Source organism: Flavobacterium enshiense DK69 (assembly GCF_000498495.1).
In the GTDB taxonomy this organism is placed as follows: domain Bacteria; phylum Bacteroidota; class Bacteroidia; order Flavobacteriales; family Flavobacteriaceae; genus Flavobacterium; species Flavobacterium enshiense.
Genome location: NZ_AVCS01000015.1, coordinates 344,726 through 429,328, shown reverse-complemented (window position 1 = coordinate 429,328; position 84,603 = coordinate 344,726). Strand labels below are relative to the sequence as shown.

The 84,603-nt window shown below is 38.0% G+C and carries 73 protein-coding genes and 1 pseudogene (1 of these 74 running past the window's edge); 35 read left to right on the top strand and 39 right to left on the bottom strand.

Annotated elements, in window-relative coordinates:
• Both FEDK69T_RS11885 and FEDK69T_RS15530 read right to left on the bottom strand, forming a co-directional pair.
• A pseudogene (locus FEDK69T_RS11885) lies at nt 1-3,396 on the bottom strand (hypothetical protein); the annotation flags it as partial.
• Nucleotides 3,397-3,526: 130 nt separating this feature from the next.
• Nucleotides 3,527-3,967: a hypothetical protein gene (locus tag FEDK69T_RS15530; protein ID WP_023574410.1), complete on the bottom strand. Its 441-nt coding sequence runs from the start codon at nt 3,965-3,967 to the stop codon at nt 3,527-3,529.
• 357 nt (nt 3,968-4,324) lie between these two features.
• Here FEDK69T_RS15530 and folE point away from each other — a divergent pair, with 357 nt between their 5' ends.
• The 5 genes from folE (at nt 4,325) to FEDK69T_RS11855 (ending at nt 8,437) form a co-directional block, all read left to right on the top strand.
• Nucleotides 4,325-4,996 (top strand): GTP cyclohydrolase I FolE, encoded by a 672-nt coding sequence (folE, locus tag FEDK69T_RS11875; RefSeq protein WP_023574409.1) that lies wholly within the window; start codon nt 4,325-4,327, stop codon nt 4,994-4,996.
• A gap of 31 nt (nt 4,997-5,027) precedes the next feature.
• Nucleotides 5,028-6,506: a cysteine--tRNA ligase gene (gene cysS, locus FEDK69T_RS11870; RefSeq protein ID WP_023574408.1), complete on the top strand. Its 1,479-nt coding sequence runs from the start codon at nt 5,028-5,030 to the stop codon at nt 6,504-6,506.
• A 67-nt stretch (nt 6,507-6,573) separates the two neighbouring features.
• Entirely contained in the window at nt 6,574-6,798 is a 225-nt protein-coding gene (gene yidD, locus FEDK69T_RS11865) for a membrane protein insertion efficiency factor YidD (protein ID WP_035629714.1), read from the top strand.
• An 86-nt stretch (nt 6,799-6,884) separates the two neighbouring features.
• The gene (gene lgt / locus FEDK69T_RS11860; RefSeq protein WP_023574406.1) at nt 6,885-7,811 is read left to right on the top strand and encodes a prolipoprotein diacylglyceryl transferase; all 927 of its coding nucleotides are present in this window, start codon (nt 6,885-6,887) and stop codon (nt 7,809-7,811) included.
• Nucleotides 7,812-7,885: 74 nt separating this feature from the next.
• Nucleotides 7,886-8,437: a zinc ribbon domain-containing protein gene (locus FEDK69T_RS11855; protein WP_023574405.1), complete on the top strand. Its 552-nt coding sequence runs from the start codon at nt 7,886-7,888 to the stop codon at nt 8,435-8,437.
• A gap of 602 nt (nt 8,438-9,039) precedes the next feature.
• Here the strand turns inward: FEDK69T_RS11855 and secDF are convergent.
• The 4 genes from secDF to gyrB form a co-directional block, all read right to left on the bottom strand.
• Entirely contained in the window at nt 9,040-12,006 is a 2,967-nt protein-coding gene (gene secDF, locus FEDK69T_RS11850) for a protein translocase subunit SecDF (RefSeq protein WP_023574403.1), read from the bottom strand.
• 139 nt (nt 12,007-12,145) lie between these two features.
• Nucleotides 12,146-13,081, bottom strand: a complete 936-nt coding sequence (gene mdh, locus FEDK69T_RS11845) for a malate dehydrogenase (protein WP_023574402.1) — start codon at nt 13,079-13,081, stop codon at nt 12,146-12,148.
• A 75-nt stretch (nt 13,082-13,156) separates the two neighbouring features.
• Nucleotides 13,157-14,191 carry a DUF6588 family protein gene (locus tag FEDK69T_RS11840; protein ID WP_240473157.1) on the bottom strand — a complete coding sequence of 345 codons (1,035 nt, stop codon included), beginning with the start codon at nt 14,189-14,191 and terminating at the stop codon, nt 13,157-13,159.
• Nucleotides 14,163-16,103 (bottom strand): DNA topoisomerase (ATP-hydrolyzing) subunit B, encoded by a 1,941-nt coding sequence (gyrB, locus tag FEDK69T_RS11835; protein ID WP_023574400.1) that lies wholly within the window; start codon nt 16,101-16,103, stop codon nt 14,163-14,165. The genes FEDK69T_RS11840 and gyrB overlap by 29 nt, the downstream gene beginning before the upstream one ends.
• 313 nt (nt 16,104-16,416) lie before the next feature.
• Here gyrB and FEDK69T_RS11830 point away from each other — a divergent pair, with 313 nt between their 5' ends.
• On the top strand, nt 16,417-16,857 hold the full coding sequence (locus FEDK69T_RS11830) for a hypothetical protein (protein WP_023574398.1): 441 nt from the start codon (nt 16,417-16,419) through the stop codon (nt 16,855-16,857).
• Nucleotides 16,858-17,154: 297 nt separating this feature from the next.
• Here the strand turns inward: FEDK69T_RS11830 and asnB are convergent, their stop codons facing one another.
• The 7 genes from asnB to FEDK69T_RS11795 all read right to left on the bottom strand — a co-directional run bounded on the left by asnB (nt 17,155) and on the right by FEDK69T_RS11795 (nt 26,899).
• Nucleotides 17,155-18,762 carry an asparagine synthase B gene (asnB, locus tag FEDK69T_RS11825; RefSeq protein ID WP_023574397.1) on the bottom strand — a complete coding sequence of 536 codons (1,608 nt, stop codon included), beginning with the start codon at nt 18,760-18,762 and terminating at the stop codon, nt 17,155-17,157.
• 197 nt (nt 18,763-18,959) lie between these two features.
• Entirely contained in the window at nt 18,960-19,202 is a 243-nt protein-coding gene (locus FEDK69T_RS11820; protein ID WP_023574396.1) for a hypothetical protein, read from the bottom strand.
• The gene (locus FEDK69T_RS11815; RefSeq protein WP_023574395.1) at nt 19,203-20,825 is read right to left on the bottom strand and encodes an amidohydrolase; all 1,623 of its coding nucleotides are present in this window, start codon (nt 20,823-20,825) and stop codon (nt 19,203-19,205) included.
• Between the two features lie 150 nt (nt 20,826-20,975).
• Nucleotides 20,976-21,491: an O-acetyl-ADP-ribose deacetylase gene (locus FEDK69T_RS11810; protein WP_023574394.1), complete on the bottom strand. Its 516-nt coding sequence runs from the start codon at nt 21,489-21,491 to the stop codon at nt 20,976-20,978.
• 38 nt (nt 21,492-21,529) lie between these two features.
• A complete protein-coding gene (locus tag FEDK69T_RS11805) occupies nt 21,530-21,979 on the bottom strand; it encodes a GreA/GreB family elongation factor (protein ID WP_035629712.1) in 450 nt (149 codons plus the stop codon).
• A gap of 67 nt (nt 21,980-22,046) precedes the next feature.
• Complete coding sequence (locus FEDK69T_RS11800; RefSeq protein WP_035629711.1) at nt 22,047-23,792, bottom strand: TonB-dependent receptor; 1,746 nt, start codon at nt 23,790-23,792, stop codon at nt 22,047-22,049.
• Between the two features lie 92 nt (nt 23,793-23,884).
• A complete protein-coding gene (locus FEDK69T_RS11795) occupies nt 23,885-26,899 on the bottom strand; it encodes a tetratricopeptide repeat protein (protein WP_023574391.1) in 3,015 nt (1,004 codons plus the stop codon).
• A 361-nt stretch (nt 26,900-27,260) separates the two neighbouring features.
• Here FEDK69T_RS11795 and FEDK69T_RS11790 point away from each other — a divergent pair, with 361 nt between their 5' ends.
• Entirely contained in the window at nt 27,261-27,944 is a 684-nt protein-coding gene (locus FEDK69T_RS11790; RefSeq protein ID WP_023574390.1) for a cell division ATP-binding protein FtsE, read from the top strand.
• Here FEDK69T_RS11790 and FEDK69T_RS11785 read toward each other — a convergent pair whose 3' ends face one another.
• Complete coding sequence (locus FEDK69T_RS11785) at nt 27,945-28,763, bottom strand: 2OG-Fe(II) oxygenase (protein ID WP_023574389.1); 819 nt, start codon at nt 28,761-28,763, stop codon at nt 27,945-27,947.
• Nucleotides 28,756-29,877 (bottom strand): glycosyltransferase family protein, encoded by a 1,122-nt coding sequence (locus FEDK69T_RS11780; protein ID WP_131494729.1) that lies wholly within the window; start codon nt 29,875-29,877, stop codon nt 28,756-28,758. The genes FEDK69T_RS11785 and FEDK69T_RS11780 overlap by 8 nt, the downstream gene beginning before the upstream one ends.
• Before the next feature lie 73 nt (nt 29,878-29,950).
• Here FEDK69T_RS11780 and FEDK69T_RS11775 point away from each other — a divergent pair, with 73 nt between their 5' ends.
• Nucleotides 29,951-30,886 (top strand): glycosyltransferase family 2 protein, encoded by a 936-nt coding sequence (locus FEDK69T_RS11775; RefSeq protein ID WP_023574388.1) that lies wholly within the window; start codon nt 29,951-29,953, stop codon nt 30,884-30,886.
• Between the two features lie 110 nt (nt 30,887-30,996).
• Here FEDK69T_RS11775 and FEDK69T_RS11770 read toward each other — a convergent pair whose 3' ends face one another.
• Both FEDK69T_RS11770 and FEDK69T_RS11765 read right to left on the bottom strand, forming a co-directional pair.
• Nucleotides 30,997-31,398 (bottom strand): sugar 3,4-ketoisomerase, encoded by a 402-nt coding sequence (locus FEDK69T_RS11770; protein WP_023574387.1) that lies wholly within the window; start codon nt 31,396-31,398, stop codon nt 30,997-30,999.
• Between the two features lies 1 nt (nt 31,399).
• The gene (locus FEDK69T_RS11765; RefSeq protein WP_023574386.1) at nt 31,400-32,503 is read right to left on the bottom strand and encodes a glycosyltransferase; all 1,104 of its coding nucleotides are present in this window, start codon (nt 32,501-32,503) and stop codon (nt 31,400-31,402) included.
• Nucleotides 32,504-32,549: 46 nt separating this feature from the next.
• On the opposite strand from FEDK69T_RS11765, the gene FEDK69T_RS11760 reads away from it, so the two are divergent.
• Together FEDK69T_RS11760 and FEDK69T_RS11755 are read left to right on the top strand one after the other, a co-directional pair.
• On the top strand, nt 32,550-33,440 hold the full coding sequence (locus tag FEDK69T_RS11760) for a glycosyltransferase (protein ID WP_023574385.1): 891 nt from the start codon (nt 32,550-32,552) through the stop codon (nt 33,438-33,440).
• 126 nt (nt 33,441-33,566) lie between these two features.
• Complete coding sequence (locus FEDK69T_RS11755) at nt 33,567-34,058, top strand: DapH/DapD/GlmU-related protein (RefSeq protein WP_023574384.1); 492 nt, start codon at nt 33,567-33,569, stop codon at nt 34,056-34,058.
• A gap of 3 nt (nt 34,059-34,061) precedes the next feature.
• On the opposite strand, the gene FEDK69T_RS11750 is transcribed toward FEDK69T_RS11755, so the two are convergent.
• The 4 genes from FEDK69T_RS11750 to FEDK69T_RS11735 all read right to left on the bottom strand — a co-directional run bounded on the left by FEDK69T_RS11750 (nt 34,062) and on the right by FEDK69T_RS11735 (nt 38,370).
• Nucleotides 34,062-34,676 (bottom strand): acyltransferase, encoded by a 615-nt coding sequence (locus FEDK69T_RS11750; protein ID WP_240473156.1) that lies wholly within the window; start codon nt 34,674-34,676, stop codon nt 34,062-34,064.
• Nucleotides 34,677-34,821: 145 nt separating this feature from the next.
• Entirely contained in the window at nt 34,822-36,300 is a 1,479-nt protein-coding gene (locus FEDK69T_RS11745) for an oligosaccharide flippase family protein (protein ID WP_023574382.1), read from the bottom strand.
• 23 nt (nt 36,301-36,323) lie between these two features.
• Entirely contained in the window at nt 36,324-37,403 is a 1,080-nt protein-coding gene (locus FEDK69T_RS11740) for a DegT/DnrJ/EryC1/StrS family aminotransferase (RefSeq protein WP_023574381.1), read from the bottom strand.
• Nucleotide 37,404: 1 nt separating this feature from the next.
• Nucleotides 37,405-38,370, bottom strand: a complete 966-nt coding sequence (locus tag FEDK69T_RS11735; protein WP_035629708.1) for a hypothetical protein — start codon at nt 38,368-38,370, stop codon at nt 37,405-37,407.
• A gap of 118 nt (nt 38,371-38,488) precedes the next feature.
• Here FEDK69T_RS11735 and FEDK69T_RS11730 point away from each other — a divergent pair, with 118 nt between their 5' ends.
• Nucleotides 38,489-40,303: a gliding motility-associated C-terminal domain-containing protein gene (locus tag FEDK69T_RS11730; protein WP_023574379.1), complete on the top strand. Its 1,815-nt coding sequence runs from the start codon at nt 38,489-38,491 to the stop codon at nt 40,301-40,303.
• Here FEDK69T_RS11730 and FEDK69T_RS11725 read toward each other — a convergent pair.
• Entirely contained in the window at nt 40,300-40,902 is a 603-nt protein-coding gene (locus FEDK69T_RS11725) for a trimeric intracellular cation channel family protein (protein ID WP_023574378.1), read from the bottom strand. The genes FEDK69T_RS11730 and FEDK69T_RS11725 overlap by 4 nt on opposite strands.
• Nucleotides 40,903-40,904: 2 nt before the next feature.
• Nucleotides 40,905-41,648 carry an RDD family protein gene (locus FEDK69T_RS11720; protein ID WP_023574377.1) on the bottom strand — a complete coding sequence of 248 codons (744 nt, stop codon included), beginning with the start codon at nt 41,646-41,648 and terminating at the stop codon, nt 40,905-40,907.
• A 21-nt stretch (nt 41,649-41,669) separates the two neighbouring features.
• Here FEDK69T_RS11720 and FEDK69T_RS11715 point away from each other — a divergent pair, with 21 nt between their 5' ends.
• The 19 genes from FEDK69T_RS11715 (at nt 41,670) to FEDK69T_RS11625 (ending at nt 65,360) form a co-directional block, all read left to right on the top strand.
• Entirely contained in the window at nt 41,670-42,650 is a 981-nt protein-coding gene (locus FEDK69T_RS11715) for a stage II sporulation protein M (RefSeq protein WP_023574376.1), read from the top strand.
• Complete coding sequence (locus FEDK69T_RS11710; RefSeq protein ID WP_035629707.1) at nt 42,634-43,590, top strand: DUF4013 domain-containing protein; 957 nt, start codon at nt 42,634-42,636, stop codon at nt 43,588-43,590. Before FEDK69T_RS11715 ends, FEDK69T_RS11710 begins: the two co-directional genes overlap by 17 nt.
• Nucleotides 43,583-44,320 carry a hypothetical protein gene (locus FEDK69T_RS11705; RefSeq protein ID WP_035629801.1) on the top strand — a complete coding sequence of 246 codons (738 nt, stop codon included), beginning with the start codon at nt 43,583-43,585 and terminating at the stop codon, nt 44,318-44,320. Before FEDK69T_RS11710 ends, FEDK69T_RS11705 begins: the two co-directional genes overlap by 8 nt.
• Nucleotides 44,321-45,511 (top strand): DUF4350 domain-containing protein, encoded by a 1,191-nt coding sequence (locus FEDK69T_RS11700; RefSeq protein ID WP_023574375.1) that lies wholly within the window; start codon nt 44,321-44,323, stop codon nt 45,509-45,511. It abuts the gene before it with no gap.
• 8 nt (nt 45,512-45,519) lie between these two features.
• A complete protein-coding gene (locus FEDK69T_RS11695; RefSeq protein WP_023574374.1) occupies nt 45,520-46,587 on the top strand; it encodes an AAA family ATPase in 1,068 nt (355 codons plus the stop codon).
• Nucleotides 46,587-47,918 (top strand): DUF58 domain-containing protein, encoded by a 1,332-nt coding sequence (locus FEDK69T_RS11690; RefSeq protein ID WP_035629706.1) that lies wholly within the window; start codon nt 46,587-46,589, stop codon nt 47,916-47,918. Before FEDK69T_RS11695 ends, FEDK69T_RS11690 begins: the two co-directional genes overlap by 1 nt.
• 46 nt (nt 47,919-47,964) lie before the next feature.
• Nucleotides 47,965-48,753, top strand: a complete 789-nt coding sequence (locus FEDK69T_RS11685; RefSeq protein WP_023574372.1) for a TrmH family RNA methyltransferase — start codon at nt 47,965-47,967, stop codon at nt 48,751-48,753.
• 354 nt (nt 48,754-49,107) lie between these two features.
• Nucleotides 49,108-50,475 carry a S41 family peptidase gene (locus tag FEDK69T_RS11680; protein ID WP_023574371.1) on the top strand — a complete coding sequence of 456 codons (1,368 nt, stop codon included), beginning with the start codon at nt 49,108-49,110 and terminating at the stop codon, nt 50,473-50,475.
• Nucleotides 50,476-50,559: 84 nt separating this feature from the next.
• Nucleotides 50,560-52,101 carry a serine hydrolase gene (locus FEDK69T_RS11675; protein WP_023574370.1) on the top strand — a complete coding sequence of 514 codons (1,542 nt, stop codon included), beginning with the start codon at nt 50,560-50,562 and terminating at the stop codon, nt 52,099-52,101.
• A gap of 175 nt (nt 52,102-52,276) precedes the next feature.
• On the top strand, nt 52,277-52,711 hold the full coding sequence (locus tag FEDK69T_RS11670) for a VOC family protein (protein ID WP_023574369.1): 435 nt from the start codon (nt 52,277-52,279) through the stop codon (nt 52,709-52,711).
• 288 nt (nt 52,712-52,999) lie between these two features.
• Complete coding sequence (locus tag FEDK69T_RS11665) at nt 53,000-55,219, top strand: RelA/SpoT family protein (RefSeq protein WP_023574368.1); 2,220 nt, start codon at nt 53,000-53,002, stop codon at nt 55,217-55,219.
• Between the two features lie 86 nt (nt 55,220-55,305).
• On the top strand, nt 55,306-55,746 hold the full coding sequence (locus FEDK69T_RS11660) for a Fur family transcriptional regulator (RefSeq protein WP_023574367.1): 441 nt from the start codon (nt 55,306-55,308) through the stop codon (nt 55,744-55,746).
• A 62-nt stretch (nt 55,747-55,808) separates the two neighbouring features.
• Nucleotides 55,809-57,080, top strand: a complete 1,272-nt coding sequence (locus tag FEDK69T_RS11655; RefSeq protein ID WP_023574366.1) for an adenylosuccinate synthase — start codon at nt 55,809-55,811, stop codon at nt 57,078-57,080.
• Nucleotides 57,081-57,244: 164 nt separating this feature from the next.
• A complete protein-coding gene (locus FEDK69T_RS11650) occupies nt 57,245-58,900 on the top strand; it encodes an OstA-like protein (protein WP_023574365.1) in 1,656 nt (551 codons plus the stop codon).
• A 61-nt stretch (nt 58,901-58,961) separates the two neighbouring features.
• Entirely contained in the window at nt 58,962-60,161 is a 1,200-nt protein-coding gene (locus FEDK69T_RS11645) for an aspartate aminotransferase family protein (protein WP_023574364.1), read from the top strand.
• Between the two features lie 136 nt (nt 60,162-60,297).
• Nucleotides 60,298-61,704 (top strand): tetratricopeptide repeat protein, encoded by a 1,407-nt coding sequence (locus tag FEDK69T_RS11640; RefSeq protein ID WP_035629705.1) that lies wholly within the window; start codon nt 60,298-60,300, stop codon nt 61,702-61,704.
• Nucleotides 61,705-61,804: 100 nt separating this feature from the next.
• Entirely contained in the window at nt 61,805-62,569 is a 765-nt protein-coding gene (locus tag FEDK69T_RS11635) for a shikimate dehydrogenase family protein (protein WP_023574362.1), read from the top strand.
• Between the two features lie 301 nt (nt 62,570-62,870).
• Nucleotides 62,871-64,769, top strand: a complete 1,899-nt coding sequence (locus tag FEDK69T_RS11630; RefSeq protein WP_023574360.1) for a DUF349 domain-containing protein — start codon at nt 62,871-62,873, stop codon at nt 64,767-64,769.
• Nucleotides 64,770-64,853: 84 nt separating this feature from the next.
• Entirely contained in the window at nt 64,854-65,360 is a 507-nt protein-coding gene (locus FEDK69T_RS11625; RefSeq protein ID WP_023574359.1) for an OsmC family protein, read from the top strand.
• 3 nt (nt 65,361-65,363) lie between these two features.
• Here FEDK69T_RS11625 and FEDK69T_RS11620 read toward each other — a convergent pair whose 3' ends face one another.
• From FEDK69T_RS11620 to def, 5 genes are all read right to left on the bottom strand, one after another.
• Nucleotides 65,364-66,500, bottom strand: a complete 1,137-nt coding sequence (locus FEDK69T_RS11620; protein ID WP_131494728.1) for a hypothetical protein — start codon at nt 66,498-66,500, stop codon at nt 65,364-65,366.
• 10 nt (nt 66,501-66,510) lie between these two features.
• Entirely contained in the window at nt 66,511-66,828 is a 318-nt protein-coding gene (locus tag FEDK69T_RS11615) for an antibiotic biosynthesis monooxygenase family protein (RefSeq protein ID WP_023574358.1), read from the bottom strand.
• Nucleotides 66,829-66,831: 3 nt separating this feature from the next.
• Entirely contained in the window at nt 66,832-67,605 is a 774-nt protein-coding gene (mazG, locus tag FEDK69T_RS11610) for a nucleoside triphosphate pyrophosphohydrolase (RefSeq protein ID WP_035629796.1), read from the bottom strand.
• 76 nt (nt 67,606-67,681) lie between these two features.
• Nucleotides 67,682-68,104 (bottom strand): DUF5606 family protein, encoded by a 423-nt coding sequence (locus tag FEDK69T_RS11605; RefSeq protein WP_023574356.1) that lies wholly within the window; start codon nt 68,102-68,104, stop codon nt 67,682-67,684.
• Between the two features lie 65 nt (nt 68,105-68,169).
• Nucleotides 68,170-68,757: a peptide deformylase gene (def, locus tag FEDK69T_RS11600; RefSeq protein ID WP_023574355.1), complete on the bottom strand. Its 588-nt coding sequence runs from the start codon at nt 68,755-68,757 to the stop codon at nt 68,170-68,172.
• Nucleotides 68,758-68,852: 95 nt separating this feature from the next.
• Between def and FEDK69T_RS11595 the strand changes: the two genes are divergently transcribed.
• Nucleotides 68,853-71,132, top strand: a complete 2,280-nt coding sequence (locus tag FEDK69T_RS11595) for an FUSC family protein (RefSeq protein ID WP_023574354.1) — start codon at nt 68,853-68,855, stop codon at nt 71,130-71,132.
• 36 nt (nt 71,133-71,168) lie between these two features.
• On the opposite strand, the gene FEDK69T_RS11590 is transcribed toward FEDK69T_RS11595, so the two are convergent.
• The 3 genes from FEDK69T_RS11590 to FEDK69T_RS11580 form a co-directional block, all read right to left on the bottom strand.
• Complete coding sequence (locus tag FEDK69T_RS11590) at nt 71,169-72,680, bottom strand: malate:quinone oxidoreductase (protein WP_023574353.1); 1,512 nt, start codon at nt 72,678-72,680, stop codon at nt 71,169-71,171.
• A 104-nt stretch (nt 72,681-72,784) separates the two neighbouring features.
• Complete coding sequence (gene ruvX, locus FEDK69T_RS11585; RefSeq protein WP_023574352.1) at nt 72,785-73,201, bottom strand: Holliday junction resolvase RuvX; 417 nt, start codon at nt 73,199-73,201, stop codon at nt 72,785-72,787.
• Between the two features lie 19 nt (nt 73,202-73,220).
• Entirely contained in the window at nt 73,221-73,961 is a 741-nt protein-coding gene (locus FEDK69T_RS11580; protein ID WP_023574351.1) for a class I SAM-dependent methyltransferase, read from the bottom strand.
• Between the two features lie 328 nt (nt 73,962-74,289).
• Between FEDK69T_RS11580 and FEDK69T_RS11575 the strand changes: the two genes are divergently transcribed.
• Complete coding sequence (locus FEDK69T_RS11575) at nt 74,290-75,105, top strand: 2,3,4,5-tetrahydropyridine-2,6-dicarboxylate N-succinyltransferase (protein ID WP_035629701.1); 816 nt, start codon at nt 74,290-74,292, stop codon at nt 75,103-75,105.
• 62 nt (nt 75,106-75,167) lie between these two features.
• Here the strand turns inward: FEDK69T_RS11575 and FEDK69T_RS11570 are convergent, their stop codons facing one another.
• On the bottom strand, nt 75,168-75,923 hold the full coding sequence (locus FEDK69T_RS11570) for a lipopolysaccharide kinase InaA family protein (protein WP_023574349.1): 756 nt from the start codon (nt 75,921-75,923) through the stop codon (nt 75,168-75,170).
• Nucleotides 75,924-75,987: 64 nt separating this feature from the next.
• On the opposite strand from FEDK69T_RS11570, the gene FEDK69T_RS11565 reads away from it, so the two are divergent.
• The gene (locus FEDK69T_RS11565) at nt 75,988-77,049 is read left to right on the top strand and encodes a glycosyltransferase family 9 protein (RefSeq protein WP_023574348.1); all 1,062 of its coding nucleotides are present in this window, start codon (nt 75,988-75,990) and stop codon (nt 77,047-77,049) included.
• Between the two features lie 60 nt (nt 77,050-77,109).
• Here the strand turns inward: FEDK69T_RS11565 and FEDK69T_RS11560 are convergent, their stop codons facing one another.
• On the bottom strand, nt 77,110-77,928 hold the full coding sequence (locus FEDK69T_RS11560; RefSeq protein ID WP_023574347.1) for a glycosyltransferase family 2 protein: 819 nt from the start codon (nt 77,926-77,928) through the stop codon (nt 77,110-77,112).
• Between the two features lie 53 nt (nt 77,929-77,981).
• Here FEDK69T_RS11560 and FEDK69T_RS11555 point away from each other — a divergent pair, with 53 nt between their 5' ends.
• Complete coding sequence (locus FEDK69T_RS11555) at nt 77,982-78,719, top strand: glycosyltransferase family 2 protein (protein WP_023574346.1); 738 nt, start codon at nt 77,982-77,984, stop codon at nt 78,717-78,719.
• Here FEDK69T_RS11555 and FEDK69T_RS11550 read toward each other — a convergent pair.
• Nucleotides 78,711-79,421 (bottom strand): polysaccharide deacetylase family protein, encoded by a 711-nt coding sequence (locus FEDK69T_RS11550; RefSeq protein WP_023574345.1) that lies wholly within the window; start codon nt 79,419-79,421, stop codon nt 78,711-78,713. The genes FEDK69T_RS11555 and FEDK69T_RS11550 overlap by 9 nt on opposite strands.
• A gap of 81 nt (nt 79,422-79,502) precedes the next feature.
• Here FEDK69T_RS11550 and FEDK69T_RS11545 point away from each other — a divergent pair, with 81 nt between their 5' ends.
• Nucleotides 79,503-80,258: a glycosyltransferase family 2 protein gene (locus tag FEDK69T_RS11545; RefSeq protein ID WP_023574344.1), complete on the top strand. Its 756-nt coding sequence runs from the start codon at nt 79,503-79,505 to the stop codon at nt 80,256-80,258.
• 4 nt (nt 80,259-80,262) lie between these two features.
• On the opposite strand, the gene FEDK69T_RS11540 is transcribed toward FEDK69T_RS11545, so the two are convergent.
• The 5 genes in view from FEDK69T_RS11540 to gmd are tightly spaced (at most 2 nt apart) and all read right to left on the bottom strand, a layout consistent with a single transcriptional unit that may run on beyond the window.
• Nucleotides 80,263-81,054, bottom strand: a complete 792-nt coding sequence (locus FEDK69T_RS11540) for a glycosyltransferase family 2 protein (RefSeq protein ID WP_035629699.1) — start codon at nt 81,052-81,054, stop codon at nt 80,263-80,265.
• 1 nt (nt 81,055) lies between these two features.
• Complete coding sequence (locus FEDK69T_RS11535; RefSeq protein ID WP_035629698.1) at nt 81,056-81,955, bottom strand: hypothetical protein; 900 nt, start codon at nt 81,953-81,955, stop codon at nt 81,056-81,058.
• Entirely contained in the window at nt 81,952-82,770 is an 819-nt protein-coding gene (locus FEDK69T_RS11530) for a glycosyltransferase family 2 protein (protein ID WP_023574342.1), read from the bottom strand. The genes FEDK69T_RS11535 and FEDK69T_RS11530 overlap by 4 nt, the downstream gene beginning before the upstream one ends.
• Complete coding sequence (gene fcl / locus FEDK69T_RS11525; RefSeq protein WP_023574341.1) at nt 82,771-83,694, bottom strand: GDP-L-fucose synthase; 924 nt, start codon at nt 83,692-83,694, stop codon at nt 82,771-82,773.
• A gap of 2 nt (nt 83,695-83,696) precedes the next feature.
• Nucleotides 83,697-84,603, bottom strand: the 3' portion of a protein-coding gene (gene gmd / locus FEDK69T_RS11520) for a GDP-mannose 4,6-dehydratase (RefSeq protein ID WP_023574340.1). It continues 185 nt past the right edge of the window; the window shows 907 of its 1,092 coding nt (coding positions 186-1,092); its start codon lies beyond the right edge, outside the window — the gene reads right to left on this strand; it ends in the stop codon at nt 83,697-83,699.

The following is an 84,603-nucleotide window of genomic DNA, read 5'->3' as shown; positions in this document are numbered from 1 at the left end:
AATTGTCGCCACACTCACATCGTCAATACATGGGGCGATTGCTGTTAAACTGTATTGGAATATACTGGTTGTTGCGCCTGGTGCCGCTACGAATGTACCTGCTGCAGCATTGAACGTTCCGCCTGTTCCCGTTAATCTGGTCCAGGTACCGCCTGCCTGCTCTCCGGTGATTAAACTAAATAAGTTAATCGATGATGTATTGGAATCACAAACCGTTGTAGCGCCGTCGGTTCCTGCATTTGGCTGTGCATTGATGATAATTGCAGCAACACTCACATCGTTAACACACGGAGCAGTTCCTATCATAAAGTATTGGAAAGTACTGCTCGTTGAACCTGGTGCCGGTACATAAGTTCCTGCCAACGCGTTGAATGTTCCGCCTGTTCCTGTTAATCTGGTCCAGGTTCCGCCTGCCTGCTCTCCGGTGATTAAGCCGAATAAGTCAATCGATGCCGTGCTGGAATCACAAATCGTTGTAGAGCCGTCTGTTCCTGCAATTTTTTGTGGGAGGATAGTAATTGTCGCCACACTCACATCTGCAACGCATGGACCTACTGATGCTAAATTGTATTGGAACGTACTGGTTGTTGCGCCTGGTGCCGCTACGAATGTACCTGCTGTGGCATTGAATGTTCCGCCTGTCCCTGTTAATCTTATCCAGGTTCCGCCAGCTTGCTCTCCGGTAATCAAACTAAACAAATCAATCGATGATGTATTGGAATCGCAAATGATTGTAGCTCCATCGATTCCGGCATTTGGCTCATCGATAATGGTGACAGTTGCAATACTAACATCGTCAGGACAAGGAAAAACCCCTGGTACCGTATAAGTAAATGTAGCTGACACAGTACCAACGGAAGGTGTAAATATTGCAGACATCGGATTAAAAGTACCACCCAAACCTGATGTTTGTGCCCAAACCCCTCCTGATTGCTGTCCTGTAATAACATCATCCAAATGTATGGCATTATGCGTTGAAGAACATAAATTGTATATACCATCCAAACCAGCATTTGCCTGAGGCTGAATAGTAATAGTTGCAATACTCGCGTCATTAGCACATGGGGGTGTTCCTATTAAACTGTATTGGAACGTACTGCTTGTTGCTCCCGTTGCCGATACAAAGGTTCCCGCTGCCGCGTTGAATGTTCCTCCTGTTCCTGTCAATCTTGTCCAGGTTCCGCCTGCCTGCTCTCCGGTGATCAAACCAAACAAATCGATTGGAGTTGCATTTGATTCACAAATCGTTGTAGATCCGTCGGTTCCAGCAATTTTTTGTGGGAGGATAGTAATTGTCGCAATACTCACATTGTTAATACATGGAGCGACTGATGTTAAACTATATTGAAATGTACTGCTTGTTGCGCCTGCTGCTGGCACAAAGGTTCCTGCTACTGTATCGAATGTCCCACCTGTTCCTGTTAACCTGATCCAGGTTCCTCCCGTTTGCTCTCCGGTGATTAAACCGAATAAGTCAATCGAAGCAGTGCTGGAATCACAAACTGTTGTGGCTCCGTCAGTGCCTACATTTGGTTGTGGGTTTACAACTACTGTATTTGAAACAGCAACTGCTGCTGTACACAACAAAGGTGTTGCTGTATACTGAACTCCATCAACCCAAACAGTACCATTCGTTCTGGTAATGATAATTGTATTTGTTGGAGTCCCTGTCACAAAAGTTATGTGTCGCAAAACATCATTTGGACCAGCACTAAAAGTAGTACTTGCTGTACCATCAGAGATAGTAACATCACCTTGATTGTTATCCCTTGCAATACTAATCGTAATAGAAGTCCCTACCGGAACAGTATGTTGAAGTGTAATTGTTAAAACCGAATTGGTTCCGTCAACAGAAGCACAGTTCGTCGCTGAGGCTCCGCTTCCCACTGCCGAAATCGCCCCTGATGCATTAGCAGCATTGTTCCCGCCTGATGCCGACAAGCAATTACCCGTTACCGAAGCACCAGCAACAGATCCAATTGACGTAGCATTAAAAGTAGTATTCGCAGTAACCGCTGGAATAGTAATGGTTGATAAACCAGAGCCATTTAAAGTAGTCGTTTGAGAAGCTCCACCGTTAATGTTGTAAGTTACCGCTGTATTAGCGGTGCCGATCAAATTAAAGACAGCATTACTTCCGGAACAAATTGGTGATGTAGAAGTAACACTGGTTAAAGATGCAGAGGAACCACCAGCTGATAAAACAACATTTGAAAATGCGGCTGCACATCCGGGGAAATTAGTAATGATATTAGTATAGTTTCCTGCATTCAGGCCAGATATGATAATTTGGCCCGCAGCATTACTTGTGAGGGTAACAGAAATCGGTGTACCATCATCTGAATAATTAACCACATAAGAAGTATTCGGGTTCAAGCCATCTATTGTTATTGAACCATTGGAGCCTCCACAAGTTGGATTAGTTCCTGTTGCTACCGGACAAACGATCGAACAATCCGTAGAACCGGCAGTTGGACCCGGGTTTGTCTGTGTCATGGTAATATATCCCGCAGCTCCATCGAAATTGGTTATCATAACCATATACACCTCACCAATCTGCGCATTTGGTATTACCGCAGTTTCCGTTGCCGAAAGACTATAACTACAATCTATAACATTACCGCTGCAGGCATGGTCACCCGTGCAATCACCTTGTGTAAAATCTGAACAGGCTGCCGCCTGATTTGAAAATGGCCCCCATATCGCAAAATCTACATCCAGACCTGAACCCGTACCGTTTGGACCGGTCGTTTGTGATATTTGTAAATTCAACGGACCAGCCTTATCAATTTCTAAATAATACCATGCAGGTCTTGGAGCCGTCAACAAACAGGTATTGTCGGTAACTACAGCAGGCGCATTGGGAACACAGGCACCGCTTACATTTGGAAACTGCAAAGGTCCCGCATCAGCACAAAAAGGATCTGCCCCAGAGCAAACTGAATTTGCAGGGCCTGCTGTCAGTCCTCCCGGTGTCGCTTTACACGAAATAGTTGCTGCCCATCCTCCATTTTGGACTCCGGAATCAGATTCAAATTTAATAGTAATACATCCGGACGGATGACTTGATGCAATTGTCATTCCACCGCAAATTGGCGATGTATCTCCATAAGTACCGATAACAGCACCTGTGGTTCCGGTTCCTTCATATATTGTCATAAAATCCCAAGGCTCGCCTTCCACATTCCATGAAGTGAATTGCAACTGAACATAAGTCCCTGGAGTTGATGGACAAAAGGTCATCTGGTAATTTTCATTAGCCGAATAATTTCCTCCATTTCCACCTGAATCATAAAATGTCCCGGAACATGTTGAAAATGTCCCGTTTTGCATATTGTAATTCTGAGAAAAAACCGATGAGGAAATCATAATTAAAAGAAGTAGTATTTTTTTCATACTCGATTAATTTTTATTAATAAATGGGGAAATTATTAAAGGGTAATCAGTTTCCTATACTACACAAGTCTTTGTCTTTAGGAAACATAAGGGAATCAGAATCAAAAGAAGTAGTAGTTTTTTTCATACGCTATTGATTTATGGTAGTGACTGGGGTAATTACTAAAAGATAATCGGTTGCCCCTATCCTGTATAATTCTTTGTTTTTAGGAAACATAGGGAGATCATACTTTAGAGGATTAAAAGTTGAAACTGTAACTTTAAAGTCTCTTTCAAGTTTCGGGTTGTATTTATTGGAAAGAGGAAAATCAAATACAGACTTAAATTTTTTAGCTCTGTACTCAGGAAGAAAAACAATACTTACCCTGTTTTGTAGAAAATCGGTTATCATTTCCAATCTTCCGCTAGAAGATTTAAGCACAAGTTCATCAGCTTTGTCCTGAAAAACTTCACGGATGAATAATTCTATCTGTTCATCAGAATACTTACGTCTTTGATTTTTGTCACTATCAGATTGTGCTGAAATTGTTAACGCGAAAAAAAGCAGAATTACGACAAATAATTTTTCCATAGCAAATGATTTGGATTATAAATTATGGTGTTTTGGAATTTTAAAAACACGTTATAAATAGCATTTATGAATTAAATACTATTAATTTCATGTTAAATAACAAATTTCTAAAATTTTATGATTTAAAAAAAAGTATTACCAAAAACTCTATTAAATACAAATAAAATCGACAATTTAACCAACAAACACCGAAGCTGACAAAAAACAACAATAACACAAAAATCGGTATTTTTGTTAAAAAACAAATGCAGAAAAGTAATCTATTTCATACGCAGCATTAAACATTTCGTCGATAACAGGCATTTCATATTAATTAATTATCTTTGCGTGGTAACTTTTTAACACAATACATCCATAATGATTCACAACGACGACTTGAACGATCCATTAGGAGAAAACCATGTTGGCACTAGCGCACAAAATCCATTACGTTCTGATGCTTTCGATAAAACAGATGAAGAAAAAATAGCCCTTATAAAAAAGGACGTTGAAAGTATATTGGTTACATTAGGCATGGACCTTACCGACGACAGTTTAAAAGGTACTCCTAATCGTGTAGCTAAAATGTTCGTGAAAGAAATTTTCGGCGGGCTTCATCCTAACAAAAAACCAAATTCTTCTACCTTCGAAAACCATTACAAGTATGGAGAAATGCTGGTGGAAAAAAACATCACTATTTATTCCACCTGCGAACACCACCTTTTACCAATTGTGGGACGCGCACATGTAGCTTACATTTCCAGCGGGACCGTAGTAGGTTTATCCAAAATGAACCGACTGGTGGATTATTTTGCCAAAAGACCACAGGTTCAGGAGCGTTTGACCATGCAGATTGTTCAGGAACTGCAGAAAGTCTTAAAAACGGAAGACGTTGCCTGCGTAATTGATGCAAAACACCTTTGTGTTAACTCACGTGGTATCCGCGATATCGAAAGCAGCACTGTGACGGCAGAGTTCGGAGGAAAATTCAAAGAAGAAAAAACACGCCGTGAATTTTTGGATTACATTAAATTAGACACAACGTTTTAATCATCAAATACTATTTAATCAATAGATTTATATGCACTTATACCAAAATCAAACATTAAAGATTTACAATTCACTTTCTGGCGAAAAAGATGTTTTCAAACCGATCCATGAGGGGCAGGTAGGAATGTATGTCTGCGGGCCAACCGTATACAGCAACGTGCATCTTGGGAATTGTAGAACTTTCATTTCTTTTGATTTGGTATACCGTTATCTTAAACATTTAGGGTTTAAAGTACGTTATGTCCGCAATATTACCGATGTAGGCCACATTGTGGACGATGAAGATGAAGGCGAAGACAAAATCGCAAAAAAGGCCCGTTTGGAACAAATCGAACCGATGGAAGTGGTACAGCAATATACCGTAGATTTCCATCAGATTTTAGAAATGTTCAACAATCTTACACCGAGCATTGAACCAACGGCAACCGGTCACATCATCGAACAGATTGAAGTCATCAAACAAATCATAGATAACGGTTATGCTTATGAAGCTAACGGTTCTGTATATTTCGATGTAATAAAATACAATGAATCTCATAATTACGGAATTTTAAGCGGACGTAATATTGAAGATATGATTGCCAACACCCGAGATCTGGACGGACAATCAGACAAAAAGAACCCTCAGGATTTCGCTTTATGGAAGAATGCCGAACCAGAACACATTATGCGCTGGCCTTCACCGTGGGGCGACGGTTTTCCGGGATGGCATTTAGAATGTACCGCAATGAGCACCAAGTATCTGGGCCAACAATTTGATATTCATGGAGGCGGAATGGATTTAAAATTCCCGCATCACGAATGTGAAATTGCACAAAACGAAGCTTGTTCAGGACACACCCCTGTAAATTACTGGATGCACGCCAATATGCTTACCCTTAACGGAAAGAAAATGGCTAAATCCACCGGAAACAATATACTTCCAAGAGAGTTGTTTACCGGAAATAATACCGTTTTAAGCAAAGCCTTCTCGCCTGCCGTAGCTCGTTTCTTTATTTTACAGGCGCACTACCGAAGCATTTTGGATTTTTCAGACGATGCTATCCTGGCTTCCGAAAAAGGGTTCAACCGATTAATGGAAGCTGTAGATAATTTAAAAGATATTCAGGCCGGTACAACATCAACTTTGGATATTGCCGCATGGAAAAATACATGTTATGATGCCATGAACGACGATTTCAACAGCCCAATCCTGATTGCGCAATTGTTTGAAGCAGTTCGTTATATCAACTCGATGAAAGAAGGAAAAGAAAGCCTCAATGCATCGGATCTGGAAACATTCAAAAAAGCCTTTCATGCTTTTGTTTTTGATGTTTTGGGACTTCAGAATGAAAAGGAAATTGCTGCTAACAACGATAAACTGGAAGGTGTCATCAACATGTTGATTGGTATGCGAAATGAAGCCAGAGCCAATAAAAACTGGGGATTATCTGATGAAATCCGCGACAAGTTATTGGAACTAGGCATTCAGTTAAAAGACGGAAAAGAAGGAACGACTTTCAGTTTATAATTCCTGATTGATATAAGAAAAACACTAAATGATGAAGCATATTACTTCATCATTTTTATTAAGAGCAATGTTTAAAAAAATAATCATTTTACCTTTTCTGTTGCTGGTACGTTTTTACCAGGTGGCGATTTCACCCTACACGCCGGGTGTGTGCCGCTATACCCCAACCTGCTCACAATATACGGTTGAAGCCCTTAAAAAACACGGACTTTTAAAAGGCGGATGGTTAGCCATAAAACGCATAAGCAGTTGTAATCCCTGGGGAGGCAGCGGCTATGACCCTGTTCCGTGAAAATTTCTGATTAAATTAATCTATTTTTAGCTCCTCACTATCTATCATTTATTAAATTTACCGACTTTAAAGAATATACGCTCAATATGACACACGCTTTACACATGATCTGGAATCCTTCTGAAGGAATTGATTTAGGTTTTTTCATGATCCGTTATTACAGTTTAATGTTCATCATTGCCTTTGGACTGGGTTGGTACATCATGAAACATATTTATGAAAGAGAAGGCCTGCCACTTGAAAAACTGGATTCTTTATTCATTTACACCGTATTTGCTACATTGATCGGAGCACGTTTAGGACACGTTTTCTTTTATGACTGGGACTATTTTAAGAACCATCCGGAAGAAATTTTACTTCCTTTCCGATTCCAGCCACAATTTGAATTTACAGGTTTTGCAGGATTGGCGAGCCACGGAGCTGCGATTGCAATCATTCTGACGATGTATTTCTACAGTAAAAAAATCATTAAAAAACCAATTCTCTGGATTTTAGACCGAGTTGTTATTCCAGTTACAAGCGGTGGTATTTTCGTCCGTTTAGGAAATTTCTTCAATTCGGAAATCGTTGGAAACCAAACAGATTCAGCTCTAGGCATCCGTTTCATCAGAGACCAATACACTCCGAGGGAGGCCATGCAAAGCACCGGTATGCAAAACGCAAACGATGCTTACAAAGCCATTGAAACCAACCCTCAGTTTGCCGAATTATTGGACCATGTTGTAGCAAAACATCCAACGCAATTATATGAAGCCTTTGGGTATGTTTTTGTTTTTGCTATATTGTTCTATATGTATTGGAAAACCGATGCCAGAGAGAAACTAGGTTATATTTTCGGAGTGTTTCTTGTATTACTTTGGATGGTTCGTTTCATTGTGGAGTTTTTAAAAGAGAGTCAGGGCGGTTTTGAGAGCGCTCTGGGCGTCTTTTCGACCGGACAATGGCTGAGTATTCCTTTCATCCTTGTTGGCTTTTATTTGATCTATAGAGCAAAGCAACAGAAACTGAATTAATTTAGGATTCTGATATTTGATGTTTGCAAAAAGTTTGCAAAAAAAAGAAAACATGAAACGATAAACATAAATCAATGAAAAACCAATGCTCAAATTGCGAAACAGAAAATAACGTAACTTCTAAATACTGTTCAGTCTGCGGGCATAAATTACCGATTATTGAAATCAATGATGAATTGAACACAATTGAACAAAAGAAGGATACTAAAGTTAAAAAGAAGTTTAATCTAAAAGCATCTTTAGGTTTTGCCGTTGGATTTATAGTAGTATTTTTTACAACTCAGACTTTATTTAAACCTTCGATAGATAAAGAACTTGCAGAAGTTGCCAATGAAATGAACAAAACTTGTCCAATGAAAATTGACCAGTTTACTACATTAAAAAACACGATGGCATTGCCAAATAAAACCATACAGTATACTTACATTTTAGACGAAATAACAAAAGCTGAAGTAAATATGGATACTGTAAAAAAATATGTTTTTACAGGTCTTCTGGAAAATGTAAAAACCAATCCCGGCATGAAGATGTTCAGAGACAATAAAGTGACCTTAAACTACTATTATATGGATAAAAATGGGGTTTTTGTAACTGAATATCAAATAACGCCTGAAATGTATAAATAATCAAAAACCTCATGCCGACAAAGGTTTCTTGTGGACAGGATTTTAAGCCATCCTCAAACTCCGTTTTTTACCCATTCAACTTATCGATAAAACAAACTAAAAGAACAAAAATCCCAAAGACAGCTTTGGGATTTTTTTATGTTTAAACTGTATCTAAACAAAAAAAAATCCTGTTTTAACAACGCTTTTTTTCTCATTACAGCCATTAAAAACCACTCAAGGATATAATTTCCCTTTCAAAAGGGATTGATTCCCGATAAGACTTATTAAACTCTTTTTTCTCTGGTAAGACACAACTGCTTCACGATGGCATGTGCCGATGGCAGAAAATTTAATCAGGTTAACTGCTTTCCAAACCCCCAAACCAACCCTAAAATTCAAATAGATTACTGTCTACCCCTGACCGCAATGAAAGTCCTTCACTTTGTTTTTTCAACAAAGAGAAGATTACTTCACAAAGCATTATATATTTTGGAGTTCAGTGAATTTCAATTGTAGAGAAGGGCAGGAATTACATTTCCGGAAAAGCCCTGACAATTCGGTTCTAAAATAAAAAAAGCCCCACATACTGTGAGGCTTTTTCATATTACATGAGCATTTAATTATGCTTCTACTTCTCTTTCAGCATTTGCTTCAGCGTGAAGTCTTTCAACTTCTTTTTTATCAGATTTCGGCATAGTATCCACCAATACCGGAGTTGCGATAAATAATGAAGAATAAGTTCCTACAATGATACCTACCAACATTGCGAATACGAATCCGCGGATAGACTCACCACCAAATACGAACATTATACCTAATACGATGATCATCGTTAATGATGTATTGATCGTTCTTGATAATGTTGTATTAATTGAATCGTTTACAATCTGGTTGAAATCACCTTTTCTGTTTCCTAAGATGAACTCACGGATACGGTCGAATACAATTACTGTATCGTTCATTGAGTATCCAATAACCGTTAAGATCGCAGCGATGAAGTGCTGATCCATTTCCATGTGGAAAGGCATAAATTTATACAACAATGAGTACAATCCTAATACGAAGATAACGTCATGCGCCACAGCAGCAATCGCACCCAATGAATATTGGTATTTACGGAACGACACAACTAAGTAAAGTGCAACTACTAACATTGCTCCGATTACAGCCCAGTAAGAGTTGGTTTTGATATCATCAGAAACAGATGCACTTACTTTTGTAGCCTGAACCACTCCTAAAGTTTTACCTTCAGCAGTATTGATGAACTGATTGTAAGTAATATTGTTTGAATAATAACCTTTCAAACCGTTATATAATTTCTCGTTTACTTCTTTATCAACGCCTACACCTTCTTCCTGAACTTTATACTTCGTGATAATTCTCATTTGGCTTGGATTACCAAATTCTTTTACCTCTACGTTAACTCCGAATTCTTTTCCAAGTTGTTCCGAAACTTCAGTTGGGTTCACAGGTTTTTCAAATTTAACCTGGAATGTTCTACCACCTACGAAATCAACACCTTCATCCAAGCCATTAATTCCGAAAGAAATACAGCTTCCGATAATAACGATAGCAGAAATCATGTAAGACCATTTTTTAACTCCGATAAAATCAAAATGGAAGTTTGTAAACCAGTTTTTAGATAAAGGAGTTGTAAATGTTAAATTTCTTCCTGCAGCAATATCTCTATCGATGAACATTCTCGCAATGAAGATAGCTGTGAACAATGATGTGAAGATACCGATCAATAAGGTAGTCGCGAAACCTTTAATAGGTCCTGTACCGAAGATAAAAAGTATCAAACCTGTAAGGATGTGCGTTACGTTAGCATCAATAATGGAACGCATAGCACCTCTCCAGCTGTATGATTCGATTATAGACTCACCCAATGATTTTCCGGCACGTAATTCTTCTTTTGCTCTTTCGTAAATAATGATGTTCGCATCTACTGCAGTACCCATTGTTAACACGATACCGGCAATACCTGGTAATGTTAATACAGCACCTAAACTAGCCAAGATACCAAATAAGAATAATAAGTTCACTAATAATGCAACGTTAGCATACCAACCTGCTTTACCATAGTAAACAACCATCCATAAACACACTAATAATAAACCAACAACTGAAGACATGATACCGTTATCGATAGCTTGTTGTCCTAATGACGGACCAACAACCTCAGATTGTACAATCTCAGCAGAAGCCGGTAATTTACCTGCTCTTAAGATGTTTGCTAAGTCTTTAGTTTCAGTTACATCGAATACACCTGAAATTTCAGAACGTCCTCCTGCAATTGGTCCAGAAGAAACTCCCGGTGCTGAATAAACAATGTTATCCAATACAATTGCAATATTACTTTGTTGCGTAAACGCTTTTCCAGTTAATTCTTCCCATGCTTTAGCACCTGAAGCGTTCATCTGCATAGTTACAGATGGTCTTCCCATTTGGTCAAAAGACTCAGAAGCGTCTGTGATTACTCCACCACTTAGAGGAGGCACACCTTCTCTGTTTGTTTTAAGAGCATATAATTCAACTACATCCGGAGTTTTAGAACTTACTTTACCCCAAGCGAAACGAGCGAAACGCTGTTCTGCAGGCAATAAAGAACGGATGTCAGCTCTTTTTAAATATGCATTAACTTTTGCAGTATCTTTTGGATTGAAATAAGCTAATACCGGGCTTCCTTGCTGTCCACCACCTTTAACTAAATCCAACAACGGATTGTTTCCTTTTTTAACTGTCGCAGAATCATTTGCTTTAGACGTCAATAAAGAATCGATATCTGACGTTTTTGGAGCTACAGTACCTACAACTGGTTTTTCAGTTTTCTTTAAAACTTCGTTAGCTGCCATTAAGAAATTAGCAATCTCATCAGTTTTATAAGTTTCCCAGAATTCTAACTGAGCAGTACTCTGTAATAACTTTTGGATACGATCGATGTCTTTAGCCCCTGGAAGCTCTACTAAGATTCTTCCAGACTCTCCTAATTTTTGGATGTTAGGCTGAGTTACACCAAATTTGTCGATACGCTCTCTTAATACACGGAATGCACTTTCTACAGACTCAGAAACTTTCTTTCTGATGATCGTTTTAACCTGCGCATCTGACATTGTAAAATTGATCTCACTTAAATTTCTGTTAGCGAAAATTTCAGGTGAAGATAATTTTGTTGTTCCATTTGAAACCTGATCAAAAGCAATGAAGAAAGCATCAAGATAATCCTGATTCCCCTCTCTGTTTTTAGTTGCTTCCGAAAGCGCTTTGTTAAAAACCGGATTTTTTGAATTGTTTGCCAATCCTTTCAATACGTCTTTAACCGAAATTTGAAGGATTACGTTGATTCCTCCTTCAAGGTCAAGACCTTTATTGATTTGTTTTGCTCTTACGTCATTAAAAGTATGACCTAAAAACACTTTTTCTTTACCAATAGAGTCTAAGTAAAACAACTCTTTTTTAGAGTCGCCATTCGCGAATGCCTTTGCTTTACTTTCAATATTATTGGTAACAACCGTGAAGGAAAGCTGGTAAATACTTACCAATGCAAATAAAATTGCAAAAAATTTAATGAGTCCTTTATTCTGCATTATTACTAAAAATTAATTATTCTTTTTTCAAAAACGAGCAAATATATACTTTACCAATATATCTACCAATTTATTTCTTAATTATATCATAAAAAAAAGACTGCCCTTAGCAGCCTTCCTTTTTATTGTATTTAAAATATTACGCTAAAACAGTTTTCAGATCGGCATTCATAGCACGAACTGCCTCAGCACTTTTAGCAAATGACGCCTTTTCCGCATCGTTCAATTTAATATCCACAATAGATTCAACTCCATTTTTACCTATAATACAAGGCACACCCATACAGATATCAGATTGACCATACTCTCCTTCAAGGTAAACCGAACAAGGAATCATTTTTCTTTGATCATTTAATATACTATCTACCAGATAAGCTACTGAAGCTCCCGGCGCATACCAAGCCGAAGTTCCAAGCAACCCAGTTAATGTTGCTCCTCCTACCATCGTATCAGCAGCCACTTTATCCATTTCTTCCTGAGAAAGGAATGTAGAAACCGGCACACCACAATAGGAAGCCAGGCGCGTTAACGGAATCATGGTCGTATCACCGTGACCGCCAATAACCATTCCATCTACATCAGCAGAAGGTTTGTTTAACGCTTTCGACAAATAATATTTAAAACGGGAACTGTCCAGAGCACCACCCATACCGATAACTCTGTTTTTAGGCAAACCAGTTGCTTTTAAAGTCAGATACGTCATTGTATCCATCGGATTGGAAACCACTACTATCACAGCATTTGGAGAATGTTTCAGCACATTATCCGCTACACCTTTAACGATTCCTGCGTTGATTCCGACAAGTTCTTCACGGGTCATCCCTGGTTTTCGCGGAATACCGGATGTAATTACCACCACATCACTATTGGCTGTTTTTGAATAATCGTTTGTACTTCCCGAAACACGTGTATTAAAACCAGTTGTAGTTGCACATTGTGAAATATCCATGGCCTTACCTTCGGCAAAACCTTCTTTAATATCCAGCAAAACCACTTCACTGGCAATTCCTCTATAAGAAATCACATCTGCACAGGTAGCACCCACGTTTCCGGCACCAACTATAGTTACTTTCATAATTTTATATGTTTTTTTGGTTGTTTAGTTTTTTAAAAGAAGTTAAATATATTAAAATAACCAATACTAAACATATTAAAATTCATATTGAACAGAAAAATTGGTATTAACAAATTTCCCAAATCCTATAACCGGTTGCAAAAACACTTTTTTAATCTGATATCTTCCTGAAATTTCACCAATAACATTGGTTTTGTTTTTGGATATCTGCTCCAATTTCTTGTTCAAAATATCCTGAAGTGGGATAATTTCTTCAATTTCCCCTTTTGGCCCTCCCACAATATACTCGAATTTACTGGCATTAACAATTAGTCCGCCCATCAATTCAAAGTTTTTAAACTCTTTGGAGCCGTTTAACTGAAACTGCCAAGTATCCACCAATCCATTCAAGCGATTAATTCCCAAACTTCCGAATTGGGTAGGAATAGAAATAAAATCAAAGCTGATATCTTCTTTAGAATATGCAATCAAGCCCGAAAAATGGATTTTCTTGGACTCCAAAACTTTAAAATACTGACTCACATTATGTTTTAAACCAAAACCATAAACCTGATAATCCCCTCTTTTGAGTTTTGTTTTTGGGGAATATTTCACCACAACCTCAGTGCCGTGCCACAATGCGACCGAGCCTTGCAAATACGGATAGAAAATAGTTTCCTGACTAACCCCTTCCGGAGTTTTCAGCCGGATTTGCCCCCCATCCAAATCCCCAACGAGATACTCAAGAGAATCACCACCCAATGCAGTTGGCACAGTTGTGGAAGTCGCTCCTCCTTCTATCTGAAAAAAGGAAAAATCACTATTTTTAATTTCAAAACTTCTGTCGCGTTTCGGAACAAAGAAAATATTCGAATGCAATCCTAATGTCACATCCCATAATTTTCGTTTTTTAGGAGAAGTAATCCAACCAGAAGCGGCCTGATAAACGGCCGCATCTGTAGCTGGAGTTATGTATTTGTCGGAATAAAATAAGGCGTCATTAAGTAAGTTTTCGACATCCTGAAATGTATTCCCGGATTGCGCTTTCATTATATTGGAAAAGAATAAAAAAAGAACAAGCAATCCTGATATTATGCACGATTTACGCATCAATCTTAGCGTACGCAGCATTTTTTTCAATGAATTCCCTACGTGGCGGAACCTCGTCTCCCATCAACATAGAGAATACACGATCTGCTTCAGCCAAACTGTCAATCCCAACCTGGCGTAGCGTACGGAACTCCGGATTCATAGTGGTTTCCCATAATTGCTCCGCGTTCATCTCTCCAAGACCTTTATAACGTTGAATATTGGTTCCACCGCCCATTCTTTCTGAGATTGCATCGCGTTGCGCATCAGTCCACGCATACTCTTTCTTAGTTCCTTTCTTCACCATATATAAAGGCGGAGTGGCAATGTATACATAACCATTCTCAATCAGCTCTTTCATATAACGGAAGAAGAAGGTCAAAATCAGCGTAGAAATGTGACTACCATCCACGTCGGCATCACACATGATTACTACTTTATGGTAACGTAATTTTTCAAGGTTTAACGCTTTACTGTCTTCTTCAGTACCGATAGTCACCCCTAAAGCAGTAAAAATATTACGGATCTCCTCATTCTCAAAAACTTTGTGATGCATCGCTTTTTCCACATTCAAGATCTTACCTCTCAAAGGCATAATAGCCTGGAAATTACGGTCACGCCCTTGTTTGGCAGTTCCACCCGCCGAGTCTCCCTCGACAAGGAACACTTCACATTTTGCCGGATCCTGCTCAGAACAGTCAGACAATTTACCCGGCAATCCACCGCCACCCATTACGGTTTTACGCTGTACCATTTCACGGGCTTTTTTCGCCGCATGACGCGCCTGAGCTGCCAAGATTACTTTCTGAACAATGATTTTTGCATCATTTGGATTCTCTTCCAAATAATTCTCCAACATTTCAGCAACCGCCTGAGAAACAGGAGAAACAACTTCTCTGTTACCCAATTTAGTTTTAGTCTGTCCTTCAAATTGAGGCTCAGATACTTTCACCGAAATAATAGCCGTCAAACCTTCACGGAAATCATCCCCGGAAATTTCGAATTTCAATTTATCCAACAACCCGGAAGCATCAGCATATTTCTTCAATGTACGGGTTAATCCCATACGGAAACCTTGCAAATGCGTACCTCCCTCGTGTGTATTGATATTATTTACATAAGAGAAAATATTTTCCGAGTAACTGTCATTATAAATCAAAGCTACTTCAACCGGAACTTCTCCTTTATCATTTTCCATACTGATCACGTGACCAATAATCGGCACACGGTTACCATCAAGGAACTTAACGAATTCTTTCAAACCTTCTTTGGAATGGAATGTCTCACCAACAAAGTTCCCGTCTTTATCCGTTTCTCTTTTATCCGTCAGTGAAATCGTGATCCCCTTGTTAAGGTACGCCAACTCACGCATACGAGCAGCTAACGTGTCATAAGAAAACTCTAAGGTTTGCTGAAAAATAGTCCCGTCTGGCTTAAACCAAACCGTTGTCCCGCGTTTATCGGTTTCACCAACCTGCTTAACTGGATACATTGCCTTACCTCTTTCGTATTCCTGTTCGTATATTTTCCCTTCCCTGAAAACAGTTGCTTTCAAATGATCGGACAAGGCGTTAACACACGATACACCTACCCCGTGCAAACCTCCGGAAACTTTATAAGAATCTTTGTCGAACTTACCTCCAGCCCCAATTTTGGTCATTACAACCTCAAGAGCGGAAACACCTTCTTTTTTATGAATATCTACAGGAATCCCTCGACCGTTATCTTCAACAGAAATCGAATTATCCTCGTTAATTGCTACATGAATAGTATCGCAATGTCCGGCTAACGCTTCGTCAATCGAGTTATCCACTACCTCATAAACCAAGTGGTGAAGCCCTCGAACCCCTGTGTCACCAATGTACATCGAAGGACGCATCCTTACGTGTTCCATTCCCTCAAGCGCCTGAATACTGTCTGCCGAATAATTGTTTTTCTTTACTTCTTCGCTCATAATCTATATTGTGAATGTCTATTTTTTTTGTATAACGAGCAAATATATGAAATTGAAGACTATTTTCTGTTAAAATTAAACAAACCAAACCGGTAAGTTATCAACAAAACAACATGGTTTATTAACCTTATTTCGATTGCAAATTCATTTAAACCTTAACCCTTTTTCTTCAAAATTTCTGATTTTCCCATTTGAGCACGGATTTCAATTTTACGCTATTGGAATCGATGAAAAAAAGTACCAAAGCTCGATTACAACCAATTCGTAAAAAAAATATCCCTATATTTACATGTAAAATTTTAACATAAAAAGTATGAAAAAGCCAATATTACTATTTGTTTTTGCGTTATTCTTTAATTATGCAAATGTTTTTGGACAAGCTAGAAGTGAATTGAATTTTGGTCTTGTAGGTGCTAATTATGAAATTCCTGTTCATAAGGATATTACAATTGCTCCCGGTGTCGGAACAGACCTGGATTTTGATTGGTTAAATCTGGGAGTAAAGGCAAACTATTATTTCGATAATGTTTTTGGGATTTCAGATGACGCTTGGGATGTTTATGGTGGAGCCAATTTGGGATACGCTATTTTCACGGGAGACAATGATAACAATGACAACGATGATGACATTAATTTAGGTCTTCACGTTGGAGGGCGTTGGTTCTGGAATGACAAATGGGGCGTATATCTGGAACTTGCCGGCGGAAGCACTTCTGGTTTTTCTCCCGGAATTGGATTAACAGTGAAGTTATAACTTATAAAATCCTGCAATACATTAGAAACCCTGAGAGAAATTTCAGGGTTTTTTTGTTGCTTTTTTTGACAAATTTTATCAGCAGAAATATGTTACAAAATTATTAGATATGCTCAGCAAAACATGTTCATGCGTCCGCTCTATCTTTAGCTCCTCGCGTTAAAAAATGTAATTCACAAAAGGACACCACTCCCATCAGGACTAGAGAATTGCTTTTATTACTTTTGAAGTGTTTGAGAAATAAAAAAACGCCAGCATAGCTGCCAGCGTCTTTTAACAAACAAATCACATTTTAAATTATTTCAGAGCTACAGCTAAATCACTTTTAACGTGAGCTGCGTTTGCCCTACCACTCGGATCCTGGTTTGACTGCCATTTCGGAATCCATTTGCGGACTGTTTTCGCCGCGCCTTCCTGAGGAAAATGCTTATGAAAAATAGTTCTGTAGAAAAATGCTTCTTTCGTAGCCGGCGTGTTGTAAGGAAACAGTTCGCCCGCTTTAGCAAAATCCTCATCCGAAACCTGAGAAGCACAATATTCAACTAAAGTATCAATCCAGTTGTACCCCACCCCATCCGAAAACTGTTCTTTCTGACGCCATAAAACACTTTCCGGCAAATATGGCTGCTCAGGCGTATCAAATGCTTTACGAAGGATGTATTTCTCAATTCCGTCATAGGTTTTAGGCATTTTTTCTTCTGGTTGAATTTTGATAGCCAATTCCAAAAAAGCTTTGTCTAAAAACGGCACTCTCGCCTCTAATCCGTGTGCCATGGTCGATTTGTCTGCACGAAGCAAATCGGCAGTGGAAAGACGTTGTACTCTCTCAATGGTTTCTTTTTGGAAATCAGCTACGCTTGGCGCATTTCTGAAATACAAATACCCTCCAAAAATCTCATCGGAACCTTCTCCGGAAAGCACTACTTTGATTCCCATGTCGGTAATTGCTTTCGACAGGAAATACATTGGCGTACTGGCGCGGACAGAAGTCACATCATAGGTTTCCAGATGCCAGATTAACTTATCCAGGATTTCAATCCCCTCTTCTATCGTAAAATGGATTTCGTGGTGTTCTGTCCCTAAAAATCCTGCCACCTCTCTTGCCGCAATGGCATCCGGTGCGTCTTTGTCCAAACCAATGGAAAACGAATGCAGTTTCTGGCCGTCAACTTCTTTGAGAAGTCTTGAAGCAATCGATGATGTCAAAGAAGAATCCAATCCTCCTGAAAGCAATACTCCGATTGGCACATCACTCATAAGGCGTTTACGAACAGCTTCAGTTAAGGTTTCACGAATAGCTTTTAAATCGAGCTTTTCTACTGCTAAAGTTTCATCTTCCCATTTTGGCTGATAGTATTTTACCAATCCGGTTTTGGACGTGTAATAATGTCCTGGCGGAAAAGCTTCGAAATCCTCACATTGGTCGGCAATCGCTTTCATTTCGGAAGCAAAATACAAACGCCCTTGGCTGTCTTTCCCGTAATACAATGGTTTCACTCCCAACGGATCACGACCGGCAATAAAATCGTCACCATCGATTACCACAAAGGCGAAAATCCCGTCGAGCATATCACAAAAATCATAACCGAATTCCTCATACAGGTGTACAATTACTTCTGAGTCGGATGTAGTTCTAAAAGTATGATGGCGCAATATTGTTTCGCGCAGTTTCTGATGGTTGTAGATTTCACCGTTATGCACCATCCAGGCGGAAGACGTTCCCTGAATAGGTTGTTTTCCCGTATGTAAATCTACAATAGACAAACGTTCATGACTTAAAAAATGTCCTTTTTCAGTAACATGCAAATCACTTTCGTCCGGTCCTCGATGCGACATTCTTTTAGATAATTGCTTCACTAAAGTTTCGTCTGTCCCTTTTCCTATAACTGCCAATATTCCGCACATAATTATTTCTTTTTAAGTTTTATTATGAAACAAAATTGCGTCATAAAGTTTTAATCAGAAACCTTAAATGGTAATTTAATTACAATTTTATATTTTAAAATCTGATTTACGGCTAAAATGAAATTAAAACTATTAAAAACAGAAGTTTTGGATTACAGATTGTAATTTCAGTTTTTTTACAGCAAATACTATAGAATTTAACGCGAAGATTTCATGGTTAAAACCCGATGAAATATCATCAGAAACATTACAAAAAGTAAAATGGTTTGTCCTTTAGCCCTGATGGGAGCGGTATCCTTTGGTGGAGTTTTAACGGAGCAAAAGATAAAACGGACAGCAGGAACAGGGATTACTGATGCATCCAAACCATTGCTTCGCCAATTCGCTATCGCTCGGGTCGCTCCAAAAAAAAAACCCGAACTTTCGTCCGGGATTACCATTTATTTCACTTGTTTTCCTTTTATAAATGTATTCTTTGGCTTGATCAGCAAAACCTGTTCAATAGGCATTGTCATAAAATCAGCATCGAAAATGGTGAAATCGGCCCATTTCCCAACCTCAAGACTTCCCTTTTCGTTTTCTTCAAAATCAGAATAAGCAGCCCAAATAGTCATTCCTTTTAAAGTTTCTTCGCGTGTTAAGGCATTTTCAGGCAAAAAGCCGCCCGAAGGAAAGCCTTTCAAGTCCTTACGCGCTACCGCCGCATAGAATGTATACATAGGATTGACTTCTTCGACCGGGAAATCGGTTCCAAGCGCAATCACTCCTGCCTTGTCAAGCAGTTTTTTATAGGCGTAGGCATTTTTAATTCGCTGCAATCCCAGTCTTTCCGTAGACCAATATACGTCGGAAGTCGCATGTGTAGGCTGAACAGAAGGAATAATTCCCGATTTGAAATAATCGAAATCCTTTTCGCGCAGCACTTGAGCGTGTTCTATTTTCCAGCGTCTATCTTTTTTCCCGGTCAGCACTTCTTTATAAATCTTCAATATTACAGTATTGGTCGAATCACCAATGGCATGCGTGTTCATCTGAAAATCGGAGGCCGCTATTCTCTTTGCTGTCTTGCGCATTTCCTCTATTGGCGACAATAATGCCCCAAATTGTTTTGGCCTGTCGAAATAAGGTTTGTGCAGGCAGGCGCCACGTGACCCCAAAGCACCGTCAGCCATAAACTTAAAGGAACGCACATTGAGTTTATCGGTTTTATAAATACCTTTGTTAATGTAATAATCCAGATTTTCCTTGGACGCCTTAACCATTGCATAAATATTGATATCCAATCGGTTTTCACGCTGTAAACTATCAATCAAGTTGATTACATCACGTTCAAGTCCGGCTTCGTTAATGGTCGTTAATCCATATTCGAACATTGTTTTTTGAGCTGACATAAGCGCATTTATCTGCTCTGATCTGGACGGTTTGGGCATACTATTGTAAACCAGTTCCATTGGATTATCTATCAATATTCCGGTCAGCGCACCATTTTTAACTTCAATCTGACCGCCTTCTGCTTTCGTTTTCGTAGTGATTCCTGCCATTTTCAACGCAACAGAATTAGCGATCAACGCATGCCCGTCTATACGTGTAAGTACTACAGGTATGTCCGGAAAAATTATATCCAACACCTTATTATTAGGAAACTCCCTGTCAGGCCAGTCATTCTGATCCCAGCCCCTGCCCTGGATATATGCTATTTTCTTTTTGCCTTTGAATTGGTTAACCCTTTCGATTACCTCTTCGAAACTTTTGGTTCCGCGTAAATCTACCGTCTGAAGACTCATCCCATAGTTGTAAAAATGAGCATGAGCATCGTAAAACCCCGGATAGATGAATTTATTTTTTGCATCGTAAACATCATTCGAAGTAAACATTTCATTGATTTCAGCCGTTTTTCCTATCCCGACTATTTTACCTCCGGAAACAGCAATAGCTTCAGCTTTATCGAAGTTTTTATTTACCGTATAAACAGTAGCATTGTTTATGATAAAATCGACAGGTTGCTTTTGGGCATTGGCCATACAACAAGCCAGCACGGAAAGAAGTGCAATTTTAAATTTCATTTTTTGACAGTTTTAAATTTCCCGCCCGTTATTAGAAGACAGAAAAATTGATTTCCAAATATACCTATTAAAGATTAGTATTACAAATAAAGAACTGACTCAGAATCAGATTTTTAAATTCGTTTTTAGGCAGCCTATTTTTCGACAGCGCTACATTTTGTGCAGTTCCTTACTAATTAGAACTTCATTTTCATCGTCAAAACAAACAAATAGTACTTTTTCAATTTCAATATGTTTCGACAGAAATTCTGAAACCGTTCTAACGGCTATCTGTGCTGCCTCTTCTTTTGGGAATCGGTACACACCGGTACTGATACTGGGAAAAGCAACTGATTTACAATTATTTTCAACAGCTAGTTTTAGCGCATTTTTATAGCAGTCGGCGAGTCTTTCTCGTTCATGGTTGTTTCCGCCGTACCATATTGGCCCAACCGTATGAATTACAAATTGAGCAGGAAGATTTCCGCCTGTAGTTATAACAGCTTTCCCAGTTTCACAGCCTCCTTGTTTTGCCGCAATTTTTTTGCATTCTTCCAGGATTGCATTTCCGCCAGCCCTGTGGATGGCACCATCCACTCCGCCTCCACCCATGAGGGATGAATTGGCTGCGTTTACTATAGCATCAACTGCAATTTTTGTAATGTCCCCTCTTACAACTTCAATCATGATTTTTCGATTTGATGTTATGACACTAATTTAGCAAATTAGACAACATCTTCAATCACAAATCGGGAACCGTTTACCTCAACGACATCACCTATTTGTTTTCCCAATATTTGAGAACCCAACGGCGATTGTGGAGACAATGCCAAAACTGAAATGCCATCGATTGTTATTTTAGGCAAAGCAGCGCTGATAAAAAGTTGCAATCCGTTTGCTTTTACCAGACTTCCAATGGCAATGGTTTTACTGGAAACTGATGCGTCAATTTTACCTAAAATCCCTTTAAAATTAATAGCCTCCTGAAGTTTTGCGCTCAGTTTTTCCTGCTCGAGATGCATCATGGACAAAGCGGTTTCGTGTTTGTCCCCGGCTGAACTTTTAGCATCATTTTGTGCATCGTCAGCCAAACCGGAAATCATATCGCGGTACACATCGATTTTATCCTGAAGCAGGGTTAAATGATGATTGAGTATTTTTTGTTTGAAGGTCATGTTTACAAATTTAAAAAGCACAAAAGGGTTGCTTTTGTGCTTCAAAGTTATGCTTTAAAAACGCTTACTAAAAATCAAATTTATAGTTTGCTCCCAACAATACCTGGAAGCCCTGAACCGGGTAGTTCAGCCAGCGCTCATATTGTTGATTTGCGATATTGTTAAGTTTAAGGAAACCTGTCAGGCGCTCGTTGTGTTTGTATCCCACGTGAGCATTTAAATCGAAATAACTATCCAAGGTTACTGTTTTAAATAATGGCTCTGTTAGTGTAATATCGTTGTAATAGAATTGATCTTTACGATCTCCGACAAAGAAAATATCGGCACCGGCATACCATTTTTTGGTGATGTCCACATCCAGGTCGGCACTAATTTTCAAACTTGGCAAGTTCCATGCTTCCGCCTGATCGGTTGAATAGCTGTTGAATGCCCCATTGATTCCGAACGCTACATTCTTCGAGAAATCCATTTTCAGTTCCCCGAATAAACTTACAGTCTTCAGATCATCATATACAACACCGAATGAATTCCCATAAGCATAGCCTTCGGTATTCAGACTGGTCGTGTCATAAGGATTAGCAGTAAAGAACGCTTTATCATCTTCTGACATATACGAACCTCTTACATTGAAAGCTACCGTATTAGACAATTTTCCTTTTAGTCCCACATAAATATCATACTGTTGATTGGTTGGAGCAATGGCCAGCGCTGGGGAAACGAATTTATTTTCCTCCACAAAATCGGCATAAGAATTCTGTTTCAGATTTCCTTCCGCACCCGCATAAGCAATCATGATATCACCCACAAGCTTATAGGATGCTTTGATTTGAGGATATACAAATATTTTATCGTCCGACACATCATTAACTATCCCTCTGCTATAGAAAAACCCAGCCCCAGCCTGCACAGACAAATCGTCCTGCTGCAATAAAATGCTTGGCACCACTCCGAAGTTCAGATAACTATAACTCATATCCGGCATTTCCTTATGTTTTTTTTCAAAACTCCCGCCTACATAATCGGCCACGAATTCCGTTTTGAATTTATATTTTTTGATTTCAAAATCGAAAGAAGGCCTGATAAAAAACCTGTTTTCCTCTGAACCGTGAGAATCCCAAAAACGTTTAAAAAGCATTGGTGTTTCATCCATCATACCTTCTTTTACATCTAATTTAGCTCCTACAGTAAGGGTTTGATAGGTTTGCCCCTCACTTATCGAATTGATAGCATCATCCGTAAAAGACACAAATTCTGTCGGTAATCCGTACCAATTATACATTTGGTGTTTGTATCCTAAATCGGCATTCCAGTCAATTTCACGGGTACGGCTTCCGTAAGTAACATCAAATGCAGTATTGTAGTAACTATCATCTAATTTCACCTCATCTATTCCGCCCTGCGAAGACAAATGACGGAACATTGCCCCCACATAATCATTATTGGATAAATCCTGAGTGACAAATAATTCAGCATTCACAGTTCCGTAATTCCCAATCCCAAAAGTGGCGTAATTTTTAAACAGGCGCTCTTTAGCCTCTTTGTCTACATCGGCAGCCCTACCCTTCGCCGGGGTAAATGTTGATGCAACCGGAAAAGAAAAGATATTATACTTGATTTCTTCTTTTTGAGTATTGGTTTCGTCGTCAATAACCGGCGTCTCTTTTACTTTGAAAGCGTCGGAGATCGTTGGTGTGTACGGTTTAACCACGTTCACCACTTCCGTTCCGATATTTTCGTCTTTCTTTTGTGCTAGGGTTTTCATTCCCGTTAGAAGGAATGTTACGGCTGTTATGTATTTGAATGTCTTATTCATATTTATTTTTTTAGGGAAAAGAGTTAAGGGAAAAGAATCAGCATATGTTTTCATTTCCGATATTTTATTTTTCCTTCTATCTTTTTAACTTCTTACTTTGTTATGGATGAATTTCGTTTGGCTTCCTCGCCTTTAATGAAATCGAGTTCGGCCTGAGCCTCTGAAACTACATCTTCAAAAGAAGCAAAGTTTTTGATTACGCTTTCCAAAATATAGGTTGCCTGGAAACTGTCTTTCAGTCCGTAGAAATTTTTTGCCATGACAATTAATCCTTTAGCGCCAAAATATTTATAACCGGAATAATCCTTAGCTAATTTCTGTACCACTTCATTAGATTTTTCAAACTTGCCTTCCTTGTTTTTAAAATAAGCGTCATAGTACATTGCTTCAGCAGCTAGTTCCCCTTTGGCGATTTTCTGCAGTTTCGCGTAAGCATCTTTGGCTTTTGCTTCATCATTGGTTTTGATGGCTGAGCGTGCCACGATAATCTGCGCATCACTTTTCACTTTGTCGTCCGTCTTAGGATTAGACAACACTTTGTCTGCATATACAACCGCGTTAGCAAATTCCTTCTGCTCATAATAACTCTTCATCAAATTGGATTGCGCAAAAGTTACGTTCTGCGGGAAATCAGCTTCAGTTTCCAAACGCTGCAAAACAGGAATTGCTTTTTCGTAGGCTTTGTTTTTCAGATGGATCTCGCTTAAACGTGCCAATGATTGTTCCGTAAATTCATTTCTAGGCTTTCTGATAACATATTCGTAATTCGGAACAGCAGTGGTACCCAATCCGTCAGCAAAATATAACTGTGCCAAATAAAAATTAGCTTTCAATGCACTCAATCCATCAGGAAAATCAGCTAAATATCCTGTAAAAGCTGAAATTGCCTGCTTATTATTATTCTGCAGATATTGTTTTTCGGCTGATTTATAGGTATCGTTATCCAAATCAGCATTGGAAACCTCCACAAAATCAAGTGTTTTAACCCAAGCCGCATACTCGTTGACTTTATTGTTATCCATATAAATCAGGCGTGCCGTTGAAACCGCTTCGTTGGCTTCCTCCGTTCGCGGAAATTTAGAAACCACTTCTTTAAATTTCGCTAATGCTTGTTGGTCTTTATCATTGTTGTAGTACACCAGTCCCTGACGCAAAATCGATTTTGAAACATACGAACTCCCGTTATATTCACCAATTAAACGATCATAGGCTTCCACAGCTTTATTTACGTTATTTTGGGTTACGTAGGTGTTCCCTAATTCGTATAACGCATCATCCGCATATTTAGAATCAGGATGTTTTTTCATGAACGAACTCAGGTTTTCGATTTTCAAATCATTTTTGCCTACGAATCCGTATGAAATAGCTTTTTGAAAATGAGCGTAATCATCATCAACTCCCCTAAGCTCCATGACTTTGTTATAAGCATCCATGGCCGGCCAGTATTTTGAGGTTACAAAGTAGCTGTCACCCATTCGTAAATAAGCGTCATTAAGACGCACCTTGTCGCTCTTTTCCGTGTTGATATATTCCTGAAAATGTTTCGCTGCATTTTCGTATTCTTTCAGTTTGAAATAAGTGTACGCTAAATTGTAGCTCGCATTTTTGGCCTCGGGAACATTTTTTGACTCTGCCGAACCCGCAAACTGTTTGAAACTCAACAGCGCATCACTAAATTGATCTAAATTATATTCGGTTTCCCCTTTCCAGAACGTGGCTCTCGCAGTAAACTTAGCGTCACGAGGCTCTGCAATTGATTTATTGAACAAAGTCAGTGCCTCTTTATAATTTCCGTCAGTATATAATTCCAAACCACGGTAAAACGTAACCTTCTGATATGCTGGGCGGTTTTGCGGATTTTTATTTTTCTCCAACAAACTCAGTGCTTCCTTATAATTTTTCGAAGTGATATACGAATTTATCAGTAGGTTTTCAATTTCCTGCTTATAAGAGGTTTGCGGGTATTTTGCCAAATAAGCCTGCAATACTTCCGGCACACTTTGATAAGGGTTTCCGATCTCATAACTGATTTTGGCATAATTTAGGTAAGCATCTTCCTGAATTTTAAGATCAAAATTCATTTCAGAAGCATTTTTGAAAGCATTCAACGCTTCCTGTTTTTTTCCTACTTTCAGATAACTTTCACCTAAATGATAATAGGCATTCTGCGCTACACCATCCCGACCTTCAATAATTTTGTTGAACTGAGCAATGGCATTTTCATAATCACCAGCTTTGTAATAAGCATAGCCCAACTGGTAAAAATCGGTATTGTTCCACTTTCCTTTTTTCCCTTTGTAATTTAAAAGATACGGAAGTGCTTTATCGTATTGTTTCAGGTTGAAATAACTTTCCCCGATGATTTTAGATAATTCCGATTTTTCTTCAGCATTGGATTTTGATAATTGAGGCATACCTAAATCGATTGCTTTTTGGAAGTTACCCAATTTAAAATTCATATCAGCCTGAAAATAAGACATTTTCTCCTTGTATTTGTCCTGATCCTGAACCTGATCGAAGTATTTCGTGGCATCTTTGTAATTATCCGTTTCATAAGCCATATACCCTAGATAGTATTTCGCCTGCGATCCGAATTCCTTTGAATTTACCACTTTGTTGAAGTATTTATCGGCTTCCTTTTTATCCTTGGCCGAAAAATAACAATATCCTTTCTGGAAATTAAATCTCTCACGCTCCTCATTGGTCATTGAAGCCTCATCCACCTTCTCGAAATATTTCAGTGCCTGAGGATAATTGGATTGGTCAAAATAATAATGCGCTACTTCTATAAATGCCTGATTTTGTTTTGATGAAGTCGGATATTCTTCAACAAAATTTTCAACCATCACATCCGCTCCGGGCTGATCCAAACGGATGGCGCAATTCGCCGCATAATATGCGCAATCCGATTTTACTTCGTAACTCACTTTTGAGCCTTTCACTCTTTCAAAAAGTATTTGGGCAGCATTATATTGGTGATCTTTATAAAGCGCAACAGCTTTATCAAAATCGGTCAATTCGTAAGTATAGATATTGGATTGTTGCGCAGAAACATTTACCGCACTCAAAATCAGAGAAGTATAGAGAAACTTATCCAGTTTTCGCATAATTATAGGCTTTTTAAAAATCAAATATATCAAATTCCCGTCGTTATTAACGCGCATTTTCAATGCTTTATTATAAGGGTTTTCAACAAAATTGAGAAGAAAGACACAAGAAGTTTAGAGGAAAGAGAAATAGTATTGCGTTAGAAAAAGGGACAAGGGATAAGAGAAAAAGTATCAAGTGATGAGAAAAAAAAATTAAAAATGAAATGATAATACATCCGCAAACTCAAGCTTCTCGGTTCTCCCTTATCCCTTTTTCCTTCTCCCTCTCCACTTCTTAGATTCAATTAAATAATTTTCATACGTTTTTTTGATTAAGTTCGTTCTACTTATTACTTTTACAAAAATTAAATCACGAAACATGTCACAAACGATACTTTCCCTTAAAAACGCAACTATTTACCAAGAACATAATGCGATTTTAACCAACGTAAACCTTGATGTAAAACATGGTGAGTTTATCTATGTTATTGGAAAAACAGGTTCGGGAAAGAGTAGCTTCATGAAAACCCTGTATGCCGATTTATCGCTTACCGAGGGAACTGGAACTATCGTTGACTATGATTTAACATCTTTGAAAGAAAGCGACATTCCTTATTTAAGACGAAAACTTGGTATTGTTTTCCAGGATTTCAAATTATTACCGGACAGAAATGTGCATGATAATCTGGAATTTGTTTTAAGAGCAACGGGTTGGAGTGAAAAAGAAGAAATCCAAAACAAGATCGAGGAAGTATTGGACAAGGTAGGCATGAAATCGATGACATCTAAAATGCCGCACCAACTTTCAGGAGGTGAGCAGCAGCGTGTTGCAATTGCACGTGCGCTCCTAAATGACCCTGAACTTATCCTTGCCGATGAACCAACAGGAAACCTTGACCCGCAAACTAGTGTGGAAGTTATGGAAGTACTGAAAAAAATCAACCAGAACGGAAAAACAATCATCATGGCAACGCATGATTATGCTTTGATCATGAAATACCCTTCCAAAACGTTGAAATGCGAGGACAAAACCCTGTTTGAAGTAGTGCAGCGAACGATATAATTATTTATCTTTTTTGTAAACGTGTGGATTTTCCACAATCCCCTTTTTAAATAATTTCCGTACTCCCATTCGAAGCCAGGTATCACATTGGAGCAGGATATCGGTTATTTTATTTTCAGGTCTTCCGCGAAAGGATGTTACATGAAATTCATCAGATTGCAACAGCGGTTGTTTTGAAAAATAATAGTTAGAAACACAACATCTGTTTCCATCAAAAACAACGGGTGAAACCGAATGAAGTGAATTGTTATGGGTTGCCATTACGACTAGTCTATTGAATTTGCTATGAATTGTGATTTGCGGATTCTTTAATCCATCGGGCCATAATTCCAAATTACCTCCATATTCTTCCTTCCAGTCCGGCGTAACATAATAAAGCAGATTTAAAACCCTCCAAAGATTTCGGTCTTTATCATGTGAATTATCCAGATGTGGGTTCAAAAACTGTTTGTTTGCCATTAATGAAATTCCGCCGGCATACAAGTTTTCATCCGGAAGCACATTAGTAATTCCGCAGATTTCAGCAATAAGACCAACTACCTTTTTTTCCTGAAAAGCATAAACAATCTCTTCTAGCAAGGGATTGTACAAATTCATTTGTGCGGCCACATACTTATTTTCACGAATGCTTTTTTTCAATACCATCGCTTCAGGTAACGGAAAAACACGATACAATTCAGCTGCCAAATCCAAAGGAAGCAAATCATCCAGGAAAAAATAACCAATACTTCCTTTCGAACTTCCGTACTGTTCCTTCAGGATTCCCTTGTTCCGATTAATGGAGTCAAAGATTTGCAGCGCAAATGTTTCCCTATTCATGATAAATTAATTTTTCAATTTTTAAGGCGTTGTTGGTATCATTCATATAATTTTCCAGAATCTCCCTTCTTTTTGGATAATCCGAAAAACTTTGCTCAAACAATATTTCGATTTGAACAATCAATTCTTCCTCATTTTTGGTCATCACACACAAATCCGAAACAACAGGATCATCAATAATGTTCTCATTGATAATGCAAAAACGAGTATTGAAAAGGGAATTGATTGCCTTTAATTTCGTTCCCGATTTCTGAAAGGACCAACTGATACTGATATGCGATTTTTGAAGCATTTCTTTCAACTGCTCAAAATCGTTGAGCTTTACAAACTGAATATTCTCACTGCTTCCAATTAGTCTTTGAACAAAATCTTCATTTGATCCCGAAGCAATTACCAACTTTCGGTGTGGCAGTTTCCTGAAAACATCAATCAAAAACACCACACATTTCCTGTTATCTGAGGTATTTAAATCGCCATGATAAATTGCATATTCGCCGAAACCTTCTAATGGCAAAACCGTATCGTTTCCATGAAATACAGGAACATACATTGCTCTTTTACAAAATTTCAACGCCATTTCGTTTTCAAATTTTGAAAGTGTAACCACTTCATCAAATTTCGAAAAAACATCTTTATACTTTATGTATTTCATCGCTTCCAGTTTGAACGCGATTTTCTTCAGCAGCGAATTTTCACTCTTTGAAATCCCGTTAAAATAATCCTCCTCAATATTTTGAAGACGAAGTATTTTTTTGTGGTTTTTAAGACGGGAATCGTATACAGAGCACGTAGTTTTCAGCCCTTCAAATAAGATTGGCGCTTCTGTTTTAGCTATATTTTCAGCTAATCTTCTATCACCTCTTGAAATCACTGAAAACGGCAACGAGCTAAAAAAGTGGAAAGGATTACTGGTGATTTCGTAAAAATAAATGGACTGGCAGAGTTTTTTTAATTCGTCAAACTCATTTGGGATTTCTTTTACAAAACAGTGCAGATGAATTGCCAGGCCTATCTCATGCAAAGCCTTAAGCTTATAATAAACATCAATCACTCCACCGTAATTGGGTGGATAAGGATTATCAAAGCTAACAATATGCAGGATTTTTTCAGACATTTTTTCAGGACAAATATACAATTTTAAAATCTTGGTTCGATAATTCCTATATTTGAAAACCAAAAAGTAAAAAATGCCTTTTTTTTCCGTTGTCATTCCGCTTTACAATAAAGAACATTACATTGAAAACACGCTATGGAGTGTATTAGATCAAACCTATACTGATTTCGAAGTAATTATTGTAGATGACGGTTCTACAGACGACAGTCTGAAAAGAGTACGTTCTTTTACCGATTCCCGAATCAGAATAATTCCCCATCAAAACCAAGGTGCTTCCATAACACGAAATACAGGCATTCATCATGCCGCAGCCGACTTCATTGCATTTTTGGATGCAGATGACATTTGGCAACCCAATCATTTGTCGGTATTAAAAAAACTAATCGACGATTTTCCGGGCGCCGGAATTTATGCCTCCCGGTATGAGTTAATATTTAAAAACAAGCATCGCTACATTCCTTCGTTCAAGGGAATCTCATCAAACTATCGTGGTTTGGTTCCCGACTATTTCGAATCCAGTATGCAGTATGCCGTGGCAACTTCTTCGTCCATTGCAGTTCCTAAATCCGTTTTCACTAAGGTTGGTAATTTCAAACCTTATATTTCGAGTGGCCAGGACAACGATATGTGGCTTCGGATTGCTTTAAAGTATCCTGTAGCAGTTGGCAACGAAGTTACCGCTTCCTATTTGCATTTTATTCAAGACAGCCTTTCGAAAACGTCAATTTTAGAAAAAAAGATAAAGCGATTTGAAGAATACAGGGAAGAGGAAAACCAGAACAACAGCCTGAAAAAATACCTGGATTTATACCGGATGGAGTATGCGCTGCAATATAAAATTGCCGGCGACCTCACAAAATCGAAACAACTTTTTACCGAAATCCTTCCGGAAAACATCAGCTGGAAATCCCGCATGCTGTATAAGATGCCCCGCCTTTTATTGCTTGAATTATTACGTTTTAAACGTTTTTTAAGAAGTCTCGGAATTGACTTTTCCGTGTATCAATAATGATTGGCATATTATGTAAACATGTCAAAATCAAAAACATAATCCTGCACACATATTTTTCGGAAGCCACAAGCAAACAAACCTATCCGGAAGAAAAGCAGGCGTCAAATTTACGGTGTATCATTAAGATATCTAAGAAACTCATCGTATTCCCTTATATAATCGCCTTCATCAAATTCTCCGGATGAAATCACAAGACAAACCGATCCGGCAGAAAAGTTGTCCAGTTCACGCCATACATTCGCTTTGATAAGCAATCCTTTATCAGGCTTGTTCAAGGTAACCGTTTGTTCATTTTCCCCATCCATAAGCTGCACGTCAAAACTTCCGGAAAGCGGAATCAGTAGTTCAAATTGCTCTTTATGTGCATGACCTCCTCTTTTCGCCGTGCTTGGAACATCAAAAAGATAATACACTCGTTTGATTTCAAAGGGGATAACGTCTTTTTCGATTACAGCGATATTTCCTCTGTAGTCTTCTATTTTTGGAAGGGAAATCAGTTCTATATTCATATTACGAATGTACTTCAATTTTCATCAAATCCAACCACTGCTTTCCGATTTTGTCAATCGAAAATTGCTCCACTGAAGACAGTGTACGTTCTTTACAGTTTTGGTACAAACCCGCATCATTCACCAAAAGGTTCATTTTAGTTTTCAGGTCTTCAAAATTCTGGTTTTCAGCTAACAATCCGTTTTTCCCATCAATAATGACTTCATTCGGGCCCGAAATACCATCAAAAGCCAAAACCGGAGTACCACACGACATCGCTTCTATGACCGACATCGGAAAACCTTCGTATTTACTGCATACAATTAAAAACAATGCGTTTTTTAAGTATGGATAGGGATTTTGCTGAAAGCCTGCAAAGTGAATTTTAGGATGGTTCCCGGCTATTTTTTCAATTTCATTTCTTCGTTCTCCATCACCAACCAAAATCAGATGAATGTTTTTTTTCGGTAATTCCGATTCCAAATAGGTTTCAATCAGTTTGTCAAACTGCTTCACGTTTTTATAATCGAACCTGCCCATTCCTATCACATACTGAAATTTGAAAGGAATTATTTCAGCACTTTTTTGCTTGATTTCGAAGAGATTAAGCGGGTTGTAAATTCTGTGCAGGTTCTGAAAACCATATTTTCTTTCGACATCATTTTTTATGGTATCAGAGACACAAACCACTGCATACTTATTCTTAAAAACAAGGTTGGCCAAAAATGAATTTTCAGGAATATAGGTAGCTGTATTTCCGCTGTGAACGGTGTAGATGATTTTAGTTTTGTACACCCACTTAGCCATCAGGACTTCCTGAAAAGGCTTGACACGGTATCGAAAATCAATAATAAAATCGAACTTTTCTTTTTGAAGATATTGCTTCAAAAAACGCATCAAAGACAATTTTCCGAAAATTCCTTTATGTTTCGCTTTCATTTGGCCGATGTTAACTAAAGTCCCCGAATAAGGATAGCCCACATCATCCGCCAAAACAATATTATGAACTTCAATATCTTGAGAACCAAAATAAAGCGATAGCGACGACATCACACGCTCCAGTCCGCCACTGTTCAACGTATAACTTATCAGCGCTATTTTATGGTTCCTTTTTGGAATATTCATTCACTAATGTGTATTTTAGCGACTAATATAAAGTTTTATTCAGGACATGCAAAATTCTCCCCTGGTAAGTATCCTTTGCCTGAGCTATAATCATTCGCAATTTGTTGAAGAAGCCCTGAATTCGGTTCTTAACCAAACCTATAAAAATATTGAACTTTTAATTGCTGATGACTGCAGTCCGGACAATTCAAAATCAGTTATAGAAAACTGGTTAAAAAACCATCCGGAGGTTATTTTCGTTTCAAATCCCACGAATATCGGAAACACAAAAACCTTTAATAAATTGCTGGCTCTATCCAAAGGCGAGTACATTATTGATTTAGCTGCCGATGATATCCTGTTACCCGATTGCATTGAAAAACAATTGAAAGCTTTCCAAAATTCAGAATTGGGAAATGTAGGCATTGTTTATGGAAATGCAGAAAGCGTCTCTGAAAACGGTAAGCACCTCAGCCATTACTACGAAACAGACAATGATGGAAAAATCATAAATCCGCCTCCCAGTGGTAACATTTATTTATCGGTTTTAGGACAATACAATAAAATATGTTCGGTCTCTTCGATGGTAAAACGAGAAGTTTATGAAAAATTGGGCGGTTACGACGAAAACCTTGCCTATGAAGATTTAGACTTATGGATGAGAGCATCACGAAGATATAACTTTGAATTCATTCCTGATGTGTTGGTTCAGAAACGGGAACTAGCCACTTCGCTGGGTTCACAGTTTTTTGTAAAGAACAATGCCCGAACGCGAAAACTTAACCGCTCTACATACACCATCATTCAAAAAGCACTGCGACAAAACACTTCGAAGGAAGAAAACAGGGCATTGCTCAAACGAATACATTTTGAAATGGCCAAGGTTTTTAAAACCAGGGATTTTTCACTTCTACTGCATTACATCCTGATGGAACTAAAAATAAGGTTGAATATATAAACAAGTCCTTTTTTCCAAAAACACTAGCGAATTGACCAAATATTTTTAAATTCGTGTTTTAATAAAAATCGCTTATAAGCTATATTTTAAAAGGATTAAAAAAACAATATCTTCATAATTTACACCATGGAAACTAATATCATATCAGACAAAGCAAAAATTGGAAAGAATGTAACATTTGGTTCGTTCTGTATTATTGAAGAAGATGTGATTATTGGAGACAACACTGTTATCAAAAGTTTTGTAGAACTTCGCAAAGGCACAATAATAGGTGAAAATTGCTATATAGATTCAAGAGTAACATCTTCAGGAAACTGTACCGTCGGCAATAATGTAACAATCCGTTATGACAGCATCCTGGCCCGAGGGTTACAAATAGGTGACAACACATATATCAGTCCGAAAATGATGAGCAACAATTTAGATACCACTATGCAGCAAATAGGTGGTGCTAATATAGGCTCTGATGTATTTATCGGGACAAATTGCGTACTTCAGCATGGCATAGAAATTGGCAACAACAGTATATTAGGCTCAATGTCTTTTGTAACAAAGGATGTTCCGGAAGGCGAAGTCTGGTTTGGTATTCCAGCTAAATTTCAAAAAAAGAACGGTTAGAAATCACCATTTGGTTTTAAATCTTTCAAGAGCAGCTTTTTCGCTGTCCCAATCCCGCGCATAATTATTTTTAATAAGCTTTGCAGGAACTCCTCCTATTAAAACATTGCTCCCTAACGTTGTATAATCTTTATTACAAACTGAATTAGAGGCAATTACGCAATGATCAGGCGTTCGTGTATTTGGCATGATAGAAACCCTGTTTGAGACCGCATTATGGTTACCAATAAAAATTGGCCCAGTCATCGGATAATATTCACCTGTTTCTGTATTTATCATGGGGTGAGAATTCGTATCAACAAGCTGTGATTGATACCCTATTCCTGCCCAGTCTCCCAAAACTATTTTATCCATACAAACCAGTTTCACGTCAGAACCCAGGCAAGCCATATATCCGAATTCGCAATAGGCTTCCTTCCCTATGTAAACAGAAACGTCTTTTCCCATATGCATTGGCCCGTTAAACACGAGTTTTCCCTCTAAAAAAATCTCAGCGATTCCTTTATATCTTGTAGATGTTTCAAACTGCTGCCCAAAACCAATCAAACCTCTTTTAACCGGCCCGTTTATTATGATTTCGCCTTTAATTGACTGAAAACGAACTTTCCCATAAAACATAACAGGCAGTTTTCTGGCTACTGAAAAAGGAAATTTTTTAAAATTAAAATACAGTGTTTTGAACCAATTAACAGAATAATAAAATTTCAATCTATAATAAACAGATTTTAGTTTTCTATAAACTTTCTTTACTGCTTCAGTCATTTTATTTTCTTCTGATTTTTTCTAAAATTTCCTTTAAATCCACTTTTTTATTCAGTTCTGCAAATGTAAGTATTAAAGAAATAATAATTATCAATCCCATCAACCCGTATTTAAGATAGAAATTTGAAACAGCTAAAACTGAAAACGCTGCGAAACTCAATCCTACACTACATAAAAATATTCGATAAAATTTATTTTCAAAACTAAAGTCGTATTTTCTTTTGGTTATAATTTTCAGACCGATAAAATGAATAAAAAAGTAAATCATAAAACCAATCCCAAGGCCTTCTAATCCCCAAAGCATATATCCGCCAATGTTAATCAATAATGAAATCGCATTAAAAAATATCGCTGTTTTAACAAATACTCTTGATTCTCCTTTGACTAACAATATAAATCCCATCGACCATGATACCGTTCTAAACAACATACCTATAATTCCCCATGAAAGCATCGGCATAATAGCGTAAAATTTTGGAGAGTATAAAAGTGAAACTATGAGCGGTATAAATGCTAAAAACACAACTACGATAGGCGTTATTAATAAGATCCCAACGTAAGCCTGTTGATTTACAATCTCTCTCATTTTATTGTTATCGTTGCTAAAAGAGGATAATCGCGGAAAATAATCTGTACTCATCGCCGTAAATATCATTCCCACATAGGAATTAAGAATAGCAAAACCTGCATTATAGTATCCTACTTCTGTAACACCTGAATTATAACTTATGCACAACTGCAACAAATAACCTGACAAAGTTGTTAAAAGACCACTCAAACTCAGCAAAATACCAATCCTGATTAATTCCTTTCCCTTAGAAAAGGATTCAAAACTCGTAATTTTTACTATTTTTATTTCCGTTTTCCTTCTATATAACCACGAAAAAATGAGTCCGGTAAAAGATGAGATTACAATGGCAGGCGCAATGGCATCTATTTTCCAATAATAATAGAGAGGAATTGTTATAATCAATCCCAATAGGTTGCCCAACAAATTAGCTTTAGCCAAATAATTCAGTTTTCGTAAACCTTGCAAAACAGCCATCTGCCCGCCCGATAACTGCTTAAATAAGACTGCAGCCGAAATCCATACTATCGCTATTACGTATTTATCCGAATCAAATAGTAACTCACTTAACCATGGAGACAGAATAATTGTAATACACATCCCAAAAAGTCCGGTAATCCAAAGAAGCCTATTTAAAATACCAACTTCTTTCCCTAAGACTTCAGGATCCTCATCCGAATTCACTTCAGAAATACGTTTAACTGCACTCGTTTCTAATCCGACACCAGTAAAACCGTTAATCAATCCGATTGTTGAATTAAGCAGCGTGGCTATCCCAAGACCTGACGGACCAAGTAAAACAGCAATAATTTTTGATCTTACAATAGAAATTAAAATCGTAAAAAACTGTACCCCACCAAAAATTGACGTTGCCTTTAAAATTTGCCTATATGACGATTTTGAATCAAACATTAAGTTATCGCTGATGAACTACATTAGTATTCGTTTAATACCTTTATCACGAAACTAATTTCGGATTCTGACAAAACCGGGCTCATGGGTAAACTCAACACCTCTTCGTGGATTTTTTCGGTAACCGGCAACGATAAATGATGATATCGCTCCATGGCTTTTTGCCTGTGTGGTGCCACCGGATAATGAATCATGGTCTGAATATTATTGTCCAACAGATACTGCTGCAATGCTTCTCTTTTTTCCGTGCGGATAACAAAAAGGTGAAAAACATGATTATCGGAACCGTCATAAAAAGGCAGGACGATTTTATCATTTTTTATTTCCAACAGATAACGTTTGGCTACTGCTCTTCGTTTATTATTTTCCGCAGCAAGATGTGGCAATTTTATGCGTAAAAAAGCTGCCTGAAGTTCGTCCAACCGGGAATTATATCCCAGATAATCGTTATAGTATTTTTTCTCCGAACCATAATTCGAAATTGCTTTTACCGTTTTTGCCAGTTTTTCATCGTTGGTAACCACGGCTCCTGCATCGCCCAAAGCACCTAAATTTTTGCCCGGATAGAAGCTGAACGTTCTAGTGTGACTGCCCTTTAATTGCAACCCGTGTCCTTGAGCAGCATCTTCAACTATAAGTAAATCATACTTATACCCTATTTCCATGATTTCATCCATCGGTGCCAGTTGCCCATACAAGTGAACAATCAGCATTCCTTTGGTTTTGGATGAAATTTTAGCTTCAATTTCTTTTGGATCGATATTAAATGTAGCAGCATCCGGTTCGACCAAAACGGGCACTAATCCGGCATGAATAATCCCTAAAATAGAAGCTATGTAAGTATTGGCAGGAACTATTATTTCATCGCCTTCCTGCAGATTGCCCATTTCAATATAGGCTTTGAACGCAAGAATAATGGCATCCAGGCCATTTCCAACACCAACACAATATTTCGAACCACAGAAGGCCGCAAATTCCTCTTCAAAAGCTTTTACCTCATCGCCAAGAATATACCAACCTGTTGCTAAAAAATCTTTCAGTTTTTCCTGAAACTCAGGCTCAAAAGGCTTGTTAATGGCATTTATGTCTAAAAATTTTATCATATTAAATTGTCAGTTCCGGGTAATTTTTGGTTTGGAATCTGATGAAATTCTGAACCGAAGTACGTGCTCCGAAACTTTCCTTCCAATACGCAAGTCCTTCGTTTAAAACGCGTCCGTTGTTTTCGGAACTGCTTCCGAAACTCACATATTTCTTATCGGAATACTTTCGGATAATATAATCAAACAAAATGTCTAGGGCAGCGGTATCAGTCCTGTCATTTCCACCTGAACTGTACTGAAAATGCGCCACAGTATCGGTCAAAAACATAACAACGCCCGCTTTCAGTTCATTATCCTGATATGCATTATAAAGTTTGATATTTTTCGGAAAAAGCAAAGCTAATTTCTCCATTTCTTCCAGAGAATGCACCGGTTTCACGCCGAAGCGATTTTCAAGATTCGGAGTCAGTATCGAATTCCAGAAATCCTTATAATTTCCATCTTCCTTAACTCCAATATTAAGGTTTTCAGCCAAAGTTAACGCTCTTTTCCTATTGCGGTTAGGCTTGTATTTTTCGTTGTTGTCGATCACAAGATATACATCAGAACGATAGGTTTCTGCATATGCTAAAAACGAAACATAATCGATTTCTTCGGCAATGGTTTGGTTATAAATCTTGGGAAGCATTTTCAGGTTAAGAACATTGAATCCGTTTTCATTCAGGAAATATAAAACAGACTGAAAAACCGAAACATATTCTTTGATTCGAAGTGTCTTTTTAACCACAAGGCCTCCGTAGCTAAGTCCCTGATGCGAATGAACTTCCTTTCCCTTTTTATTGGCAGGAAGAACCGCCATCAGTTTATCATCAGAGAAAACCATTAATGAAAAATCTTCAAAACGATTGGAGTGGTACTCCATAAAATCCCTGTGAAAAAGAAATGTCGCATTTTTGGCCTGATGTATAAAATCATTCCAAAGTAAATAATCGGATTCCTGATATTTTCGTACGGTATACTTTTCCACCAAACCTTGATAAACTGCCGAAAAGTAGTAATTTTTCTTCAGATTAAACCAATCTTTTTACGGAACCAATCACATCCTGTAAAAAATAATTGCTAATTTTAACAAAAAACAATTTACGGTGAGGTCCAAATTACTTCTTTTTTACGGCGTCCTTTTTTTACTCTTTTCCGGAAATTTATTCGGACAGGACATTGCGCTTTCTGAGCAATTCTTTGGAAGATATGACTTTACTTTTTTCGGGAACACGCTTAATCCTGACGAAAACACCTTTATGTATCCGGATAGCATTTTAACCTCATCATCAGCTGATTTAAATTTGAGCTCGGGAAGCGAAATCGAAAAAGCCTATCTCTACTGGGCAGGCTGTGGCCCAGGAGATTTCAATATTAAACTTAACAATATCGACATTGCAGCACAACGTACTTTTTCAACTATTCAGGCTAGCTCTGGAAAAATTTTTTTTGCAGCATTTTACGACATCACAGATATTGTTATTTCACAAGGAAACACAACATATACGGTCTCTGAATTGGATGTAAACGATCAAATCCCGGAATATTGGGATAACGGAACCCATTTTGCAGGATGGGCCGTTCTTGTAGTATACAAAAACAACAACTTACCTTTAAATGTTGTAAATGTATATGATGGTTTAGAAAGTCTATCAACAACTCCTTCAGGGGGAGTGGGAGAACTTAACATTACTATTGACAATTTAAATGTAATTGATGACGTCGGTTCAAAAATTGGGTTTATTGCTTGGGAAGGCGATCGGGGAATTCCGGCTCCGGGTACAGATATAATTGAAAGTTTGAGTATAAATGGGATCACAGTTTCAAATCCACCATTAAATCCTGCAAACAACGCTTTTAACGGAACTAATAGTGTTACAGGAGCCCAAAACCTTTTCAACATGGATTTAGATATCTATAACATTCAAAATTTTATAGATATAGGCGATGAAAGTGCTACGATTCAACTTGCTACTGGTCAGGATTATGTAATGATAAATACAATTGTAACCAAACTCAACAGTCAGTTACCGGATGCAACTGTTACTATCGACCAGGCGGAAGGTGAATGCAACTCTCGAAACATTGCTGTCAATTACTCGGTTTCCAACATTAACGCTACTGATTTTTTACCTGCAGGAACGCCAATTTCCATTTATGCTGGCGGAATTCTTATAGGTACCAATCAGACCCAAAATGACATCCAGATTGGCGACAGTGAAAACTTTTATCAGTTTGTGACTATTCCCAACGGAGTCCCAGTTAATTTCTCACTGGAAATAATTGTAGACCAACCAGGCGTTGTAACGGAATTACAGGAAAACAACAATAACACCACCATGGATGTAACACTTGCCACTGGGCCTACTCCCAATCTGTTGGCCGATTTGATTTCCTGCAACAGAGGCTATACGGAAGGATTATTTGATTTTTCAGCCTATGAAAACACTGTGACTTCCGATCCTAACAGCACAGTAACATTTCACGAATCGCAACTCGAAGCCAATGCAGGAATAAACCCTATTCCGGATCCTTCTAATTACCTGGCAACAGCTACTCCTAAAACAATTTTTGTCCGCATTGATGGGCCGGAATGTTTTACCACAACCTCATTTCAGTTGATGGTTAAACCCTGCCCCCCTATAGTTTACAATGCAGTATCCGTGAACGGCGACGGAATGAACGATACTTTTCATATTGAAGGACTACGTGATGTTTTTGTTAACCACGAGATTTTTATTTACAACCGCTGGGGAAGAGAAGTCTGGAAAGGAAACAACTACACCCCGGAATGGGATGGCTACATAAAAGACGGTGTCGGAAGTAATCATGCTCCCGATGGAACCTATTTTTATATTTTATATCTGAATGACCCAAACTACCCAAAACCGCTAAACGGCTATTTGTATCTGAACCACTAATTCTTTTCGACAGTTGGCAGTGACCAATGAAAAATTACGGCCATTAAACGGATAAATATTATCAATACAGAAGTCGCTAAATAAACCAGATTTTCGGGCAATTCAATGCTTTTGAGGAAAAAGAAGAAGATTCCCCCAACAATACAAATCGTAGCATAGATTTCCTTGCGGAAAATCACCGGAATCTCATTACACAAAATATCGCGGATAACACCTCCAAAACAAGCAGTCATCGTACCTAAAGCGATACAGATAACCGGATGAAGATGTACTTCCAGGCCTTTTTCCAAACCGATTAAAGTAAAAACACCCAACCCGATGGTATCAAACAAAAACATAGACTTTCGGAAACCATCCAGTTTTTCCTTAAAAATCATAGCTAACACAAATCCCAAAAGAATAATATAAACATAATTCAGATTCATCATCCATCCTACTGGAGTCCTACCAATAAGAACATCACGTAAAGTACCGCCGCCAACCGCAGTAACAAAGGCAATGATGAAAACCCCAAAAGGGTCCATTTTCTTATTCATTGCGGTTAATGCGCCTGATACGGCAAAAGCCATGGTTCCTAAAATATCAAGTATTTCAAACATTATTACATATTTCGGGTGAAGTAATTGTAATCTTTCAACACGGTTCGGATAAAATCAGAATCATTGCCTGATTGGTTTTTAATTCCAGTAACAGACTCAATCTTTTCGCGGAGTTTATAAATCAATTTAAAGTCCTGATTTTTTAACGCCGATTCAAATGTTTCTTTGATGATTCGGGCATCATTATCCGAAAGTTTGATTACCAATGGATATATTGGCACATAATCATCGTCTATTTCTTGAAGAATGGTATGATTGATATTGATCTTGTTTTTTAGCGAAATAACTGCCGTTCCTGCCGCCATATCACCCAAACGCTGGTTTTTACTGCTTACTATAATTGCTATTAAACCAATTATCCCACTTCCAATTGTAATTTCAACAATCCGAAAAAGCCAGCGTATCAGGTAATCCCCGAAACTGGCCTGATAGCCGTCAATTTTTATCACTTTCATTTTCAATATTTTTTTTCCGAAGGTTTGCCCTTCCATCAGGCTTTCCTGCAGCAGGGAATAAAAAATAACCGGAAGGCCAAAAAGCATTATTACAGCGTTTTGTGACCATTGATCAGTGCTCGCCATAAAATCGTTCAGGCCAATCAGATAGAAAAAAACATAGTAAACAACAATGACATACGCTACTTTTATCAGCAAATCAAGCAACTGTGCAACAATCCTGTCACCAACCGAGGCGGCCTGAAAATTTATATTCACATTTTGGGTCGTGACTATCGATAATTCTGACATATTTTATATTTTAGCCTCTTTATGAGAGAAGTAGCGTTTATAAGACAAAATAAAGAAAAATGGCTTGAATTTGAACAGGCTATTTTTGGCAAAGCTAAAAAAAATCCGGATGAATTAGCCAGTTTGTACATTCATTTGCTGAATGATTTATCGTACGCACAAACCTACTATCCCAAAAGTAAAACGGTGGTCTATCTGAACCATCTGGCCTCTCAGATTTACCAGAAAATTTATAAAACCAAACGAGAGGAAACCAACAGGCTTGTCTATTTCTTTAAAACGGAAGTTCCGCTGTTGGTTTACGAATACAGAAGATATATCTTATTTGCTTTTCTGCTTTTTTTCCTTTGTACCGGAATCGGCGTGCTCTCGGCACACAATGACGCTACTTTTGCCCGTCTTATCATGGGAGATGCCTATGTAAATATGACATTGGAAAACATCGAAAAAGGAAATCCGGTTGCTGTTTATAAAAGCGGCAGTGACTGGGGCAGTTTCATCGGCATTACGCTCAACAACCTGATCGTGGGAGCCAAATGTTATGTCTACGGTATTTTTGTCGGCCTCGGAACATTTCTCTTTTTGATACAAAATTCCATTATGTTAGGCTCGTTCCAATATTTTTTCTATCAGGAAAATGTATTCTGGGAAAGTGTACGTGGCATCTGGATTCACGGTGCCATGGAAATATTCGCAATGGTTATTGAAGCCAGTTGCGGGTTCATATTAGGCGCCAGCATACTGTTTCCCAAAACCTATTCCCGTCTGAATTCTTTTAAAACCGGATTTAAGGATAGCCTTAAAATCTTCATGGCCACGATTCCGTTTACGATTGCTGCCGGATTCCTGGAAGGTTTTATCACCCGCTATTCGATAGACATGCCAAGAATCTTAAATGTTTTCATCATTTTAGGAACTTTGGCAATCATATCATACTACTTTTTAGTTTATCCATTCATCATTAATCGAAAAACAAATAAAAATCATGTTTCAACTCTTTAAAAAAAGAAACTTCGGCGAATTGGTCGGAGACACCTTTACATTTTTCAAAATGCACGGTAAACATTATTTCCGTAACTACTTTATCATAAACGGCGGTTTTTTACTGGTACTATTAGTTTTGATGTACTTCTTAATGAAAGTATTTTTTGAAGGAATGTATGCTAATATAGGAGTAGCAACGAATGCAATGGACAATAATTTCGATGCCTATATCAACGACAATCTGGGCTTATTTATCGGATTGGGTATCTTTACAGTTATCAGCATTCTTTTCATGGCTCTTTTAAGCTATGCTTTCCCTGTGGCTTATTTAAATCTGATGGAAAAGAATACTGATTTTTCAACAAATGAAATCATTTCCGTAATCAAAAGCAAAGCTGGTAAAATCGTTATCTTTTTTATCGCTTCCCTGTTTATCATAATCCCAGTCATGTTTGTTGTGTTAGGATTGTGTTTTGCCTTGGCATTCATCCTGATAGGTATCCCGTTAATGTTGATATTGATTCCGGCCATGATGTGTTGGATTTCACTTAGTTTTTACGATTACATCAGTACCGACAATGGCTACTTCGAATCTTTGGGCAATGGATTTGGTTTACTGAGACAAAAATTCTGGCCGACAGTTGGGTCGACTGCAGTTATGTATCTGATTATGCAGATTATCGTAGGTTTTGTGAGTATGATTCCATATTTTATTGGTATTTTCTCAATGTTTACATCTCTGGATTCTCAAAATGCTTCAGCCGGTTTCGGAGGCGAGCAGTTTTCTTTCTTAATGGTAATGATGGGAATCACCATGATTTTATCGATAGTAATGAACTTTATTTTCCAGAACTTCATTTTGGTAAATCAGGGAATCATTTATTACAGCCTTCGTGAGGAAAACGAAAACAATTCACCTAAAAGTCAAATTGATTTGATTGGTATTGAAAGTGAATAAAGTACTTTTCTACATACTATTTTTTATAACAGGCCTTGCTTTTTCACAAGTAAGTAATGATACAATTGCCTATACCGATAAGCATGTTGCTGATGAAAACATTGTCATTACGCCGGTCAAGTACAGGGATAATTTTCAGCGTGATTATACTTCTGAGGAATTTCAGTACCAACCGCTACTTAAAGACACTTCCCGATGGGATAACTTTAAAGCTTGGCTTCAGTATTGGTTAGATCGTATTTTCTCTTTTGGTGACGGAGAAGGAAATGCTACTGTATTTGAAATTGTGGTAAAGGTATTAGCCATTCTTATTGTTCTTTTTGTAGTTTACCTGATTGTAAAAGCCATTATAAACAAAGAAGGCGTCTGGATTTTCGGAAAATCATCAAAAAAGAAAATCAGTGTAACCGAATATTCAGAAGAAAACATCCATACGATCGATTTCAGAAACATTATTGAAAAGTGCAAAGCCGCTAACAACCATAGGTTATCGATTCGGTATTATTACTTATGGCTATTGAAAAAAATGTCAGATAACGGCGTAATCGAATGGGATATCGAAAAAACCAATACCGATTACCTTTATGAAATTCAGCGCCATTCACTTAAGGAAGATTTCCAATACCTGTCCTACATTTATGATTACAGCTGGTATGGAGAATTCCGCGTTGATGATGCCTTATTTGAAAAGGCCGAAAAAGCGTTTGTCAAAACCATTAATTCTATCTAAATGAACAGGACACTCAAAATATACATTGCGTTTTTTGTTCTGATTGCCATTGGAATTATAGTTATAGACGCCAACCGAAAAAAACCGATTGACTGGTCGACGACGTATGCCACAAGAGACAAAATCCCGTTTGGCCTTTACGTTTTCAATAAAGAAATCGATGGCTTATTGCCCGAACATAAGGTACAGCGTTTCGAAAGCACATTATACGAATATCTGGATCCCAAATACAACTTTGCCGATTCTACTTACAACGTAAAAGGTTCTCTTTTGTTCATTTCAGAAAACAACGAATTCGACGAACCTTCGTTAAACGAACTGATTTGGTTTGTGGAACATGGGAACACTGCTTTTTTAAGCATGAAAGATTTCCCTCAAAAGCTGATGGATACTTTAAAAACCGAATTCGGCAACCAGTATTCTTTGTCAGACAGCCTGTATTTCAACCTGACCAACGGCGTTTTCAAGCATCAGAAATACAAATTCAAAAAAGGAGCCAGTCTTTCTTATTTCAATGAGATTGATTCGATGAACGCAACAGTTTTAGGCCATCAGGAAATTGATACATCTAAACATGTGAATTTTATAAAAGTTCCGTTCGGAAAAGGAAATTTCTACCTTCATACCCAACCGGCTGCTTTTTCAAATTACTACTTACTGAACAAGGAAAGCTCAGGATACAGCGCCAATATTTTATCCTATTTACCGAAAGGAAACATTTACTGGCAAACAAAAGGTTTCAATAACACGGAAGCATCAAGTTCTCCGATGCGTTATATTTTAAGTCAGCCGGCATTAAAATGGGCCTGGTACTTATTCCTGGGAGGAATGTTCATTTTTATGATTTTCAATGCCAAAAGAAGACAGCGTATCATCCCTATTAAAGTCCCGTTACAGAACACCACGGTGGATTTCACCAAAACCATCGGGAATTTATATCTACAGGAAGGAAATCATTATGTCATCATCGATAAAAAAATCATCTACTTCCTTGAAAAAATACGTACTGATTATCTGATAGACACTTTTAATCTGGATGAGACATTTATTAACCGTCTGCATCAGAAAACCGGAAAAAACAAATCGGACATAGAACATGTTGTGCGACTGATAAAAAAACACCGAAACAATATGGACAGTACCGAAAAAGATGTTATTGAAATCAGCAAAGCAATAGATAAATTAAAATAAAAAGTAATATGGATACTTTCGAAAATAATCATACTCCGCTAACCGAAACATCAAACCATGATTTTTCGGGCGAAACAAAACAAACAACAACATCTTCGGATGAAAATGTAAACTTTCAGACGCGAATCAATCTCGCGCCATTGTTACAAAGCGTAAACGAAATTAAAACCGAATTGAGTTCGGTTATCGTCGGGCAGCATAAAATGATTGATCAGTTATTAGTGGCTGTTTTATCGAACGGACACGTCCTTTTGGAAGGCGTTCCGGGAGTGGCTAAAACCATAACTGCCAAATTGCTTTCCAAAACATTGGCGTTGGATTTCAGCCGAATTCAGTTTACGCCCGATTTAATGCCTTCAGATATCATCGGAACGTCTGTTTTTGACTTGTCAAAATCGGAATTTCAGTTCAAAAGAGGTCCGATTTTTTCCAACTTCATCCTTATTGACGAGATTAACCGTGCCCCAGCCAAAACGCAGGCCGCACTGTTCGAAGTAATGGAAGAACGTCAGATTACCGTTGACGGAAAAGCCTATAAAATGGACACTCCGTTTTTGGTAATCGCTACCCAAAACCCTATCGAACAGGAAGGAACATATCGTTTGCCGGAAGCGCAATTAGACCGTTTCCTTTTTAAAATCAGCATCGATTATCCAAACCTTGATGAGGAAATCAGCATCCTTCAAAAGGAAAATGCACTACAGGACCGTAACAAACTGGATAACATCCGTCAGATTCTTTCTAAGTCTGAGATTGGAAAATACCAGAGCTTGGTAAAACAAATTATGGTTGAAAGTCATTTGGTAGAATACATTGCAAAAATAACAATGAATACCCGTGAAAATGCATTCCTTTATTTAGGGGCATCGCCTCGTGCATCCATTGCGATTTTAAATGCAGCCAAAGGTTTTGCAGCGCTTCGTGGACGTGATTTCGTAACTCCGGAAGACATCAAGGATGCCGCAGTTCCTGTATTGCAGCACCGTGTAATGGTAACGCCGGAACGCGAAATGGAAGGTATTACATCCACCGAAATCATCCGACAAATTATTGATACTGTAGAAATTCCGCGCTAATGCAGTTTTTTAAGAGATTATACCTGAACAATCTGTTTTTCTATGTGCTTTTAGGCATCATGGCAGGTTTTGTTTTGGCTTATTTTTTCCCAAGCCTGTACAAGGTTTGTTGGCTCTTTTTGTTTTTGCTGATGGCTTTTACGGCAATCGACATACTGCTGCTTTTTGCAAGCCGTCAGGACGTAAAAGCATCGCGGACAACTCCCGAAAAACTTTCTAACGGAGACGAAAACGCCATAATCATCAAACTTAAAAACCACTACTCTTTCAGTGTGTTTGCGAAGGTAATTGACGAGATTCCGTTTCAGTTTCAGATGCGCAATTTCGAAATCAAACGAAAATTAGGCGCAAACGAAAAAGACCATTTTGAGTACCAGTTACGCCCAACAGAACGAGGAGAATATTTCTTCGGAAACCTGAATGTTTACATCTCCTCCCCGCTTCGCCTGATTTCAAGACGTTTTACGTTTGCCAACAATCAAATGGTGCCTACCTACCCTTCTTACATCCAGTTGCGAAAGTATGATTTGATGGCTTTTTCCAACAATCTGATGCAATACGGATTGAAAAGAATCCGCCGCATTGGGCATACAATGGAATTCGAACAAATTAAGGAATACGTTCAGGGCGACGATATCAGAACCTTAAACTGGAAAGCGACCGCGAAACGCAACCAACTGATGGTAAACCAGTTTCAGGACGAAAAATCGCAATCGGTTTACATGGTAATCGACAAGGGCCGTGTGATGAAAATGCCTTTCAACGGATTGAGCCTGCTGGATTATTCGATTAATGCCACCTTGGTTTTATCCAATGTGATTCTGAAAAAAGGCGATAAAGCCGGATTGTTTGCATTCTCCAAAAAAGTAGAGAACAGGGTTTTGGCCGAACGTCGTCAGTCGCAGATGAACCTGATTCTGGAAAATCTGTACAATATCAAAACCGATTTCTTCGAAAGCGATTATAGCCGTTTGTATGTGGACATCAAAAAGAATATCAACCATCGAAGCCTGATTATTTTGTATACCAATTTCGAAACCGTTGATGGTTTACACCGCCAACTACCCTATTTGAAAGGAATTGCAAAAAATCATTTACTGGTTGTCGTTTTCTTTAACAATACCGAGTTAAACGACCTGATTCATAAAAAAGCGACAACTATTCAGGACGTATATGATCAGACGATTGCTGAAAAATTTGCTTTCGAAAAACGTCTGATTGTGAACGAACTTAAGAAATACGGCATCTATTCGGTATTAACCCAACCGGAGAATCTGACTTTGGATACTATCAACAAATACCTGGAAATTAAAGCAAGAGGAATTTTGTAAGATGTTCGGAATATCTCCTTAATTTTGTCCCTTCAGCTGCAATAAAATGAAACAAATTACTTCTGTTCAGAATCCGTATATAAAATCCCTGGTTCAACTTCAGGAAAAAGCCAAAACCCGCAAACAAACGGGGACATTTTTAATTGAAGGTCAGCGTGAAATCATGTTGGCACAAAAAGGCGGTTATGAACTGGAAACCATTTTGTTTTTACCCGAATTGATTTCAGAAAACGAAATAAAACAACTGACGCGACAAAAAGTCGAACTGATTGAAATTTCAAAAGAAGTCTATCAAAAATTGGCTTACCGAGATACCACAGAAGGAATTCTTGCCATAGCCAAAACCAAATCTTTACAATTATCGGATTTAAAATTATCAGACAACCCACTGATTTTAGTTGCCGAAGCCACCGAAAAACCGGGAAATATAGGAGCTCTTTTACGTACTGCCGACGCCGCTAACCTTGATGCGGTTATTATTGCCAATCCGAAAAGCGACATGTACAACCCGAATGTGGTCCGCTCAAGTGTTGGGTGCTTATTCACCAGACAGATTGCCATAGGTTCTACTGAAGAAGTTATCGCTTATCTAAAAGAGAAAAATATTGCTATTTATTGCGCCACTTTACAGGATTCGACCTTCTATCACACTCAGGACTACTCTACTCCATCTGCATTAGTAGTAGGCACGGAAGCCACGGGTTTAACTGAGGCCTGGAGAAACGCCAGCACTAAAAACATCATTATCCCAATGCAGGGCGAAATCGATTCGATGAACGTTTCGGTTGCGGCTGCCATACTTATTTTCGAAGCGAAAAGACAAAGAGGTTTTTAAGGAGAAGAACCAAGAAATCAGATTACAGAAAGCAATAAGCAGAAGAAACGCATTCCTAAATCACATTGTATTTTATATAACCACAATTGTGATTATTTCATCTAATATAAATTATTTAATCACATTCTTGTGATTTTATTTTATTAAAATTATTTTCAGCCACACTTTAGTGATGATTTTTAAAATTCATTAAAATAATCACGTTCCCATATTTTTAAGAATAATCAGGCAAGTTTTCAATACCAATTTTACTTCCTTTTTTTTCTAACTCATATCAGCTATTTATAAATTTGTCATACTTTTATTTCAAATTTAGTTTTTCATATAAAACATTAAAAATAAAAAATGGCTTCCATGAAACATTCCTTCTTACTGACATTCATTTTTATTACAATTTCAACATTTGCGCAAATTCCAAACAAACTGAGTCCTGCAGATAAAATATACGGTCTCTCTAAGTTTTGGCAGGAAGTGAATTATAATTTCATTTACCTTGAAAAAATAGACCGAAACATGTGGGACAATCGATATAAGGAACTTATCACATCAGTCCAAAACACAAAAAACGATTACGAATATTATCGAGAACTTCAAAAATTTTGTGCTTTGCTGAAAGACGGTCACACTAACGTGTATTTACCAAAAGGAATTGAATTGATGAACACTATGTTTGGAGATTACAGGCTTTTCATTGAAAACATCGACCACAAAGCAATAATTACACGGACAAATCTGAGCAAAAAAGACGAAATCCCTTTTGGCAGCGAGATTATTGAAGTAAATGGAAAACCCACACAAACATATATTAATGAAAATGTAGCCCCTTATATTTCCTCCTCAACGGACTACGTTTTGGAAGATTGGTCTATGTCCCGATTGTTACAAGGCCTGGAAGGAGAAACGTTCAACGTGAAAATCAGAAAACCAGACAACAAAATCATCATTTTAAACCTAACCCATAAAAAAACGGAGGAAAAAGAGGTTTTCCCTGCCTTTGAAAAAGTAAGAGAACTTTTGGATTTTAAATGGGTAAACGACAAAATTGCTTATGTGGCCTTGAATTCGTTTTCAAACGAAAAAATTGACAGTCTGTTTATCCAAAAACTACCCGAATTGTACAAAGCCAAAGGATTAATCGTCGATTTAAGATATAACGGAGGCGGAAGCACGACGATTGGCACTGAAATTCTAAAATATCTTACGAACGATAAGATTTTATATGGCTCAAAAAACTCGAGCCGACTTCATATCCCAAGTTTTAAAGCCTGGGGAAAATTTGTCACCGAAAAAGACACCCTAAATGATGCTTGGAGGAAAAAAGCGTACCTGACTTACAACGACAAATTCTATTATGATTTTGATTATAAACCCGATACAATAAAATTGGACGCAAAAAGAATTGTAGTTCCGACAGTACTGCTACTCGGACACAATACAGCTTCGGCTGCTGAAGATTTCTTAATTTATGCCGACAATCAAAAGCATATGATAAAAATGGGTGATAAATCATTCGGAAGTACAGGACAGCCCCTAATGTTTGATTTACCAGGTGGCGGTTCGGCAAGGATTTGCACAAAAAAAGATTCCTACCCCGACGGAAGAGAGTTTGTTGGATACGGAATTAAACCAGATATAGAAGTAAAACCAACTTTAAATGACTTCCTGACCAAAAAAGATCCTGTCATGGAAAAAGCAGTCGACTATTTAAAGAAAAAAATCTGATAATAAATAATCAAAGGAAAATCCAATCCCATCCTTTAACTAATGATAAATTTTATCTTTGTTGAATTACGTAAAATCTCAAGTATGAAATCCAAATTAGCATTCTTATCGCTTTTCATCGGCTTTAGCTTATCGGCTCAAATGACATCAACCAAAATTGATGAATTGGTGGAAAAAAGTATGAAAACCTTCAACGTTCCTGGAATTGCAGTCGCCGTCGTAAAAGACGGGAAAGTGGTCCACTTGAAAGGATACGGGGTGCGTTCCATTATCACCAAACAAAAAGTAGACGAAAACACCTTATTCGGAATCGCATCCAACAGCAAAGCATTTACGGCTTCAGCCTTAGCTATTTTAGTGGACGAGAAAAAACTGAACTGGGACGATAAAGTCATCAAATACATTCCTGATTTCAAGATGTACAATGATTACGTGACCAATGAATTCACCATTAGGGATTTATTAACCCATAGAAGCGGACTTGGAATGGGTGCCGGCGATTTAATGCTTTGGCCGGAAGGAGGTGATTTTACTGCAACCGACATCATTCATAATTTGCGCTATCTGAAACCGGTATCGAGTTTCAGGACTAAATTCGACTATGATAATCTGCTTTACATCGTTGCCGGGGAAATTATTCAGAAAGTATCGGGGAAATCCTGGCCTGAATTTGTGGAAAGCCGCATCATGCTTCCGCTTCAAATGGAAAAAAGTAAAGGTAACTGGCACCGAATTCCCGACACTACAAACGTAGTTACGCCTCACGTACCATTAAAAGGAAAACTTGGCATAACCAAACAAAGCAAAAACTCTGTAATGGATGCTGCAGGCGGAATTTTCTCCAACGTTTCCGATATGAGCAAATGGGTATTGATGCAATTGAACAAAGGAAAATATGGTCCGGAAAATAAGGCGTTGTTCAGCGAGGCACAACACAACGAAATGTGGGCTCCACAAACCATAATCCCTACAAACACAACGCCACCTTACAATACACACTTCGGTGCTTATGGTTTAGGTTGGTTTTTAAATGACGTGAAAGGCTACAAACAAGTTACACATACCGGAGGCCTTGAAGGAATGGTGACCCAAGTAACCCTGATCCCGGAACTGAATTTAGGCATCGTGGTTTTAACCAACCAACAATCCGGATCAGCTTTTTCGGCCATTACCAACACCATCAAGAATACTTATCTGGAAATCCCATACAAGGATTATGTGGAAATGTACAGCAAGCGCACACAGGAAGCCACTGCCAACGCAGACAAATCAACGGAGGAAGTCTGGACGACTGTAGCAAACAACAAAACCACGCAAAAAACAAACCTTGATAAAATCATAGGAACCTATACTGACAATTGGTTGGGAGAAATCACTATCAGCGAGAAAAAAGGAAAATACTATTTCGCTTCAAAACGATCACCTAATTTATCCGGAGAGGTTTTCTTTTACAAAGACAACAATTTTGCGGTAAAATGGTTTAACCGTAATATGGAAGCCGACGCATTTATAAATGCAACCTACGACACAACAGGAAAAACCATTAATATCAAAATGAAACCAATTTCGGAGCTAACCGATTTCAGTTATGATTTCCAGGATTTGGATTTTAACCGCATAAAATAACCATTAACATTCAGAATAACATTTTATTCAACTACAAGAACCTGCAAGTTTTAGGATTTGCAGGTTTTTGTTATTTATGAAAACTTTTTTGACACCATTATTTTTCTAAAACTTAACATCAGCCTTATATTATTTTTCTTATATTTAAACATTACGAATCAAAAAATCAGCAACAATGGCACAAGTTTCTATTTACCTGAACTTTCAGGGCAACACTGAAGAAGCATTCAATTTTTACAAAAGAGTATTCAACAGCGAGTTTAACACTCCAATCATTCGCATGGGAGACATGCCCGGACCAGAAGGAGCTCCGCAACTTTCTGACGAAGAAAAAAACAAAGTAATGCACGTAAGCATGCCTATTATCGGCGGAACCAGAATCATGGCCACTGATATGCTGGAAAGCATGGGGCACAAAGTTGTAATCGGAAACAACACAACGATCAATTTAGACCTTGACACAAAAGAAGATGCTGATAAGTATTACGGTCTTTTATCTGAAGGTTCTACAGAATGCATGCCTATGAGCCAGCAGCCTTGGGGATATTGGGGAGTTTGTTTGGATAGATTCGGTATCCGATGGATGTTCAACGTTATGAACAAACAATAATCTTAAAATCATATTTCATAAAAAAGAGGTCATGCAAATGGCTTCTTTTCTCTTTTTTTTTTAATATCCCCTAGCTTGATATTCAAACAAAAACGCGAAGTATATGTTTTAAGCAAAGTCCGGAGACTTTGCGAAGCGGACCTATTTCAGTTGTGATTTTCAGGATTTGGATATTAACCTATAAAATAAACTTAAACGTTCAAAAATGATTGCTTTTTTTATATAAAGTATCAATCTGTTTGCAAACTTCATTTCTTTGGCTTATTTTTAGGTACTTAATGAATTATCATGACAGAGATCGATTTAGAAGCTGAAAACAAAGCAATTGCAAAAGAATATAAAGAGTTGCTCCGCATAAGTTACCAAACGCTTTCGGAAGAGGACAAAAAACTTATCCGAAAAGCATTTGATGTAGCTGTGGATGCACATAAAGACCAACGCCGTAAATCGGGTGAGGCTTATATTTTCCATCCGATTGCCGTTGCCAAGATTGTAGCCAACGAAATCGGATTGGGCGCCACTGCCATTGCAGCAGCTTTAATGCACGATGTGGTGGAGGACACAGACATTACCGTGGAGGACATCGAGCGTATGTTCAATCCTAAAATTGCGCGTATTGTTGATGGCCTTACAAAAATGGCGAAAGTCAAAACCGATCAGGAGATTTCCATGCAGGCGGAAAATTTCCGCAAGATGTTATTGACTCTGAATGATGATGTCCGTGTAATTCTTATCAAAATCGCCGATCGTCTGCACAATATGCAAACCATGGAAAGCATGGTAGATTACAAACAGGCGAAAATCGCTTCGGAAACCTTATACATATACGCTCCTCTAGCCCACCGATTGGGTCTTTATAACATCAAAACCCAGCTGGAAGATTTAGGATTAAAATATACCGAGCCTGCAGTTTACAACGACATTGTAAGTAAAATGAAAGAGAGCAAGGAAGAGCAACAGGCATATATCAAATCCATTGCCGATGTCCTTAAAAGCTCTTTAGACGAAGAAGGCATCGAATATACCATGAAAGGACGACCTAAATCGGTATATTCCATCCGTCGCAAAATGTTGGCACAAAACGTTACGTTTGACGAAGTGTACGACAAATTTGCGCTGCGCATCATCTATAAATCAAATCCGCATGACGAAAAATTCCTGGCCTGGAAGATTTATTCGATTGTGACCGATCACTATCGCCCGAGTCCAAGCCGTTTGCGCGATTGGATTTCTTCGCCAAAATCAACGGGATATGAGGCATTGCACATTACCGTTATGGGGCCGAAAGGCCGTTGGGTGGAAATTCAGGTGCGAAGCGAACGCATGGATGAAATCGCCGAAAAGGGATATGCAGCGCATTACAAATACAAACAGGGAGCCACAGAAGAGAACAGCCTTGATGTTTGGCTGAACCAGCTAAAAGAGGCACTGGAAAATTCTGAAAGCAATGCTGTTGACTTTGTAGAAGATTTCAAACTGAACCTATATGCAAAGGAAATTTACGTTTTTACGCCAAAAGGGGAAATCAAATCGTTGCCTAAAGGAGCCACCACACTGGATTTTGCCTTCAGTATCCACTCGGAAGTGGGAGTAAAAACAAGAGGGACACGCGTTAACGGAAGACTGGTTCCACTAAATCACGTTTTGAACAGTGGGGACCAAGTGGAAATCATTACATCCCCTAACCAGAAACCAACGGCAAACTGGCTGGATTATGTAACCACATCCCGCGCAAAAAATAAAATCAGAAACGTACTTAATGAGAGTACCAAAAGAATAGCCGAAGACGGAAAAGAAATCCTTAACCGAAAACTGCGTCATCTTAAAATCACGCTTAACGAACAAACCATCAATGAACTTGTAAACTTTTTCAAATTGCAAACCAGTCTTGATTTGTTTTATCGCGCCGGACTTGGCACTATCGACAACCAACAATTGAAAGATTATGCCGCGCAGAAAAGCAACACGTTGGTTAATTTCTTCAAGAAAACCATCAAACGGTCGCCTTCTGCACATCCGGAACATATCCACAAAGAAGAAATTAGCAAAAACTACGATTTGTTGGTTTTTGGAGCAGAACAGGATAAACTGGATTACAAATTGGCAACCTGCTGTAACCCGATTCCGGGCGATGATGTGTTCGGATTTGTAACAATCAATGAAGGCATTAAAGTGCACCGTAAAAATTGCCCGAATGCCCTTAGCATGCAATCGAATTTCGCCTACCGCATCATTCAGGCCAAATGGATTGACTCCTCACAGGAAGAATTCAAAGCTTCTCTGAAAATCACCGGAATGGACACGCTTGGTTTAACCAACGAACTTACCAAGGTAATCTCTAACCAAATGAACGTAAACATCCAGAGTATTTCCTTGAGTGGTGAAGCAGGATTGTTTAACGGACAGGTGACTGTTATCGTACAGAACAATATCATCCTGAAAAAACTGATCGAAAACATCAAAAAAATTGATGGCGTGGATAAAGTAATACGCGTAAACAATGTTTAAAAAGCTTTTGATAAAGTATCTACATTAAATCTTTCACCTCACAAAAAATAACCGTATCTTTGCCGGTCTTTTATAGCAAGCCTTAAATGGAAAACAATAAGAATCAGGAAATTGTAAAATCAGTATTCACGAAATATCTTGAAGAAAAAGGGCACCGCAAAACGCCGGAACGCTATGCTATCCTTCAGGAAATTTACGAAAGTCAGGATCATTTTGACATTGAATCGCTGTACATCAAAATGAAAAACAAAAACTATCGTGTGAGCCGTGCTACGCTTTACAACACGATTGAATTGTTATTGGAATGCGGTTTGGTAAGACGCCATCAGTTTGGTCAGAATCAGGCTCATTACGAAAAATCCTATTTCGACAAACAACATGATCACATCATTATGAGCGACACTGGCGAAGTAATCGAATTCTGTGACCCGAGAATCCAAACGATAAAGCAAACCATCGAAGAAATTTTCGGCATTAGCATTCACAACCATTCGCTTTATTTTTACGCTACAAAAAAACAAGAATAAACAGAATTGCTTGTTTAAGCATTCTTAAAAAATATAAAACAACTAAAATAACAAACAACACAATGACAGTAGATTTACTGCTAGGCTTACAGTGGGGCGACGAAGGCAAAGGAAAAATCGTTGATGTTCTTACTTCAAAATACGACATCATAGCTCGTTTTCAGGGCGGACCTAACGCTGGACACACTTTAGAATTTGACGGAATCAAACACGTTTTAAGAACTATCCCTTCAGGGATTTTCCACAAAACAGCAGTTAACATCATCGGAAACGGTGTAGTTATCGATCCGGTGGTTTTCCAAAAAGAATTGGAAGGTCTTGAGAAATTCAACATGGACATCAAATCTAAACTACTGATTTCCAGAAAAGCTCATTTAATATTACCAACACACCGCTTATTGGATGCTGCTTCAGAAACAGCAAAAGGAAAAGCAAAAATCGGTTCTACCTTAAAAGGAATTGGCCCAACTTATATGGACAAGACAGGTAGAAACGGAATCCGTGTAGGAGATATTGAGCTTACTGATTTTAAAGAGCGCTACAGAGCTTTAGCCGACAAACATGAAGCGATGATTTCGTTTTATGATGTTGACATGCAGTACAATCTACAGGAAATGGAAACTGAGTTTTTTGAAGCAATTGAAGTTTTAAAATCATTACAGTTCATTGACAGCGAAGAATATCTAAACAGCGCAATGAAAGCCGGAAAATCAATCCTTGCTGAAGGTGCTCAGGGCTCATTACTTGATATTGATTTCGGAACTTACCCGTTCGTTACTTCATCAAACACTACTGCTGCCGGAGCTTGTACAGGGTTAGGAATCGCTCCTAATAAAGTAAAAGATGTATTCGGAATTTTCAAAGCATACACTACCCGTGTTGGTAGCGGACCTTTCCCAACCGAATTATTCGACGAAGACGGACAAACCATGGCTAAAGTAGGAAACGAATTCGGTTCTGTTACCGGACGTGCGCGTCGTTGCGGATGGTTAGACCTTGTAGCCTTAAAATATGCCGTACAAGTAAACGGTGTTACTCAGTTATACATGATGAAAGGCGACGTTCTTTCAGGTTTCGACACTTTAAGAGTTTGTACAGGATACAAATACAAAGGCGACATAATCAACCACTTGCCTTATAACATTGAGGAAGAAAACGTAACTCCGGTTTATGTGGAGAAAAAAGGATGGAAAGCTGATTTAACAGGCATGACCAAATACGACGAACTTCCTGCCGAATTGAAAGAATATGTGGAATTCATCGAAAAAGAAGTTGGAGTTCCAATCAAAGTGATTTCTGTAGGACCAGACAGAACACAGACAATCATGAAATAATTCAAAAACGCCTTCTTTGGAAGGCGTTTTTTTTTATTGCTACGGTTTTTCTTTTACCCTCTCCCTTACCCCTTTTCTTCCCTTTCCCTCACAACAACACAAATAATTCTTAATAAAAATCGGCTTTCACGGATTTTACTTAAATTTGGGCAAAATTTCACGCCTTGAAAAAACACATCCTATTCATATTAAGTGCCTTTTTTGTTGGACTTACCTCTTTAGCTCAAGACAAAAAAATTATACGAATTGTCCATTCTGATTTCATCGACATGGATCAAACCGAAATTCCGGGTGCCATTCTATTCACAGGAAACGTTCAGGTAGAACACGACGGGGTAATTATCAATTGCAACAAAGCCTATCATTTTAAAGATGAAAACTACGTAAAAGCCTTTGGAAGTGTCCGCTTGAACCAAGGAGACTCCATTTCAATGACCAGTAAATATGCAGAATACAACGGAAATCAAAAATTTGCTTTTGCAACGGGAGATGTGGTTTTACGCTCGCCGGAATCTACTTTAACAACAGACACAATCAACTTCGACAGAGCCATCCAACAAGCATACTACAACACTTACGGAACCATCATCAACAAAGAAAACACCTTAAGAAGTAAATCGGGACGTTATTTTTTAAACGAAAAGAAATACCAGTTTAAAACAGCAGTAACAGTCACCAATCCGCAATGCACAATAAAAACGAACCATTTGGATTTTTATGACAATTCCGGACATGCATATGTTTTTGGTCCGTCTACCATTACCAGTAAAGAGAATGTAATTTACACGGAAAACGGTTTTTACGACACCAAAAACCACACGTCCAACCTGTCAAAAAACTCAACAATCACCTACAAAAACCGGAAAATAAAGGGCGATAAGATTTATTACGACCGGAAACAGGAATTTTCCAAGGCCATCAATAATGTAAAAATTACAGACAGTATCAACCGCATGGTTGTAAAAGGACATTATGCTGAGATGTATAAAAACAAAGATTCCATGTTTATAACCAAAAAAGCATTGGTTTCTTCCTTTGTAGAAAACGATTCGGTTTACATTCACGCAAAGCGTTTACTTGTTACAGGAAAACCAGGAGAACGCATTGTACGCGGGTTTAACAATGCAAGAATATATAAGTCAGACATGAGCGGAAAATGCGATTCAATTCATTCCGATCAGAAAAAAGGATTGACGCAATTAATCGGAAGACCTATTCTATGGAGTCAAAAAAGCCAATTAACCGGAGAGATAATGCACCTGATTGGCAATAACAAAACAGAAAAAATGGATTCCTTAAAAGTGATGAACGATGCTTTTATTATACAGAAAGATACGATTGGCAATGGTTATAATCAGGTAAAAGGACTGAATCTGTACGGGAAATTCCGAGACAACAAACTCTATGAAGTCGACATGGTAAAAAATGCAGAAATGATTTACTACATGTATAATGACAAAAACGAATTAGTAGGAATCGATAAAGGCGTTTGCAGTTCGATTCATCTGGAATTGGAAGACAACAAAATTCAAACAGTGACCAAATTCGTGAATCCGGAAGGACAGATTTATCCCGAAAAGGACTTACCTGAAAACGCACGAAAACTTAGAGGATTCATCTGGCGAGGAGACGAAGAAATCAAAACCCTGGCCGATATTTTCCCGAAAGAAGAAACCGAATTGGGTGAAAAAATAGCCATCGAAAGCAAAAAAGAATCACTGAAAGCCGAAAAACCAATGGAAGTTAAAAAGGAAACTTTAAACTACGGCAAACCGGAAAAGAAAACAACTTCGCCAGCTAAAAAGAAGAAAAAGAAATAGTATACGATTGCAGTTATCTATTTTTCAAATAACTGCATAATCAAATCCCAGCCCCTTAACAATGCTTAAAGATTTCTATAAATATCAGGCCCAAACCTCTCCTTATCCTTTAGGAATGGAGGTTTCACATGCCAAAGGTTCCTATATATACGACACCAAAGGAAAAGCCTATTTGGACTTCGTAGCCGGTGTTTCTGCCTGCACACTTGGGCATCAACACCCCAGAGTCCGGGAAGCTATTGTAAACCAGCTGGACAAATATGCACACGTAATGGTTTACGGTGAATACGCACAGGATCCTGCGGTAGAACTATGTAAATTATTGGCAGAAAACACGCCTGATCCATTAGATAAAGTCTATTTGGTAAATTCAGGAACGGAAGCTACAGAAGGAGCTTTAAAATTAGCCCGCCGCGTAACCGGAAGAAGCCAACTTATTTCATGTTATAATGCTTATCACGGAAATACAATGGGTTCGATGAGCGTGATGGGATTTGAAGAACGCAAGCAAATCTTCCGTCCGTTAATTCCGGATGTGGATTTTATAACATTCAACAACGAAGAAGATTTACTGAAAATCACAGAAAAAACGGCCGGAATCATCATGGAAACCATTCAGGGTGGAGCCGGATTCATTCAGCCTCATAATGATTTCCTGAAAAAAGTACGTCAGCGTTGTGATGAAGTTGGTGCTTTATTGATTTTAGACGAAATTCAGCCCGGATTCGGACGTACAGGAAAACTGTTCGGATTCCAGAATTATGATATTATTCCCGATGTTGTTGTAATGGGCAAAGGAATGGGCGGCGGCATGCCTGTAGGCGCTTTTATGGCCAAAACAGAATACATGGATTTGCTGAGCCACGATCCAAAATTAGGGCATATTACTACTTTCGGGGGACATCCGGTTATAGCCGCAGCATGTCTTGCAACGTTAAAAGAGCTCCTTGAAACGGATTTAATGCCTCAAACATTGGAAAAAGAGCAATTAATTCGTAAATTACTAGTACATCCTTTAATTAAAGAGGTTCGAGGCGAAGGTTTAATGCTGGCCGCAATGACAGAAAGTCCTGAAATCACCAATAAAGTCATTTTTAAATGTCAGGACAAAGGACTTATCTTATTTTGGCTGCTGTTCGAAGGGTGCGCCATCCGCATCACTCCGCCCCTTACTCTTACTAATGAGGAGATTGAAGAAGGTTGTGGCATCATTCTTGAAGCTATGAATGAAGTGATGGAGGAATTAATGAGTGAGGAATAATTAAACAACTGGTAACCAATAGCAAAAAACCACAAATCAATTGTTAATAATATTGTTTACAACATAAAAACGTTCATCACTAAAAGGCCTAAAACCTTTAGTAATTTTAATAGGGATAATTTTAAACAAGTTGAGTATGTATTTGAGTAACGAGGAAGAGGAAAACAGTTTATCCTTATCAAAGTTTGAATCTATGTTGAAAACCAACAAGGTATTCTTCTTTGACTCGGAAGAGTTTGAAGACATTATTCTTCATTATCTCGACACGGGCAGAATAAACTTGGCCAAAAAGGCTTTAAAATTAGGCTTAGAACAACACCCCAAATCGACCGGTTTGAAGTTGGTTCAAGTAGAACTTTTAATTTTTGAGGACAAACTCGACATAGCTGAAAAAATGCTAAACGAGTTATATGCCCTCGAACCTACAAACGAAGAAATTTATATTCTAAAGGCTAATATTCATTCGAAAAGGGATGAACACGAAAAAGCCGTTGAATTACTAAAATATGCACTGAAATATACCGACGATTATGTGGATGTTTATTCCTTAATCGGGATGGAATATTTATTCATGGACGAATTGGAACTGGCAAAGGAAAACTTCATTAAATGCCTGGACGAAGATTTAGACGATCATTCCGCCCTATATAATGTCGTATACTGTTTTGACTTCTTAGACCAGAACAACGAAGCTATTTTGTTCCTGAACAGTTTCATTGACCGAAACCCTTACAGCGAAGTCGCATGGCACCAACTTGGACGCCAATATTATACCATAAAGGATTATGACCAAGCTGTTCGAGCTTTCGATTATGCTACCCTGATCGATGAAAATTTCCTTGGCGCTTATCTTGAAAAAGCTAAAGCTTTGGAAAAACTAAAAAAATACCAGGAAGCCATTGACTGTTATATGGTAACTATGGAATTGGATGACGCTACATCTTTCGCCTTATTACGCGTAGGGAAATGTCATGAAAAATTAGGCAACACTGAATTAGCACTGCAGTTCTATTTAAAAACCGTTCACGAAGATCCTTTATTAGACAAAGCATGGATTGCCATAACCGACTTTTACATTCGTCTGAAAAATTTCCAAAAAGCCTTATACTATGCAAATAAAGCCCTTGGAATAGATAATGAAAACAAATTATACTGGAAACGATATGCTACAATAAACAAAGCGTTGCATTTCTTTGAAGAAGCAGAATATGGTTACCGAAAAGCAGTGGAATATGGCGATTGTGAATTAGACACCTGGTTATTCTGGTCAGATATTTTACAGTTTCTGGGCGAATTTGAAAGTGCCGTCCAAACGCTATTACAGGCAACCGAATATTTCCCGGAAGAATACGAAGTGGAATATCGCCTAGCAGGCTTGTATTTTATGCTTCAGGATGATACTAAAGGAAAATTCCACCTTGCCAACGGATTGCGACTGAATTTCGAAAACAGAACAGTGCTGGAAGAATTATTCCCTGTAATCTGGAACCGAAAAATTGTCCAAAATGCTGTCGAAAAACATAAAAAAGCAAACGAAGAGTAAACCAAATACGACATTTTACTATTAACTTTACGGTCAATTAGAATCTAATTGACCGTTTTTTTTATAGTATAAAATGTTCAAACTCTTACACGAATAAGAAATGGAATCGAAAAAAGCAAAAAAACCGAAAAAGAAAAAATTTGGATTAATTGGAAAGAATATCAGCTATTCGTTTTCCAAAAAATACTTTACGGAGAAATTTGAAAAAATCAATTTCACACATTATTCGTATAAAAATTTTGACATAGGTTCCATCAGCGAATTTCCGACAATTTTGGCTAACACCAAAAACCTGAAAGGCCTGAATGTAACCATTCCTTACAAAGAAGCAGTGTTACCTTACTTAAAGACTTTATCAAAAAACGCTGAAGTCATTGGAGCAGTAAACGTAATCAAAATTTCAAAAAACGGCAATTTAAAAGGCTACAACTCTGATTTTTACGGATTTAAAAAAGCATTACAACCACTACTAAAAAAACAACATAAGAGAGCGCTGATCCTAGGAACAGGCGGAGCAAGTAAAGCAGTTGCCTATGCTTTGCGGAAACTGCATATCGATTATGATTTTGTTTCCCGAAACCCAACAGAATATCAGTTTTCATACGACGAACTGACTCAGGAACTTTTTTCAGAATACCAAATTATCATAAATACCACACCTGTAGGTACTTCACCAAACACAGATGATTGTCCTCCTTTGGATTATTCTTTATTTACCGAAAACCACATTGCTTTCGATTTGATTTACAATCCGGAAGAAACCAAATTTTTACGTTTAGCCAAAGAAAATGGCGCAATGACCAAAAACGGTTATGACATGCTGGTTTTTCAGGCCGAAAAAGCTTGGGAAATCTGGAATAAATAATTGTTTTTTTTATAAAATCACAAATTTTACCGAAAAGCAAAAACTTCCCTGAAATAGCCCCGATGGAAGCGAAAATCCTTTTAATTTTTTTCTATTTTTAAAATTAATACTACAAAAAATTAAAAGATTGCAGCGTACAGCGGGAACATGGAAACCAAACACGCCCAAACCATTCGCTTCACTTTCAGAACAATTATCATTTAAACAGAAAAATCTGTTCATTTAACCGGATTTCCTTTGAATTATCGGCGTGCTTTAGTATCTTTCGGCTCAATTTTGTTAAACTTAAGCATTATTTACAATGTTAGAAGAAAAGAATGATAACCTGCCACAGGCAGAAGGACAGGAGCAAATTACACAAGAGGAAACTGCTCAAATAACAAATCAATCAGCTATTGAAGCTATTGAAAGTTCAAACGCAGAAGAAAGCGAAGACGAAAGCATCAGTGAGGGACATGACATTCCGATGCTGAACTATGAGTCCATGTCGATGGAAGAGCTAACCTCTGAACTACACAAATTGGTTACCAACGAAAAATTACTTTCAATTCGCAATCACGTTGAAGAAATCAAAAAAGAATTCATAGCGAAATACCATCATTTTATTGAGGAAAAACGTGATGAATACAGTCATGAAAACAATGGTGACACCAGCGGATTCGAATACCATTTCCCGCTAAAACACAAATTCGATTCGATTTACAATCTGTATAAAGACCAGAAAAACCAGCATTTCAAACAAATGCAGAACAGCCTTAAACACAATTTGGATGTTCGTTTAGCCATCATCGAAGAACTGAAAAATGTTATCGATAATTCCGGCGAAAACATGCAGGAAATGTTGAAAACCGTTAATGAATTGCGTGACCGTTGGAAAAATGCAGGACCGATTCCGCGCGACAAATACAATCACGTTTGGAACAATTTCCACTTCCATATTGAACGTTTTTACGATCACTTACACTTAGACCGTGAAGCACGCGACCTTGACTTTAAACACAACTATGAATTAAAATCAAAAATCATAGCACGCGTTGAAGAACTGGTTAATGAAGAAGATGTCCCGAAAGCTTTCCGCGAATTACAATCATTGCATAAAATCTGGAAAGAAGAAATCGGACCTGTTTCCCGCGAACACCGTGAAGAATTATGGAACCGTTTCAGCGAGCTGACCAAGCAATTACATGACAAGCGCGAGGCAATTTTCGCTAAAGCAAGAGAAATCGAAGTGGAAAATCTGGCTAAGAAAAAGGAAATCATCGCACAGATAGAAGCCATTGCCAACGAACAAGTAGCAGCACACAGTGCCTGGCAAGGCCAAATCGAAAGGATAGAAGCCCTTCGTTCTGCATTTATGAAAGCAGGAAAAGTGCCTTTAGAAGTAAATGAAGCCACTTGGACTGCCTTTAAAGATGCCGTACGCAATTTCAATGCACACAAAAATGCATTTTACAAGGATATCAAAAAAGACCAGCAGGACAACCTGAACAAAAAAATGGCCTTGGTGGAAAAAGCAAAATCGTTGCAGGAAAGCGATGATTTTAATGTCACAACACCAATCATGAAGCAAATTCAGGAAGAATGGAAAAAAATTGGCCATGTCCCTAAAAAATATTCCGACAGCGTTTGGAAGGATTTTAAAGATGCCTGCAATCATTACTTCGACAGAATGCACGAGAAGCGTAATGAAGTAAGCAATGAAGAATTAGAGGCTTTCGACAAGAAAAAAGAGTATTTGGATACCTTAAAGGATTTCCAATTGACAGGCGATCACAAAACTGATTTAGATGCTATTAAAAAGCATATCGAAACCTGGAAATCATTCGGTAAAGTACCTCATGTAAGACGTCATATTGAAGGTAAATTCAATAAAATACTGGATGCTTTATTCGATAAACTGAGCTTATCTAAGAAAGATGCCGAAATGGCGAAGTTCAGCAACCGTTTGGAGCAGCTTACAGAAAATGAGGATACACGACAACTGCAAAACGAACAAATCTACATTATGCGTAAGATTGAGGAAATGCAGGGAGAAATCATCCAGTTGGAAAACAACATTCAGTTTATCAGTAGCGGTAAGAAAACAAAAGGAGAAAATCCGTTTGTAAGAGAGGTTCAAAAAAGCATTGACCGTCACAAAGAAGAATTGAAAACCTGGAAAGAAAAACTAAAACAGATTCGAAGCCTAAAACAGCAATAGGCAGAACAAAAATAAAAACCGCATCTTATTATATAAGCTGCGGTTTTTTTATGTCAATACAATTCTAAAAATTCAACTCATCTTATGAACAGCGAGGAATTAAAAAAACTGCAAACTCCTTTAAAAGAGAAATATACCAAGGATGGTGATGCTGCTTTGATAACATTAAAAGCAAAGGGAAATATTGGCGAAAATATTTCCTGCAAAATCGAAACAGGGCTAAGAATATCAGAAGCAGGTCTTCATCCCGCAACAGGTGGAACCGGTTTTCAATTATGTTCCGGGGACATGTTGCTCGAATCATTAGTTGCCTGTGCAGGAGTTACCCTCAGCGCTGTTGCAACTGCATTAGAAATTAATCTGACAGAAGGCATAGTTAAAGCCGAGGGTGATTTGGACTTTAGAGGAACGCTCGGAATTTCTAAAGATGTTCCGGTTGGATTCAAACAAATCCGATTACTTTTTGAAATCAAAACAACCGAAAGCGATGAAAAAATCCAGACGCTTTTAAAATTGACCGAACGTTACTGTGTCGTTTATCAAACTTTGATAAACAGTGTAAAAGTAGATGCGAAAATCATGAACCTTTAAAATTTACTTTCGGCCATAATCCCAAGTCACTAACATTTTGCGTGTTGTAATTGTTGGCTCAGACACTATTTTTTTCGTAATTCGCGGCGTAACCTGCAAATCCATGTAGGTTTCATCTTTTAATTTTTTATGTTCTATTATAGCCGAAACTTTCACGTTAACATCGATTGACTGAACGTAGTTATCGTTTTTCAACATTACGAAGTAGCGCCCCTGAAGCATATTACTTTCAGTGAATTTTTTAAATGTAGCCACTCCTTTTCCAAAATCAAAGGACTTAATTGGCTTTTTCTCTAAGTACAGTTTTTTGTTTTCTTCATTCACCAAAGCATATTCCACATCTTCTCCATTGGAAGGTAACGCTAGGTTCGTAATTGCCCCTGCCGCCAATCCGCCCAAAGGTGTTGAAAAATAACTCGCCACCCCCTGAACTGCGCCTACAATCATTTTACGGTTTTGGTTCCAGTATTCACTGCTTTCCTTCCCTACGCCAACCCAATAAGCCCAAGCAACGACTTTTTTGGTTTCACTTTCTGTAATCAGGTTTTTTGGCAAGGTAAAATACACGCTGGTTCTATTGGTATCCAAAGTGGTTTTTGCATTTACGCGCTGACTTTTATCCAAAACCATTTCTTCGTATTTCTTTTCATAGCCCACTACTTTTCTGATTTTCTGAACCATCAGTGTGTCATATCCTAAAACTACATCTTTGGTTACCGAATTCCACGTTGTGTCCTGTATAGTCACCCATTTTACAGCAGTATCGAAATTAGCTGCCGCATCACCCGGAGGGATACGCTGAATTAGCACCGAAACAGTCCTCCCTTCAGGACTTTCATTTTTGAATTTGAACTGGTAAGCCGATTTGTGAATCACCACGATTTCTTGTTTCTTCACCTTCTTATCGTCCACTACCTTAAATTTGGTATTATCAGGATATTCGGCAACGGAAACTTCGCTTAATTTTTTACCATCTTCTTCAGAAAAAGTAAATATGATACGGTCGCCCTCCGTAAAGCCAAAAAATAATTCCTCGGTTGAATTCGGTTTAATTTTTAAAGTCTGCTCGGTAACTTTAACAGTTTTTTGAGCCACTACCGCATTGGTAATCAATAGTAATAAAAGGGCTATTTTTTTCATTCCTGTTTTATTATTTTGTAAAATCATAATCGCGTTCTACTTTAGCGATGCGTACTTTAAATTCATTATACCAATCGATTCTGCCTTTTTCACGGGCAATGGTATGTTCGGCATCCATTTTCCAGTTTTTAATGGATTCAAGATCTTTCCAATACGAAACCGTAATTCCGATTTCATTTCGTGCCGATTCCACTCCCAAAAATCCGGGTTGCTGACTGGCCAATTCTACCATTCGATCTGCCGTTTGGGAATAGCCCTCTTCAACTTCCGATCTTTCAGAAGTAAAAATTACGGCATAATATGGAGGTTCAGGTGTTTTTGCTATCATAATTTATAACTTCTTCGCTTCCTCCCAGAATACATCCATCTCGGCCAAGGTCATATCCGAAAGTGGCTTCCCTATTTCACTAGCTTTGCTTTCTAAATACATGAAGCGTTTCATGAACTTCTTGTTGGTACGCTCTAGGGCATCCTCAGGATTGATATTCAAAAACCGTGCATAATTTATCATCGAGAACAAAACATCGCCAAATTCGGCTTCAATTTTATCCTGATTGGCATTTTCAACTTCATGCTGCAACTCGGCTAATTCCTCCTGAACTTTCTCCCAAACCTGATGCGGTTCTTCCCAGTCGAAACCAACTCCTTTTACTTTGTCCTGAATCCGGCTGGCTTTTACCAATGCCGGCAAACTTTTCGGAACACCTTCCAAAACTGATTTCTTGCCTTCTTTCAGCTTCAGTTTTTCCCAGTTTTGTTTAACCTGCTCCTCGTTTTCAACAACGACATCCCCGTAAATATGCGGATGACGGTCGATTAACTTGTCGCAAATGGAATTGGCAACATCGGCTATATCAAAAGCCTGTTTCTCACTTCCGATCCTGGAATAAAAAACAATATGCAGCAACACATCGCCTAATTCCTTTTTGATCTCATCCAAATCGTTATCCAGAATAGCATCGCCCAATTCATAGACTTCTTCAATAGTTAAATGGCGTAAACTTTCGAGCGTTTGCTTTTTATCCCACGGACATTTTTCACGTAAATCATCCATGATATCCAATAACCGGCCAAAAGCATCCAATTGTTGCTGACGTGTGTTCATTGTTTTAGAATTTGTGTAAAAATAAGAAATCCCGCCCAACAAGGACAGGATTTATTTACAGTATATTTTTTGAAAATTACTCTTCAGTTTTAGCCTCTTCAGCCGGAGCAGGAACTTCTTTAGAAATTAATCCTTTTGCCTGAAGCATGTTGTACCAGTTCAATACTTTTTTAATATCGGAACCATATACTCTTTCCTCATCATATTCCGGTAGAATTTCTCTGAAGTAAGCCGCCTGTTTAGCATTATCTTCTTTGTGAGACATCGCAGGACCATTATCTTCTTTTTCAGCGATTCTTCTGAAAACTTCAGATAAACGCACTTCTTCATTATAAGTATAAATTGAAATTTCAGACAACAAACTTACGTTGCTACGCATTCCAACAGTGATTTTTTTACCGTCGATTAATGACTCGGCAACGAAACCTGTTCTTGTTTGCAATTTTAAATCGTATAATCCCGGTTTACCTGAAATCGATAATATTCTTTCTATGCTCATTGTGTATTGTGTGTATTATTTTATAAGAATGACAAATATCTAATCTTTACGCTGAAAAACAAAAATTATCTGCCTTTTTTGGCAACAAATTTCATTTTATAATCCGGACGGGTTTTCCCTTCCATGATGTTTTGTAATTTCTTGGATATTAAACGTTTTTTCAGTGAAGAAATTCTGTCTGTAAACAAAATTCCTTCAATATGGTCGTATTCATGCTGAATTACCCTTGCAATCAAACCGTCGTAGACTTCCGTTTTCTTATTAAAATCTTCATCGTAATATTCGATTGTGATTTGTTCATGACGGAAAACATCTTCGCGAACTTCCGGAATACTTAAACACCCTTCGTTAAAACCCCATTCCTCGCCTTCTTCTTTAAGAATTTTAGCGTTGATGAAAGTTTTTTTGAACCCTTTTAATTGTTCGGCTTCTTCTTTCGACAAATCATCACTGTCACTGAATGGTTCGCAATCAACAATAAAAAGACGAATCGCCAAACCTACCTGAGGTGCCGCTAATCCAACGCCATAAGCATTGTACATTGTCTCATACATATTGGCAATGGTTTCCTTTAGATTCGGATAATCTTTAGAAATTTCCTCGCCCATTTTGCGAAGCACCGGATCGCCATATCCTATAATTGGTAAAATCATGTTTCGAAACTTAGTTATGCCGCAAAAATAATCAAAAAGTAGAGATTCTGACAGTGTTTCAACGCTTTTGGCTTTTTTTAAACAGAATATGTGAAATGATTCTTAAATTTATAGTCGGTTTTCCTGCCCAAATCACCCTAGCACTGTTGAAATCCGTTATGATTCAAAAAATTAAAAAACATACAGACAACACCAACTTCGCCAATGCTTTAAAAGTAACTATTGCCTGTGCACTTCCCGTAATTATCTTGTCTCAATTCGATCATTTCAAGGAAGGTTTTGCCATAGCTATCGGAGCTTTACTTACTTTTCCCAGCGATGTACCGGGCAGTTTAAGCCATAAAATAAGAGGTATTCTTATTGCTGTTTTCCTAATCACGACCACAACATTAACACTCGGATTTATTCAGGACAGCCCTATTATCGTATATCCAATATTATTGGTTTTATTGTTCTTTTTTTCGATGATTTCTGTGTACGGACAGAGGGCCAGTATGGTTTCTTTCGTCTGTCTGATGACTGTTTCACTTGCTTTCAGTCATTCCTATAAAGGATGGCAACTTATAGAACACACCTCATACATTTTACTTGGAGGTTTGTTTTACCTTTTCATTTCGTTGCTTTTTCATTTCCTCCGGCCACACCGTTATATGGAATTACAGATTGCTGATTGTCTGCAACTAACCTCGAGATATTTAAAGCTTCGCGGAGATTTATGGAACAGTGATGCTGACAAAATCAGAATAACCGAAAAACAACTTGAAATTCAGGTGGAAATAAATACGATTCACGAAAATATCCGTGAGTTTTTATTCCGAAACACTATCAATTCGAGCAATTCAAACCAAAACCGAAAAATGCTGATTGTCTTCACGAATCTGGTGGAAATATTGGAAATTTCGCTTTCATTTTCATTCAATCACGATGAGTTGCATCAGCGTTTTGACAATCATCCGAAAACATTACGAACCTATCAAAACCTGGCTTACGACATAGCGGCAACGCTTAAAAAACTGTCACAGAGCCTCCAAAACAATACAAAATACACTCCGGAACACACCCTACTCCTTGATTTGGAAAAACTGCAGCAGATTATAGAACGATACAAAACCGAAATAGGTACAACCGCCACCTCAGAAGGTCTTTTGATGCTGAAAAACATGCAGCATTATGCCGAAAGACAGGTTGAGAAAATTAAAATTATCGAAAAGGCCTTGGCCGGGTACCTTAATCTGGAAGAATTCAGACACAAACACAAGGAGATAGAAAAATTCCTCACCCCTCAAAATTATCGTCTTCGTGTATTAGCTGAAAATATGAGCTTTTCATCCACGGCGTTCAGGCATGCTTTACGCCTGTCATTAACCATTCTTGCCGGTTTCATCATTGGGAAATTGCTACCGCTTCAAAATGGTTACTGGATTTTGCTTACCATTGTAGTTATCATGCGCCCCGGTTACGGTTTGACCAAACAACGCTCTTTTCAACGTATTTCCGGAACCATCATCGGAGGAATCATCGCTTTTGGCATACTTTACTTTGTGAGCAACAATTATATTTTGGGAACATTATCAGTAATTGCGATGATTTTAGGCTTTATCTATTCGCAAATTGATTATAAAATAGGAGCCACATTTGTGACCATCAATGTGATTTTCATTTACGGAATGCTTTCGCCAAATGTAACTGAAGTTATTCAATACCGAATTTTAGACACAATCTTTGGAGCTGTGCTGGCATTTTTGGGCAATTACTTCCTTTGGCCTTCCTGGGAATTTTTAAAACTCAGCAATCACCTTGAGAAATCGATTGGCGCCAACCGGAATTACCTAAGGGAAATTACCCTTTTTTACAACCGAAAAGGAGAACCTACCACAGAATATAAATTATCCCGCAAACAGGCTTTCATTGAAATCGGGAATCTGATGGCTTCATTCCAAAGGATGAAACAGGAACCTAAATCAAAGCAGAAAAACATAGCGAATGTTTACAAAACCGTTGTACTCAACCATACACTGCTCTCCTCAGCTGCATCTTTAGGTACTTATGTTCAGTCGCACAAAACCACTGAAGCTTCCGAAGCATTTAACATAGTAACTGATACCGTTATCCGTAATTTGGATTTAGCCATTGAAACCCTCAGCGGAAATAGAAAAGACTCTGCACTAACAAGCGATGAAAAAGAACGATTGGATTTGAGTTTTATAGAACTGAAAAACATCCGTTATCAAGAATTAAAACGCAAGAGCATTAATGAGGAAGATTTTCAGCTGAAGATGGAAGAAGCGCAACTTGTAATCGACCAGTTAATCTGGCTGATTAACCTATCTGAAAATTTATTAAAAGAGATAAAGAACCTAAATACAAACGAATAAAAAAAGGCGTCCCTAATTGGTTCGCCTTTATTTTTTTTAGATTGAAGACTTAGTCAAATCTTTCAATTTCAGTATTGTTCCTGTTTTATGACGAAGTTCGTCTGCCAACTGAGTATTTTCGTTTAATTTTTGACCATAAGACGGAATCATTTCCTTCAGTTTAGCCTGCCATTCCGGAGAAGCTAATTCTTCTTTAAAGCAACGCCCGATCAAATCCAACATGATGGAAACCGCTGTGGAAGCCCCTGGAGAAGCCCCAAGCAGCACCGCCAAAGAACCGTCGGCAGCATTTACCACTTCAGTACCGAATTCTAAAACTCCTTTACCGTTTTTATCTTTTTTGATTACCTGAACACGCTGACCAGCGGTTTCAAGTACCCAGTCTTCCTTTTTGGCATCCGGCAAATATTCACGCAATGCTTTCATTCGGTCATCCGGCGATTGCATTACCTGTTCAATTAAATATTTTGTCAACGGAATATTGCTGATTCCGGCACCAAGCATTGGTTTGATATTTCCTGGTTTAATGGATTTTGCCAAATCTAAATATGAACCACTCTTTAAGAATTTTGTTGAAAATCCTGCATACGGTCCGAACAACAACGCTTTTTTACCGTCAATCATTCGTGTATCGATATGCGGAACTGACATTGGTGGTGCTCCAACCGCTGCCTTTCCATATACTTTTGCCTGGTGTTTTTCAATCAGCTCATCATTTGTACATCTTAACCATTGTCCGCTCACAGGGAAACCTCCGAAACCAGCTCCTTCAGGTATATTGGCTTTTTCCAACAATAAAAGGGATCCTCCTCCTGCACCAATGAAAACAAACTTCGCTTTAACGCGCTTTTTAATCCCTGTACTAAGATCATTAACTCTCACTCTCCAAGGTCCATCATTGTATTGTCTAAGCTTGCGCACCTCGTGGTTGAAATGCAACTGTACACCATCCAATGTTTCTAAGTGTCTGAAAATGCTTCGGGTTAATTCTCCGAAGTTCACATCTGTTCCGAAACGCATTGTAGTAGCAGCCAATTTCTTAGCACCTTTACGCCCTTCCATGATAAGCGGAGCCCATTCTTTAATTCTCTCAGGGTCTTCCGAATATTCCATACCCTTGAAAAGGTGGAATTCCTGTAAAGCGTCGAAACGTTTTTTAAGGTACTTTGTATTTTTTTCGCCCCAAACAAAACTCATGTGGGGTACGCTTTTTATAAAATTTTCCGGATTGTTCAACAAACCTTTCTCAACCAGATAAGACCAAAACTGACGTGAAACTTCAAAAGCCTCAACAATTTTCACCGCCTTAGAAGTATCGATAGAACCATCACCTTTTTCAGGAGTGTAGTTCAGCTCACAAAAAGCAGCATGACCAGTCCCTGCATTATTCCATGCATCGGAGCTTTCGGCAGCAGCTACATCTAAACGTTCAAAAATTTCGATTTTTAAATTTGGCTGAAGTTCTTTCAGCAGTAATCCCAAAGTGGCACTCATAATTCCGGCGCCAATTAAAACTACATCTGCTTCTGATTTGTGTTGTGTTGTCATTGCAAAATTTTAAAGTGCAAATTTACGTCTTACGATGCAAAATTTATCTTAATTTTCAGCGGTTTACTGACAAAAAATCATTTTTAGGAAATTTTAAACAAAAGTTAAAACATTTTTCGGGATAGATAATCCTGAAGCATAATTGTTGCGGAAATCTCATCAATCAGCGCTTTATTCTGACGTTGCTTCTTTTTGAGTCCGCTGTCAATCATCGTTTGAAATGCCATTTTTGAGGTAAAACGCTCGTCCACACGCTCCAGAACCATTTCAGGAAAAGCCGATTTGAATTTCACAACAAAGGCTTCTATAAGTGGCGCGCTTTCAGACGGTTGCCCATTCATTTGTTTAGGCTCCCCGATAAGCACTTTAGCAACATTCTCTTTTGCGAAATAGTCTTTTAAAAAAGTGATTACGGTTTCTGAAGGAATGGTAGTCAAGCCCGAAGCAATGATTTGCAAATCATCGGTAACGGCAATTCCGGTGCGTTTCATTCCGTAGTCTATAGCGAGAATTCTTGGCATTTTATTTTTTTTTACAAATTTACGGTTTTAATTTTCCAATCCGCAAAAACATCGGGAAAGCCACTTTTTTATCCCCTTTTTCCCAAGACGCTTTTAATTCGTCACGAACAATATCAATTGGATTTTCATTGTTATTTGCTTTTTCATAATTGGTTGTGGCCGACCAGGTTTCCAGATAGCCAATTAACTGTTCGAATGTCCAGGTGTAAGTTTGAGTATATTTTTCATTCACAATTTCATCTAAAGGAAACGGAATCGTTTGATATTCCTGTGTAAGATAGTCACGTTCCGGATCCCAATATGGCCCGACTATACCTTCATACAACCTCCACAATATTTTATCCGAATCTTTATTGGTGGAGAAAAAGCCGTACCCCATAACCGCAAAAACACCATCCGGTTTAAGGATTCTATAAATTTCCTTGTAAAAGGTATCAAAATCAAACCAGTGAATGGCTTGTGCAACTGTAATTAAATCGAATTGACGGTCTGCAAAATCGGTTTGTTCCGCGGGCATTTTTCTATAAATGACATTATTGATTTCCGGTGCCTGACTCAGTTGGTTTTCACTTATATCGGTACCATAAACCGCTTGAAAAACCGCTGCCAATTTTGCCGCTACCTGACCATTTCCCGTAGCAACGTCTAATGCTACATTTTTCTCTTTTACGAGGGAAACAATTTGTTGAATCATTTTCTCCGGATATCGGGGACGGAATTGGGAATACCCTTTTGAATTGACGGAAAAATAATCTTTCATTGATTTTGATTTTCAACCAATTTACGACATTTCAAGAAGATAGCAAATGTAAAAATGGTTTCTCCCTTAGTCCCGATTGCAGTGAAAATCCTTTCATTGCAAACTTGCAATGAAAGATTGCAACGGAAAGCGGGAACAAGGATTACAAATAAAGCCCAAGCCATTGCTTCGCCAATTCGCTATCGCTCGGGTCGCTCCAAAAAATCCCAAAAATAATTTCATTTAAAATTTAACATTCGGACTTTGCCTTGTGACTTTCGGATTTTGATTTCCGACATTTCGTCAAATCCTCGTATCTTTGCCAAAAATTAATTACAATAATTACAATATGAGTACTTTACAGACTATCATAGAACAAGCTTGGGACAACAGAGCTTTATTACAGGAAGAAAGCACCCAGAAAGCGATCAGAGAAGTTATCGAACTTTTAGATTCAGGAAAACTGCGTGTAGCAGAACCTGTTGAAGGCGGATGGCAGGTGAACGAATGGGTAAAGAAAGCAGTAGTAATGTATTTCCCTATCCAGAAAATGGAAACTTGGGAAGCAGGTATTTTCGAATACCACGACAAAATGCTTTTAAAACGCAACTATGCTGAAAAAGGTATCCGTGTGGTTCCTAATGCTGTAGCCCGTTATGGTTCTTATATTTCAAGCGGTGTGATTTTGATGCCGAGTTATGTAAATATCGGTGCGTATGTAGATGAAGGTACGATGGTAGATACTTGGGCAACCGTGGGAAGCTGTGCTCAGATTGGTAAAAACGTACACTTGAGCGGCGGTGTTGGTATTGGTGGCGTATTGGAACCATTACAAGCAGCTCCTGTAATTATTGAAGACGGTGCGTTCATCGGTTCGCGTTGTATCGTGGTAGAAGGTGTTCGTGTGGAAACGGAAGCGGTTTTAGGAGCGAACGTTTGTTTGACGGCATCTACTAAAATCATCGACGTTACAGGTGATGAACCGGTTGAGATGAAAGGTATTGTTCCAGCACGTTCGGTAGTAATTCCAGGAAGCTATACTAAGAAATTCGCAGCAGGTGAATTCCAGGTTCCTTGCGCTTTGATCATTGGAAAACGTAAACCTTCAACGGATTTGAAAACATCGTTGAACAATGCGTTGCGTGAATATGATGTGGCGGTTTAAGAACCATTCGTTATAATCAAAACGAAAAAGCTCCTGAGTTTGTCCGGAGCTTTTTTTATTTGTTAGCGTTTGAGTTTGCGCTTTACCCATTTCTTTTTGGTTATTTTCCGCTTGAAATCCAATGTTTTTTCTAAAAGTAAGGCATGTAGCTTTTCTTCTGACTGATTGGTTAATTCGGCATACTTTTTAGCAATAACCTTTACCATGGTTTTGGAAAGCCACATTTTTTTGAAATTATCCATTCGGGCTTCGATGGACATGGATTCGAATTTCATTCGGTTCAAATCAATCAGGAAGAAATCATATTCGCCTGCTCCTTTTTTTACAATCAGGGTATTACCTGGTGAATGGTCCAGGAAGTTCACATTGGCCTCATGCATTTTAAAGGTGAATTCGGCAAACTGCTCCAAGATGATATTTCGTTCGGGAAATAAAGGATCGTGAATCAACTCACGGATGGTAAAATCATAATCGATTTGCTGGCTTACATAGTAACTGTCACCAATTAATCCTAATCCGTTTCTTTTTTCCAAATAAGCTATCGGAAAAGGTGTCGAAATCGCATGCCCCAATAGGTAATTGGCATAATCATAAGAACGCTTGGCTTTCGTACTCCTAAAAAACGAATAAATAACCGATTTGAATAAGCCGGGCTTCTTGAAGTATTTGATATTCACCTTTTTCTCACCCAACACATTTGATTTAATAGTATTGCGGGAACCTTTAACAATCAGGTCTCCTTCGTCAAAAAAAGCCATAACCAATTGCAGTACAGCGTTTTTTTGGGATGCATATTTCGGATGGATGGTAATTCTCACTGAGGTAAATAATATTTTGGTTTAAAAGTATAAAAAATAGTACTTTGCACCAAGAATTAGTTTTATGAAGAAAGTTTTAATCATACAAAACAAGCGAATCGGAGATGTTTTGATCAGTTCGGTGATAGCCAATAATTTCAAGGCAAAATACCCTGACAGCGAGGTTCATTTCATGGCCTATGATTTTACGCACGGCGTGATCGAGAACAATCCGAACATTGATAAGATCATTTCCATCAATGACAAAGAGCTGAAAAAATTCTCTGTTTTGTTGAAACTGATTCGTCAGATCCAAAAAGAAAAATACGATATCATTTTCGATCCGTATTCCAAAACACAGAGCCGTATCATTTGTAAATTCTCCGGAGCCAAACAGACCATCGGTCATAAAAGCCGTAAGAAATTCGGAAATTGGGGCTACTACACCAATCCGGTTGAGATTTCAAAAGAAAAAACCAAAATCTGTGGCAAAGCTATTGAAGACCGCATTCATTTATTGAATCAGGCTGGCGATTTTGAACCTATTGATTATGAACCTAAAATATTTTTGTCCGAAGCTGAGAAAAAAGAAGATTTGCTGGGAAAGTATTCCAACAAAAAAGTAATCGTCCTTGGCGTATTGGGAAGCACTCCGCAAAAATCTATGCCATATGAATATGTGGCTGAGATGGTTGATTTCATTGCCAAGAAGTATGATGTGAACATTCTTTTCAACTATGCTCCTCATCAGAAAACCGAAGCCATGAAAATCTACGAAATGTGTAAAAACAAAGAGAACATCATAGTGGATATTTATGCGCAAAGTATTCGGGATTTTGTAAAATTGATGTCGCAGTGCAACTTATTGGTCTCCAATGAAGGCGGAACGGTCCATATTGCCAAAGCTTTACACAAGCCTACCTTTACGATTTTCTCACCTTATGTAAACAAAGATCATTGGGCCAGTTTTGAAGACGGTAAATTCCATCATTCGGTACATTTACTGGAAATGAAACCCGATTTGTTTGACAGCTTTACTTTTGAAGAGCGCAAGAAAATTGAAAAAAATCCGGACGAACTGTACAAACAACTGACTCCGGAAATGATTATCCCTGAATTGGATAAATTCCTTCAACATAATTTATAAGACAGAAATAAAAAAGCTCCAAATTCAATATTTGGAGCTTTTACTTTTATAACCTAACAACTATTTTTTAACGATTCCGAAATCGGTCCATTTTTTCTTTAGCTCTTTGGTTTCTTTTCGGATGTTTCTATTCTTATTGATGGATTCCGGAGTGGCATAACCCCTTGGGTGATCCAAATGAAGACAAACAGTACTATAGCGAATTTGTTTCGGTTTGATTCCGTAATTAACCAATCGTTCCCCTAACTCCCTGTCCTGTCCTCCATATTGCATACGTTCGTCAAAACCATTGATTGCCACGATGTCCTTTTTCCAGCCCGAAGCGTTATGGCCGTTCCAACTTGGCGTGGTAGGCGTCAGCAAATTTAAAAACCAACTTTTCATACCGACAGCATTTACTTTCTGATTTTTAAAAGAGGATTCCATTCCGTTCTTCTTTAACCAGTTCACATCAAAACATTTACCGGAATAGATATCTTCTTTGGTGATGTTTTTGGATAAATCCATCGGCAGTTTGTGATACCCTCCGGAAAGAAAATATCCTTCCTCCCTGAATTTAATGTGCTGTTCCACAAAATCCGGACGCGGGATGCAATCCCCGTCGGACATCATGATATAATCGGTTGTACAGGCTAAAATAGCTTTGTTTAAAATTTGTGATTTCTGAAAACCGTTGTCTTCGTGCCACACATGAATAATCGGATAGAACACTTCCTTTTTCATTTCTTCGATCAAATCGAATGTGTCCTGACGTGAGCCGTCATCTGCGATAACCATCTCGAAGTTACGATAGGTCTGCGTGTTATACCCCCAAATTACTTTTTTAAGCCATTCAGGTGAATTGTATGTACTAATTACAACTGAAATATTCTTTTGCATAATGCTGCAAAGGTAACCTAATTTTGTTAAATTTGTTTTCCCAATTAAAAATAATGAGTACGCTTTCGGTTATTATCCCCACCTATAATGAGATTGACTATATTGAAGATGCAGTGAAATCAGTAGATTTTGCTAATGAAATCATTGTCATTGATTCGTTCAGTAGTGATGGAACCAAAGAAAAAGCCATCTCATTAGGCTGCAAGGTTTTGGAGCGAAAATTCGACAACTTTTCCAATCAAAAAAACCATGCCATCAAAGAGGCAACAGGAGATTGGGTACTTTTTATTGACGGAGACGAAAGGGTAAGCCAAAAACTCAAACTCGAAATTCTTGACGTCATGGCTTCAGGAAAACACAGTGGCTATAAAATCAATTTCCCTCATTTCTACATGAACCGCTTTTTATACCATAAAGTAGATCGTGTAGTGAGATTGGTTAGAAACAACAACATTCACTTTACCGGTGATGTGCACGAAAAACTAAATGTGCCGGGCAGTATCGGGCAATTGAAAAATTTCATGTTGCATTACACCTATAAAGGCTTATTTCATTTGTTGCAGAAAAAAGACTCTTATGCTTGGTTTCAGGCTAACACTTCAGTTCAAAAAGGCAAAAAAGTTACTTATTTCCACTTATTCTTTAAACCCTTATATCGCTTTTTCTCGTCCTATATTTTAAAAAGAGGATTTATGGATGGCGTGCCGGGGCTAGCTTTGGCCAGTGTTAATGCGTATGGCGTTTTTTCGCGTTATGCAAAAATGATCCTGATTCAGAAAGGCTTAAAATAATTTCAGTTTACCGAAACGCAGTTTCAGTTTGAATTTCAGCAGACTGTCCTCGCCTTTTACGTCAATGCGCATAATTTCAAACGGATTTTTAAACGGGAATTTGTTTATTTTATTACCAATACGCAATCCCATTTTAATATCGTTCTGCATCAAATTTGTCTTGAATTTGGATTTTTCAGGCTCTTTTTTGGGAAAATTACCATAAGGGTAAGCAACAGCACTGTACACTTTAAGATTGTGTTCTTCTATGCATTTGAAGCATTTTTCGAAATCATTGTTTATTTCCGATTCGGAAAGAGAATCATATTTTTTATGGGCAAAAGAATGCAGACCCAATTCAATAATTTCAGGAAGATTTCTCAATTGTTCGTAACTCATTATTTTCTCACTGCCTTCATTCCACATATCCGTTTTATCAACATAGGCAAAAGGCACAAAAAATGTTGCTTTTAGATCATATTTCTTCAATAATGGCACAGCATAGATCAATTGATTTTCCGTGACATCATCAAAAGTGATTACGATACTCTTCTTTGGCAGTTGGCTCTTGGTTTCCAATTCCGACAAATGATAACTTGTGTACTTATTCTCGGTTAAATAACGAAATTGACTCTCTAACTTTACAGCAGAAATTGTAAGTCCCTTACTATTTTTCTCTTCTTTAGAAACATTATGGTACATTAAAATTGGCAGTCGTGTCATTTCGTTATTTTATATTAGTAAATAATTGTAAAATTATTACATTTGCTTCTATATATATCAAAAAATACATCCCTAAATAATTTGACACCAAAAATAACAGCATTAGCGATTACCTTAAATGAAGAAGAAAATGTAAAACAGTATGTTGAAAGTTTGTCTTTTGCTGATGAAATTATTTTTGTTGACTCCGACAGTACCGATAAAACGGTGGAAATTGCAAAAAGTCTAGGTGTAAAGGTAATCCAAAGGGAATTTGACAATTTTTCCAATCAACGTAATTTCGCTATCAGTCAGGCTAAAAACGATTGGATTGTATTTTTTGATTTAGATGAAATCGTTACCCCTGAATTAAAAACCGAAATTCTTTCCGTATCCAATTCAAAATCCGAATATGTTGCTTACTATGCGAAGCGAAATTTTCATTTCATGGGAAAGCACATCAAGTACGGCGGATGGCAATCTGATAAGGCAATTAGGGTTTTCAATAAAAATCACTGTCAGTACAACGGAAATCTTGTTCACGAAGTTATTGCTGCTAATGGCAAAGTAGGCTTCTTAAAAGAAAAGGTCAACCATTTCAGTTACAAAAGTTTTGACAATTACAACAATAAGCTCAATTTATACAGCAAACTACAGGCAGAAAGTCTTTATCTGAAGAACAAAAAGCCCAATGCCTATCATTTTTTCATACGTCCTAAATACCGTTTTCTTTGGCAATATATTTATCGTTTGGGAATTTTAGATGGCAAAGAAGGATTCGTACTGGCTTATGTACACGCTTTTTCGGTTTTCAAAAGATATTTGCAGCTATGGATGATGTACAGAAAACTGGAATAGTTTTCTAAAGGTATTTATCGACGCCGTTCTCTATCCAAACCAATTTATTAGCAATAGTCTGGTTCTGCATTTCATCATTTTTTTCAAAATTGGCCCTTGAGTTAATTTTATGATGAATATGAAAGACGATACCGGCATAACGAAGCCTTTTGGCTTTTACGCCTTTATTTCCCATTCTTATTACTAAATCGGAATCTTCTCTGCCCCAGCCTTCGTAATCTTCATTATAACCGTTGATTTCGATAAAATCTTTTCTCCAGAAAGACACGTTACACCCTCTGAATTTATCCGAATACGATTGATGCACTTTATAAAAAGATGCAAAAAAAGGAATGTGCAGTGATCTGGATTTATTTTTGATTTCCTTTGAAAAATAGCCAAAAGATATAATCCCTTTTTCCAGCACTTCAGCCACAAAATCCGGAAGAATATTTACACGGGCTCCATATAAATATGCCTCTTTTACACGTCCCTTTATATGGTCTTCCACAAATTTTTCATGCATGATGCAATCACCGTCCACCTGAATGATATAATCGGCTTCGGTTCCGGCAACGGCCTGGTTTAAGATTCTCGATTTTCGGAAACCTAAATCTTCCTGCCAGAAATGTTTTATAGGCACGACGCATTTTTGCTGATAGGACTCTATCAGGGCTTTTGTATCTTCCATCGAACCGTCGTCAGCAATAAGAATTTCGTCCGGCATAACGGATTGTGACATGGCGCTTTTAAGCACAACATTAAGTGCGGCCGGCCAATTGTAAGTCGAAATTAATAAAGCTGTTTTTAGTTTCATATTATAACTCGAAATAAGATTCGAAAACGGGTTTTTTCTTTTTGAATAAATGCTTGAACCATTGGCCGAAATTCCTGAAAAACAATTTGGTTGCCGGAATAGTTAATGTTGCGTCGTTCTCTACTATCTTCTTAATCTCTGAAAGATTATTGGATGGAAAAAAACCAACGGACGGCCAAGTATCAGCGTCAAGGTAAAAGACATCTTTAAGGTCTTTGTAATTTTGCGCATTGGCCATTTTCCATTTGTCCAAAAACGTATCGTTTATTTCATGTTTATGGCCCCAATTCGCTAATTTCACTTTCAAATCTTCCTCGGTTCGTGCCAATCCTTCGTGCAGGACTAAGGAATTGAAATATACGATTCGCGATTTCGTGTTTTTAGCGTATTTATAGTTAGGATAATTGGTCGCCACTAAAAATTTGGAAGGCTTGTCGATATACAAAATCCCTTCCGGCAAATATTTATAGACATTGACATGAAAAGCGGCAAACTGAATCGGATTCTGTGCCGGGTTTTTCAGATATGAATCGTATTTTCTAAGATTGGTGACAAACGATTTAAAATCGATAAAAATCTCGTCGGAATCAATTTGGATAAGCCAATTGCCAATGCCCATTTTATTTCCGAGCATATGACGCTCACGGGTGTCGTTCTGAATAGCATTCAGCTCAGGAACATAAAAATTGTCGGCATAAATTTCAATTTTCTTATCAACATCGAATGCTTTTAGCCAATCAAAAAAATCATCTGGAATTGAGAATTTATTACCCGACCATGTTCTGTATTCTTTGTCAACGGCCAAAAAAATAGTATCCGCCTCATTATAAACCGGCGGAATGGATTTCTTCAGCAATTCGTAATCATACGACAGTAAAAAACCTACTTGTATCTTTTTCATTTTTTCATTTTAGGAATAAACAGCAACAGAACGCTGATGGTACTTTTTAAAAGTTTCCAGGCAACCGGAAAGTTCTTGATATGAAAAACCTGCTGTACCCGTTTTGAATTCAATTCGGCTACCTGCTTGTAATCCTCCACAAATAACGGAAAATACATTTTCATGGAAGCTTCTTTTTCCTGAGCTATGGTATTTCTGCTTTTTTCTGACGATGAAATACCTGTAAAATCATATTCGCTGATAGTACAATTTAAGTATTTGTAAGGAACATTCTGCTTACAGATAGTGTAAATGAAAAAGTCCCAATCGGCTACAATTTTATAATTCTCTTTGTATAAAAAATGGTCAAAAAACAACTTCCTTCTTATGAAAGTAGACTGATGATTTAATGAACTGGTATAGAAAAAAGAAAAAGACAATTGTTCAGGATAGGTTTTTTTACGCTTTGCGTTGTCTTTCACCTTAAAATTATCGCCGTAAAAAATATCATATTCTGGCACCAGCATTTTCTGGACATTTTCAAGTACCAGCGTGTCATAAAATAAATCGCCGCCATTCATAAAAAGCACAAATTCTCCGGTAGCAGCTTTAATCCCTTTATTCATAGCACTGTAAACCCCTTTATCCGGTTCACTTACCCAATAATCAATTTTATCTGCGTAGCTTTCTATCAGCTCTTTACTTCCGTCATTGCTTCCTCCGTCAATAACAACATATTCAAAGTCCTTCAGTGTCTGAGACGTCACACTTCGCAGTGTTTTCTCCAAACCGGCTTTATCGTTATAATTAACTGTTATTATTGATATTCTCGTCATTTAGCTCAAAAATTTTTCTTTGTAAACAGCTTCAATACCGTCTTTTAATTCGATGGAATAGTTCCAGCCTAAATCATTTAGTTTGCTAACATCCATCAATTTTCTTGGTGTTCCGTCCGGTTTTGTGGTGTCGAAAATAATTTCTCCTTCAAAACCAACGATGTCTTTCACCAAAAAAGCTAAATCACGTATGCTGATTTCTTTTCCTGATCCAATATTCACAAATCCTTTTTCATTATAATTCTGCATCAGAAAAACACAGGCATCCGCCATATCCGTGGCATGAAGAAACTCTCTTAGCGGAGTCCCTGTTCCCCAAACGGTCACTTCTGGTGTATTGTTATGTTTTGCCTCATGAAATTTGCGCAATAAGGCAGGCAATACATGGGAATTATTTAAATCGTAATTATCGTTTAAACCATAAAGGTTTGTTGGCATCACCGAAATAAAATTGCAGCCGTACTGATCACGGTAAGCATCACACATTTTTATTCCTGCAATTTTAGCTATGGCGTAAGGTTCGTTGGTTTCTTCCAATAAACCGGTTAAAAGATAATCTTCTTTTAAAGGTTGTGGCGCCAGTTTAGGATAAATACAAGACGATCCAAGGAACATCAGTTTTTTAACCCCATTTTCAAAACTCTGATGGATCACATTATTTTGAATCATCATGTTTTCATATATAAAATCGGCTCTGTAGGTATTATTGGCTACAATTCCTCCGACTTTCGCTGCAGCAAGAAATACATATTCCGGTTTTTCGGCTTCAAAAAAATCGGCAACCGCTTTTTGATTTCTTAAGTCTAATTCAGACGATGTTCTTTTAATAATATTAGTGAAGCCTTTTCTCTCAAGATTTGCCACGATGGCACTACCCACCATTCCGCGATGTCCGGCTACAAAAATTTTCGAATGTAATTCCATTATTATTTAGCGTGTGCTTTTAAGTGTTTTTCTTTCTTAAACAATTCGACATCAGCTTCCATCATTTCCTTAACAAGCATTTCCAAATTGTATTTTGGCTCCCAGCCCAATTTTGTTTTTGCCTTCGTATTGTCACCAATCAGTAAATCCACCTCGGTCGGTCTGAAGTAAGTAGGATCAATTTTCACAACTACTTGACCAACGGTAAAACTGTATTCCGGGTTAGAAGTAGATACAACTACAGCCACTTCATCAACGCCTTCTCCGGAAAATGCCACTTCAACACCAACTTCTTTAAAAGCCATTTTGATAAAGTCTCTAACAGTAGTTGTAACGCCTGTTGAAATAACGTAATCTTCCGGTTTTTCCTGTTGCAAAATCAACCACATAGCTTCCACATAATCTTTGGCATGTCCCCAGTCGCGTTGCGAGTCAATGTTCCCCATAAATAAAGTATCCTGCAGCCCCAATGCCATTTGAGCAACCCCTCTTGTAATTTTTCTGGTTACGAAAGTTTCTCCTCGACGCGGACTCTCGTGATTAAATAAAATTCCATTACAGGCAAACATATCATATGCTTCACGATAATTTACCGTAATCCAGTAAGCATACATTTTTGCCACCGCATAAGGAGAACGTGGATAGAAAGGAGTTGTTTCCTTTTGAGGAACTTCCTGAACCAATCCGTACAATTCTGAAGTAGATGCCTGATAGATTTTGGTTTTTTTTGTTAATCCCAGTAAGCGCACTGCTTCCAGAATTCGTAAAGTTCCGATTCCATCAGCATTTGCCGTATATTCAGGAGTATCAAAACTCACTTTTACGTGACTCATTGCACCCAGGTTGTAGATTTCATCAGGTTGTGTTTCCTGAATAATTCTGATCAAATTGGTAGAATCACTTAAATCG

What these genes read in the sequence shown, in the direction of transcription:
- FEDK69T_RS15530 (WP_023574410.1), bottom strand. Translation starts at nt 3,967, where the DNA reads ATGGAAAAATTATTTGTCGTAATTCTGCTTTTTTTCGCGTTAACAATT.
- folE (WP_023574409.1), top strand. Translation starts at nt 4,325, where the DNA reads ATGATTCACAACGACGACTTGAACGATCCATTAGGAGAAAACCATGTT.
- cysS (WP_023574408.1), top strand. Translation starts at nt 5,028, where the DNA reads ATGCACTTATACCAAAATCAAACATTAAAGATTTACAATTCACTTTCT.
- yidD (WP_035629714.1), top strand. Translation starts at nt 6,574, where the DNA reads ATGTTTAAAAAAATAATCATTTTACCTTTTCTGTTGCTGGTACGTTTT.
- lgt (WP_023574406.1), top strand. Translation starts at nt 6,885, where the DNA reads ATGACACACGCTTTACACATGATCTGGAATCCTTCTGAAGGAATTGAT.
- FEDK69T_RS11855 (WP_023574405.1), top strand. Translation starts at nt 7,886, where the DNA reads ATGAAAAACCAATGCTCAAATTGCGAAACAGAAAATAACGTAACTTCT.
- secDF (WP_023574403.1), bottom strand. Translation starts at nt 12,006, where the DNA reads ATGCAGAATAAAGGACTCATTAAATTTTTTGCAATTTTATTTGCATTG.
- mdh (WP_023574402.1), bottom strand. Translation starts at nt 13,081, where the DNA reads ATGAAAGTAACTATAGTTGGTGCCGGAAACGTGGGTGCTACCTGTGCA.
- FEDK69T_RS11840 (WP_240473157.1), bottom strand. Translation starts at nt 14,191, where the DNA reads ATGCTGCGTACGCTAAGATTGATGCGTAAATCGTGCATAATATCAGGA.
- gyrB (WP_023574400.1), bottom strand. Translation starts at nt 16,103, where the DNA reads ATGAGCGAAGAAGTAAAGAAAAACAATTATTCGGCAGACAGTATTCAG.
- FEDK69T_RS11830 (WP_023574398.1), top strand. Translation starts at nt 16,417, where the DNA reads ATGAAAAAGCCAATATTACTATTTGTTTTTGCGTTATTCTTTAATTAT.
- asnB (WP_023574397.1), bottom strand. Translation starts at nt 18,762, where the DNA reads ATGTGCGGAATATTGGCAGTTATAGGAAAAGGGACAGACGAAACTTTA.
- FEDK69T_RS11820 (WP_023574396.1), bottom strand. Translation starts at nt 19,202, where the DNA reads ATGGTAATCCCGGACGAAAGTTCGGGTTTTTTTTTTGGAGCGACCCGA.
- FEDK69T_RS11815 (WP_023574395.1), bottom strand. Translation starts at nt 20,825, where the DNA reads ATGAAATTTAAAATTGCACTTCTTTCCGTGCTGGCTTGTTGTATGGCC.
- FEDK69T_RS11810 (WP_023574394.1), bottom strand. Translation starts at nt 21,491, where the DNA reads ATGATTGAAGTTGTAAGAGGGGACATTACAAAAATTGCAGTTGATGCT.
- FEDK69T_RS11805 (WP_035629712.1), bottom strand. Translation starts at nt 21,979, where the DNA reads ATGACCTTCAAACAAAAAATACTCAATCATCATTTAACCCTGCTTCAG.
- FEDK69T_RS11800 (WP_035629711.1), bottom strand. Translation starts at nt 23,792, where the DNA reads ATGAATAAGACATTCAAATACATAACAGCCGTAACATTCCTTCTAACG.
- FEDK69T_RS11795 (WP_023574391.1), bottom strand. Translation starts at nt 26,899, where the DNA reads ATGCGAAAACTGGATAAGTTTCTCTATACTTCTCTGATTTTGAGTGCG.
- FEDK69T_RS11790 (WP_023574390.1), top strand. Translation starts at nt 27,261, where the DNA reads ATGTCACAAACGATACTTTCCCTTAAAAACGCAACTATTTACCAAGAA.
- FEDK69T_RS11785 (WP_023574389.1), bottom strand. Translation starts at nt 28,763, where the DNA reads ATGAATAGGGAAACATTTGCGCTGCAAATCTTTGACTCCATTAATCGG.
- FEDK69T_RS11780 (WP_131494729.1), bottom strand. Translation starts at nt 29,877, where the DNA reads ATGTCTGAAAAAATCCTGCATATTGTTAGCTTTGATAATCCTTATCCA.
- FEDK69T_RS11775 (WP_023574388.1), top strand. Translation starts at nt 29,951, where the DNA reads ATGCCTTTTTTTTCCGTTGTCATTCCGCTTTACAATAAAGAACATTAC.
- FEDK69T_RS11770 (WP_023574387.1), bottom strand. Translation starts at nt 31,398, where the DNA reads ATGAATATAGAACTGATTTCCCTTCCAAAAATAGAAGACTACAGAGGA.
- FEDK69T_RS11765 (WP_023574386.1), bottom strand. Translation starts at nt 32,503, where the DNA reads ATGAATATTCCAAAAAGGAACCATAAAATAGCGCTGATAAGTTATACG.
- FEDK69T_RS11760 (WP_023574385.1), top strand. Translation starts at nt 32,550, where the DNA reads ATGCAAAATTCTCCCCTGGTAAGTATCCTTTGCCTGAGCTATAATCAT.
- FEDK69T_RS11755 (WP_023574384.1), top strand. Translation starts at nt 33,567, where the DNA reads ATGGAAACTAATATCATATCAGACAAAGCAAAAATTGGAAAGAATGTA.
- FEDK69T_RS11750 (WP_240473156.1), bottom strand. Translation starts at nt 34,676, where the DNA reads ATGTTTTATGGGAAAGTTCGTTTTCAGTCAATTAAAGGCGAAATCATA.
- FEDK69T_RS11745 (WP_023574382.1), bottom strand. Translation starts at nt 36,300, where the DNA reads ATGTTTGATTCAAAATCGTCATATAGGCAAATTTTAAAGGCAACGTCA.
- FEDK69T_RS11740 (WP_023574381.1), bottom strand. Translation starts at nt 37,403, where the DNA reads ATGATAAAATTTTTAGACATAAATGCCATTAACAAGCCTTTTGAGCCT.
- FEDK69T_RS11725 (WP_023574378.1), bottom strand. Translation starts at nt 40,902, where the DNA reads ATGTTTGAAATACTTGATATTTTAGGAACCATGGCTTTTGCCGTATCA.
- FEDK69T_RS11720 (WP_023574377.1), bottom strand. Translation starts at nt 41,648, where the DNA reads ATGTCAGAATTATCGATAGTCACGACCCAAAATGTGAATATAAATTTT.
- FEDK69T_RS11715 (WP_023574376.1), top strand. Translation starts at nt 41,670, where the DNA reads ATGAGAGAAGTAGCGTTTATAAGACAAAATAAAGAAAAATGGCTTGAA.
- FEDK69T_RS11710 (WP_035629707.1), top strand. Translation starts at nt 42,634, where the DNA reads ATGTTTCAACTCTTTAAAAAAAGAAACTTCGGCGAATTGGTCGGAGAC.
- FEDK69T_RS11700 (WP_023574375.1), top strand. Translation starts at nt 44,321, where the DNA reads ATGAACAGGACACTCAAAATATACATTGCGTTTTTTGTTCTGATTGCC.
- FEDK69T_RS11695 (WP_023574374.1), top strand. Translation starts at nt 45,520, where the DNA reads ATGGATACTTTCGAAAATAATCATACTCCGCTAACCGAAACATCAAAC.
- FEDK69T_RS11690 (WP_035629706.1), top strand. Translation starts at nt 46,587, where the DNA reads ATGCAGTTTTTTAAGAGATTATACCTGAACAATCTGTTTTTCTATGTG.
- FEDK69T_RS11685 (WP_023574372.1), top strand. Translation starts at nt 47,965, where the DNA reads ATGAAACAAATTACTTCTGTTCAGAATCCGTATATAAAATCCCTGGTT.
- FEDK69T_RS11680 (WP_023574371.1), top strand. Translation starts at nt 49,108, where the DNA reads ATGAAACATTCCTTCTTACTGACATTCATTTTTATTACAATTTCAACA.
- FEDK69T_RS11675 (WP_023574370.1), top strand. Translation starts at nt 50,560, where the DNA reads ATGAAATCCAAATTAGCATTCTTATCGCTTTTCATCGGCTTTAGCTTA.
- FEDK69T_RS11670 (WP_023574369.1), top strand. Translation starts at nt 52,277, where the DNA reads ATGGCACAAGTTTCTATTTACCTGAACTTTCAGGGCAACACTGAAGAA.
- FEDK69T_RS11665 (WP_023574368.1), top strand. Translation starts at nt 53,000, where the DNA reads ATGACAGAGATCGATTTAGAAGCTGAAAACAAAGCAATTGCAAAAGAA.
- FEDK69T_RS11660 (WP_023574367.1), top strand. Translation starts at nt 55,306, where the DNA reads ATGGAAAACAATAAGAATCAGGAAATTGTAAAATCAGTATTCACGAAA.
- FEDK69T_RS11655 (WP_023574366.1), top strand. Translation starts at nt 55,809, where the DNA reads ATGACAGTAGATTTACTGCTAGGCTTACAGTGGGGCGACGAAGGCAAA.
- FEDK69T_RS11645 (WP_023574364.1), top strand. Translation starts at nt 58,962, where the DNA reads ATGCTTAAAGATTTCTATAAATATCAGGCCCAAACCTCTCCTTATCCT.
- FEDK69T_RS11640 (WP_035629705.1), top strand. Translation starts at nt 60,298, where the DNA reads ATGTATTTGAGTAACGAGGAAGAGGAAAACAGTTTATCCTTATCAAAG.
- FEDK69T_RS11635 (WP_023574362.1), top strand. Translation starts at nt 61,805, where the DNA reads ATGGAATCGAAAAAAGCAAAAAAACCGAAAAAGAAAAAATTTGGATTA.
- FEDK69T_RS11630 (WP_023574360.1), top strand. Translation starts at nt 62,871, where the DNA reads ATGTTAGAAGAAAAGAATGATAACCTGCCACAGGCAGAAGGACAGGAG.
- FEDK69T_RS11625 (WP_023574359.1), top strand. Translation starts at nt 64,854, where the DNA reads ATGAACAGCGAGGAATTAAAAAAACTGCAAACTCCTTTAAAAGAGAAA.
- FEDK69T_RS11620 (WP_131494728.1), bottom strand. Translation starts at nt 66,500, where the DNA reads ATGAAAAAAATAGCCCTTTTATTACTATTGATTACCAATGCGGTAGTG.
- FEDK69T_RS11615 (WP_023574358.1), bottom strand. Translation starts at nt 66,828, where the DNA reads ATGATAGCAAAAACACCTGAACCTCCATATTATGCCGTAATTTTTACT.
- mazG (WP_035629796.1), bottom strand. Translation starts at nt 67,605, where the DNA reads ATGAACACACGTCAGCAACAATTGGATGCTTTTGGCCGGTTATTGGAT.
- FEDK69T_RS11605 (WP_023574356.1), bottom strand. Translation starts at nt 68,104, where the DNA reads ATGAGCATAGAAAGAATATTATCGATTTCAGGTAAACCGGGATTATAC.
- def (WP_023574355.1), bottom strand. Translation starts at nt 68,757, where the DNA reads ATGATTTTACCAATTATAGGATATGGCGATCCGGTGCTTCGCAAAATG.
- FEDK69T_RS11595 (WP_023574354.1), top strand. Translation starts at nt 68,853, where the DNA reads ATGATTCTTAAATTTATAGTCGGTTTTCCTGCCCAAATCACCCTAGCA.
- FEDK69T_RS11590 (WP_023574353.1), bottom strand. Translation starts at nt 72,680, where the DNA reads ATGACAACACAACACAAATCAGAAGCAGATGTAGTTTTAATTGGCGCC.
- ruvX (WP_023574352.1), bottom strand. Translation starts at nt 73,201, where the DNA reads ATGCCAAGAATTCTCGCTATAGACTACGGAATGAAACGCACCGGAATT.
- FEDK69T_RS11580 (WP_023574351.1), bottom strand. Translation starts at nt 73,961, where the DNA reads ATGAAAGATTATTTTTCCGTCAATTCAAAAGGGTATTCCCAATTCCGT.
- FEDK69T_RS11575 (WP_035629701.1), top strand. Translation starts at nt 74,290, where the DNA reads ATGAGTACTTTACAGACTATCATAGAACAAGCTTGGGACAACAGAGCT.
- FEDK69T_RS11565 (WP_023574348.1), top strand. Translation starts at nt 75,988, where the DNA reads ATGAAGAAAGTTTTAATCATACAAAACAAGCGAATCGGAGATGTTTTG.
- FEDK69T_RS11560 (WP_023574347.1), bottom strand. Translation starts at nt 77,928, where the DNA reads ATGCAAAAGAATATTTCAGTTGTAATTAGTACATACAATTCACCTGAA.
- FEDK69T_RS11555 (WP_023574346.1), top strand. Translation starts at nt 77,982, where the DNA reads ATGAGTACGCTTTCGGTTATTATCCCCACCTATAATGAGATTGACTAT.
- FEDK69T_RS11550 (WP_023574345.1), bottom strand. Translation starts at nt 79,421, where the DNA reads ATGACACGACTGCCAATTTTAATGTACCATAATGTTTCTAAAGAAGAG.
- FEDK69T_RS11540 (WP_035629699.1), bottom strand. Translation starts at nt 81,054, where the DNA reads ATGAAACTAAAAACAGCTTTATTAATTTCGACTTACAATTGGCCGGCC.
- FEDK69T_RS11535 (WP_035629698.1), bottom strand. Translation starts at nt 81,955, where the DNA reads ATGAAAAAGATACAAGTAGGTTTTTTACTGTCGTATGATTACGAATTG.
- FEDK69T_RS11530 (WP_023574342.1), bottom strand. Translation starts at nt 82,770, where the DNA reads ATGACGAGAATATCAATAATAACAGTTAATTATAACGATAAAGCCGGT.
- fcl (WP_023574341.1), bottom strand. Translation starts at nt 83,694, where the DNA reads ATGGAATTACATTCGAAAATTTTTGTAGCCGGACATCGCGGAATGGTG.